The sequence below is a fragment of the Desulfosporosinus sp. FKB genome (genome assembly GCF_002196705.1).
Taxonomy (GTDB): Bacteria; Bacillota; Desulfitobacteriia; order Desulfitobacteriales; family Desulfitobacteriaceae; genus Desulfosporosinus.
Map to the genome: position 1 here is coordinate 1 of NZ_NADJ01000030.1, position 86824 is coordinate 86824.

At 42.5% G+C, this 86824-nt stretch carries 88 protein-coding genes, 1 rRNA gene, 1 other RNA gene and 4 pseudogenes; 11 read left to right on the forward strand and 83 right to left on the reverse strand.

The window, feature by feature from the left end; genetic code table 11:
- Positions 1-114: 114 nt before the first annotated feature.
- Together B5Y67_RS09370 and B5Y67_RS09375 are read right to left on the reverse strand one after the other, a co-directional pair.
- Positions 115-707, reverse strand: a pseudogene (locus B5Y67_RS09370) (FtsW/RodA/SpoVE family cell cycle protein); the annotation flags it as partial.
- A gap of 215 nt (positions 708-922) precedes the next feature.
- Positions 923-1972 (reverse strand): M20/M25/M40 family metallo-hydrolase, encoded by a 1050-nt coding sequence (locus tag B5Y67_RS09375; protein ID WP_088226191.1) that lies wholly within the window; start codon positions 1970-1972, stop codon positions 923-925.
- 388 nt (positions 1973-2360) lie between these two features.
- Between B5Y67_RS09375 and B5Y67_RS25860 the strand changes: the two genes are divergently transcribed.
- Together B5Y67_RS25860 and B5Y67_RS09385 are read left to right on the forward strand one after the other, a co-directional pair.
- Complete coding sequence (locus B5Y67_RS25860) at positions 2361-2615, forward strand: permease (protein WP_242975923.1); 255 nt, start codon at positions 2361-2363, stop codon at positions 2613-2615.
- On the forward strand, positions 2603-3043 hold the full coding sequence (locus B5Y67_RS09385; protein ID WP_088226192.1) for a hypothetical protein: 441 nt from the start codon (positions 2603-2605) through the stop codon (positions 3041-3043). The genes B5Y67_RS25860 and B5Y67_RS09385 overlap by 13 nt, the downstream gene beginning before the upstream one ends.
- Positions 3044-3233: 190 nt before the next feature.
- Here the strand turns inward: B5Y67_RS09385 and B5Y67_RS09390 are convergent, their stop codons facing one another.
- The 25 genes and pseudogenes from B5Y67_RS09390 to B5Y67_RS09510 all read right to left on the reverse strand — a co-directional run bounded on the left by B5Y67_RS09390 (position 3234) and on the right by B5Y67_RS09510 (position 24129).
- A complete protein-coding gene (locus tag B5Y67_RS09390; RefSeq protein WP_088226193.1) occupies positions 3234-4022 on the reverse strand; it encodes a YibE/F family protein in 789 nt (262 codons plus the stop codon).
- Positions 4019-5158 carry a YibE/F family protein gene (locus B5Y67_RS09395; protein ID WP_088226194.1) on the reverse strand — a complete coding sequence of 380 codons (1140 nt, stop codon included), beginning with the start codon at positions 5156-5158 and terminating at the stop codon, positions 4019-4021. Before B5Y67_RS09395 ends, B5Y67_RS09390 begins: the two co-directional genes overlap by 4 nt.
- A 459-nt stretch (positions 5159-5617) precedes the next feature.
- A non-coding RNA gene (ssrS, locus tag B5Y67_RS09400) (6S RNA) lies at positions 5618-5800 on the reverse strand.
- A 202-nt stretch (positions 5801-6002) separates the two neighbouring features.
- A complete protein-coding gene (locus tag B5Y67_RS09405) occupies positions 6003-7415 on the reverse strand; it encodes a hypothetical protein (protein WP_242975919.1) in 1413 nt (470 codons plus the stop codon).
- 736 nt (positions 7416-8151) lie between these two features.
- Positions 8152-8252 (reverse strand): annotated as a pseudogene (locus tag B5Y67_RS25865) (transposase); the annotation flags it as partial.
- Between the two features lie 222 nt (positions 8253-8474).
- Positions 8475-8845: pseudogene (locus B5Y67_RS09415) on the reverse strand (hypothetical protein); the annotation flags it as partial.
- A gap of 312 nt (positions 8846-9157) precedes the next feature.
- Positions 9158-9673 carry a diguanylate cyclase gene (locus B5Y67_RS26350; RefSeq protein ID WP_088226195.1) on the reverse strand — a complete coding sequence of 172 codons (516 nt, stop codon included), beginning with the start codon at positions 9671-9673 and terminating at the stop codon, positions 9158-9160.
- On the reverse strand, positions 9651-9848 hold the full coding sequence (locus tag B5Y67_RS09425; RefSeq protein WP_088226196.1) for a hypothetical protein: 198 nt from the start codon (positions 9846-9848) through the stop codon (positions 9651-9653). The genes B5Y67_RS26350 and B5Y67_RS09425 overlap by 23 nt, the downstream gene beginning before the upstream one ends.
- Before the next feature lie 1044 nt (positions 9849-10892).
- On the reverse strand, positions 10893-11096 hold the full coding sequence (locus B5Y67_RS09435; protein WP_088226197.1) for a hypothetical protein: 204 nt from the start codon (positions 11094-11096) through the stop codon (positions 10893-10895).
- Entirely contained in the window at positions 11093-11326 is a 234-nt protein-coding gene (locus B5Y67_RS09440) for a hypothetical protein (RefSeq protein WP_088226198.1), read from the reverse strand. Before B5Y67_RS09440 ends, B5Y67_RS09435 begins: the two co-directional genes overlap by 4 nt.
- Positions 11323-11565 carry a hypothetical protein gene (locus B5Y67_RS09445; RefSeq protein WP_088226199.1) on the reverse strand — a complete coding sequence of 81 codons (243 nt, stop codon included), beginning with the start codon at positions 11563-11565 and terminating at the stop codon, positions 11323-11325. The genes B5Y67_RS09440 and B5Y67_RS09445 overlap by 4 nt, the downstream gene beginning before the upstream one ends.
- Before the next feature lies 1 nt (position 11566).
- Positions 11567-11611: pseudogene (locus B5Y67_RS25875) on the reverse strand (hypothetical protein); the annotation flags it as partial.
- Positions 11608-11931: a recombinase family protein gene (locus tag B5Y67_RS09450; protein ID WP_088226200.1), complete on the reverse strand. Its 324-nt coding sequence runs from the start codon at positions 11929-11931 to the stop codon at positions 11608-11610. The pseudogene B5Y67_RS25875 and the gene B5Y67_RS09450, both read right to left, overlap by 4 nt.
- A gap of 113 nt (positions 11932-12044) precedes the next feature.
- Complete coding sequence (gene sigK / locus B5Y67_RS09455) at positions 12045-12788, reverse strand: RNA polymerase sporulation sigma factor SigK (RefSeq protein ID WP_088226201.1); 744 nt, start codon at positions 12786-12788, stop codon at positions 12045-12047.
- A gap of 107 nt (positions 12789-12895) precedes the next feature.
- Entirely contained in the window at positions 12896-13504 is a 609-nt protein-coding gene (locus tag B5Y67_RS09460) for a hypothetical protein (RefSeq protein ID WP_088226202.1), read from the reverse strand.
- A gap of 51 nt (positions 13505-13555) precedes the next feature.
- Entirely contained in the window at positions 13556-14098 is a 543-nt protein-coding gene (locus B5Y67_RS09465) for a PilN domain-containing protein (RefSeq protein ID WP_088226203.1), read from the reverse strand.
- On the reverse strand, positions 14099-15268 hold the full coding sequence (pilM, locus tag B5Y67_RS09470; protein WP_088226204.1) for a pilus assembly protein PilM: 1170 nt from the start codon (positions 15266-15268) through the stop codon (positions 14099-14101).
- Positions 15265-18339, reverse strand: coding sequence for an Ig-like domain-containing protein (locus B5Y67_RS09475; protein ID WP_170932649.1), 3075 nt, complete (start codon positions 18337-18339; stop codon positions 15265-15267). The genes pilM and B5Y67_RS09475 overlap by 4 nt, the downstream gene beginning before the upstream one ends.
- Before the next feature lie 146 nt (positions 18340-18485).
- On the reverse strand, positions 18486-18923 hold the full coding sequence (locus B5Y67_RS09480; protein ID WP_088226206.1) for a hypothetical protein: 438 nt from the start codon (positions 18921-18923) through the stop codon (positions 18486-18488).
- Positions 18924-18935: 12 nt separating this feature from the next.
- Positions 18936-19532 carry a prepilin-type N-terminal cleavage/methylation domain-containing protein gene (locus B5Y67_RS09485; RefSeq protein ID WP_088226207.1) on the reverse strand — a complete coding sequence of 199 codons (597 nt, stop codon included), beginning with the start codon at positions 19530-19532 and terminating at the stop codon, positions 18936-18938.
- On the reverse strand, positions 19522-19872 hold the full coding sequence (locus B5Y67_RS09490) for a prepilin-type N-terminal cleavage/methylation domain-containing protein (protein WP_088226208.1): 351 nt from the start codon (positions 19870-19872) through the stop codon (positions 19522-19524). The genes B5Y67_RS09485 and B5Y67_RS09490 overlap by 11 nt, the downstream gene beginning before the upstream one ends.
- Before the next feature lie 50 nt (positions 19873-19922).
- Entirely contained in the window at positions 19923-20501 is a 579-nt protein-coding gene (locus tag B5Y67_RS25880; protein ID WP_242975920.1) for a prepilin-type N-terminal cleavage/methylation domain-containing protein, read from the reverse strand.
- A 16-nt stretch (positions 20502-20517) separates the two neighbouring features.
- Complete coding sequence (locus B5Y67_RS09500) at positions 20518-21732, reverse strand: type II secretion system F family protein (protein ID WP_088226210.1); 1215 nt, start codon at positions 21730-21732, stop codon at positions 20518-20520.
- Positions 21733-21751: 19 nt separating this feature from the next.
- Entirely contained in the window at positions 21752-23467 is a 1716-nt protein-coding gene (locus B5Y67_RS09505; protein WP_088226211.1) for an ATPase, T2SS/T4P/T4SS family, read from the reverse strand.
- Positions 23468-23571: 104 nt separating this feature from the next.
- Positions 23572-24129 (reverse strand): prepilin-type N-terminal cleavage/methylation domain-containing protein, encoded by a 558-nt coding sequence (locus tag B5Y67_RS09510; RefSeq protein ID WP_088226270.1) that lies wholly within the window; start codon positions 24127-24129, stop codon positions 23572-23574.
- Positions 24130-24661: 532 nt separating this feature from the next.
- Between B5Y67_RS09510 and B5Y67_RS09515 the strand changes: the two genes are divergently transcribed.
- Positions 24662-26539: a cell wall-binding repeat-containing protein gene (locus B5Y67_RS09515; protein ID WP_088226212.1), complete on the forward strand. Its 1878-nt coding sequence runs from the start codon at positions 24662-24664 to the stop codon at positions 26537-26539.
- A 168-nt stretch (positions 26540-26707) separates the two neighbouring features.
- On the opposite strand, the gene B5Y67_RS09520 is transcribed toward B5Y67_RS09515, so the two are convergent.
- The 3 genes from B5Y67_RS09520 to B5Y67_RS09530 all read right to left on the reverse strand — a co-directional run bounded on the left by B5Y67_RS09520 (position 26708) and on the right by B5Y67_RS09530 (position 28732).
- Positions 26708-26968, reverse strand: a complete 261-nt coding sequence (locus B5Y67_RS09520) for a DUF4911 domain-containing protein (protein WP_088226213.1) — start codon at positions 26966-26968, stop codon at positions 26708-26710.
- A 116-nt stretch (positions 26969-27084) separates the two neighbouring features.
- On the reverse strand, positions 27085-27339 hold the full coding sequence (locus B5Y67_RS09525) for a DUF4911 domain-containing protein (protein ID WP_088226214.1): 255 nt from the start codon (positions 27337-27339) through the stop codon (positions 27085-27087).
- Between the two features lie 133 nt (positions 27340-27472).
- Complete coding sequence (locus tag B5Y67_RS09530; RefSeq protein ID WP_088226215.1) at positions 27473-28732, reverse strand: U32 family peptidase; 1260 nt, start codon at positions 28730-28732, stop codon at positions 27473-27475.
- A gap of 377 nt (positions 28733-29109) precedes the next feature.
- On the opposite strand from B5Y67_RS09530, the gene B5Y67_RS09535 reads away from it, so the two are divergent.
- A complete protein-coding gene (locus B5Y67_RS09535) occupies positions 29110-29973 on the forward strand; it encodes a MoxR family ATPase (RefSeq protein WP_088226216.1) in 864 nt (287 codons plus the stop codon).
- A 3-nt stretch (positions 29974-29976) separates the two neighbouring features.
- The gene (locus B5Y67_RS09540; protein ID WP_088226217.1) at positions 29977-31185 is read left to right on the forward strand and encodes a VWA domain-containing protein; all 1209 of its coding nucleotides are present in this window, start codon (positions 29977-29979) and stop codon (positions 31183-31185) included.
- Between the two features lie 5 nt (positions 31186-31190).
- On the opposite strand, the gene mltG is transcribed toward B5Y67_RS09540, so the two are convergent.
- The 16 genes from mltG to B5Y67_RS09615 all read right to left on the reverse strand — a co-directional run bounded on the left by mltG (position 31191) and on the right by B5Y67_RS09615 (position 44781).
- Complete coding sequence (gene mltG / locus B5Y67_RS09545; protein WP_088226218.1) at positions 31191-32210, reverse strand: endolytic transglycosylase MltG; 1020 nt, start codon at positions 32208-32210, stop codon at positions 31191-31193.
- 37 nt (positions 32211-32247) lie between these two features.
- Positions 32248-33615, reverse strand: coding sequence for a VanW family protein (locus B5Y67_RS09550; RefSeq protein WP_242975921.1), 1368 nt, complete (start codon positions 33613-33615; stop codon positions 32248-32250).
- A gap of 189 nt (positions 33616-33804) precedes the next feature.
- Positions 33805-34131, reverse strand: coding sequence for a DUF1292 domain-containing protein (locus tag B5Y67_RS09555; protein ID WP_088226220.1), 327 nt, complete (start codon positions 34129-34131; stop codon positions 33805-33807).
- Positions 34132-34194: 63 nt separating this feature from the next.
- The gene (gene ruvX, locus B5Y67_RS09560) at positions 34195-34617 is read right to left on the reverse strand and encodes a Holliday junction resolvase RuvX (protein ID WP_088226221.1); all 423 of its coding nucleotides are present in this window, start codon (positions 34615-34617) and stop codon (positions 34195-34197) included.
- Positions 34618-34786: 169 nt separating this feature from the next.
- On the reverse strand, positions 34787-34960 hold the full coding sequence (locus B5Y67_RS25305) for a hypothetical protein (RefSeq protein ID WP_170932651.1): 174 nt from the start codon (positions 34958-34960) through the stop codon (positions 34787-34789).
- Between the two features lie 229 nt (positions 34961-35189).
- Positions 35190-36131, reverse strand: coding sequence for an aldo/keto reductase (locus tag B5Y67_RS09565; RefSeq protein WP_088226222.1), 942 nt, complete (start codon positions 36129-36131; stop codon positions 35190-35192).
- A complete protein-coding gene (locus B5Y67_RS09570) occupies positions 36118-36285 on the reverse strand; it encodes a hypothetical protein (protein ID WP_170932652.1) in 168 nt (55 codons plus the stop codon). The genes B5Y67_RS09565 and B5Y67_RS09570 overlap by 14 nt, the downstream gene beginning before the upstream one ends.
- A 43-nt stretch (positions 36286-36328) precedes the next feature.
- Positions 36329-36580 (reverse strand): IreB family regulatory phosphoprotein, encoded by a 252-nt coding sequence (locus tag B5Y67_RS09575; RefSeq protein ID WP_088186334.1) that lies wholly within the window; start codon positions 36578-36580, stop codon positions 36329-36331.
- Positions 36581-36652: 72 nt separating this feature from the next.
- Positions 36653-39283 carry an alanine--tRNA ligase gene (alaS, locus tag B5Y67_RS09580; RefSeq protein WP_088226224.1) on the reverse strand — a complete coding sequence of 877 codons (2631 nt, stop codon included), beginning with the start codon at positions 39281-39283 and terminating at the stop codon, positions 36653-36655.
- Between the two features lie 185 nt (positions 39284-39468).
- The gene (locus B5Y67_RS09585; RefSeq protein ID WP_088226225.1) at positions 39469-40527 is read right to left on the reverse strand and encodes an AI-2E family transporter; all 1059 of its coding nucleotides are present in this window, start codon (positions 40525-40527) and stop codon (positions 39469-39471) included.
- A gap of 213 nt (positions 40528-40740) precedes the next feature.
- Entirely contained in the window at positions 40741-40935 is a 195-nt protein-coding gene (locus B5Y67_RS09590; protein WP_088226226.1) for a hypothetical protein, read from the reverse strand.
- Positions 40932-41426 carry a PRC-barrel domain-containing protein gene (locus B5Y67_RS09595; RefSeq protein WP_088226227.1) on the reverse strand — a complete coding sequence of 165 codons (495 nt, stop codon included), beginning with the start codon at positions 41424-41426 and terminating at the stop codon, positions 40932-40934. The genes B5Y67_RS09590 and B5Y67_RS09595 overlap by 4 nt, the downstream gene beginning before the upstream one ends.
- 73 nt (positions 41427-41499) lie before the next feature.
- On the reverse strand, positions 41500-42594 hold the full coding sequence (gene mnmA, locus B5Y67_RS09600) for a tRNA 2-thiouridine(34) synthase MnmA (protein WP_088226271.1): 1095 nt from the start codon (positions 42592-42594) through the stop codon (positions 41500-41502).
- 6 nt (positions 42595-42600) lie between these two features.
- Entirely contained in the window at positions 42601-42978 is a 378-nt protein-coding gene (gene nifU, locus B5Y67_RS09605) for a Fe-S cluster assembly scaffold protein NifU (RefSeq protein ID WP_088226228.1), read from the reverse strand.
- A 126-nt stretch (positions 42979-43104) separates the two neighbouring features.
- Positions 43105-44292 carry a cysteine desulfurase NifS gene (nifS, locus tag B5Y67_RS09610; protein ID WP_088226229.1) on the reverse strand — a complete coding sequence of 396 codons (1188 nt, stop codon included), beginning with the start codon at positions 44290-44292 and terminating at the stop codon, positions 43105-43107.
- A gap of 36 nt (positions 44293-44328) precedes the next feature.
- The gene (locus tag B5Y67_RS09615; RefSeq protein ID WP_088226230.1) at positions 44329-44781 is read right to left on the reverse strand and encodes an Rrf2 family transcriptional regulator; all 453 of its coding nucleotides are present in this window, start codon (positions 44779-44781) and stop codon (positions 44329-44331) included.
- Between the two features lie 233 nt (positions 44782-45014).
- On the opposite strand from B5Y67_RS09615, the gene B5Y67_RS09620 reads away from it, so the two are divergent.
- The gene (locus tag B5Y67_RS09620; RefSeq protein WP_088226231.1) at positions 45015-46298 is read left to right on the forward strand and encodes a replication-associated recombination protein A; all 1284 of its coding nucleotides are present in this window, start codon (positions 45015-45017) and stop codon (positions 46296-46298) included.
- Positions 46299-46374: 76 nt separating this feature from the next.
- Here the strand turns inward: B5Y67_RS09620 and trxA are convergent, their stop codons facing one another.
- The 32 genes from trxA to hypF all read right to left on the reverse strand — a co-directional run bounded on the left by trxA (position 46375) and on the right by hypF (position 77563).
- Positions 46375-46704: a thioredoxin gene (gene trxA / locus B5Y67_RS09625; RefSeq protein WP_088226232.1), complete on the reverse strand. Its 330-nt coding sequence runs from the start codon at positions 46702-46704 to the stop codon at positions 46375-46377.
- Between the two features lie 37 nt (positions 46705-46741).
- The gene (locus B5Y67_RS09630; protein ID WP_088226233.1) at positions 46742-47023 is read right to left on the reverse strand and encodes a metal-sensitive transcriptional regulator; all 282 of its coding nucleotides are present in this window, start codon (positions 47021-47023) and stop codon (positions 46742-46744) included.
- Positions 47024-47174: 151 nt separating this feature from the next.
- Positions 47175-48944, reverse strand: a complete 1770-nt coding sequence (gene aspS / locus B5Y67_RS09635) for an aspartate--tRNA ligase (protein WP_088226234.1) — start codon at positions 48942-48944, stop codon at positions 47175-47177.
- A 3-nt stretch (positions 48945-48947) separates the two neighbouring features.
- Positions 48948-50219: a histidine--tRNA ligase gene (gene hisS / locus B5Y67_RS09640; RefSeq protein ID WP_088226235.1), complete on the reverse strand. Its 1272-nt coding sequence runs from the start codon at positions 50217-50219 to the stop codon at positions 48948-48950.
- Between the two features lie 381 nt (positions 50220-50600).
- Entirely contained in the window at positions 50601-51221 is a 621-nt protein-coding gene (locus tag B5Y67_RS09645) for an MBL fold metallo-hydrolase (protein ID WP_088226236.1), read from the reverse strand.
- Positions 51222-51234: 13 nt separating this feature from the next.
- Positions 51235-51684, reverse strand: a complete 450-nt coding sequence (gene dtd / locus B5Y67_RS09650) for a D-aminoacyl-tRNA deacylase (protein ID WP_088226237.1) — start codon at positions 51682-51684, stop codon at positions 51235-51237.
- Between the two features lies 1 nt (position 51685).
- Complete coding sequence (locus tag B5Y67_RS09655; RefSeq protein ID WP_088226238.1) at positions 51686-53905, reverse strand: bifunctional (p)ppGpp synthetase/guanosine-3',5'-bis(diphosphate) 3'-pyrophosphohydrolase; 2220 nt, start codon at positions 53903-53905, stop codon at positions 51686-51688.
- 26 nt (positions 53906-53931) lie between these two features.
- Positions 53932-54450 carry an adenine phosphoribosyltransferase gene (locus tag B5Y67_RS09660; RefSeq protein WP_088226272.1) on the reverse strand — a complete coding sequence of 173 codons (519 nt, stop codon included), beginning with the start codon at positions 54448-54450 and terminating at the stop codon, positions 53932-53934.
- A 32-nt stretch (positions 54451-54482) separates the two neighbouring features.
- Positions 54483-56918 carry a single-stranded-DNA-specific exonuclease RecJ gene (gene recJ / locus B5Y67_RS09665; RefSeq protein WP_170932653.1) on the reverse strand — a complete coding sequence of 812 codons (2436 nt, stop codon included), beginning with the start codon at positions 56916-56918 and terminating at the stop codon, positions 54483-54485.
- 21 nt (positions 56919-56939) lie between these two features.
- Complete coding sequence (locus tag B5Y67_RS09670) at positions 56940-57890, reverse strand: cation diffusion facilitator family transporter (protein WP_088226239.1); 951 nt, start codon at positions 57888-57890, stop codon at positions 56940-56942.
- Positions 57891-58105: 215 nt separating this feature from the next.
- On the reverse strand, positions 58106-58543 hold the full coding sequence (locus B5Y67_RS09675; RefSeq protein WP_242975922.1) for a hypothetical protein: 438 nt from the start codon (positions 58541-58543) through the stop codon (positions 58106-58108).
- A gap of 480 nt (positions 58544-59023) precedes the next feature.
- On the reverse strand, positions 59024-59161 hold the full coding sequence (locus tag B5Y67_RS25310) for a hypothetical protein (protein WP_170932654.1): 138 nt from the start codon (positions 59159-59161) through the stop codon (positions 59024-59026).
- 35 nt (positions 59162-59196) lie between these two features.
- Positions 59197-59322: a hypothetical protein gene (locus B5Y67_RS26200; RefSeq protein ID WP_047809715.1), complete on the reverse strand. Its 126-nt coding sequence runs from the start codon at positions 59320-59322 to the stop codon at positions 59197-59199.
- 235 nt (positions 59323-59557) lie between these two features.
- Positions 59558-60412, reverse strand: coding sequence for a polysaccharide deacetylase family protein (locus B5Y67_RS09680; RefSeq protein ID WP_088226241.1), 855 nt, complete (start codon positions 60410-60412; stop codon positions 59558-59560).
- Positions 60413-60609: 197 nt separating this feature from the next.
- Complete coding sequence (secF, locus tag B5Y67_RS09685; RefSeq protein ID WP_088226242.1) at positions 60610-61563, reverse strand: protein translocase subunit SecF; 954 nt, start codon at positions 61561-61563, stop codon at positions 60610-60612.
- The gene (secD, locus tag B5Y67_RS09690) at positions 61563-62801 is read right to left on the reverse strand and encodes a protein translocase subunit SecD (protein WP_088226243.1); all 1239 of its coding nucleotides are present in this window, start codon (positions 62799-62801) and stop codon (positions 61563-61565) included. Before secD ends, secF begins: the two co-directional genes overlap by 1 nt.
- A 112-nt stretch (positions 62802-62913) precedes the next feature.
- Positions 62914-63576: an HD domain-containing protein gene (locus B5Y67_RS09695; protein WP_088226244.1), complete on the reverse strand. Its 663-nt coding sequence runs from the start codon at positions 63574-63576 to the stop codon at positions 62914-62916.
- Positions 63577-63752: 176 nt separating this feature from the next.
- Positions 63753-64175, reverse strand: coding sequence for a preprotein translocase subunit YajC (yajC, locus tag B5Y67_RS09700; protein WP_088226245.1), 423 nt, complete (start codon positions 64173-64175; stop codon positions 63753-63755).
- A 98-nt stretch (positions 64176-64273) separates the two neighbouring features.
- The gene (gene tgt, locus B5Y67_RS09705) at positions 64274-65398 is read right to left on the reverse strand and encodes a tRNA guanosine(34) transglycosylase Tgt (RefSeq protein WP_088226246.1); all 1125 of its coding nucleotides are present in this window, start codon (positions 65396-65398) and stop codon (positions 64274-64276) included.
- 48 nt (positions 65399-65446) lie between these two features.
- Positions 65447-66469, reverse strand: coding sequence for a tRNA preQ1(34) S-adenosylmethionine ribosyltransferase-isomerase QueA (gene queA / locus B5Y67_RS09710; protein WP_088226247.1), 1023 nt, complete (start codon positions 66467-66469; stop codon positions 65447-65449).
- A 26-nt stretch (positions 66470-66495) separates the two neighbouring features.
- Complete coding sequence (locus B5Y67_RS09715) at positions 66496-67830, reverse strand: SpoIID/LytB domain-containing protein (RefSeq protein ID WP_088226248.1); 1335 nt, start codon at positions 67828-67830, stop codon at positions 66496-66498.
- Between the two features lie 44 nt (positions 67831-67874).
- On the reverse strand, positions 67875-68903 hold the full coding sequence (gene ruvB / locus B5Y67_RS09720; RefSeq protein ID WP_088226249.1) for a Holliday junction branch migration DNA helicase RuvB: 1029 nt from the start codon (positions 68901-68903) through the stop codon (positions 67875-67877).
- A gap of 30 nt (positions 68904-68933) precedes the next feature.
- Positions 68934-69533, reverse strand: coding sequence for a Holliday junction branch migration protein RuvA (ruvA, locus tag B5Y67_RS09725; protein WP_088226250.1), 600 nt, complete (start codon positions 69531-69533; stop codon positions 68934-68936).
- Entirely contained in the window at positions 69530-70027 is a 498-nt protein-coding gene (gene ruvC, locus B5Y67_RS09730; protein ID WP_047809726.1) for a crossover junction endodeoxyribonuclease RuvC, read from the reverse strand. Before ruvC ends, ruvA begins: the two co-directional genes overlap by 4 nt.
- 80 nt (positions 70028-70107) lie before the next feature.
- A complete protein-coding gene (locus B5Y67_RS09735; RefSeq protein ID WP_088226251.1) occupies positions 70108-70476 on the reverse strand; it encodes a hypothetical protein in 369 nt (122 codons plus the stop codon).
- 86 nt (positions 70477-70562) lie between these two features.
- Positions 70563-71315 (reverse strand): YebC/PmpR family DNA-binding transcriptional regulator, encoded by a 753-nt coding sequence (locus tag B5Y67_RS09740; RefSeq protein ID WP_088226252.1) that lies wholly within the window; start codon positions 71313-71315, stop codon positions 70563-70565.
- A 109-nt stretch (positions 71316-71424) separates the two neighbouring features.
- A complete protein-coding gene (gene cysK, locus B5Y67_RS09745) occupies positions 71425-72348 on the reverse strand; it encodes a cysteine synthase A (RefSeq protein ID WP_088226253.1) in 924 nt (307 codons plus the stop codon).
- 180 nt (positions 72349-72528) lie between these two features.
- A complete protein-coding gene (locus tag B5Y67_RS09750) occupies positions 72529-72954 on the reverse strand; it encodes a DUF3842 family protein (protein ID WP_088226254.1) in 426 nt (141 codons plus the stop codon).
- A 19-nt stretch (positions 72955-72973) separates the two neighbouring features.
- Positions 72974-73966, reverse strand: a complete 993-nt coding sequence (gene hypE / locus B5Y67_RS09755) for a hydrogenase expression/formation protein HypE (protein ID WP_088226255.1) — start codon at positions 73964-73966, stop codon at positions 72974-72976.
- Positions 73966-75063, reverse strand: coding sequence for a hydrogenase formation protein HypD (gene hypD / locus B5Y67_RS09760; protein WP_088226256.1), 1098 nt, complete (start codon positions 75061-75063; stop codon positions 73966-73968). Before hypD ends, hypE begins: the two co-directional genes overlap by 1 nt.
- The gene (locus B5Y67_RS09765; RefSeq protein WP_088226257.1) at positions 75041-75271 is read right to left on the reverse strand and encodes a HypC/HybG/HupF family hydrogenase formation chaperone; all 231 of its coding nucleotides are present in this window, start codon (positions 75269-75271) and stop codon (positions 75041-75043) included. The genes hypD and B5Y67_RS09765 overlap by 23 nt, the downstream gene beginning before the upstream one ends.
- Positions 75272-77563 carry a carbamoyltransferase HypF gene (gene hypF / locus B5Y67_RS09770; protein WP_088226258.1) on the reverse strand — a complete coding sequence of 764 codons (2292 nt, stop codon included), beginning with the start codon at positions 77561-77563 and terminating at the stop codon, positions 75272-75274.
- Positions 77564-77951: 388 nt separating this feature from the next.
- Here hypF and B5Y67_RS09775 point away from each other — a divergent pair, with 388 nt between their 5' ends.
- From B5Y67_RS09775 to B5Y67_RS09790, 4 genes are read left to right on the forward strand one after another with little or no spacing between them, the layout of a single operon-like run.
- The gene (locus B5Y67_RS09775; RefSeq protein WP_088226259.1) at positions 77952-79034 is read left to right on the forward strand and encodes a hydrogenase small subunit; all 1083 of its coding nucleotides are present in this window, start codon (positions 77952-77954) and stop codon (positions 79032-79034) included.
- 1 nt (position 79035) lies between these two features.
- Positions 79036-80598 (forward strand): nickel-dependent hydrogenase large subunit, encoded by a 1563-nt coding sequence (locus tag B5Y67_RS09780; RefSeq protein WP_088226260.1) that lies wholly within the window; start codon positions 79036-79038, stop codon positions 80596-80598.
- Between the two features lie 16 nt (positions 80599-80614).
- The gene (cybH, locus tag B5Y67_RS09785) at positions 80615-81199 is read left to right on the forward strand and encodes a Ni/Fe-hydrogenase, b-type cytochrome subunit (protein WP_088226261.1); all 585 of its coding nucleotides are present in this window, start codon (positions 80615-80617) and stop codon (positions 81197-81199) included.
- 2 nt (positions 81200-81201) lie between these two features.
- On the forward strand, positions 81202-81690 hold the full coding sequence (locus tag B5Y67_RS09790; RefSeq protein ID WP_088226262.1) for a HyaD/HybD family hydrogenase maturation endopeptidase: 489 nt from the start codon (positions 81202-81204) through the stop codon (positions 81688-81690).
- Between the two features lie 288 nt (positions 81691-81978).
- Here B5Y67_RS09790 and hypB read toward each other — a convergent pair whose 3' ends face one another.
- Both hypB and hypA read right to left on the reverse strand, forming a co-directional pair.
- Positions 81979-82650, reverse strand: coding sequence for a hydrogenase nickel incorporation protein HypB (gene hypB / locus B5Y67_RS09800; protein WP_088226264.1), 672 nt, complete (start codon positions 82648-82650; stop codon positions 81979-81981).
- Positions 82650-82991, reverse strand: a complete 342-nt coding sequence (gene hypA / locus B5Y67_RS09805; RefSeq protein ID WP_088226265.1) for a hydrogenase maturation nickel metallochaperone HypA — start codon at positions 82989-82991, stop codon at positions 82650-82652. The genes hypB and hypA overlap by 1 nt, the downstream gene beginning before the upstream one ends.
- Positions 82992-83241: 250 nt before the next feature.
- Here hypA and B5Y67_RS09810 point away from each other — a divergent pair, with 250 nt between their 5' ends.
- Positions 83242-83466 carry an alpha/beta-type small acid-soluble spore protein gene (locus B5Y67_RS09810; protein ID WP_088226266.1) on the forward strand — a complete coding sequence of 75 codons (225 nt, stop codon included), beginning with the start codon at positions 83242-83244 and terminating at the stop codon, positions 83464-83466.
- Positions 83467-83665: 199 nt separating this feature from the next.
- Here the strand turns inward: B5Y67_RS09810 and larA are convergent, their stop codons facing one another.
- The 3 genes from larA to rrf form a co-directional block, all read right to left on the reverse strand.
- Positions 83666-84928, reverse strand: a complete 1263-nt coding sequence (larA, locus tag B5Y67_RS09815) for a nickel-dependent lactate racemase (protein WP_088226267.1) — start codon at positions 84926-84928, stop codon at positions 83666-83668.
- A gap of 59 nt (positions 84929-84987) precedes the next feature.
- Positions 84988-85851: a sugar diacid recognition domain-containing protein gene (locus B5Y67_RS09820; RefSeq protein WP_088226268.1), complete on the reverse strand. Its 864-nt coding sequence runs from the start codon at positions 85849-85851 to the stop codon at positions 84988-84990.
- An 865-nt stretch (positions 85852-86716) separates the two neighbouring features.
- Positions 86717-86824 (reverse strand): 5S ribosomal RNA (gene rrf / locus B5Y67_RS09825); the annotation flags it as partial.

Consider the following 86824-nt stretch of genomic DNA (forward strand, 5'->3'; position numbering starts at 1 on the left):
TTGGTAGATTTGTACGCAATCAAATTATACCAAAACCCTGTGTTCATGCGGAATTTTTATATCTGTTTGACCCAATTAAGCCGGAATTAGAGCTGATTTATTAGGTGCGAAACTTCAGTTATTATTACCTACTGCTGTGGCGTTTGAATTATTTAGTAACACACCTACCAGGATAAAATGAACTATGATCGAACTTCCACCATAACTAACCCAGGGAAGTGGTATACCGGTCAAAGGGAGTAGTTTAGTAACCCCAGCTAAAATAATCTATGTTTCCGTCCCTATAATAATCGCAATACCTGCTGCTAATATTCGCCCAAACCGATCTTTTGCTCTGAGACTAACCGTAAAGGCTCGCATAACAACAAGAAGAAAAAGTAATAGCACCGCCATGGCCCCAATGAAACCAAGCTCTTCCGCAATAATTGAGAAAATGAAATCTGAACTGCCCACTGGTACGCTTGCTGCCCCGATACCATTACCTAACCCTGTTCCTAGGATTCCCCCGCCACTTATCGCAAATAGTGATTGGGCAACTTGGTACCCCATCCCTGTTGGATCCTGCCACGGATTCATCCACACCATAACTCCAACACGTACGTGTGCAAAAAGCTTATAGTCTAATTTCCTGTAAGAAGTAAAATTGGGACTGATATCCCTAAAATCGTTCTCTTAGTTACTACATAAAGCACTCCTACTATGTTCAAAGTTGTTTTAGGGCATATTCTGTTATGGCTTCTCAATGACAGCTTTTATCATTAGAATGTTCTAGGGTTCATTTAGTGTTAATCCGATTCCACCAAAACTACCGCTAAGGTCCAAGTTGTCTTAACAAATTACACCATTAATTACAATATATATCCTTATTACTATAGATGCAAACCAGAGAATTAAAGATGTCAATTTCTTTGGATAGGTAGATTTAGAATACTAACTTTTGTACCGCACTATAAAGGATATCACTCGCTATGTGAATTTTCTTCGGATTGACAAAATCGGGTACGTCTTCCGGTGTGTGATTTTTATTTAGCCAGTCTCTAGCCATTAATGTCACAGCTGGAACATGATCTAGATTAAAATATACTTGGTCACTGTTGTAACCATTATTTGGAGTCAACAAAGCGCGAGCATTATTTTCCTCAGCGGACGATTGGATAACTCGAACTGCCTTATTATCGCTGTTTGCCCACAATGCAAATTCTCCAAGAGGGCCATTCCCTACGGTATCAACATTAAATACGGATTGGATTCCATTATGTAAAAATGTTGGCTTTTGAACAAACGAATAAGAACCTACAAAACCCATTTCTTCTGCGCTCCAGAAGGCTAAGACCACATTTCGTTTCGGTTTTACGCTCTCTTTGATCAATCGACGCATAACGTCAAGTATACATCCTACACCAGAGGCATTATCATTAGCGCCTGGGTAAAGATTTCCTTGAAAAACACCAAGATGATCATAATGTGCTGACAAAATCACAGATTCATTTGGATTTGTTCCAATTAAACCACCTATGACATTGGCACTTGGCGTACGCAGTTCATTGGGATTTCCGGGACGAAATGTTAGGCGACCATTATAGAATTCTTCAACGACCGGATAAATAGTGAAAGAATTAGTGAAATTCCGATTAGAGTTATCCATTAAATCGCCCAGAGGTTCTAATCCCAAACCTCTCATCTGCTCGATGAGATAAGCAGCAGCTTTTTCTTCACCGACCGTTCCAGCTCTCCGTCCCGCTATATTAGCCTGTGTCAGAACTGAAATATCGTCCATCGCAGTCCGGTTTATGTATGAGTGATCGGCTAAGAGAACTGAACCGCTGGTTTGTTTTGTTGAACAACTGATCGATGTAGATGCCTGTACAGCTTGGTGATTAGATCTATTAAATAGTTCTGTCCACCTGTACCAGGGTAGTATAGTGGCTCCTACTGCGGCCAAACATTTTAAGAATCCTCTTCGTGTTGTCATTTCCAAACTCCCTCCTTGTTCATTTTAATGAAGCTTGGTTAATTCTTTAAATCAAGGGCTATTTACCAACTACACAAATATTATCAAGCGCATAATTAAACGTTGAATCATCGGCTTATCCAAACGTAAGTAATTGCTATCAATTTAAATAAATCTCAAAAAACCTATGATAGGATTAACAGCTAAGGAGGTTAGTATAGGATATATTGCCAGATGTTGCGAGCAACAGTGAGTGAAAGCGCCACGCTTCAAACCCTTCCACTCCAACAGCATAAAATCGCATTGCAGCAAGTCCCAACCATTATTACCTTAGCATTGAGTATTATTTTACAAGCGTTACCTTTTTATATTAATCGGGGTCTTAGTATCATCCGCTCTTAGTAGGCTGATCCATGACGAATGGATTGCCAAAAATGTTCCGAGCAATGCGCTTGCCGGGGTCATCGTTGGTGCGTTACTAGGTTTATTCTTTCCAGTGTGTGACTGCGGAGTAATGCCCGTTGCTCGCAGTTTACTGCACAAAGGAGTTTCTATGCAGACGGCATTTGCCTATTTGCTTACGGCTCCGGTGATTAACCCTATGGTCATCCTGGCAACGGCGATGGCCAATAAAGAACAGGAGGGCAAAAAATGGCTAGGGTAGTACTTAAGAACTATAGAAAACTTACGACTTTGGGGATAATAATTCTTATCGTTGTAGTAATTGCGTCGGCAAAGTTTATGAGTTCTTATCGAGATACATCCTGGCAGGATCTTTCAGATACCTTGCCAACAATAACTACACCTACTGAGAATATCGGCCAGATCGAAGGTTCACTTGAAGGTATATTAAAACAATATGAAGAATTAATAACGTCTTCGAATCAAACGAGGAAGAATCAATTGCTCTCGAATCTGGATAACTTATATCAATTATCAGCGATTGATTATGAAAATGCCCATGCATTACGAAATTTCTCCAATAATGATCCAACACTGAATGATTTAGCTCAAGCCACAACGTTTCTTTCATCCTCCATCTTTGAAATGAAAGACGGTTTGATGATCCTAGGAGCAATCATTGAACAGTAAAGAAGACCTGGATTCGGCTGTTCGCGAAATAAATCGTGTTCAACTGGATATCAAAAAGTAGATTAAACGATTTGTGGAAATCGGGTCTTCTTAAACTTGGCTTCCACTCTCTATTCATAACTATCTAAAATTGAATTGTCAAATAGCCCTTCTAATGCATATGCCGCCATTTATTTTGTCCCAAAACAAATTATTTCTTCTTACACTGACTAATCGATTTACTTCCATGGTTTCCAACAAATAGAATACAATTAGTGACAAAAGCTGTAACAGGTATTATTAAAACAATACCGATACCACTACACAAAATTTGAAAGATTTCAGACGCAAATACTTTATTGTTTAACATATCAGTGATTGAGTAATTTAATTTACTGAACCATATTACTAAAGTCATAAATTCAGCAATAAATGCAAATAATAACGTGTTTATCATGGTTCCTAAAATATCCTTTCCGATTTCAATTCCGGAAAAAAGCAAACTTCTCTTAGTTGTAAACAATTTATTTATATATATTTCATGCATCGAAGAAGCAATTGAGATTGAAATGTCAATGATTGCACCCAATAAACCGATTAAAAATTCACAGACAACAATTTTTGTAAAATCAAGCTTAATTTGAAGAGATAAATACGCAAGAGTTTCTGATTGCTCATTACTGAATCCTTGTATTTTGGCTTCTGCAACTATTTTATAAACTATTAAAATCGTTAATAGTACAACGAATATAACAGATAAAAACGCTGAGAGTGTTTTTTTATTAAATCCATTAATAAAAAATAAAGTAATTATACCAATAATAATTGATACAAGTACGGTTATTTTAAGTGGATTTGAATTAAGGGCTATCATAATAAGCATTATGAACAACGTTAAAAAAATCAACCATAATGAGAAAAAAGCTTTTATACCTCTCTTTCCTCCAATAATAGCCATTAAAATAAATAAGGTGATTAATAATAAATATTCAACACTCATGAACTCAATCCAATCGTTTGCTTTTTAAGAAGTATTGAAGAAATATAGATCGTAATCGGAATACTTATAACTATTCCAATGCTTCCAGTAAGAATCCTTATTATTTCCAGAGAGAGGTTAATATTTATAATTTCACTAAATGGATAATCGTTTTTTAGCCAAAGTAATATCATTGGTATGCTGCCGCTAAAATAAGCAAGAACGAGTGTATTGGTCATTGTCCCCATAATATCTTTGCCGATTTCCATTGCAGAATTCAACAAGAGTTTCTTTTCAATAAAAGGATTCTTTTTATAAATTTCCTCGATAGATGATGAAATTGTAATCGCAATATCCATGATCGCGCCCAAGGTGCCTAGCAAAATTTCCGAAATAAATATTGGCTCTGGAGGGGTTGTGAGAAATTCCATTTCTTCATAATGAATTCCATTAGAATCTGTTATTTTGAATATTATAATCGTTAGTAGGATGGAAATTAATGTACCAACAATTGTAGACAATATAGCGGAAAGAGTTTTTTTATTAATTCCACTTACGATTATAAGAGAGGTTAAAATAAACAAAAAACTCGCTATTGAGGCTATAACAATAAGATTATAGCCATGTAAATATAGTTGAAGTATGATAGAGGCAATTATAATATTCATTATTAAGGTTAACAAAGACCTTAAACCCTTCGCTTGTGCTATCAGCAAAATTAGTACGGCAAAAATCAGCGCGACATAGGCTATGTAGTTATCTCGTTTAAAACCGATTATTTCAGAAGAAATAATTTGCTTATTTTTATCATCTTGTAAATTGATAAATAATTCATCGTTTACGTTATAACGAGAATCCAAGGCTTGAGAATTACTTATTGTATTTTCAAGCTTAATTTCTTTACCCATATACTTACCATTCATAATAATTGCTTGGATAGTTTGTCGATTATTTTGTGTGTTCGGTATAGTTTCTTCAGTTACAGATGTTATTTTAGCAACTGTTTTTTGGTAACAGGATTCGTTATTGGAGATCAAACATAAACAAGCTAATAAAACAATTAATAACATCCCAAAAATATAAGTCAACTTGCCCGATCTAAATTGTTTATTAACTATTTCTTTTAATCTATGTATTATTAAGAATACTTTTTGCATCTAATTTTCCCTTTTCTATTATTTCCGAAGTAATTCGGATAACCCATTTCCATTTACTTGTAAAATAAGATTAGACATAGCAAGTTGCAAATTAGCACACCGAACACCAATCCTAGCGTTTTCTATAGGAATTTGTTAGCTTGTCTTGCGATCGTACACACACTGTGTTCAAAAACTCCGCTATGGACAATTACTGGGCTGGAGTTGTTTGGTTACAGTACTTCCTTGCATGGAAATAGTCATTTGCTTTTTCACTGAGTATGATTCATCAACATAACATAAATAACTCCTGACCCCTTCGATGCCTCCAAAGTTGTACCCTCTAAAGATTCCATCTGCCATTTGAATCTATAATATCTATCTTAATTGTACCACTCCTTTTGTACAAATTGTTGTTCAACATCTCCCGTTTTTGCCTATATAAGTAAACATTCGGAGCAACACACGCCCTGAATTACATTCTCCCGCAAAGCCGTTTAGATTATTTGATTTTTAACCCCGCTCTCGCATGTGGGTATTTTCACCCTGCTTTTTAGTCTTCCCCTAGCACTGGAGGCCTGACCTAATCAGCAAGTTTATCAAATTCACGAAATTTCAAATAGGATCAAAACCAAATCAAATCTTCGCACATCGCAGGTTTGAGGGAGTTTCATTATAACAAGCATAATTTTAAAAAGCATTAGGGAAGTTATGTTTAATTTAATAAACTGGGTGCGTAGCAAGCTCAATCACATTTATAATTTGGCATTCTAAATTAACTGGAGATTCTTTTATAGCTTTTTATAAACAAAAGCATTACCATAAATACTCATTATTAAGGCTCAAAAACCTTTTTGAGCTTACCTTAATTATTAATTTTTGTATAATCAGTATAATCCGGTTTAAACCACCTAATCCCTATACTTTTTTTATTATCTCTATCTGGGCCATTTCGCTGAATTTCATTCTCTGGAATAATGTTGTAATTTAACAACACATAAGTACTTTCTGGATTATCGACATAAAAAGTAATCCCTCGAATTTCATCTAGTGTGGGGATTTCCTTCCCAAACAAAGGATCATCGATTGAATTTATATTGATGTATGTCTTACCTTCAATTTGTGCTATAGAATAATTTACATATTTCTGGCTTCTGTCATAATCCAACAGCCTTACTGTACGTGAGACTAATATCTTTCCTTCATCCTGGTAAGTTTTAAGCATTTGAAGCGTTTGAATATCTGCAGAATTAAAAGGAAAATCGATAATTCCTTTGCCGAGGTGTTGCGCAACAATCGAATATTTTCCTTCTTTAACCAACTGATCCAAACGCTGTTTAGTAATTTGATAAGGTAGTTCATTGGTTTCCCAAGTCCAATCAATTTTATGCTTTATAATATCATCTGTGTACCTAAAAAAACCCCATACCAATCTTCCATCCCTTAGTCTAAGAGGGAATAGCGGATTATCATATGTAAATTGACTCTTTCCAACCGAATTCCACACATATCGAATTCCATTTCCAATAGTTAAATCTGTATGATAATAAGGCGACTTCGGATTATCCCCACCTTGATAATTGAAAAAATGCTCCTTCGGGCTATAGGCTCCAAAGTTTTGCGCATTCGTTGGACTACCATGATTAATCCAAACTTTCGGTTTAAACCCGCTCTCGTTCATCGTCTTCCAAGCGGCAACTGCTAAATTACGTGTAAATAGTATTTTTTTATCATCTCGGGAAAAATCCCCAAAGGTATGGAGGGAATCAATCCAACCTACTTTAAAGTAATGGACTATTTTGTCGGCGTCCTTAAGGTGATTACTGTCCAGCCCCTGGAAATATGACATTTCAGATACAATGGAATGGTCCTTTTGATCTATTTTTTCTGAATAATCACTGCCGACATACATCCAAGCAGAATCAGCTATATCCAAACCTAATCCTTGACCGTAGGGAGTTTGTTCTTTAGTATTTAAAAATCGATGATATGATTCAAACTTATCTACAGTCGAAAGGTCAATATCGGAGGAAATGGCTAACATACCATCAAACGGATAGGGAAACTTTCGTAACTGATTACCGGAATTGGTTTTCGAGGATTTCTCTAACGCGTGTTTTATTGCTTCAGATATAATATTGGGACTGTTGGTATCTGATTTTGCAATAGTTTTAGCGGTTTCCCGGGTTTCTTTAGAAATAGCCTTACAGCCTCCGGTAAAAAGTACTACTATTATTATAGTAAAAACTATGTAACTGGAAACAAGTCGCCTAAACATAATCTTCCTCCTTTTTGAATAAAGAACGAACTACTAAGACATTCGGCACATACCATTATTTTCCTTTTGGTATAAAAATTGGGCCGTTATATCATATATGTTATTAACTTCGTAAACGGTGCCGAAGCTTCGGCCACAAAAGAACTAGATCGGCTGGATTCAGCCCAGTTAACTCCCTATCTGTAATTATAGAACATCCGAATTCCTTGATATCTATCCAAGAAAAATAAAAAAGCCGGGGCACCCAAAACTCCAGTAGTTATCTCGCTTACATTTCATAAGTGTGTCGAAAGTTACCACAAATCACATAAACCTGCTTTCTCAGTCTCAAGGGTCCCCTGTCACTGTACACATACTATGGCATTTTTAAGGCTGTTTAACCTTAAACATGTTCCCGTTTACGCAGTCAGAAAACATTACTCCTGTTTTTTATTCAATTCCGGATATTTGTAAACTCTTACAACCCGCATGAATAGTGGCTTTTAGAGTGTCTGTTTTCTTAAACAAACCACAGTCTCAACGTGCCTGGAGTTGCCAGATCGGCTCGATAGAAAACACATTATTCATTATAAAAATGTTCACCAATAAGTCCGAATTCCCTCGCCACAACTGTTGTTGACAAACCAACTTATCTAAATTATAAAGATACGATACAGATCCAATTACAAAAATCTTTTCTGCCACTCATTGTAAGTGCCAGGCTGCTTTACTAAAAGACTTTTACTTTTACTTTTACTTTTATTTCTTTGATTGTCTGACGCATACTCCGAATACCAAGAAAATACTTGATGAAGACAATTTTAAATAAAGAACTGGGGGCTCTATGCCCGGTTTTCCCATTCAATTTCAAACCAAAGAGCGCTATATATTCATCTGCATCCCTTGGTCGGGGTAAAGGATGGCGAAACTGTTAGTCTGCAGATGGGTGACCGCCTCGCTTTTCAAAAATTCAGGATGGGACTTGAGCCAATCGAGAAGGACTTAACCGCCACAGTGATGTATTCGGATTCGCCGCAGTCCTCAATCAGCTCTTTGTAAAGCTGCGATTTCTGAATGTCCGACATAGATTTCTCCATCCGGCGTCTTGATAGGATGTTGCTCGAATCCTTCCCCATACCCGTCAGAGTTCTGACCGCACACATAATCCATAAGCGCAGTGGTTTCTTCTCCGGAGAGAGGTTCCTTCATTCCTGCGGTCATGACTCTCCACAGCTCGCCGTCAACAATCTCCACTGTCGGGTACAAACTATACACCTTTTCTTTTAGAGCTTCGCCGTGAATGTACTGGGCAAGACCACGATTATTTTCAAAGTGTGGTTCTCCTTTGCTATAGCGGCGAGGATTTGATCCTCATACGCCACCGCCTCCCTTGTTGAGATATCCTCCCGCACATCTTCCATGCAGTCATACTGGGGATAGCAGAAAACCATTTTGACTTCCTCCATTTCTTTTTAGCCGCTTCGTGCAATAAAAAAAGAGGCTGGTCTTCTCAAGAAAGAAAAACGTAGCCTCTCATGCTCCGGCCGATGGCAGCACTCATTAAATTGTTTTGGGATTATATAAAAACAAAGTCACCAAGAGACTTTTCATCTTAATGGCTTTAGAAGACCGCATGTGTTTCTATTTTCCGGAAGTATGCAACATATAAGGCGCATTATTGCCCCACATAAAATTCTATTAGTGTTGCTAAATTAATTTATATACAGTGATAACCTGATTTTCTCCCAGATCTTCAGCTTCCTCTAAAACCGTTGACTGCCGCATGTTGTTTTTGGCAAAAGAATGACAAACTCATCCCCACCCCAACGTGCTATAATCTCATCGGACCTACAGGAATTACGTATTGCCAGAGCTGCCTTCTGCAAAAGTTCATCCCCTTTAAGATGCCCAAATACATCATTAATCAGCTTCAAACCGTTAACATCACCTATTATCAAGGATATTGGGAAATTTCTCTCAGTGTTTAACTTTCTTACTTTTTCTTCATAAAACCGTCTATTATATAATCCTGTCAAAACATCATGATAAGTAAAATATTGGATATCTCTTTCATTCTTTAGACGTTCTGTATTGTCTATGTAAATAGTTGCAAATTCATTATCTGACAGGCTGTATACTCTGATTTCATACGACTTATTTAATGCTTGAAAGAATGTATTTAAAGAAGACGGCTCTCCTGTTAGAGCAAGTCTTCCACTGATTTCAATAAAGGACTGATCGATATTGGGAAAAACTTCAGTAGCAGTTCTTCCAATGATATTCTATGATATTCTCTGGTTCAAGGCCAGTCATTTTTACAAACGATGGATTTACTGAGATGAACTTGAAGTCAACTGGCTTCCCAAGCTCATTACAAACGATACTCTGAAGAGAAAATCCATCCAGCATGGTAGAGAAAAGTAATTCATATATTTTTTCGGATTCTTTTGACATCTCTCCGCACTCCCTGAGAATTGTCAAACTAACTAAGTTATTATATTGAAGAGGTTTACCCTGACATAGATTTTCCAGAATAGGTGGGGGCACAGCTTATCATGTCAGCACAACCGATCTGCTTGACCCAGCTTTAACCTATCTAAATGTTGTTGGATTCCCGCCGGGAAATGTTTTCAACTCCGTACCTTCCGGGTCTCCTGACGGAACCCTCACCTGGAACAACTTTGATTTAGCCGCCGGTTCAAACGCGGTATTGACTTTTCAGGTTTTAGCGAATGAAAGCTTCCCCGAGGGGCCGGTCATTGACCAAGCTTCAACAACGTATTCACCGGATCCCGATGGAGAGATCGTTTTCGGACCTGTGTTATCCAACCAAGCACTTCTCTACAATGATCCGGTTCACCCAGCAACTCAATCTGAATGCATCCTTGTTAATAAAATATACAGTCAGTGCCAGCAGCACTTGCTTTGAAAAAGTACAAACAATTCCCCCTTCCGGTTATAGCTTGATCAATGTCTCTTACGATGCAGGTGCAATAGTACAAGGAACCCTGCAGATTACTCATATTCCGCAACGGCCTGGCTCTAGCAGAGTGACCTTTGATGTCTCTGCCCCTCCACTGCACCCAAAAAACAGAAAAACACTTACTACATAAGCAAGCGTTTTTTCAGTCCTTATCCAAATAATGCGTCAACCAAAGTGACCGTTAGTTCAACTTTCATTGGAATGGAATCATAATGTTCTCCAGTGCCCCTAATGTTTAACGAATACTACATTTATAGCTTTAATAAGTGCTTCGACTTGATCCCCTTCTTTAAATCCAACGTCCTCTAAACTCTCTCGCGTCATCACGGACGCGACTATGGGAGAGTTCTGTCAGCCATCCACCGTCATTCGGACTAATGACATAATTTCATCTGACTTTATTTCCTCAATTTTGCCCGATAACTTGTTCCGTACACCAGCTTCCATACGATAATACCTTCTTTCCAAATTTCTATTTATAATAACCTTAATATCCCACATATACTCACAATTATTCAAATAATTTCCCTAACCTCCAACCTTGCCTTAAACACAAACTCCACCTCAACCATCGATTCTACTCTAACCTTCTCAACCGACTTCCGGAATAAGTCCCCATCAAACTTATCCAGTAGCTTGCCATCCCTAGCTGCCAGATAAGCCTTGAATTCCCCAACAATTCTATTCTTCCACGCCCTCTCAGCTTCATCGTTCTTCATCTTCTGCTATGCGCCTGGAGCCTTTCAATTTCAGCAATCGAATATTCCCGATTATTCCGCACCGCATCAATCAATTCTTGCTGGGGTTCTGCTATCTTGGCATCAATGGCCTCGAAGTCAAACACTGGGCAACTATTTTCTTCCATTAAATAGGCTTCTCTGCTCATAATAATTTTGTTCATCTCCCGCACAAATGCCTTCTCCAAAGCCTTCTCCTTAACAGCTTTCATATCACAATCGCCGCCGGTTTGATGGTTAATACATATTCAGACAATCTGTAGATTCTTACCACTTCCCCATTTGGTACGCCTAAATTTCGAACCGCAATTCCCGCAGAACAACTTCCAGGAAACAGCATAATCACTTGTGAACTTACTCTTTCCAGTCTTCGAATAGCCACGCAGGTTTGACCGTCTTTCAAATTCAGCCTGTACCGCAGCAAACTCTTCCTTAGAAACAATAGCTTCATGACTGTCCTCAACATAATACTGAGCTGCATGTCCCGTATTAATCACACGTTTTTTGTTAGAAAATCGACCGTGTAGGTTTTTGGGAGCAACGCATCGCCCATATATTTCACATTTTTGAGTATACCAATAACGGTGCTGTCATACCACTTTGAACCACCTGCACCAGTGATTATCCCATCCTTTTGAAGATTACTCGCTATTTTATAGGGGCTTTTACCATCCAAGAACTCCCGATAAATCCGGCGGACTACCTCAGCTTCTTCTGGCTCAATAATCAATTGGCCCTGTTCATCTTTGGTATATCCAAGAAATTTGTTATGGTTAACTAAAACTTTGCCCTCTTGAAACCTATAACTTATGCCCATCTTAGTGATCTGGGATAAGTTCGAACTTTCTTCTTGTTACGTACACGGACACATACAGACGACCTGCTCTTTCGAGTGTTCAATGATTTTATTTCCAGTAAATCCTATCGTTATTATTTGGGATCAATCCTCTTCATCTCTTCCATCAGCTTTTGAATCGCCTTTTTTTCAATCCTTGACACATAAGACCGTGAAATCTCAAGAACTTTAGCAATTTCACGCTGGGTTCGCTTAGGGCTGTTCATAAGTCCATAGCGCAATTGAAGCACCATCTTTTCTCTCTTGGTAAGTTTTTTAACCAGTTCCAATAAGGCTTTTTGCTCCGAAGCATTTTCAACTCTAATAGAAATATCCTCTTCATTGGAACCCAGGACATCGATCAGGGAAATCTCATTACCCTCTTTATCCATGCCGATAGGGTCGTAAATCGACACTTCCCCTCGGGACTTCTTCAAGGATCTCAGATGCATCAGAATCTCATTTTCAATGCAACGAGCAGCATACGTTGCCAGCTTTGTCCCCTTCCCGGGATCAAAGGTGTTAATGCCTTTAATTAAACCAATAGTTCCGATTGAGATTAGATCGTCCCCATCCTCTCCCGTGCCGTCAAACTTCTTAACAAGATGGGCCACTAAGCGCAAATTGTGTTCAACGAGCGTATTACGAGCCTCCTCCACCTCACGAGTCATTGTAAAGGGCTGCGTTGATTTACTTTTGCTTAAAATTGATAAACATCGAGCTTCTTCATGCTCACTCAGCGGTTGAGGAAAAGCATTATTATTAATATAAGAAACTAGTAAGGTTACGCCCTTAAGAACGGATAGAGCAATTGCAGTCAGCAAAAATTCAGTAAACACCCTCTCACCCCTTTCGAACCATGTTCATAACTATGCTCGAAAAGGGAGAATTGTGCTTTTCCACTAAATAATTAAGTTACTTGACTTAATTTATAATGACAATTAATTCATTTTTCGGAAGAGCTGACTTTAGGTGATGAACTCATAAACGAAGGTTTTGGTGTTTGATCATTAGAAATTGCTTTATCAATATAAGTCAATAATTTCAATTCCGCATGCATAGTCCCTTCAGAAATAGTAAGGTTGATGCTATTAATTGCCATGCGTTGTGTTTTTCCAAATTGAAGTTCATGAATCATGGCCTGAATATCATCCGACTTACCGTCACAACTAAAACTTATTCCGATCGTCTCAAAGGAACTTTTAGCCTGAGTTTTCTCAAAGGTTATTTTTTGCGGAATAACTGCATGCTGTTTTGACAAGTTATAGAGTTGGACCATAATCTGAGGTTTATCCAGTCCGTTAGGAACCTGGGAATTTAATTGCGTAACTTTAGATTTTAATTCGTTTATATCTAATTGCAATTGGCTTTTGTTTTTTTGATAGGTTAGTAATTTCTGATAGTATTCTTGTTGAGCTTTGAGCTGACTCTTTGATTTCTGGATTATAATCCACTCAGGTAAAAACGCAAAGGAAATATAAGCATACAATAAGCCGAGAAATACAAAAAAGATAAGGATAATTATTTCGATCTTTTCTTTCTTCTCTATCTTCACCATTCTGCTCCTAACTTTTCTGCATCTATTACTTAGATTAAATAATTTGATTTACTTTAACCTTAAATTGAAATTCAAAGATTGTACCTTATCTTGCAAAGAGATAGTCTTAAGGTCGACTTCTTGAAATAGCCCTGAATTACGCAAACCACCCCATAGACGTGCAACATCAATTGGCGTTGAAACGCTGATATTCATTATTACTGTGTTTCCTTTCAAGGAAAATGTGGTAATCTGAGTTCCCGGGGGGAGTGCCTTTTTTAGTTTTTCGAGAATAGGGGTTGGATCTTGAGTACTATTTTGGATAAGAGCTAGCAACTCTTGTTGTCCTCTGACTTGAGCTTTTAGAGTATCTAATTGCTTGACTTGATTAGATATTTCCCCAAGTGAAGAGATTTGGTTTCCAATATGAACAATATCCCGCTGAACCTTGTATTCCCATATCCACGGTAAACAGCCCATAATTGCTATCCATATCACAAACCCTGTTCCCCAAAGCAGGGCTTTGGTTTTCCATTGCTTTGGGCTTTGGTTTTCCCTGATCAGTTCCGATTTCCAATGCCGGGCAAAATTAAATTCTTTCTTTTCTTTCATCTAGCCCTCCCGGAAGGCCAAACCATAAAGGCTTCCATACTTTAACGCATTTTGGGGAAGTATATTAATTTTTTCCTTAAACCGTGGGCACCAACCATTAGGAAAACCAACCCGAGTAGATACTTCTAAATTATTTTCAAAAATCTCCTGCAAGAAAGGAATATTAGCATAATCGCCTGTGAGGAAAACATGATCAACCGTTTTACCAAAATGTTTTGCAGCAAAAAAACCTAAAAATTCGGCTAAAGTTTGCAGCACATTTCCCAGAGCCGTTTCAATCTCCCCCTTAGCCCACTCAAATAATTCCAGCGTCTGGTAATCAAGCTCATTCGTTTTGTTATTTGATCCATCCTTATGCTCTGGAAAAATCCCATTTAAAGCAATAATAACCTGATCTAGACTTTTAAAAGTTACCTGAAGATCGGAATAAAGGAAAAATACGCCTTGCTCAAGGAGTATAAACTCTACTCGATCACCACTTAAATCAACAATAGCCATATCAGGAAGTTGCTCTTTTGCGGAAATAATTTCTTTTTTCTTAATGGCAGCGAGTTTTGAATATAAACGGGCTAATCCATCAGCTGCAAGGTCGACGACTTTCGGTTTAAAGCCAAAGCTTTCCCATTTTGACCATAACATTTTCCACTGATGCTTTGGCAACGCTGCAAGAAGAATTCGTTGACGTGATTCCCCTTCAACTTCAATACGATCGAGTACTCTATAATCCACAACATAATCGGAAATATTCAGTGTAAAGTACTGATCTACATGTTCTGTTAAGAGCTGATTTAGATCTCGTGCTGACATCAACGGAACAATAATTATCCGTGTAATAGCACCCGGGCACGAAACTGCGATTCTTAGCCTTTTGATAGGAACATGGTTTTTTCGAAGCCAATCTTTTAAGGAGATCATTGTATCGAAATCATCTAACTGCTTCTCATGAAAAGTGCCCTCTTTTTGTAAAGCTAAATTCTCATTCTCAGCGGGATAGTCCCGAACAGTATTTTGCTCCGGTTCGGGATTAAATTCCAAAAACTTGAGAATATCCAATGTAGTATTTTGACGGGTCACTCGAGCGACAACCCAATGATTCTCTCTAATAACTGCCAGCCAATGTTTTTGTTTAAGCAACTGCAAACTCCTTAACCCAATATTATCTCTTTTCATTGTTCCCACTCCCGAATTATTCCGCCAGAACGTCGTAAAACAGTCAATAAATACGAACCAGTCAGAGGATTATTATTAAGATTTAAGGCTGCTGAAATAAGACTAGTTCCCGGAGAAATTCCACTAGCTAACCCATTTTCATCTATACTTGCGACAGAACTATCACTGCTAGTCCACGTTACTAAATTAGTAACATCTGTAGTTGAACCATCACTGTATTTTATAAGAGCACAGAATTGCTGCTTATCTCCAACAAAGATAGCATCAGTCATCGGAACTGGTCTAACAACTAAGGACAGAGCCATACTCGGATTTATGACCTCAAGAGTAGATGTAGCCGTCAAAGAAACACCATTGACGACATACGTTCCGGTAATTACACAGGTTCCAACACCTTTTCCTGTAGCTAATCCACTGGAGGAATTTATTATGGCAATACCAGGCTGATCGCTGGACCAAGTAACGGATTGAGTAACGTCTTGCGCATTTCCGGCAATATCGGTTACGGTGGCCTGGAACTGCTGTGTGGAGCCCAATAAGATTGTCGAATTTGCTGGAGTTATGCTGAAAATAGGTTTTACAACTGTAAGTGATGCGCTTGCGCTTACACTTCCACCACTAATATTATAGATAGCTGAAATAGTACTTTCTCCCACCCCATGAGCTGTCGCTAATCCCTGAGCATTAATAGTGGCCGCTCCTGTGTTGCCACTGGACCAAGTAATTGCTTGTGATTCAGTTACATTTGTTACTTTCCCATCAGCATCTATAAATTCAGCCTGATATTGTTGGTTAGAACCTAAAGGGATTGTCGCGCTTGCCGGAGTTATTTTGAAATTAACAACTGTGAGACTTGCAGCGGCCGAAACGCTCTCTCCATTAAGTGTGTAATTTGCTGTAATGGAACAGGTCCCAACTTCGGAACCAGTTGCTAAACCGCTGGCATTTACAGAAGCAACACTTGGCCTATCACTTGACCAAACCACAGAAGAAGTCACATCCTTCGTACCACCGTCGAAATCTGTAAGTATCACCTGGTACTGCTGAGTAGACCCTACCAAAATTGTTGAGGCTGCTGGAGTAATAGTCAGTGCAGGCATTATAACCGTCAAGGGAGTTGAAGCTGTTATACTGATACCTTTAACGATATAGGTTGCTTGAATTAAACAGAAGCCTAAAGCATTTGCTGTAACTAATCCTGATTGGTTAATTGTTGCCGGTAAGGACGACCCATTAAGTCTAATCGCTGACCATTGATTTATTAAAGGGGTTACATCTGTCTCAACTCCTGAAGCATCCGTAAATTTAGCCTGATATTGCAGTGTAGAGCCTAATGAAATTATTTTGTTGACAGGAGTAATGCTTAATGTCACGACCATAAGTGTAGCTGAAGCAGCAGCAGTAAAACCGCTGCCTTGATAAGTTGCCGTAATTGTGCACGTCCCTACTCCTATACCAGCAGCTGTTCCTAAAGTATCAATGGCCGCAACGGCAGAATTACTGCATGTCCATGTTACTTGTACCGGTCCTTCAATGGGGTTTCCGTTGAAGTCTTCAAGAAAAGCCTGATACCGTTGAGAAGCACCCAAAGGAATTGTTGCGTTTTCAGGATCAATAATTAAGGAAGGCGGTACTACTGTGAGCAGAGACGTATCTGTATAAGTAACATTATTGACAGTGTATACTGCGGTAATCACACAAGTTCCTAAACCTATACCCGTAGCCAATCCGTCCGCTGAAATAGAGGCGACACTTGTATCACTGCTGGACCACTTTAATCGAGGTTCCCCGCTTGTAACTAAACTTGATAAATCATTATTACTGCAATCGATGGTTAATTGATTAGGATGTATCACAACCTCTCTGCCAATTACATGTCCGAAAATCGTCAGATATGTCCCGTTCATAGTAATAGTGCCATTCGGCGCATAAACCATACCTGTTAAATTTACACTAGAATTACCCAAGGTTATATTTCCATTCTTGGAATAAAAACAAACCGGAGAATTGTTTGCAACAGATAAGGTAGTAGAATTAATCGTAATATTTCCGGTTGCAACTATTGGGCCATTTCCAGAAAACTGATTGCAGTTAATGGTTAAATTCCCCTTAACATAAATTGGAGTATTAAACGTAACGTAAGTATCGTTAAAACTTTGATCTCCATCATAAATTTGACCATTTGCCTGTGCCATAGCAACGATCGGATCACCGACATCCGGCATTTCAACAGACTGAGCATACTGAACGATATTGCCAATTTGGATATCATCGGGATTGCCATTCAATTGTACTGTTGATACAGCCTCACACGATCCGCTGATATTCATTTTATAGACAGATGCAGTAAAATCTTTATTGGAATGTACATTACCTTTAATGGTGATATTGGTACCCACCATTGCTAGGGTTGAAGTTGGACTTCCCGAAAATAGCGCGTAATTAAATGCCGTAGGAATATTAATTTCAGTAGGATCATTAGAGATAGGGGCTGTATTTCCCTGCGAATCTGTAAATAGAGCATCAAATTGTTGTGTAGAACCCAAAGAAATCGTTGACTCAGTTGGAATAACGTTGAGCGCAGCCTGATTGCCTAGAACGGTAAACGTATCGCTGACAGTTACATAACCTTTACCCGGATCACCATAAACCTTGACCGTCCATTTACCCGGATATGGTGCACTAAGGTTTAAGGTTGCGTATGTATTAGCAGGGCCAATTGGTATCGTTGCTGTGGTTTGAACCATTTGTTGATTGTTTGGATCAAACAATGTTACTTGCAAAGGTATAGCCTGCACAACTGCCGGGGATTGTGCATTGCCCTTATTAATTGCATAAATATAAATCGGGAAAGATTGGCCTGCATTAACTACTAATTTTGAGATATCCGCCTTCTTAGTGTAGTCATCGCTGCTTTGCAGCGAAAAGGTTTTAGCAGAATTGCCGCCATTTCCATTATCATCACTATTTGCCGAAGCAAAAACATTTAACGCTTGTAAGGTTCCCAAGAGAACAAAAATCGTTACTAATATGCCAATGAACTTTAGAAAATACTTCTTATTCCATCTCAATATCATTTTCCCTCCTAATTTCCTAAGCCGTTGCCTAGGACTTTTAAGGAGACTAATGCTACTTCTAAATTTAAATAGCACAAAGTGCAAATAGAGAAGGGAACCATTCATAGTTAAAGGGTTGAATAGAACTAACCTTGAACATCTTAATCAGGAGGTGTATCCATTGTAGTAAAAAAGTACTCCTTTTTTAGAGTTCTTAAAATATGGTCTTTATCCTCTTTACTTGGATAATAGCCCTCACTTGTTGCTGTAATTGTATATACTTGATTCTGATTAGGATTGGGATTAGCCACAGTAACTGTAACTTTAAACTCTCCTCTATAATCAGTCCCGAAAGGATTTTTGACATCTATCGGAGGCATGGGGTTTCCAGTATAACTCCCTTGCTTCAGGGCATTTACCGTAACTGCAATCCCATAGCTTGTCCCTGCATCCGCCAAATAATAGGCTCTTAGTGCTTTTTCTTCAGTGGTCTGTAATTTAAACTGGTTATTAACAAAGGAAAAGACAATTCCTGATATAAGTAATAAGACCGTCACAGCTATTATGGCTGTTAACATAGCCGATCCGCGCTCTTGCATATTATCCTCCCTCTAGTATAAGCGCATATAAGAGACAAGTTCGTAAGTCTTTTGGATAGTTGGATCCTCAGCGACGAGATCAATTTTCACAAGTTTGTGACTAATAGCTCCCTCCTGAGTCAAAACCAAGGATTGAATTTGATCAGAAATTAATTGATCATTTCCATTACCATCCCGATACCATAATTTATGATTGGGTTTATCAAAAAATATGACAGTCCTATCTGGAGGTGAGACTTTACCGGTAAGGGGATCTACAGGAGGATTCTCATCGATTAAGCAATAGTTTGGTGAAGAATCAATCGGATAGACGTAAACCCCGGAATTATAACCTTTTTGGGTCAAATTATTTATGGGGGCATCGCCGGAGTAATAGGATTTATCAGGCACAAGACGCATCTCGTCTAAAATATGCATCATTGCCGAACGAGCGTTATGATCGAGGTCGCTTTGTTTACTGATGTTGTTGTACAATTTAAATTCCGACCTCATCACTTGGGAAACGCAAAGCATGAGAAAGCCAAAAATTGTAATAGCAATCATTAACTCAAGGATAGTAAATCCGCCGCTTCTCAGGCCAACATTCTTGTCAAAGCTCCTATTGTCCATCGTAGTTATACCTATAGTTAAACATTTCAACATTCGAACTGCCTGGTGCGGATACAGTCACTTTAAAAGGAGTTAAGCCCTCAGGTAAGTTAGGAATATTAACATCAGAACTATAATGAGAAGTCATACTCCCATTTTTCAAATCTTGACTTTCTCCTTCTAAACCTGCTTCCATTGATCCCGCAGCAAAGAAGACCATTTGTTGACGCAATTCTTGCTGAGCAAGATAATGATAGGAAATGGAATCACTTTGGGCTACAAAACCTACACCAATCAACAAAACAGTTAGGGCTATGACAACTTCTAAAATTGTCATACCATCATCTTTGCAGCACTTCATCCTTATTCCCCCAAAAGAATCTCAATTATTATTCAAGTGTTTAGCAATAATTATGGCCAGATAATGTTTACGGCGAGGTTATCTGAAGCTTGATTGATAGTTACGCTTTGCCGTGGCAGACGAGAATTTGACAAAACAATTTTGATTGACCCAACATGAAGAAATCCCTTTCTGTCGAAAATCACACATTTATCATAAGGCGGAATATTGTTAATGGCATAGCCTTCCGTTGTGCTGCTGGGTATAGTGAGAAGCCCTTCACTCATTAACCCTTGATTATTAAGTACAAAGTTGATTCCTGAATCAAAGTTCTTTACATCTTCTAATGGTTTATATGAGAACGTATCCTGTACTAAATCATGAGAAATATAATACGTCTGCACCGCCGATGATTTAAGCATGACATAAACCTCAGTTCGCCGATCCATGGCATATTGTTTAGCATTTTTTAACTGGATGGACACTCTTTGCGCTGAAGACTCCAAATGATAATGATCCATAACACCTTGGTATTTAGGAATTGTTACCATAGCCAAAATTCCAATGACTGCGATCACAATCATAATTTCAATCAAGGTAAACCCCGAACTAATTCCCCTTAACAATGTTGTTTTACCGGAAGTATCCAAAACGAGCCCTCCATGTTTATTTGCCCACCCCAGCCGCATTTGCCATGTTGAATATTGGTAAGGCTATAGAAATAATTAAGGCCCCGGCAAAGATGCCAACTATAATCGTAAAAATCGGTTCAACGAGTGCCACTAAACGCGCCAGCCCAATTTCCACCTGTTTATCATAATGATTGGCAACTTCCAGCATCAGCTCCTCCAAGCGTCCTGTTTCTTCTCCGATTAACATCATCTGGATAATCAGCGGGTCAAAAAAAGATTCTTGTCCAAAGGCCAGGGCCAATGTCTCTCCCCGAATAATTCTCTCTCTAGCCCTAGCAATAGCTAACTTGGGAACTTCATTGTCCACGATCGTTTCAAGGGAGTTCAGAATAGGAACTATAGGTATTGACGAATGTAAAAACAAGGCTAGGGTCCTGGAAAAGCGAGCAATAATCACATCTTTAATATTTTTTCCCAGCAAAGGCGTATGAAGAATAAATACATTTAAATAATACCGATATTTCGGGATTTTAAATAATTTAACGAAGAAGAATACAAGTAATACGGCGCCTAAAAACAGATAAAGACCATTATTAACCAAAAAAGAAGCGCCATCGACCACCATCTGTGTTACCATTGGAAGGCTTTGTCCATTGCTTTTCATAAGATCAATGATCTCTGGAAGCACAAAGTTCATAAACATAATGACAACTCCCAGAAGAACGACCAGCATTGTAAGCGGGTAAATTGCTGCACTGGATATCTTTTTACGAATAAAATTTTCCCGTTCATAATACTCCGACATACTGGTCAGGACAGAGTCCAAATTCCCGCTTTCTTCACCCACGCCGACAAGATTAATTAAGAGTTCAGGTATGGCACCTTGGCACTCTCTCATGGCCTCAGAAAGAGAACTTCCTCGACTCACGCTCTGATGAATCGTCTCCACGACTTCTTTAAGACGACGATCCGCCAACTGAGATCGAAGAATATCCAGGCCGCGAATAATATTGGCTCCGGAGCGAATCATCATTGCCATCTGAGCGCAAAAAGCTGAAATCGATTCTAATTTCACTTTATTCTTAATTTCTTGCGCAAGAAGGTTTGTAAGGACAGATGCTTTGCCTAATGAGATGACTTGCCAGCCATTCTCCCTAATCATACCTTTGGCAGCTTCTAAATCGATGGCTTCCAGTACTCCTTCAGTAACGTGCTGTTCTTGGTTTATAACTCTATAGCGAAATTGCATTACAGCATCCACCTTAAATTCAGTCGTTTACATAAGTAACCCGCAAAAGTTCATCAATGGTGGTAACTCCTTCCAAAACCAGCTTTCCGGCAGCCTGTTTAAGAGTAGTCATCCCCTGCTTAATTGCATAGTCTCTTAATTCATCCGCAGTTGCCCGTTGATCAATAAGTTGCCGGTGTCCGGCCGTAATCGGCATGATCTCGAAAATAGCTATCCGGCCTTTATATCCACTCTTGTTACAGTATGAACAACCTTTTCCTCTCTTCAAGACAACGTTAGCTCCTTCAGATAGTTCCAGCAATGTATTCTCTTTGGGGCCTGGCAAATATTCAGTCTCGCATTGGCTGCAAATGCGGCGCACAAGCCGTTGAGATATAATTCCTAAAATCGAAGCCGAAAGTAAAAATGGCTCAACCTCCATGTCCATTAAGCGGGTAATTGAACTGGCCGCGTCATTGGTGTGAATGGTTGACAATACTAAATGGCCCGTCAAAGCAGAACGCACAGCGATTTGGGCCGTTTCATTATCCCGCATTTCACCTACCATAATTACATCCGGATCTTGCCGCAAAATCGAACGCAGTCCCGCCGCAAAAGTAAGCCCAGCTTTGGGATTAACCTGCATTTGATTGATTCCTTTAAAGTTAAACTCAACCGGGTCTTCAAGAGTTACAATGTTTTTTTCCGTGGTATTTAACTGGTTCAAGGCAGTATAAAGTGTAGTAGTCTTGCCGCTGCCCGTCGGCCCCGTGACCAAGACGATTCCGTAAGGCCTGGAGATTAAATCCTTAAAGACCGTTAAATCTTTCCCGCCCAGCCCTAAGGCTTCTGTCTCAAGAATAGTTGCTGATTTGTCCAAAATACGCAGAACAACTTTTTCGCCATACATTGTGGGTGCCGTCGACACTCGAAAGTCAATCATCTTTCCCCCGACAAAATAAGAAATCCGCCCATCCTGCGGCACGCGTCGTTCAGCGATATTGAGGTCGGCCATAATTTTAACCCTGCTGACAACCGGACCTGCCATACCAATCGGCGTCCGCATAATTTCCTGCAGCACACCATCGATTCTAAATCGCACTCGCAGTTCTTCTTCGATTGGCTCTATATGAATATCACTGGCATGATTGTTGACAGCATTCTCGATAATCGTGTTCAAAAATTTAATGATTGGAGTTGCTTCCTCGTCTCCGGTTTCCACTCCATAGACACCGGGCAAAGCAGACTGGTGCATTCCGGTAACAGGAGATACCCCCATCTGTTTCGCATAATCACGAGCCGCCTTTTCGGCTTCACTTCGGCCATAAAAACGATCAATAGCCCGGAGAATATCCTCTTTTTTAGCCAAACAGGGCTTCACCATCATCCCTGAAGCTATACGCAAATCCTCAATGGCAAAATAGTCCGTCGGATCATTCATTGCCACTAAAAGTTGAGCATTATTTAATTCCACCGGCAAGACCGTATATTTGCGAACAACATTCTCAGGCAGCAAACGCAGGACCTCTTCCGCTACAACCAAACGATTTAAGTCAACGGATGGCACCCCCAGCTGACTTTGCATCGTTCGCAGAATATCTTCTTCTGAGACAAGCCCCTGTCTGATAAGAACTTCCCCTAAACGAAGGCCTAGAGACTTTTGCAGAGCAAGAGCCTCTTCTAACTGGTTAGAGGAAATCACGCCGCCATTGATGAGAATTTCTCCGAGACGTTTGCGGTCTTGACGTAAGGCCATAATGTTTCCTCCTCTCCGTTATTTGAGGATACAGGAAAGGGTGTTTTGGTAAACACCCTTTCCTGGAATAGATTATTCAATTAGCTTCGTTTTACAAGTCAATATTATGGAGTAATGGTAACAACTTTGTCTTCAATGGTATTACCATTCTGATCTCGGGGATAGAGTACAACATTGAAACCATGCGCATTATCTGGATTTACAGTAAATGCCATAACAATTTCACCTTTATACATTCCCTGGTTTCCTGTTAAAAAATACGAATCCGAAGTATCTTGATCTAATAAATTGGGATAGTATGCTACAGCTGATTGACTTGTCCCATCATCCCATTCTGCAGCTCCAATTGTCCCGGTAAAAGGATTAGCGATTGAATTATTAGGATCACCCACTGTTGGGAAAGCTGTGCTCAACGTTGCTGCAAAGTCAGTTACGTTAGTACTTGCGTCATCAGCGCCGTCAGTCACTTTATTAAACCGTCCAATATTAGCTTGAACATAGGCCTCAACCATTCTCATATTTGTATCGATTCCCGTCGTCTTTGCAGCTGTTTTCACTGTTCCGACTTTAGGTATCAATACAATGGCTAAAATCCCTATCACCGCGATTACAATCATAAGTTCGATCAATGTGAAGCCTTCATCTTTTCTCTTCTTAATCAATTCCCCCAAACTCTTCATTCCTTTCATTTTATTGTGTACATTTTCTCTTTTCACTAGCTGCTAGGGACTAATGACCTATTGACTTTTTATGTTATGAAACAATATTATATGGTTCTTTTTGGAACGTCAATAAATTATTTTCCATTTTTTATTGTTATTTCCACCATAATTCGACATAACCAAGATGAAATTTAACACTATATTAGCAATTTCGTTGATAGATGATATTATTTGAAGTGCATTATAAATTATATGAATAATCTGATTTTTTAATTAATTAAGCAAACAATCAGCCCTGATTTATTGCTAAGATATCCCTCCTGTATATAACTTGCCAATTTGCAGGAGGGATAATCTTGTAGACCTATATTACTACAAGGGAGTCTCCCCAACTCTTGTTATGAAATTACTATGTATCATCTGATTACCAAAGTTCTTTTTTGGTAGTATTTAATTAATCTGTCATAATTAATTAATTGATTATATTAGAAGGATTTGATTAATTTTCCAAGAAATAATAATAAAAAGGAGGATGAGCATTTTGATTACTAAGAAACACTTGATCCTATGCTTTTTTACGATATGCATCTTTTTGCTGGCCTACACGCCTAAAGCCAGAGCTGCGACATCGACGGACCGGATTGCCGGCTATGACCGCTATCAGACGGCTGTAGCTGTCAGTCAAAGTGGATGGCCCGCTGGAGCTGATTGCGCCATACTCGCTTATGGAGAGGATTTTCCAGATGCCTTAAGTGCGGGACCCCTGGCACATAAATACAATGCTCCGATATTATTGACAGGGTCAGCTGCCTTGAATAGTGACACAGCTAATGAATTGAAACGTTTAATGGTCAAAAGAGTTTACGTCATCGGCGGTTATGCTGTTATCTCCAAAGAAGTAAACAATGAGCTTTCCTCCATGGATATCACAGTTGTACGCATTTATGGTCAGGATCGTTATGAAACTTCGCTCAAAGTAGCCCAAAAGGTAGGGTTAACCAAGGGAGTTTTTGTGGCGAATGGCACAGAATTTCCTGATGCTCTATCCGCTGGCCCCATCGCGGCCGCCAATGAGATGCCTTTACTCCTTGTACCACCGGATGATCTTACAAAGAGTCAAAAGTCTCTGATAGATAAGACAAAAATCCCCGTAAGTTACATCGTAACCGGAAATTCTGATCTCAGCGATAATGTCATTCAACGGTTTCCAAATTACGAAGTTATTGGTGGAGAAGATGCTTTTGAAAGAAATATTAACTTAATGACAAACTTTGGTGATAATCTAAATTTTGATACGATTTATGTCGCAACCGGTGAAAATTTCCCCGATGCGCTGGCCGCCTCGGCTTTAGCCTCGCTGAATAATAATCCTATTCTTCTGACTAAAGGCAATACAATTCCAGACTCAACGCTTTCCTTCATGAACTCAAATATTATTTCCGAGCTCCGCATTATAGGTGGTACCAGCGTAATTAACGATTCCACTGCCACAACCCTTGCTTCTCTACCACCTCAAATTGCCTCAGTTAAAGACATCAGCGACTTTGTCCAAGAAAAACAAGCTTACGAGCCGCCAAAAACCGTCACAGTTACCACAACAAAGGGCACTGAAGCAAAAGTTCCTGTAACCTGGACTTTGTCCTCTGTCACCTCCCTGTCTTCAGGAATCTATGACTATGAGGGAACTATCAAGGGCTATAGCGATAAAGTTCACTTAAGTCTAAACGTGACTCCAACCTGGAATAAAATCAGCGCCGAGACCGTCCAAAATGGCAACTTTTCCTTTCCAACAACCGTTGACGCTGTCATGAACGATAAAACAGTAAAATCCCTCCCGGTGACCTGGGATATAACAACTGCTAATTTAAATAAAGTCGGCACTTATACCTTTCACGGAACTGTTCCCGACTTAGATCAAAAAATAACGTTAACCCTGAAAGTAACCGAAGATGCCCCCATAGATTTTCCGGATACTGCATTGAAAACAGTTGTTTGTCATACTTTAGGTAAGCCAACGGATACGACGATCTACAAAAGTGATGCCCTAAATGTTACTGACTTATTTGCCAGCAATTCCGGAATTACAGATTTAACCGGCTTGGAATACTTTACGAATTTAAAAAATCTTTATCTGGGAAATAATAATCTTTCCTCAATAACTCCTTTGCGAAAGCTTACTAATCTAAAACATTTAGAACTAAGAGAATGTGGACTCAAGGATCTTGGTGCTTTAAAGGGGTTAACGTCTCTTACTTATCTTGACGCAGCCTCTAACAACATTTCGGATTTTTCTCCGTTGGAACAACTGACGCATTTAACGGTACTGTATCTTAGAGACAACGCCACTCTAAATTACGATCCCGTCAGATCATATTATAATAATTTAACGGGAAAGGATTTTTATTTATAACCTTGATATAAATTTTACCTAAATACTAGCTCAAAGTGAACTCGTTCAGCTAACGCTGAACATCGGGGTTTCGGTGGGGGACTCTACTCCCACTTGTAGAAGAGGGAGTCTTACGATTGGATAAAAATAAGAAGAAGGGGCTCAAATCGAGTTCCTTCTTCTTATTTTTTAGATATAGTCAATGACCATCGGCATTTTTTCAATAGCCTTTTTCAATTCGGGCCAGCAAAAGATTGTGGTTTGAATCATTACCTCACCAATCTCTTTGTTCGTTGTCGTAACAATTCCCAAATGCCCTAGACCTTCAACGAGCTTGCATAGCATTTGTATTTCTGTCCGATCGAGACGTGCTTTAACGATAAGGTCAGTATTATTAAATTGAGAGCTTACGGGAGATCCCGACGCTGCTCTAATACATTCATTAGTCATACTTTAATTCACCTTTAATCAAATTTCCTTTGTTATATCTAATGACGCTTCTTAAACGTCTTGAGTATTATATCAAACAACTTTGAGCGTCAATAATCCCCCTACAGACAGAATCCTTATTTAGGTTCTAAAAACTCTATCGCAAAGGGCATTTCTTCGATGGCTCTTTTCAAATCCGGCCAACAATGTTTCGTCGATTGAATCATGACTTCTCCCAAAGCTTTGTTCGTTGTGGTAACGACGCCTAAATGCCCTAATCCTTCAACAAGTTTATCGAGCATTTGCATTTCTTTCCTCTCCATGCGTGCTCTAACGACCACATCAACATCCGCAGGCAAACGGCTCAAAGACTCCGAATCGTGAGAATTCATTCATTCCTCTCCTTAATCGTTTAACTCTCCCTGGATATACCTTGGAGCTGAAGCAGATGAGTGTATAGGACTAAGATTAACGCTTACTTATTTACTATTTACTATTTACTATTTACTATTTACTATTTACTATTTACTTCTTCTCACTCTTCGCCCGCCGCAAGACACTGTAGGGCAAGATGTTCTGCGGTGTCCTGATTTTTATCTTCTGTTGGGCATGACGTGCCACCTCTAGAGGTTCCCCACTCATATCCCACATCTCCCGAATTTGAAACGACCAGGGCTTAGCTTGAGGAGTCAAGACTTCTAAGACCTCTCCGCATTTAAAGTTGTTCCGCTGCTCAACCCAGGATGCGTCTTGATCTGCAATCATGGGCATAGTCTCAGCCTCTTCCTCACTTAATCCTACCCCAACAAAATCGAAATCCCGCACATAATGAGAGGTTTCTAAATTATGAGATTTCGCCCCCGGCTTCCCAAATAAAAAGCCCGACGAATAATCCCGATGACTGACTTTGTCCATTTCTTCCAGCCACTGTGCCAGTTTCCCCTGAAATGATGATTCCCCATCCTCCCAGAGGGTATCGATAGCCTCCCGGTAGACTTTGACAGTGCTGGCGACATAATGGACACTTTTCATCCGGCCTTCAATTTTATAACTGTCCAAATTGAGAGGTTTTAATAAGGGCAAATGAGGTAACAAGCATAAATCATGAGAGTTGAAGACATAGGTTCCCCGTTCATCCTCTTCAACCGGAAACACTTCTCCCGGCCGTTTCTCTTCCACCAGGGCATATCCCCAACGGCAGGGTTGGGTACATTCTCCTCGATTGGCGTCCCTCCCGGTCAAATAGTTGCTCAGCAAACAACGACCGGAATAAGACATGCACATGGCGCCATGGATAAATACCTCTAAGCCGCCTTCTACCTTGGAACGAATTTCCCCCAGCTCCTCCAACGACAATTCCCGGGCTAAAACGACTCTTTCGATGCCCTGGTTCAGCCAGAACCGTATTGAATAAGAATTTGTGTTGTTTGCCTGAGTACTTAAATGCAGCGGCAAAGAAGGAGCTACTTCTTGAGCTAAAGCAATAATTCCCGGATCGGAAATAATGGCTCCGTCTACGCCTAAGGCTTCTAGACGTTTCAGATAGGCGGGAAGCTCTGCAAAATCTGCCTCATGGGCAAAAATATTGACGGTTATGTAGATCTTTTTTTGGAGCTTATGGGTCCAAACAACTGCCTGTTCTAATTCCTCCAGATTAAAATTCCCCGCAAATGCCCTCAGGCCAAACGATGGCCCACCCATATAAACTGCATCCGCTCCATAAGCCAGGGCATACTTGAGTTTTTCCCAATCTCCCGCAGGTGCTAATAATTCAGGTTTTTTCATGTTGTTCACCTAACTTTTTCCAAGAATCGCGCTATAAGAATAACCTATGAGTATCCCTAATTACTATACCCTAAATTAGCGTTTTTGTCGTCTTTAATGCCATGTTAAGTAAATGCAATATCATTTTAAATGAATGGATTCATAAATGAATTTTTGGAAATGCAACCCCAATATAGTTTTAAATTTTATCTATATGATACTGTCATTCAGTCTTAAGGCATTATCGGTAAAGCTTCACGAGATTCTCAGTCGACTAAAACTGCTTTAAACAAATGTCTGATAATTTCAACTAATTTTACTTCAAACTATCCTCTCTTAAGGAAATAAGTGGTATTATTATATTATTAACTTACTATGAAGAGGAGGATATTTCGGAAATGGCCGATCAGTATATCTTTCAAGGAACTGAAGACTATATTGTTTCGAAGAATTTGCAAAATAGTGTTAACATCTCCGTTGCTTTAAAAAGGCCGCTTTTAATCAAAGGAGAACCTGGTACAGGAAAAACCATGCTCGCTGAAAGTATTGCCCGTTCCCTAGGTCTCCCCCTATTTATTTGGAATATTAAATCCACCACCAAAGCACAAGATGGTCTTTATGTCTATGACACAGTTCAGCGTTTATATGACAGTCAATTTGGGGGACAGAATGTTTCGGAGATTAAACAGTACATTAAATTAGGCAAGCTTGGTGAGGCTTTTGACGCCAAGGAACGGGTTGTGCTGCTAATTGATGAAATTGACAAGGCTGATTTAGAATTCCCCAACGACTTACTTTGGGAATTGGATGTTATGAATTTCTATATACCGGAAACCGGGGAAACCATAACCGCCGTACAGAGGCCGATTGTTATTATCACGAGCAATGCTGAGAAAGAGCTTCCGGACGCTTTTTTACGGCGCTGCATTTTTCATTATATTGATTTTCCTGATCCGGAAATGATGACAGAAATTGTAAAGGTTCATTTTCCAGAACTGGAAGGCCAGCTGCTGGCAGAGGCTTTAAAGGCCTTCTACTGGGTACGCAGTATTTCAGGAATACAGAAAAAGCCCAGCACCAGCGAGCTTTTAGATTGGGTTCAGGCTTTGACCATCGGTGGGATTGCGCCGGAAACAATCTCCCAAGAGCTGCCTTTTTTAGGAGCTTTGCTTAAAAAGAATCAGGACTTTGACCTGACCTTGCGCCAATTACATACGCACGGCATGGAAAATCCGGCTCGCACCTCAAAACGTGGTTGGTAAGCTATGTTTACGAACTTTTTTTACCAATTACGACGAGAAGGCGTTCCCGTTTCCCTTACCGAGTGGATGACCTTAATGGAAGCTCTCAGTGTCGGCTTGGCTGATTCCAGTCTCTCCGGATTTTACTACTTGTCCCGGGCAATTTTAGTTAAAAGCGAAAGTCACTTTGACCAATATGATGTGGCATTTCAGAGATATTTTCAGGGGATCGAAACACCGGAACAATTGTTGGAGCAAGTTTCCCAATGGCTCGCCAATCCTCTTCCGCAAAAACTCTTTTCTGAAGAGGAACGGAATGAACTCCTAAAGAAACTAGGCTTACCGGATTGGGAAAGCTTACGAGCTGCTCTCGAAGAACGTCTGCGCATACAAGACGGGCCTCACCATGGGGGAAATACCTGGATCGGGACAAGCGGGACATCACCTTTCGGCCACTCCGGCTTCCATCCGGGAGGCGTAAGAATTGGCGGAAAATCTCACGGCCAATCCGCAGTAAAAGTGGCTGCTGAACGAAATTACAAGGAATACCGCCGGGACGAAACCTTGGGTGTTCGTCAATTTGAGCTGGCCCTACGCGGTCTGCGTCAGTTTAGTACTCGTCTGGAGGGAGCCAAGGACCAACTTGACCTGGATGCCACCATTGACGAAACCTGTAAAAATGCCGGGCAATTGAAACTTATCTGGACAAGACCCCGTAAAAATTCTGTCAAAGTCATTGTCCTCATGGATGCAGGCGGTTCCATGGTTCCCTATGCCAGAATCTGCAGTCAACTTTTCTCAGCAGTCCATAAATCATCGCATTTTAAAGATTTAAGGTTCTATTACTTCCACAACTGCATCTATGACCTTCTCTATCTTGATGCTTCCTGCAATCCCCGGAAAGCAATTAAAACAGAAAATATCCTGCAATCCCTCCACTCTGATTACAAAGTTCTCCTTATTGGAGATGCGGCCATGGCACCGAGTGAACTGCTGATGAGCGACGGCAACATTTTTTGGGATATCGGGAATACAGAGCCGGGAATAACCTGGCTGAAACGATTAGCGCAAAAGTTTCCCTATCAGGTGTGGCTTAACCCAATACCTATGGCCTATTGGGAACAGATTCACGGATATCAAACTATCAAAATGGTCCGGGAAATCTTCCCTATGTATGAATTAACTCTCGAAGGTCTAGATCGGGCTACTAAAAAGTTATTGGTGCGTAAATAGCCTCCTTACTGATACAATTTAATATTTTTGAGATGTTCTGCATAGGTCTTGGCAAAGGCATGATATCCGTCTTTTTTGGCCACATAATATAAATAATCCGTTTGGGCGGGGTACAAAGCCGCATGCAAAGAAGCATCTCCAGGGTTGGCAATCGGCCCCGGTGGTAAGCCGCGGTGAAGATAGGTATTATACGGTGAAGGTATCTGAAGATCCTTGTTAAAGAGTTTTGCTTTGGGCGTATCCAATAAAAATTGAATCGTAGCATCAACCTGAAGAGGCATGTTGCGCTTCAAGCGATTCATTATTACCGAAGCGATCAGCGGGCGATCCGTTGCTTTCACCGCCTCTTTTTCTACCAAAGAAGCTAGGCTTACCCACTGAAGTACCGTAAGCTTTGTACTGCTCAGCCGAGTTTGAACCTCAGGTGTCATTTCCTTGGCAAATTGCTGCAAGAACATGTCAATCACAGCGTGAGGACTCATCTTAGGATCGATGAAATAGGTGTTCGGGGAAAGAAAACCTTCTAAACGGTGAATTCCTGCCGGAGTTCCTTCAAGAAAAGAATAGGGAAAAGAATCTTCCGTGACAACTTTTGTATACTCTTCTTTACTACCGAGTCCTTTTTGCACAAGGAGATCAATAATTTGTTCCGTGGAATAACCTTCTGGAATCGTTATCCTAATAGAATTAGAAACCTCTTCGCCTTTGATTAACTGCTCAATAATTTCAGTCGGTGTCATAGTAGGTGATAGTTCATAATCCCCAGCATACATTTTAAAATTTGCCTTCTGTGACCGCACTAACCAACGAAACAAATTGGCACTGCGAATCAGGTGACGCTGTTCTAATTCAGTTGCTAATTGATCCGTTGTTGTTCCTGAAGTGATTGTAATTGTAACACTGTTCCCTGTTGAAGAGTAAGGTTTAGTAGCCCAGGACCACCACGACAACAATATGATGCTCCCCGCGAGCAAAAGTAAAATTATTCTCGCACGTAAATCCCTACCCTTTTTCTTTCCGGACACATTTTCACACTCTCTTTCCAAAAAGACCCAGATAAGCTTATGTTCCGATCCGCAAGATGCGATTAGCCGGGGCATAAGAATCCTGACCCAAAAACTGCTTTGTTACATTGCCTTTTTCGTCCTGGATTACTTTCCACACATTAACAACGATTCCTTTGGTCCCAATTTGATCTACTTTTACTCTGCCTCTTGGCAAACTCGAATCATAACGACGTATCGTTCTATAGTTCCTGACTTTCACGATTTGTCGTTCAAGGCGAATTGTTTTTCCTGTCTTTTTGCCATAAAGCTTAATCGTCAGTACCCCTGGTTTAACCTCTGTTCGTATATAGGCCAAGCTGCCTGTATTATTCTTAAATTTAAAATCGATGTTAGGGTAATTGACGGTGGCGTCCTGACCCGCTGGAATATAAGTCACTGCTACATCATGGTGTTTTCGTTCAACGACCTCTAAATTACTGAGGAGAACTGCATTGTAGAGGGTTGAGGAAACTTGGCATACGCCCCCTCCCGTCCCCTTAACATACTCGCCATTAATAATAACATAGGCTTCTTTATATCCGGTTTCAGGCTCCCTTGGTCCTACCGCATTATTAAAAGAAAACGTAGCCCCAGGCTTGATTGCTTTGCCGTCTAAAGCTTTAGCGGCCGCAGTCAAGTTAGTCGAACGATTAACTTCTCCGACGGCAAACTTCGTACTGAATTCGCCAAGAACAGAACCCGCCAAGGACTGGATGGATTCAGTCGTAACTTTCGCTGGAACCTCAACCAACGGAGCCTTAATTTTTTTTGGAACTTCAGAAAGGGAGCTATTCTGTAGATTATTAATTAATTGATCTGCCTCAACTTTTTTGCCCTTCTGAGCAGGAGTGATGACAACTTTATCGTTTTGAATTTTAAAGGTTGCATCTTTCGCTGGTTGATTAAATTTCTTTAACTTTTCTTCCAGAACTTTTGTTGCCAATTCAGGATTAGCTTTTAGAACACTTGGTATAACGTTATTAAGACCCTGACCTTGACTTTGACTTCGATTTTGCTGAGTGTTTTCCAGAGTTTTTTCGACATCAACTTCATATCCCAGCTCCTTTAAGGTGATGGGAATCTCCGTTTCATTGTACAACAGGATACGAGATTCTTCCAGTTTGTCCTTCGCCCAATCGTTAATTTTACTGGAGGCTTCACTTACAGGGACGCCACTTAAATCCAGATCATTATCTACTTTTGTCCCCTGAGGAATTACCTTACTCCCTTCGTTGGCCTCATTAGCCTCGTTATCCGGGTTCGCAGCGCTTTGAGTGGAAGGTCTCGAGGTATTGATATTAAGCTTGGATTGATTTGAAAAGGGACTGCATCCTCCAATAAGCCAACATAAAACAATACTCAGGAAAATAATAATAATTTTCAATGCCCACACCTCCACTTTCATGGATTTAGTATTTCCGTTGTTTTATGGCTTTATCGTCAAGATTTAGTCCTTTTAAAAATATACCTATATTAAAAAAACAAATGGCAGAAGAAACCCACTAGAAAAACTCTGTGAGGTCTTCTGTCATTATGTAAACTACTAATCTAAGATCTTTAATTAGTCCTCGTCTTAGTCCTCTTCAGATTCGACTAAGTTTTCCCAGGCGTCAGCGACTTTTTCCCACTCTTCATCATCTTCAATGTCGAGCAGCATTTCTCCGCCCTCATCATCTTTACCGAGCTTAAGAATAATGGCTTCATCGGCATCTTCATCTTCGGAGTCCTCCTCCGAAATAGGCATCAGCACAAAATAGGTTGAACCATCGACTTCCAAAGTGTCAAGATGAAGAAACTCATGGTCTTTTCCTTCATCATCAGTAAGTACAACTGTGTCAAATTCCTCAGCGTCATGCTCATGGTCATGGTCGTGGTCGTGGTCGTGGTCGTGTTCAGACATGTATTTCACCTCTTATCTAAGAATATGGACATTGTACTATTGTAGGTAATGATTGTCAAATATTCAATTAGGAATATTTCTTGCATGCCTGCGATCCAAGTATCCTTGAAGAATAAAGACCGCCGCCATCTTGTCAATCACTTGTTTCCTTTTGCCGCGAGAAACATCCGCTTCTAACAAAGTCCTCTGGGCGGCCACCGTGCTGAGACGCTCATCCCAACGCTCTACAGGAAGCCCAAACTCTGCACGCAAACGATCCACAAATTCATCCGTCAAAGCACAGCGAGGCCCCAACGTCCCATTCATATTCTTCGGATAACCAATAACGATCTCAGACACCTCATACTCTTTAAGCAATTCCCCTAATTCCTCAATTTCCCTCGAAGAGCGTCTAATAGTCTTAACTCCCTGCGCCGTCAAAAACAACGCATCACTCACTGCCACACCAATCGTCTTAGAACCAAAATCCAAGCCCATAATCCGCATCAAAATCCACCTTCCCTAAACCCCAGTCAACAACGCCCACCCCGCATCATCCTCCCATCCCCGGGAGACGGATAATTAACCCTAGTCATTTCCCGCTCTAAGACCCTTGAGCAAGGGGGGAGTGGCATAGCCGGAGCTGATCGATTTACGCCAGTTTGCGAAGCGGAGCCTATGCAACTCCCCCGACCCCAAGGACTTTCTTACAAAACGCCTCTCGCGTCCTCCCCATACCCGGGAGACGGAGCGATTCAACCCCAGCCACTCCGCTCCTAAGACCCTTGAGCAGAGGGAGTGGCATGGCCGGAGCTGAGCGATTTACGCCAGTTTGCGAAGCAGAGCCCATGCCACTCCCCCCGACCCCAAAGTCTTGCTTAAAACACCACCCAAGCCCCTCGTCCTCCCCCTACCTGGAAGACGGGCGATTCAACCCCAGCCACCTTCCGCTCCTAAGACCCTTGAGCAAGGGGGGAGTTGCATGGCCGGAGCTGAGCGATTTACGCCAGTTTGCGAAGCGGAGCCCATGCCACTCCCCCGACCCCAAAGACCCGGAAGAAAAATCGCCCGACTCCCGCCTAAACAATTTTCAAGCAAAAATGCGGACATACCCTCCCGCAATACCCGCAGAGCACACAGGCCTCCTGATCCACGACAGCTATCTTCTCAATATGTAAAGCGTTCTGTGGGCAAGCCTCCTGACAGCGTCCACATCCTTCACACCAGTCTGCAATATAAAGCTTCCTTGGTTTATGCTTAACCTTTTCCCGAAGAGCTTGAGGTACCTCTTGGCTGGACACCAGAAGAAGATTATAATCCACTTCATCAGGACTCGACATTCCTAAAGCCATAGCCTGAATACCCGGAACCTTTTTGATGAAATCAATAGCCTTTTGAGGATCTTGGCTTAAGTGACCGCCTCCAAACACTTTCATAGCATAAATTCCAACCCCGATCTCTGCGGCAAAGGACAGAGCCTGCAGCATATCATCCAAAGTGCCGTCAATAATCCCCAGTCCCTGGTAATTTATAATCGGGTGAATAACATCCAGCCCTGGCTGAAGGGCGCCTGCACGAACACCGTCTACAGCATGGGTAGAGATGCCAATCCAGCGCACCAACCCTTTTTCTTTGGCCCGCAGCAGTTCCTCCCAAGCTCTTGAATGTCCCTTTAACGTCAGAGCACTTTCTTGCTCATGAAGCAAAAAGAAATCCAGAACATCCCTCTTCAGTTCTGAACGCGCTTTCTCCAGGCTTTTACGCAAGTCTTGTTCCGTAACAGCGTAAGATTTGCTGATAATCCGAACCTGAGGAAAATCCTTGACAGCTTGGGCTATTTGCCCGTAGTTATCATATATTTCTGCCGTGTCAATCCAGTTGATCCCCTGTTCAAGAGCATATTTTAAAACGTCAACTCCCTGAGCTTCAGTAACTCGCCCCTGCAAGGGAGAAATGGCCAAACTTCCAAAACAAATCTCAGACACCATCGGTCCCCATGAACCTAGTTTAACCTGATTCATCTCTGTCTCCTTCCCTAATCAATGTCTTTAAGCGCTTTACGTACTTTTTCATTCCCAGGCAGCTCAGAGCAGTCGCAATCTCTGCTCCTTCACCGGCCAAAACCCTGGCGAAAGTAACAAACTCCGCACCACGATCAGTGATGCGGAGTTTCAAAACGTTAATTATCCCTGCCCCTGACACCAAGGCCAGTTTTGCTTTATTTCTCCTGCAAGTAGGACTTAACGAGTTCTTCGATCAGCTCAAAGCGTTCAAGTTTACGAATCATTGCCCGTGCCTGATTGTGGCTGGTTATATAGACCGGGTCACCCGACATGAGATAACCCACCATTTGGTTAATAGGGTCATATCCTTTTTCTTGTAAGGCCGCATAAACTTTCTGCAGAACCTCACGCGCGGATATATCTTCCCCGACAGCCTTAAACATCATGGTTTCTTCCATACGATCCATTTTCCTGTCCCCCTTTCGCTGTCCTTTGTTAACCTACTACCTATATATTCTCGCTGTCCTAGTTCTTCTCCTCTATTTCTTCAATAATCCTCGGAGAATCGTTGGCACTCGATCTATGGCCTCACCCAGCTTACTGGGGTCTTTCCCTCCGGCTTGCGCCATATCGGGACGGCCGCCGCCGCTCCCGCCGGCGATTTTCGCGACTTCCTTAATAATCTGTCCGGCATGAAGCCCGCTTAAACCTGTTGGACTGACTGTTGTAACAAAGTTTACCTTTCCTTCATGGACAGCCCCCAAAACTATGACTCCGGCCTTCAATTTACCGCGCAAAAGATCTGCCATCTGCCGAAGCCCTTCCATATCAGAGGCCTGAACTTGAGCAGCAAGTACAGAAATTCCTTCAATCTCAGCAACGCGGTTTAGTAAACCTTCCGCTTCATTTTTGCTGAGCTTTGCCTGAAGCTGCGAAATATCTCGCTCCAGATCCTTGACTTGAGCAACAAGACCTTGAACTCGTTTGCCCACATCTGTCGGTTGAGCTTTGAGCACTTGAGCAACTTCCATTACTTGCTCATCAAGGGTACGGAGATAATTCAAGGCTTCTAAACCTGCCACAGCTTCGATTCTGCGTAAACCGGCACCAATTCCGCCTTCACTGAGAATTTTAACCAGTCCGATTTCTCCCGTGCTGTGAACGTGAGTTCCGCCGCACAATTCCTTACTGAAGGTTCCCATGGTTACAACACGAACTCGTTCACCATATTTTTCGCCAAAAAGAGCAGTGGCTCCGCTTTGTTTAGCCTCATCCAAAGACATTTCCGTAGCATCAACGGTCATATTTTTTAAGACTGCCTCATTAATAAGGCCTTCAACCGCTTTTAGATCATCTGGAGTAAGGGGTGAAAAATGAGTAAAGTCAAAACGCAAGCGCTCTGGTGTCACCAAAGACCCTGCTTGCTGCACATGTTCTCCAAGAACAGAACGCAGTGCCGCTTGTAATAGGTGTGTAGCGCTGTGATGCCGTGCTGTTGCCATACGAGCCGAATTATCCACAGCTGCTTCTACGGTTTCTCCGACATGCAAAACCCCGCTCAGAATCTCAACCCGATGATATAGGGTTCCCGTAACTCCTTTTTTTACCTCCAAGACTCGAGCCTCCGCCCGTGAGGTTTTCAAGACACCCTTATCTGAGACTTGACCGCCGCTTTCGGCATAAAAGGGTGTTTCAGTCAAGAAAACAGTAACTTCTTCGCCTTCGCCGGCATCTTGCCTTTCTTCCCCATCCACAAATAAACCGACGATCTTTGTCGTATTGGAGATTTGCTGATAACCTACAAAAGGCGTTACTCCCAATGCTTTAACTTTTTGAACCAAATCCGCACTTTCAGCGACAGCCCGCATCTGCTGAGACTGTTCCTTGGCTCGCTGACGGTGTTCTTCAGCAGAAGTTTGGAAGGATGGCATATCTACAGAAAGTCCTTGTTCCGCCAAAATTTCTTCTGTCAATTCCACGGGAAAACCATAAGTCTCATAAAGGTAAAAAGCATCGGGACCGGCTAAAACCGTCTCTCCCTTCTCAATTAGCTCTTTGACCTTATCTTGCAGCATTTGCGTTCCTTGTTCCAACGTTGCCTGAAAGTTTTTCTCTTCTAAATTCAAATGATTAATAATAAAATTCTCATTTTCAATCAGTTCAGGATAGGCTTGAGCATAATCCCTTTGAATAATTCGAAATACCGACTCCAAGAATGGTTTATCAATCCCAAGAAGTTTGGCATAGCGAACTGCACGTCGTAAAATACGGCGTAAGACATACCCTCGTCCTTCATTATTTGGCCGAATTCCGTCTGCCAGCATAAAGGAAATCGCCCTTACATGATCAGAAACGACTTTCAAAGCAAGATCATTTTTAGGATTCTCCTTATACTTTATGCCCACAAGACTGGCAACAAAATCAATAATCGGGCGGAATAAGTCCGTATCGAAGTTAGTCTCCACTCCTTGCATAACAGAAGCAATCCGTTCCAAACCCATCCCCGTATCAATATTTTGTTTAGGCAAAGGTGTTAGGACTCCGGCCTCATCTCGATTATACTGCATGAAAACCAAATTCCAAATCTCCAAAAAGCGGTCGCAATCACATCCTACGGCACAATCCGGTTGACCGCACCCTCTGGACTCACCGAGATCAACATAGATTTCTGAACAAGGCCCGCAAGGTCCTGTCGGGCCGGCTGCCCAAAAGTTTTCCGGATCTCCAACGATTCTTTCCGGCTTAACTCCGGCTTTTTCAATCCATAGTTTTTTCGCTTCCTCATCTTCCGGATAAACGGTAATCCAAAGCTTCTCGGCAGGTATTTTCAAGACTTCAGTTACATATTCCCAGGCCCAGGGAATTACTTCATTTTTAAAATAATCGCCAAACGAAAAATTTCCCAACATCTCAAAATATGTATGATGACGTGCGGTTTTCCCCACCTCTTCCAGATCCGGCGTACGCACACATTTCTGAGCCGTTGTGGCTCTGGGAAATGGAGGCTCAACGCGGCGCTGAAAGTACGGCTTAAAGGGAACCATGCCCGCAACCGTTAGCAACAAGGTTGGATCATCTTTAGGAATGAGCGAAGCACTAGGTAATATCTTATGCCCTCTCTCCTCAAAAAACTTGCGAAACATATCCCTTAATTGATTACCTGTATACATTCGAAAACACTCCTTTAGATTCATCGCACTAAAAAATAATCCCTTCCCCACAACTGTCAGGGACGAGATGTTTCGAGCTGCCACCCTGCTTAATTTCGGGCTTAAAAACACGTATTCTCATTCGTTTACACAAATTCTCATTATTTCTAAAGTATATACAGGTAAGGACTTCTTTGTCAACCGTCTCAAACTTGGGGCGAGACGAGCTTGTTGTAAAAATGCCGAAGTAATACCCGAATCACGGCGGCACATGGAACTGCAAACAGCATTCCCCAAAATCCTGCGATCTCGCCGCCGGCTAAGAGGGCAAACATAACCCAAAGAGGATGAAGTCCCACACTATCTCCCATTAATTTTGGAGATATTATATTTCCTTCAATTTGTTGGACAACCAAGATAACCAGGGCAACTTTTAAAGCCATTCCCGGGGACTTGGTTAACGCTAACAAGACTGAAGGCACAGCGCCGATCACAGGCCCAAAATAAGGGATTAAATCAAACACCCCGCATATTAAACCGATAAGCAAAGCATACTCCATCCCCACCAGCTTTACCCCAATACCTATTAGTAATCCGACAATGACGGCAACAGCCAAATCTCCCCGGACAAATCGACGCACTGTATGACTAATGTCCTGCCACAGACGTCTCCATTCCATACGCTGACGTTGAGGAGCCAGACGAAAAAATCGGATACTGATTTTCTTCCAATCCGCCAATAAATAAATCGTGATTACCGGCGAAAGTATGTAAAGAGTTACTGTAGACAAAAGACCCGGTAAGCCGGCAATAACCTTATTGAGCCGATCGGCAAGTATGATTTCTCCTTGTCCGAGATGTTGATCGATAACGATTGCCACGCGGCCAGGCAATCCACTGGCTTTAAAATGATTCCTAAACTTTTCGATTTCTTCAGTAATTGTCTGGATCGTCGCCGGCAAAATTGATACTAACTTTCCAAGTTCTGAATAGACAATTGGCAGAATCAAGAAAACAGCCACTCCTATGATCATTACAATTACGATAAATACCACGGCAATTGCTTTATTGCGGCCAATTCCCTGCTTTTCTAGGCCATCAACAAAAGGGTTCATTAAATAAGCCAGCAAAAAGCCCATAACAAAGGGGCCTAAAATTGTTTTAACTTTTAAGAGCAATAGCATTCCTAAAACGAGACAAGCAACGACAAATAACCATTTCCAAGGAATATTCTTCCAATAGGGACGGCTTATATTTGCATCCATTAATAACCACGCCCCTCGCTCAAAATGTTCATTCGTTTTACAGTTCCTGCAATACGATATAGAAAAAGCGCGCAAAGCGCGCGCTTTAGCAAAACCTACAATAGAGTTTGATTACCTGATCGAGTTCTAACCAACTAAAATCTTAAGCCGCGCTGCAACCGACCCTTTTTTCTCGCGCAGGAATCACACGAAGGCCTAAAGCCGCCATCCAAGTTATTCAACGGCGGCACTTGGCGTCTCTTGAGCCAGCGCCGGATCGTTCCAGGCTACTAAAGAACCGTCTTCTGCTAAATCGTAAACGACAACTTTGTCAGTTTGAGTTGTAAATTCCACACAACAATCCCAGCAATAATACTGTTCGACTCCAACCTTACCTATGGCGCGCCCCGAGCAAACCGGACAATTCATGATTGAAAGCCCCCTTCAATTGCTTGATCCAAGGGAGATACTTGATTATCAACGATTAAGATATCCTTCCCATCGATCATGACGTGCGGCCTCAGGATCGTACCCCGGCCATGAAGAAGGTCTGCGAAGAGTCCGTCAGAGATCTCAAAGCCAACCAACTTTTCTACGGAATCATCAACAAAAATATCCTCAATCGTTCCTCTTGAGTCTCCAGCTTGGGTATAAACTTCATTCCCGATTTTTTCAGACCATCGTGTTCCCCTGAGTTCTTCCAAGGTCTTTTCTTGGATTGTAACTGCATCCTTGCCCACACTTACAATGGCCTTACGGGGAATTCCCTTCGTCGTGTGAAAGAGATGTCCGCCTTCCAGGAGAATTCCGGCAACTTCATCCTTGTTACAGTCCAAAACCAAGTCCTGTACCCAACCTATTGATGCCCCCTTTTTTAAATCCAAAACAGGCAGGCCGACAATCTCACGTGAGCGGCGCATCCTTTTCACCTCCTAAGAAATCCTATGTATACTCTTCCCTGGTACTCAAGAATTCATTCATAATTTGGTAAAATTAGTGGTCAGATTGGGCGCTGATTTTACCGCCGCCTACGACCACATTTCCTTGGTAAAAAACAACAGCTTGCCCTGGAGTTACTGCACGCTGGGGCTTATCAAAATGTACCACGACCTTACCCCCACTTAAAGGTGAAAGGGTTGCCGGCGCCCCAGAAGAGTTATAGCGAATTTTTGCCTCTGCTTTGATTGGCTCTTTTAAATCAGGAATAGAAATCCAATTCAAATCTGTCGCCCAAAGGGTGTCTGAATAAACCTCATGATCATCACCAAGAACGACTTCATTGCGGGAGGGGTTTAAGCCGACAACGTATTTAGGTTTGCCAAAAGCAACTCCCAGGCCTTTTCGCTGGCCAATTGTATAATGAATAATTCCTTGATGCCTTCCTAGTACATTTCCTTGAAGATCAACAAAGTTCCCCGGTTTAATTTTATTTTTCGCTCGTTCACGTACAAAGGAAGCATAATCATCATCAGGGACAAAGCAGATCTCTTGACTGTCCGGTTTGTTGGCAACCCCTAAGCCCAGTTCACCCGCCATTTTGCGAACATGATCTTTTGTATACTCTCCCAAAGGAAAAATTGTATGGGCAAGTTGTTCTTGATTTAGCATATAGAGGGCATAAGTCTGATCCTTGCGGGCATCTGAACTTTTACTTAGAAGAAAGCGATTACTAACCGGGTCACGCAGAACTTGAGCATAATGTCCTGTAGCTATGTAATCAGCCCCCAAGCCGCGAGCTTTGCGCAGCATTTCTCCAAATTTAACATATTTGTTACAAGCCAAACAAGGATTCGGAGTTTCTCCCTCCAAATAAGACTGGGTGAAATAATCAACAACAGCTTCCTTAAAATAAGAACGAAAATTCATAACGTAATGGGGTATCCCAAGTTGATAGGCAACCCGCCTGGCATCGTCAATAGCCGAAATCGAACAACACCCTCCTTCGACTTCCGGTCCGGCTGATTCCCAAATCTGTAAGGTTACCCCAATCACTTCATAGCCTTGTTCTTTAAGTAAAGCGGCGGCCATGGAACTATCCACACCGCCGCTCATACCTACTACGACTTTAGGCTTTGTAGTCAGAGCCATAATCATCTATTCCTTTTTTCCTTGTTTTTCATGGTAGTCTTTAATCGCTGCATGGAGCGCATCCGCTGCAAGGTTGGAACAATGCATCTTGGCCGGAGGCAGCCCGCCTAAAGCTTCAGCCACCGCAGCGTTGGAAATCTCCAGAGCTTCGTCAAGAGTTTTCCCTTTAACCATCTCCGTTACCATGCTGCTGGTAGCAACGGCTGCTCCGCAGCCAAAAGTCTTAAACTTTACGTCTTTAATAACGTCCCCTTCAACGTCTAAATAGATACGCATGATATCTCCACATTTTGCATTTCCGACTTCACCGACGCCATTGGCGTTCTCAATTTCTCCAACATTCCGAGGATTTGTAAAATGATCCATGACTTTTTCAGTATACATTCTTGCCCACTCCTTTTTTAGCAATTTCCGGTAAATAGTCTCGCAGTTATGATTTTATTTTTATTCTATCTTTAAGAAGCAATCGCTGGAATTTCACGCCGCAAATGAGTTAATATCCTCCAGATTTTACTGTGCTTGTTTAGCATGAACTGCTTGATCGTAAAGAGGCGACATCATACGCAGACGCTCAACAATCTTGGGCAATTGTTCAAGAACATAATCAATGTCTTCTTCCGTATTCTGACGTCCTAAGGTAAAGCGCAGAGATCCATGGGCAATTTCGTGAACCAACCCCATGGCCAATAAAACATGAGAAGGATCTAAGGAACCTGAAGTACAGGCCGAGCCGCTCGAAGCTGCGATTCCCAGCATATCCAAAGAGAGCAGCAGCGATTCTCCTTCAACAAATTGGATACTGACATTGACATTGTTCGGCAAACGTTTGTCTCCAAGGGGTCCGTTTATTTTTACATAATCAATTGTCTCTACGATACCATTCATGAGCTTATCTCGAAGCTTACTAAGGTGCTGAGCGTCTTCAGCCATCCGCTGACTGGCAAGCTCACAAGCCTTGCCAAAGCCGATAATACCCGGTGTGTTTTCCGTACCCGAACGGCGTTTCTTTTCTTGTCCGCCGCCATAGATTCGGGGAGCAACCCGGACACCCTTGCGGATATAAAGCGCTCCGACACCTTTGGGACCATAAATTTTATGGCTGGAGATGGTTAAAAGGTCTATTGCCATTGCTTTGACGTCAATAGGAATTTTGCCAAAAGATTGGACAGCATCAACATGAAAAACAATGCCATGCTCTTTAGCCAGTTTACCGATTTCAGCAACAGGCTGGATCGCTCCCACTTCATTATTGGCGTGCATCATGGTGATGAGAATTGTATCCGGGCGGATGGCCTTTTTAACGGACTCCACGGAAACAATCCCTTCTTCATCTACAGGAACAACAGTCAGATCAAAACCGTTCTTCTCCAGATATTCGCAGGTCTCCAGTACGGCATGATGTTCTACTGCAGAGGTGATAATATGCTTGCCTTTCTTGCTCAGGGCTTCTGCCGTCCCAAGAATAGCCAGATTATCAGCTTCTGTTCCTCCGCTGGTAAAGGTAACTTCTGAAGGTTCTGCACCAATTAATTCAGCAACTTGGCGTCGGGCTTCCTCCAGGGCTTGCTTGGCTTCTCTGCCAAAACTATGAACACTCGAAGGATTGCCGTATTTCTCAGTATAGTAAGTCATCATTAACGCTGCTACTTCCGGATCAACCGGAGTCGTAGCACTGTGATCTAAGTAAACACGCCGCATAGGCTCACTCCCTTTATTGTAATCGTGAAACAGTGGTCAGATATAGTACATATATAAGCTGCGTTCGGATTCAAGCTTTTGGGCGTCCTCGAGCATTGTTTCCAGGGTAATGGAATCTAAAACTTCGGCGATTGAGTCTCGAACCCTCTCCCAAATCGTCCGTGTAATGCAATATTCCGCCTTAGTGCAACATTCCGGATCTTCCTCGGAGACACATTCGGTAGGAGCTATAGGCCCTTCTAAAACACGAATAATATCGCCAACTTTGATTTTGTCGGGTTCTCTTCCGAGTAAGTAACCGCCTTGAGCTCCTCGTACGCTTTTTACCAGTCCCGCTTTGCGTAATCCGGCAATAAGCTGTTCCAGGTAATGTTCAGAAATCCCTTGCCTTTCAGAAATGCTTTTTAAGGATACAGGACCTTCACCCATATGCTGAGCTAAGTCAAACATAGCCCTAACTCCATATCGACCTTTGGTAGAGAGTTTCACACCCTCACCTCTTTCCAAGAATTAAAATCCTCGTATGATCTTTCTACGGATATCTTATTAAAATAGTCGGGATTTGTCAAGTCTATATCCAACTCTTTTACTATTCTTTTTAAATATTGGCTTTATAAGCTATTTAATATGCCAAAATTCCTTAAGGGTTGTACATCCATATGCTATAATTTAAGTGTGATTTAAATAGTACGTTAAATCCTCCCAGAAAGGACATCGACTCAATGAATTTGTTTTCAGCTACTTTCGATCAGCATCAAGTTGCCCCCCTTGCCGAGAGAATGCGCCCCCGGACTCTTGATGAATATATTGGGCAGCAACATATACTTGGTCCCGGAAAGCTGCTCCGCCGGGCAATTGAAGCGGACCGTGTTTCGTCCTTGATTCTCTACGGTCCGCCCGGTACAGGCAAGACCAGTTTAGCTCAGGTCATTGCCTCGCAAACTACATCTCGCTTTATCCGGATTAACGCCGTTACTTCAGGTGTTAAAGAACTGCGCGAGATAACTGTCCAGGCAACCGAAGATCTTCACCTTTATGGTAAGAAGACGTTAGTCTTCTGTGATGAAGTTCATCGGTTTAACAAAAGTCAGCAAGACGCTTTATTACCCTCCGTTGAAAACGGAACGATTACCTTTATTGGCGCAACTACCGAAAATCCCTTTTTCGAATTGAATTCTGCCCTTCTAAGTCGTTCAACCCTATTCCATTTGGGACTTCTTACTCCTTCTGAAATTCGTCTCGGTCTCGAAAAAGCTCTGCAAGACTCAGAACGCGGTTTAGGCCGCTACAATGTTCAAATATCCCCCCAAGCTTGGGAACATTGGTTAAATTATGCCAATGGAGATTTGCGCAGAGCCCTTAATGCCCTGGAACTCGCTGTAATGACGACTCCCGCTATAGATGGTATCCGCTGTATCTCCCTTGAAATCGCCGAAGAATCCATTCAACAGCGTGCTCTGCGTTTTGATAAATCCGGAGATAATCATTATGACATCATTTCCGCATTTATTAAAAGTATGCGCGGCTCAGACCCGGATGCCGCCCTCTACTGGTTAGCCGTACTATTAGAAGCCGGCGAAGACCCTCGTTTTATTATGCGCCGGATTATCGTACATGCCTCAGAGGACGTCGGTCTCGCCGACCCCATGGTCATGCTTCAAGCTCAAGCCGCTGCCAATGCTCTCGAATGGATTGGAATGCCTGAAGCAAGAATCCCTATGGCCCAAGCCGTTTTAGCCATCGCTGCCGCTCCCAAAAGCAACAGCGCTGTTGCCAGTATTGACAGGGCTTTAGCTTATGTGAAAAACAACCCCACCGGGGAAGTTCCACTCCACCTAAGGAGCAGCAGCTACGCGGGTGCTGAGAAATTAGGCAATGGCCAAGGTTATCTCTACCCTCATAACTACCCAAATCATTGGGTAAAACAAGATTATCTTCCTCCCCAAGTTCAAGGACAAGTGTTTTACACCCCTTCAGGAATGGGAAAAGAACGTTCTCAAGACTAAATATCTAAAGAGCCTTCCGCATAGCAAACAACTATGCGGAAGGCTCTGTTTTTGTTAAGAAATTGTAAGTTTGTGTTTAAAGCTGAGCTTCGATCATTTTCACGAGATCTGGTTTTCCCCGGAAACCTACAATTTTGTCAACCAGTTGACCACCTTTAAAAATTGCAAGCGTCGGAATACTCATAACTCCGTATTGCCCGGCAATAGGTCCATTCTCATCAACATCGACCTTACCAATTACCATTTTGCCAACATAAGAGTCTGCTAACTCTTCAACGACCGGAGCAACCATTCGGCACGGACTGCACCATGGAGCCCAGAAATCTACCAAAACCGGTTTTTCAGATTTTAAAACTTCCGCGTCAAAATTTGCTGTCGTAAAGGTTTTAACATTTGCACCTGCCATGATAATCCCCCCAATTAAAATTAATAGTAACCTTTGCCTACTTAATAAATTTGGTTAGCACCCCAATTAGTTCTTCGATGGCGGCTTCCTGATCATTGCTTTCAACTGCATTACGCATACATCCACGAGAATGATGTTCAAAAACAATGGTACCAACTTTGTTAAGGGCAGCACGCACAGCCGCTACCTGGATCAGTACATCAACACAGTACTTGTCACTCTCAACCATGCGCTGTATCCCTTTAACCTGGCCTTCAATTTTTTTTAGTCTGCGCAGGAGATCTTCTTTCGATTCTAAATAAGGCGTTGAATTTATCATACCGTTTTTCCTCCGATACCCTAAGGGGGTAGCTACAATGCTATTATATCTAAGTGCCGGGATTATGTCAAATAGTTCCCCTAAAAATACAAGAGCATTTTGCCGGAAAATTCAACAAGCAAAGATAACTTATAACTTATACCTCCAGGACCTATTTCAAAACAGTTTTTATGCTTAACTCTTTTAATTGTTTGTCCGAAACAGGTGATGGGGCATGGGCCATAAGATCCGAGGCACTTTGCGTTTTAGGGAAGGCTATAACATCTCGAATATTATCTTTACCTGTCAGAAGCATAATCATACGGTCAAGTCCAAAGGCAATCCCGCCGTGAGGAGGCGTTCCAAATTCAAAGGCTTCGAGAAGATGGCCAAATTGAGCCACTGCTTCCTCATCAGATAATCCCAACAACCTAAATAGCTGCTCCTGAACACCCCGGCGATGAATGCGAATGCTCCCGCCGCCGAGTTCGATACCATTGAGAACCATGTCATAGGCTTTGGCCCGAACTTGCAAAGGATCTGTATCCAAAATCGGCAAATCTTCATCCATTGGCGCTGTAAATGGGTGGTGAATAGCGACATAGCGTTTTTCTTCCTCATCATATTCCAGCAGCGGAAACTCTGTAACCCAAAGGAAATTGAACATATCCTCGGGGATAAGATTCATCCGTTTCGCTAACTCCAAGCGCAAATGCCCCAAAGCATCACAGACAATGGGATATTTATCAGCAACGAAGAATAAAATATCACCGGTTTCAGCCTTTGTTACTTCGATCAGAGCCTGCATTTCTTCTTCAGTAAAGAATTTTATAATAGGAGATTTGATTCCTTCCTCAGAAAAGACGATCCAGGCTAAACCTTTGGCTCGGTAAGCAGCGACGAATTTTCCCAGATCATCAATTTCGCGGCGGGGCATGCCTGCACACCCTTTGGCACAGAGACATTTAACACTTCCGCCGTTTGCCATTACATTAGCAAAAACCTTGAATCCCGACTTTCCGACAATCTCTCCCACATCAATGAGTTCCATGCCGAAGCGCGTATCTGGTTTATCGGAACCAAACCGGTCCATAGCTTCTTTATAGGTTAAGCGCGGAAAAGGAACCGCAATCGACTTGCCGATTGTTTCCGAGAAGATTCGAACCATTAACTGTTCCATCATAGATAGAATATCTTCAACTTCGACGAAAGACATCTCCACATCAAGCTGCGTAAATTCCGGCTGTCGATCTGCTCTCAGGTCTTCATCCCGAAAACAGCGGACGATCTGGAAGTATTTCTCCAACCCGCCAACCATTAACAGTTGCTTAAATTGTTGCGGAGACTGAGGCAGCGCATAAAATTCTCCCGGATGAACGCGGCTGGGAACAAGATAATCTCTGGCACCTTCAGGTGATGAGTTAACAAGCATCGGAGTCTCAATTTCATAAAAACCCTGATCATCAAAAAAGTTGCGCATGATTTGAGTTACTTGGTGTCTTGTTTTAAATACAGCCTGCATTTCCGGGCGGCGCAAATCAAGATAACGATATTTCAAACGCACAGTTTCATCCACATCCACCTGATCGATAAGATAAAAGGGCGGCGTTTTTGCTCCATTTAAAACTTCCAGTTTTTTGGCGATAACTTCAATTTTTCCCGTGGCTAAATTGGGGTTTATCATTCCTTCAGGACGGGCAATCACTTGCCCTAAAATGGAGACAACATACTCCGAGCGAAGGCTTTCCGCCAAACTAAAACTGTCTGCCATTTTTTCAGGATCAAAAACCACTTGCACAATACCTGAGCGATCCCGAAGATCAACAAATATTAAACCGCCATGGTCACGACGACGCTGAACCCAACCTAACAATCGCACCTCATCGCCCACTCGGTTCAAATTCAACACTCCATTGGGGACACGTTCCGAAAATACTGTCATTACTTAAACTCCTCTCTGATGCTTCATATAGATGACTTCAATGACTTTAGACAAAGGAACTTCAGTTTGTTCTCCTGAATTTAAATCTCTGAGAAGAAGAACCTGTCGTTCCAACTCCTCTTCTCCCAAAATAAGGGCCAACTCTGCGCCTTCACGATCGGCGGCTTTCAGCTGCGCTTTTAAGCTGCGGCCCAGAAGATCCATGCGTACCGGAACCCCTTTTCCCCGTAAAGCATTCATAATGGCAAACCCTTCGTTTTGAGCCTTGTCTCCCAAGGCAATAAGCATGGCAAAAAGTTTTGGCTTTGTATCAGGGAATTTACCCTGTACTTGAAGGGCCGCTAAGACCCGCTCTAATCCCATTGCAAAACCGATGCCCGGAGTAGCCGGTCCGCCGATTTCTTCCACAAGACCGTCATAGCGTCCGCCTCCGCAGATAGCGCTCTGGGCCCCGATTTCCTCCACCATGACTTCAAAAGCCGTTTTAGTATAATAATCCAGCCCTCTAACCAAGCGGGGATCTACCCTATAGGCCACTCCGGCCCCAGATAATAGACTTAAAACTTTTTCAAAATGACTTCGGCAATCATCACAAAGGGTATCTAAGGTCGTTGGCGCTCCTTCCGTTACCGCTTGACAATTTGGATTTTTGCAGTCCAGAATTCGCAGAGGATTTCGCTCATAACGTTCCTGACAGTCCTGACACAATTCGGACTTGCGAGTCGTCAAGAACCTTTGCAATTGCTCCCGGTGAGCGGCTCGGCAGGTTGGACATCCTACCGAATTAAGATGCACTTCCAAGCCTCTTAATCCGAGCCTTTGATACAAATCCCAAACTAAACAAATGACTTCGGCATCAACGATAGGTTGATCGGCACCTAAGACTTCCACTCCAAACTGGTGAAACTGGCGAAATCGTCCGCTTTGCGGACGCTCATAGCGAAACATTGGTCCAGTGTAATAAAGCTTAACCGGCTGCGATTGGCCATAAAGCTTGTCCTCAACATAGGCCCGGCAGACCGAAGCCGTGCCCTCCGGTCGTAAGGTCATCGACCGGTCTCCCTTGTCTAAAAAAGTATACATTTCTTTTTTTACAATATCTGTTGTTTGACCTACTCCTCGCTGAAAAAGTTCCGTTGCCTCGAAAATTGGCGTTCGTATTTCTTCATACCCATAGTCCCGACAAACCCTCCGAATCGTTTCTTCGAGGTATTGCCATTGTTCGACGGTCCCCGGCAGCAAGTCCTGAGTTCCTTTTGGTCGTTGAATCGCCATGATCGTGCCTCCTTAGGAAATAATATACATTCTGATCGTAAAAAAAGTTCTCGTTCCTTGCTTTGAGCAAGGGACGAGAACTTCTCGTGGTGCCACCCTTATTGACGGAATTTATCCGCCCACTTTTCAGTCGTTAACGAGACCATCCGCAGTATCAGCTACTCCCGCTTAGCTGTCCTATCACGTATCTCTCAGGCTAGTTCCAGTCACGCTAGCCCTCCCTGTAGAAAGTTATACGCCATAGCTTCCAAGCGGTCTTGATGAATAGAAATACTTCAACATAATGTATACATAATAGTTTATCCACTATTTTAACAAATAATTGCTATTTGTCAATGTGCTGGCCGTTCTGCTGTTATGCAACACCTTTAGAGAACGTTGTTATGTTAAAAAAGGATTATCGTGTTTCTCTTCCCCGATACTTGTCTCTTCGCCATGTCCGGGCAATACTCGGATGCTGTCAGGAAGAGTGAAGAGCTTCTCTTTAACCCCACGAATGAGCAATTCCATGGAACCTCCCGGGAAATCAGTTCGCCCGATGGATCCGGCAAAAAGAGTATCTCCGCTGAACAATCCTTCCGGACTCCATAAACATACCCCTCCAGGAGAATGACCGGGAGTATGGATCACTTTCAATCGTTCTTTGCCAACTGAAATTTCCTGACCATCTTCCAAGAAGAAATCGGCACTCTTGAGGACTACCCCAGGGCCAAAATAACTGGAGAGATTTTTTCGGCCATCAGTAAGCATTTCAGCATCCCCTGAATGTATCCCTACTTGCACATCTCCCAGCAGGTCCCTTAATTCATCGACGGCTCCAATGTGATCTACGTGCCCATGGGTTAATAAGATATAGTCGATATGCAGACCTTTATCCATAACCCAACGATGAATCTTTTTTCCATCAGCTCCCGGATCGATCAATACGGCTTTCTTGCTTTCCATACAAGCATAGATATAACAATTTGCCCCCATGGGACCCACCGCACGTCCATCAATCATTATTAAGCCTCCTTTAGAACGTTTTTTCGCTGTCCAAGAGAATCGTCACCGGTCCGTCATTAACTAGTTCAACGTCCATTTCCGCCTGGAATACACCGGTTTCGACGTGTAATCCTTTGGTACGAAGCCCTTCTTCAGCTTGCTCAAAAAGAATCTTTGCCCTTTCAGGCGGGGAAGCGGCCGAAAAGCCTGGCCGTTTTCCGCTCCGGCAATCCCCGTAGAGCGTAAACTGCGAAACTAACAAAATTTCTCCCCCCGTATCCAGAAGAGAACGATTCATTTTTCCAGTCGAATCTTCAAATATCCGCAGCCCGCTTATTTTATCCACCATCCAGGCAACGTCTGCCTCCTGGTCCTTTAACCCTACACCCAATAAAACCAAAAGCCCTGAGGAAATTTCTCCGACCGTTTCTCCCTTTACTTTTACCGAGGCGCGTTTAACACGCTGAACAACACTGCGCATGTTACTTTCCTCCTGCGTGAATCCGCTCGACATCCGTAATGTCTTTGATCTTGCGGATTTTGTGCATCACCATTTTCAGCTGTTCTAGATTGCGTATTTCTACCCGCAGCTGAATATGAGCCATATTATCCCGGCCTACTCGAGCATTAATTCCCAGGATATGAGTCCTGGTATCTAGGACAGTATTCATAATTTCTGTTACCAACCGCGGTTTATCCAGCCCATGGATCTTAATATCCACCGGATAGGTAGAATCTACTTGTTCGGCCCAGACAACCTCAACGACCCGGTCCCGCTCCTCTTGAGAGTGATTCAATATGTTGCTGCAGTCTTGCCGATGAATGGAAACTCCGCGTCCGCGGGTTATATAACCAATGATTGCATCACCCGGCAAAGGATTACAACAGCGGGAAAAACGCACCAAGACATTGTCGACGCCTTTGACCATGACACCGTGTGAAGCTTTCCCATAATGACTCTGTGAAGGAGTTTTGCCTTCGCTTTGCTGCAGCGCAGCTAATTGCATCTTTTCTCGTTCTTCTTTGGTTAAATCTTCACGCAGGCGCATCAAAACCTTATTGGGAGTCAATACCCCATCTCCGATAGAAGCATACAAGTCATCAATGCCTACCAAATTTTGGCTCTTGCCTATGGCTAAAAGGCTCTCCGTCTTCAAGACTTCTGAAGGATCCAGGCCAAGTTTTCGGACCTCTCTTTCCAAACTTTCGCGGCCGCGAATAATGTTGTCCTCACGCTGTTCCTTCTTAAACCACTGGCGGATTCTGTTCTTCGCCTGCGATGTTTTGACAAAGGACAGCCAATCCCTGCTTGGACATCCTCCTTGCTTGGAGGTAAGAATTTCTATGATATCTCCGTTGGTCAGCTTCGTATCCAGGGGAACTATCCGTCCATTAATCTTTGCTCCAACACAGCGATGTCCCACATCGGTATGCACTCGATAAGCAAAATCCACGGGACAGGAATCAGCTGGCAGTTCTACAACGTCCCCTTTAGGCGTAAAGACAAAAACGGTATCAGCGAATAGATCGATCTTTAAGGATTCCATAAATTCCCCGGCATCCCTGGATTCATGCTGCCATTCCAGAAGCTGCCTCAGCCAGGACAGCTTTTGCTCGAAATTGACACTAGCCGCTGACCTGCTTCCAGCACTGCTGGCACAATCTTTGTTGCTTGCTTCTTTATATTTCCAGTGGGCAGCAATACCATACTCAGAGGTACGATGCATTTCACAGGTCCGTATCTGAATTTCAAAAGGCTCTCCATGCTCACCTATTAGGGTGGTATGGAGAGACTGGTACATATTGGGCTTGGGCATGGCAATATAATCTTTAAAGCGGCCGGGAATGGGTTTCCAAAGGGTATGGATAATGCCTAAAGCGCCATAACAATCATTGACAGTCTCCACAATTACACGAATAGCCATTAAATCGTAAATTTCACTTAATTCTTTATGCTGGGTAATCATTTTGCGGTAAATACTGTAAAAGTGTTTCGGACGTCCCGCTATATCGGCATAAATCTCAACTTCGGTTAACCGTTTTCGCATCTGAACAATGACTTCATTAATATAGGCTTCCCGTTCACGTCGCTTTAGAGCAATCTTTTCCACTAAATCATAATATTCTTGGGGCTTAAGATAGCGGAAGGAAAGATCCTCCAGCTCCCATTTTATGCGAAAAATCCCCAGCCGGTTGGCCAATGGGGCAAATATCTCCAAGGTTTCCTGAGCAATTTCTTTCTGTTTTTCCACAGAATGATATTTCAAGGTGCGCATATTATGCAGACGATCGGCAAGTTTGATGAGAATAACACGGATATCTTTGGCCATAGCCAGAAACATTTTGCGCAAATTCTCAACTTGCTGTTCAACTTTACTTTTATAAGCAATTCTTCCAAGCTTTGTGACTCCGTCGACTAACAAAGCAATTTCCGAGCCAAATTCTTTCTCGATATCTGTGATGGTGTACTCCGTATCTTCCACCACATCATGAAGCAATGCGGCAGCAATTGTAGCCTCGTCCATTTCCAGATCTGCCAAAATCTGCGCGACTTCCAGGGGATGCAGGATATAATCTTCTCCTGAATTGCGAAGTTGATTACGATGAGCTTTCTCAGCAAATCGATAGGCCTTGTCCACAATAGCCAGGCGTGCTTGTGGAGTCGTCTTTTGTAGTTTTATCCATAATTCCGCGAAGGACATAGGGGAACTCCTCTCTAAGAAGCAAGTTACTCTTGATATTCAACCAAAGAGAAAATAGGATAATCCACTAATTTTTGACGTCCCATTAAAAAAGTGAGTTCAATCAGGAAACCCATCCCCACAACTTCGGCACCGATTTTTGTTATTAAATTTGCCGTTGCAGACATAGTCCCGCCGGTAGCAAGCAAATCATCGACAATAACGATTCGTTCACCTGAATGAATCGCATCCGCATGGACCTCCAAGGTATCGGATCCATACTCCAGTGCATAGGTTTCACTAATGGTTTGAGCCGGCAGTTTTCCTGGCTTTCTTACAGGTACGAAGCCTATCCCTAAGGCATAAGCAACAGGTGCGCCCAGCAAAAATCCCCGAGCCTCGGGACCGACAATCACATCGGGCTTCCAAGGCTTAATTCTCTCAACCATTTCGTTAACGGCTGCCCGATAAACACCGCCCTCTTTAAGGAGTGTCGTAATATCTTTATACGAAATACCTTCCTTGGGAAAATCAGCTATTACCCGGATGTGTTCACTAAAATTCATAATTTTGCCGCCCTTCCTCATCGATTTTTGCCTCAAATTTTTAATTTCTCTATAAGTGCTCTTTGAAAGTTTATAGCTTGTTCATACCGTTGTTTACTATATCGATAACGAATCGAAGTATCAAGGTCCAATTTGCCGTTAACCGGTATCAACTCTAAGGCGATTTTTTCGCTTCCGCCAAGACAGCGAATAAGCCCCAATTCCTCAAAGATTTTAAGAGCTATCCTCAGACCCCGCTTCATTTCTGAGTCAAGGGAAACCTCAAAAGGATTTCGTTCATGTGCCAAACTTCTAAGTTCCCGATAAAACCAAATCAGTTCGTCACGTGTTAAATGCCGGCATCGTTTTCGAACCCTTTCTTCCTGAATTTCTTGACAGCCAACGACGACCATTTGATAGATCCCCAGTTCGTGCAGTTTTTTAATTCCTTCTTCAAAATCCTCTTCTGAGAGCGGAAAGCCAAGGATTAACCCCAAGCCATCATTTACTCTTAAATTGTTCAGATCGGCGTGGGAAGGCGATTGTTTATGCTTTGAAGCTGAAGGGAAATACTTCAGGATTAAGGAGTCCTCCCAAGGTTGACATTGAGATTCGCTCTGTAAAGCATCCCATAGCCAAATTTGTCTTCTCTCCTCCACTGACCATACATCAGGAAAGAAATCTTCCCAGTTCATCCAGAGAATATCATCACTTTCCTGAGCAACAGCAATTTGTTCCCCAACCTGGTTTTCATCGTTCTCAAGAAAACCGTCAGAATCATCCTTAACCAAATCCGCCTTCGGCAAGATGTCCTTGATCATTAACTGCACTTTGTCAAGACCTTGAAATGTGTTCCAATCCAAGCTAAAGGCCGCATCCAACCTAGGTGAGTTTGATAATTCAGAGATCCTGTCGCCTAAGCGAAAGGCGATTCCCTCGTGTTCACCATGATTTCCAAAACGGAATTTTAAATGATTTCGTTCTTTGCCTACTGCATTCAAGGAATAAACTTCTAGTCCTTGCGCTGCTAGAATCGGACCGGAATTACCAAAGCCAAAAGGGCCTAATTGGTCAAGTTCATGAAGCAGTTCAGAGGAAACTTCATCAAGGGAGACCTTGCGATCAATATGTAAAACCTCTTGAAAAAGTGATTCTTCAAAGGCTTTAGCTTGTTGATTAAGTCCTTCCCTTAAGCCTGGGATATTATCTGTTAAAAGAGAAAACCCCGCAGCCGCGCTATGTCCTCCAAACTTAATTAATAAATCAGCCTGAGTTTTTAATTGTTCCAATACCGGATAGCCAGAAATCCCTCGGGCCGACCCTTTAGCTTCCGTTCCTTCTTCTGAGATCATAAATACCGGTCGATAATATCGTTCCACTAAACGAGACGCAACAATCCCAATCACTCCATGATGCCAATGACCGGACGAAAGTACAATAACTCTAGGCAGCGGTTCCTTCTCAAGCATAGCAATCGCTTCAGTCAAAATCTCTTTCTCGGTATCTTGCCTTGCTTGATTTTCCTTCGTTAACAAACGTGCAAGCTCTGCTGCTCTTGCTGAATCCTCTGTCAAGAGGAGTTCAAGTCCTTCGCGGGCACTATCCATACGTCCCGCGGCATTAATCCTTGGCGCTACCATGAACCCTATTTGCCCGGCCTTAAGAGGTTTGTTCCTGAGACCGCATTCTTCGAGTAGAGCATCTAACCCCGGGTGACGAGTCTTTTCCATTTGGCGAAGACCATGATAGACGAAAACCCGGTTTTCACCGATCAAAGGTACTAAGTCAGCAATTGTTCCTAGAGCTACCAGATCAAGAAGATTTCTTTCGGTTTGGAATTCTGTCCCGCCATTCCCTAAAGACTGAATAAGAGCCTGAGCTAGTTTGAAAGCAACGCCCACACCGGCAAGATCACGAAAGGGATAGTCCGAATCAGCAATCTTAGGATTTAATATCGCGTAGGCTTCCGGCAAAAGCTCAGGTGGTTCATGATGATCTGTAATAATAACATCAATATTCAGTTCCCGGGCAATCGTTACTTCGGAAACTGCAGTCACTCCGCAATCGACGGTAATAATAACCTTGACATCTGCTTTGACGGCTCGTCTAATTGCCTCTTCATGCAAACCGTACCCCTCATCTTGTCGATGAGGAATATAGGCTACGGCCTGAAAGCCAAGATCCGTCAGTACTTTATATAATAAAGCGGTACTAGTAACGCCATCAACATCATAGTCTCCGTAGACCAGTACCTTTTCTTGGCTTTTTAAGGCCAAAGTCATGCGTTCTATAATTCGCTTCATATGCTGAAAACAGAAAGGCGAAGCTAAACTTAAAACTGTTGGATGCAAAAATTCAATAACGTCCTCAGGATCTTGAAGTTTCCTTTGTGCGAGAATATCTGAAACGATAGTAGAAAGACAAAGGGATTTACTGATAGTTTTTGCCATATGCTCTGGTGTTGATTTCAATGCCCATATTCGTTTCACATTATACCCCCTAGATTACCATTATAATTTACCCTTTGGTTTCTGGCAATGATGGCAGGTAAGACTTGCACCGCCTTCAAGAGGGCATTGCTCTCCCCGATTGCTGCAGGGCTCAGCGTGAATCAAAACATGGGTCCCCTGAAGTTTATTATTAATTTCTTCTTCTATCCGATCACAAAGATCATGAACGTCAACCACGGTAGTATATTTCGGGACAACTAAATGTAAGTCGACATGTCTTTCTGCGCCTGCCTTTCGAGTTCTCAGTTTATGAAATTCCACAAATTCCCCGTCATGAAGCCTCAAAACTTCGGATATAATCTCCCGCTCTGTCTCCGGTAAACTGACATCAACAAGAGGGGAAAATGCTTCTTTCGTTAAGTCGAAAGAAGCCTTAATAATCAGCAGCGCAACTCCCAAGGCCACTATAGGATCTAAGATTAACCAGCCGGTAGTCTTCATTAGTAAAAGCCCACAGAAAACACCCGCCGATGTATATACATCCGTTCGTAAATGCAGGGAATCTGCTTCTAAGGCGACGGAATCCGTTCGTTTAGCAACTCTCATTAACTGAGCCGATACAAAAAAATTAATAAGTGCTGATAGCCCCATTATAACGAGACCTATCCCTAAATTATCAAGGGCTAAGCTGCCGCCAGCCCAAATTAAATAAGCTTTCTGGATCGCTTCAAAAATAATCATAATTGCCGCCAAGAAAATCAAAAGCGCTTCAATAGTACCTGAAACATTTTCGATTTTTCCATGTCCATAGGCATGACGTGAATCGGCAGGTTTCTCGGATTGTCTTACTGCGAAAAGAGCAATAAATGAAGCAATCAGATCAATTCCGGAATGAATACCATCGGATAAAATACTTATGGACCCACCCATTAATCCAATTATAACTTTTGCTAGAGTAAGAAAGGTATTTGATACTACCGACAGGGTTGCAACCTGAGTCTTTTCATTCACTATGTTCGTCCTCGCTTTCCGGCAAATCCCCTAAACTTGCCCTAAGAACTTATAAAGAAATGGGACTTCTTAATTAAAAGAAGTCCCACGGATTTCTCCGCTGCCCCAACCTTAGCGAGCCCAGCTATAATGCCTGACAATTTCAGTATATGACAAGAATAACAAATAGTGCAACTTATAGCAAGCCTTTTATTAGTACTTTGTTACCAACTTTTCTACAAAGTCATAAAATTTCCGAAAATAATTCCTCCAATACCAAGAATTATGCGCATGATTGTCGGGGCAAAGCCCCAAAGGAATTGTCGGCTGTCGCTTTTGGGAACTAATCCCATTCCCACGACAAGAATCCAGATAAAAATAGCCGCCACCGGCGTCAAAAATGCACCAAAGACAACCAGGCCAATTAATCCCCCAACTAAACCACTGACAATTTTGGTTCTGCTGGTTATTTTGCCAAGAATAAGCAGTGACAAAACGCCAAAAAGTCCTCCAGAAAATAAAGGAATTTCCCAATGCCAGAATTGTCCTAGTGAATGTACCGCTAAGTTTACTATTGAAAGGACAGCTACAGCGGCTACAGTTCCTCGTATTCCTCCAAAAAAAATTAATCCTGCAGAAAAAAGAAAAAGGACCTCAAATATAACTAATTGCATGAATCTCATTCACCCGCTCGCCCCCGACCTTTCTTTGCTGCTAGTATGGCCGATTTTATCCAATCTAATCCATTTCTGTATTTAGCGCAATAGTTAGCTGGTAGGTACCTTAGTCTTATAGTTAGTGGTCAAACAGAAGAAGAGTATAACGATCATGTTACACCCTTCTCTTCTGACCTTATTTTTAATAATTTGATCACCTAATCTATCTTAACTTAAAAGATAACTCCCAAGGCAATTAAAATTAAGACTGCGATAGCAATGATTCCAGCTCCTACACAACTACCAAAACCATAACCGTACATTAAATCACCCCCGAACTTGTTTTACTTAGAATACAATACCTAAAGCGATGAGCAAAAGAATGATGACAACGACGATTCCAATACCTGCACCAACACCAGTTCCACATCCAACTCCAGCTGCTCCAAAAGCCATTTTTATAACCTCCTTCAATCTCTTTATATCTAAAATTCTAGTTTAGAATATAACTCCCAGGGCGATAAGAATAAGAATTGCAATAGCAATAATGCCAATGCCAACCCCGCAGCCAACTCCTACAGGAGCAACAGGTGCACAACATCCAGCTCCGTATCCAGCAGCACCATATCCGTACATACATAACCCTCCTTATTCCATTCAGAAGAAACGTATTAAAACACAATACCCATTGCGATTAAGAGAAGAATAATCACAACTACAACAGCAATTCCTGGTAAGAAATTAGGTGTGCATACAACTCCATCAACACCGTCAACAGGACCTGCTCCGAATGCCATACTAACTACCTCCTATTTGAAACGTTTATTTCCGGGCTCACTTTAACATATGCCATAGGTCTAATATTGTTAATATTTTCCTTAATTTCTTTATATCGCCTAGTAAATAGAGACTTTGGCAAATGCACAGGCGCCCTCTTAAAGTGAATAAAACCATACATAAATAGTGGTTTAAATCATCCACTGACATGCACGGTTTTATAGTTATAAGGTTACATCCCCTTTGAGGAATGTATTAATAATTGGGATTTTGCAGCCGATGAATAAACTCCTTCATTCCCATAGTTGCATAACAGTATACTCTATGAACATGATAAGCATTTGTATTAGAATCAGCCCATCCGCGAAGAGTAGTAAAAGCCATGAGATACCCCGCTTTTTTCACTGCTTGAACTACCGTATTATCTAAATCCCCATAAGGATAGGCAAAATAATCGACGGAATGGCCTAATCCCTTTTCTAAAGCTTTCTTGGAACTTTCCAGCTCACTTAAAACCTTCAAGGGTGACAATTTTGTCAGATAGGAGTGATCCCTAGTGTGATCTGCTATATCCCAGCCATTATCGGCAAGCTCATTAAGCTGGGGCCAGGTCAAAAAACCCTTCTCATTTATATAACCGGAAATCATAAAGACCGTAGCCGTATACCCATATTTCTTTAAAAGAGGATACGCCGTTTGATAATTATCCTCATATCCATCGTCAAAGGTAATCACAAAAGGCTTCTCAGGAAGAGCACCTCTTTGATACAGTGATTGATATAATTGATTTAAGGTAATGCTCTGATAGCCCTGATCATGTAAATAGACAATTTGGGCTTCAAATTGTTCAGGTGGCATTCTTACTTCATTATTTGCTTCTCTCATAATAGAATGATAATAAAGAACAGGTATATATCGGGGTGGCGTATTAATTCTTTTATCCTGCGGAGTATGAGACAATTTCGGGGATGGCAATATATCGACAAGCAAAGCGGAAGAATTTGAAACCTGAACTTTAGCGCTGTTCAAGGTCGGCTTTTTGAAAGCACAGCCGCTGGAAGTTAGTATCAGGACTATTAAGATTAACGGTCCGATGGTTTTCTTGATCATCGCGTCTCTCCATAAAAGTAATAATAGTTAATTATTGTATAGTTTACCATAATTACTCTTACAGCAAAACTCCTCCAGTAAACTCTAAAGCAAGGTATGGGAACCACCCCCACTATGCTTTATGCTTCCCGAAAGTACAGAAAAACGACCCTAAGACGAATTCTTAAGGTCGTTTACTTATTCTTGATTGATTGCAATTAGGCGCGAACAGCTTTACCGCCTTTGGTCGGCTTTTTCATGTGAGTTTTAATTTCAACAAGTATCTGACTCGCATTAAAAATTGAGGAATATGCTCCGCTAAATACCCCGATCAACATGGCCAGAGAGAAAACTCTTGTTGATTCCCCTCCTAAGATAAACACTGAAAACAAGGCAATTAAAACGGTTACAACCGTATTCACGGAACGGCGCATGGTTTGCCATACGGATTTATCAACCATATCCTCATAGCTGTCTCCACGTCGCATCCGTGTTTCATTCTCACGAATCCGATCGAAGATAACCACCGTATCATTTATGGAGTATCCAAAAATCGTCAGGACCGCTGCCACAAACGTGGAATCGATTTGCCATTGAAACAGCGAAAACAGGCCGACAACCACTAAGACATCATGCAGTAAGGCAATAATCCCTGATATGGCAAAGACAAACTGAAATCTAAAGGAAATATAGGCTATCATTAAACCCATGGCAATGAGTAAGGACCAAAAAGCATTGCGGGTAAGTTCTTGTCCCATGGACGGTCCAACTTCATCGACTTGCAGTGTCTTTTTATCGTAATCCGCAACCTTCTTCTGTAAAGCCGTCATTAATTGAGTCTGCTTCTCTTGTTGAAGGGCTTCCGTTCTAATCAGTACTGATTTATTTCCATTGGATAATTGAACTTCACCGCTAAGTCCGACGGATTTCATAGTATCGGTTATAGCACTTTGAGTCACAGCTTTAGTAAAGTTTGCTTCAATCATTGTTCCGCCCTTAAAATCAATGCCCAAATTTAAGCCATGGATAAAGAGGGAAATGATTCCCGGGACAATAACTAACAGCGAAAGTGCAAACCACCAATAACGTTTTTTAACGATATTAAAGTAGAGCGGATGTATTTTTTGAACTTCTTCATAAGTTGCCGGATGCCCTTGATGTCCTTTTTCCATTATACATCCCTCCTAACGCCAAACCATGCAGGATTTAATTTTGCGCTTATCCCGACAATTAAACGTAAGACTAAACGCGTAAAGGTAAGTGCTGTAAACAAACTGGCAACAATACCAACTCCCAGAGTCAGTGCAAATCCTTTAATGGTCCCTGTGCCAAAGTAATATAAGGTCAAAGCAGCAATCAATGTGGTAACGTGAGCATCAATAACTGTGATGAAGGCACGGCTGAAACCTGACTCAACACCAGCTCGCAGTGATTTTCCGGCACGAACCTCTTCTTTAACTCTTTCGTAGATAATAATATTGAAATCAACGGCCATCCCTATCGAAAGAATGAACCCGGCTATTCCTGGCAGGGTAAGTACAACTCGAAACATCCAGAAAACCCATAGTACAATGAGTCCGTAGACAACTAAGGAGAAATCAGCGACGACTCCAGGCAAATGATAAAACACAAGCATAAACAGAAAAATGAAGACTAAACCATAAATCCCTGCTTGAATACTTTTGTGCAAAGAGTCAATTCCTAAAGACGCTCCTACCTGATGTTTCTCAGTAATCGTCATACTTACCGGCAATGAGCCTGAACGCATCAGCACAGCATCATTAGCGGCAGCTTGAAGCGTCGAATATCCAGTAATCTCCGCCTGGCCATTCGTAATCGGCACATTAACCGTCGGATTAGTCAGCAATTTATCGTCAAGATAAATTCCAATCCTTTGGCCTATATACTTTGTCGTTAAATCGCCAAACTTTTTAGCTCCGTCGGAAGAAAAGGTTAGGTTGACAACATACCCTCCTGCTCCGCTTGGATCCTGACCTGCTTTAGCATCCGTAAGTTCAGCACCTTGCAAAACTGTGTTGCCTTTAGGATCCTTAAAGGTTAACTGTGCCGTAGTTTTCAGGACGTTAACTGCCTGATCAGGATCAGAAACCCCGGCTAAATCTAATACTAAACGTTTGTTGTTATAGTCTGTCTGGATAACAGGCTCTGAGACCCCAAGATCGTTAACCCGCTTGGAGATAATCGCCTTTGCCTTATCCATATCATCATTTGTAATTGGTGCCCCGCTTTTATTGGGCTCGGCTTGTAAAACCAAGTGAACTCCACCGCGCAGGTCAAGTCCCAATGGGATGCCCTTATTGGGATCCACAAGGGGTTTTATGGATAGAGCTACTGCCGCAGCTACTATAAGCACCAGCGTTACGAGTTTGATGATGTTTCCCCGTTTCATCTGCTTTCCTCCCTTTTAATATGAATGGGACTTGCCCATGCCAATCCTCATTATAAAACGTTCAGGATTCCAATGTCAATCTGAGATCAAGCAGCACAGACTTCTGGTGAAATTACAGCAATTTTACTTCGTTAATTTTTAATTCAAACTTCGTTCCGAGAAATCCGGCAGCTTTACGACATAATAACATTCGGGCCAAAAAGATTTCAAAATACTCCATGACAGGGCAGATCTCAGTATCAATAGTCAGTTCCAGAGCAACCCGTTCTTTAGGATAAACACGCAAAAATGATTTTTCCACTGCATAGTTGACTCTGTCATGAATGTCAAAGGTTGCCAGATCCAAATTGCGGACGCGGGAGCGATGCACATCCGATTTATCCGCTAAAATCAAGGCGGCCGAAATACTATTGACCGGGTTCCCGTCAGTCTCATCGTGATTGCCAACAGCCCCAATAATCAGAGCAATTTCTTCAGGATTCATACCGTGCCGCTCCAGAATGCCAGCAGCCAAAATCGCCCCTGTCTGTGCATGAGAAACTCGGTTGACTGCATTTCCGATATCATGCAGATAACCGGCAATGGCCGCTAATTCGCACTCTCGTTCAGTATGTTCCATTTTTTCTAAGATATTCGAAGCGATATGGGAGACCAGACCTACATGCCTGAGACCATGTTCCGTATAGCCAATTGCTGCAAGATGTCGGTTCCCTGCCTCAATTAAACTGTGTACATAGAGGTCCCCTTTAATATCTTGCAAGGTCACTTTTTGCAAAACAAACTCCTCCTGCCGCCAAAAAATGAGTATACTAAGCCGACGCTAAGCCATAGGTCAATAATTGCCTCAGCAGCATAGTAGTAAAAAACAAGTGGAGGAAGTACCACTTGCTTTTATACAATTGTTCTAATTACCTATTCGCAATTATTAGTTACCCCATAACGCTGAAATTCTCAGGTGTTTTCCTGCTTAGAATTCGCTTGAGACTCTTCCTTCTCCAGATTAATCCCAGTGTCATTCTGATTATTCTTGTCGCCCTTATCGCTCTTGCTGTTCTTGTCATTTTTGTCATTCTTTTTTCCATTCTTTTTAGCATCCTCGGCGGTGATATCCCGGTTCTCAATACTAGTTATCCCTGATTTAGCCACTTCAATCTCAACTTTGTCCGCAATTTGCAGCATTACGGAATTGTCTTTAACTTTGGTAATTTTGCCGTAAATTCCCCCGGCAGTTAAAACACGATCTTTCACGCGCATCCCATTGAGAAGCGCCTGTCGTTGTTTGGCTTGCTTTTGCTGCGGCCTAATCATAAGAAAATACATTATCCCGAAAAAGACAACAAAGTATAGGACTAAAGACATGTTCTGCTGAGACATATTTAAATCCCCCTTAATTTATTCTTTGAACATATTCCCCACGGTATGGCAAAAATCCTTCTCCTTGATAGCAAGAGAAACTTTCTTCCTGGAAATACTTAATCAAACTCGTATCCATAATCTGCGAAACACTTTTGACGATATTCGGGTAAACGTTCTTCTCGAATGGCCTCTCTGATTTCGCGCATTAAGTTTTGGAGATACCTCAGATTGTGAATGGTCATCAAGCGAAGTCCTAAAATTTCTTCAGCTTTAAGCAAATGTCTTACATAAGCCCGGGAATAGTTTCGGCAAGTGTAGCAATCACAGGTTGGGTCAATAGGACCAAAATCATGGGCGGAACCGGCGTTGCGTACAATAACTTTCCCATAGCGGGTCATGGCAGTCCCATTCCTGGCAATACGTGTGGGGAGTACACAATCAAACATATCCACACCGCGCATAACTCCTTCAATAATTGCATCCGGCGACCCAACTCCCATAAGGTAGCGAGGTTTTTCTCGCGGCAGCAACGGGACCGTGTAATCCAAAACCTCATACATAATTTCCTTTGGTTCCCCCACACTTAGTCCCCCTATGGCATACCCCGGGAGATCCAGTTCCGTGACCTCAGCTGCACTTTGACGACGCAGGTCCTCATACATACCTCCTTGAACAATGCCAAACAACGATTGACTATCTGTTGTAGTTAAAGTTTCTTTACAGCGCTTAAGCCAACGCGTTGTCCTTTCTAAGGAATTTTTGACATAGTCGTGGGAACTGGGATAGGGAGCGCATTCATCAAAGGCCATAACGATATCAGATCCTATAGCCATCTGTACCTGAGTCGCGATTTCAGGACTTAAAAACTGTCGTGAGCCGTCAATATGAGATCGGAACTCAACACCGCTCTCCTGGATTGTGCGCAAATCACCCAAGCTAAAAACTTGGAACCCCCCGCTATCTGTTAAAATCGCCCCATCCCAGTTCATAAAGCGATGAAGTCCGCCGGCTTCCCGGATCAACTCTTGCCCCGGCCGTAAAAAAAGATGATAGGTATTACTTAAAATAATTCCGGCTCCGATCTCCCTAAGCTCTTCCGGAGTCATTGCTTTGACTGTCCCTTGCGTTCCAACGGGCATAAAAACGGGCGTATCAATTACTCCGTGTGGGGTATGTAACTTTCCCAAGCGTGCTTTTGTTCGTGAATCTTCTTTAAGAATTTCCAAATGAACCGCTGCCAAAACCTTCACTTCCTTTTGTCTCTAAAACTCATTATCTTTAAAACTCTCTTAGCGAATAAACATCGCATCGCCAAAACTATAGAATCGATATCGCTGGTCTACGGCTATCTTATAAGCTTGTAAGATAAGGTCTCGTCCTGCCAAAGCGCTTACCAACATCACTAACGTTGACTTCGGGAAGTGGAAATTCGTCAAAAGAGCATCCACGATCTTAAATTCATATCCCGGATAAATAAAAATATCCGTCCACCCCTCACCCGGAACCACTTGTCCCTGGTGACTTACTGATTCCAACGTCCGCGCGACGGTTGTCCCGACCGCAATGACACGCCGACCGTCTTGTTTGGCTCGGTTAATTCGTTCTGCTGCCTCTGTTTCCACGCGATAATACTCAGAATGCATAACATGTTCCTGAATTTCCTCGACTTTAACGGGCCGGAAGGTTCCTAACCCCACATGGAGAAGAATCTCTACGACCTCTACACCTTTAGCTCGCAAATCAGCAAGAAGCTTAGGGGTAAAGTGCAGTCCCGCTGTGGGGGCGGCGACAGAGCCCCGCTCTTTGGCATAAACCGTTTGATACCGTTCTTGATCTTCCAATTGGGCAGTAATGTATGGAGGCAAAGGCATCTCCCCAAGCTGGTCTAAAATGGTTTCGAAAACTCCCGAATATGTAAATCGAATCTTCCGATTGCCGTTTTCCAAAATTTCTTGAACTTCACCTACAAGCAAACCATGACCGAAACTTACTTTTTGCCCTACCTTTAAGCGCTTTCCCGGCTTAACCAAAGCTTCCCAAACATCAAGTTCCAGCCTTTTCAACAAAAGAACTTCTATTTTAGCTTGCGAATCTAATTTTTCGCCAATTAACCGTGCAGGTATTACACGGGTATTATTCAGTACCAGTACATCACCGGAGTCTAGAAGGGAAACGAGATCGCGGAAGGTATGATGCTCTATGGAACCAGTCTTCCGATCCACAACCATTAAACGCGACGCATCCCGCGGTTCTACCGGATGCTGAGCAATTAACTCCTCCGGCAAGTCAAAATCGAACTCCGAAACATTCACACTATCTTCTCCTTAAAACTGTGGACTCAAAGATTTTTTTCCTCACTGGTTTTTATCGACACATTATTATAATAAAAACGAATAATTTCCTCATAGGTATATCCCAATTGCGCCATATGATAGGCTCCCCATTGAGACATCCCTACGCCATGCCCCCAGCCTCTCCCTTCAAAAATAAAAACGCCGTAGGGCTGAGGATCTGCACGAACCCCAAGAGAAGAGCTGATAATTTTTGCGAGCAGCGGACCAGAATTATTTCTATAATTCAACATTCCAAGAACAGATGATATTCCCTTCAATTTAGAGACCTTTTCCTCCGACGCAACTTTATGAACGTCAAATAACGTACCTAAAAAAGCGTTCGCTTGGATTTCTTGACCAAAAGGGTAAAAAGCTTGCACAAACTTTCGTCCCGAAACCGTCAAAGAGCTCCCGAACTCATCCGTTAACAGTACTTTTTGAGCTCGGCCTGAAGGGAATTTTTCTACGTTAATGGTTTGAATAGGTCCTAAACCAAAAACAGAGCCGAGCTGCGGTGCAGAAATCATAAAACGCCAACGATCTGCCGCTCCGCCTATACCTTCTGAAAATCGATCAGAATGAGCTAGAGTATGATTGTCAGTATTTCCCCATACATTTTTTGCATCTTCAGCATATCCCCCGTTATGAGCTGAATAAAGGGCTTCAATAGACTGACCTGTGTCAGCATCTACAATGATCTTCCCTCGAGTTGCTTCAACTGCCTGAGAAGCCTCACCTTCTACGTTCATACCGGCATAAGCTTGGTCAATATCCGGGGAATCAGTAATAGTTTTTCGATTTTGGGTATGCTTTATAAGATAGGTCCGGGCAGCCACAGCCTGAGCTTTTAAGCCTTCCAAGCCATACTTAGCCCAAGCATTACTCATCTCAATAGGGACGACACCTTTCAGGTAGTCTTCACTGTCCAGCTGATTGACAAGCCTCCAGTGATCCTTATGCCAATCCAGAGTCAAGCTTCCACGATAAGCTGCAGCCTTTCCTTCCGGAGTTCTTACAACGAGACTGCCGGAATCTTTCTCCTTAATCTCCAGTTTAGTATCTCTAAAGATTTGGAAATCACTCTGGTCAACTCTCAAAATCGGATTCCAGCCTCCCCAGCCTACTTCAAGCCTAGAACCCTTGGGAAAATTTAACGTCATCGTTCCGCTGACAACTTGATACGATCCTTGTGCAGCTTGAATTTCAACCCATCCCGCTTGTCCAAATTTCCAAACGAGCTCCACCGAAATATCTCGAGCTTGACAGATCTTAACCTGAGTCATTAGCAGCAGAAAGGTTGCCAGCAACAAAAAGGACCAACGCCGAACACTCCAGAACATGTCATCACACACCTTCTATGTTCAGATTACCCCATTTTTCTTGCTTATATGCCTTGAGGACCCTCCTCGTTGCTGAACTTTTGCGGCAAGGGATAACCAAAGTGATGATAAGCCCTCACGGTTGCCATTCTCCCCCGAGGAGTACGCTGCAAAAAACCCATCTGAAGAAGAAAAGGCTCGACAACATCTTCTAAGGTCTCAGCCTCTTCCCCTATTGTTGAGGCTAAAGTGTCTAAACCTACCGGCCCTCCAGCAAAAGCTTCAATGATCGTTCTCAATGTCTTTTGGTCTATGTTGTCCAAGCCCACCGGATCGACTTCTAAACGATTGAGAGCCTCTTTGGCGATAGCTTGCGTTACGATCCCGTCTTCCCATACTAAGGCGAAATCCCTGACTCGCTTGAGCAAGCGGTTTCCGACTCGGGGAGTACCTCGTGAACGACGAGCTATTTCATCAGCACCCTCGTCCGTAATTTCTAACCTTAAGATACCTGCGGCCCGTAGAATTATTTTCTTCAAGTCATCTACTTCATAGAATTCCAGCCTGCTTATTACTCCAAAACGATCTCGCAAAGGAGACGTTAACTGACCGGCGCGAGTCGTTGCTCCCACCAAAGTGAAAGGAGGCAAAGACAGGCGAATAGAACGAGCACTCGGGCCTTTGCCAATCACGATATCCAAACAGCCATCCTCCATGGCAGAATATAAGATTTCTTCAGTAGAACTATTTAAACGATGAATTTCATCAATAAACAAGACATCGCGCGGCTCTAAGGCAGTTAGAATTGCCGCCAAGTCACCTGGCCGTTCAATTGCCGGACCGGAGGTCGTCCGTATACTTACGCCCATTTCCGAAGCAATGATATTAGCTAAGGTTGTCTTACCAAGGCCCGGAGGTCCATATAATAAGACGTGATCTAAAGCTTCTCCTCGAGTCGCTGCAGCCTGGATAAAGATGCTCAGATTATCTTTCGCTTTTTTTTGACCGATATATTCCTTCATTCGATTGGGACGCAGGGCTTCCCCTTCTTGATCCGAAAGTTGCTCTTGCGGAGCTACCAAACGCTCTTCTATTTTGTGCCCCTCCTCTCATGCCGTTACAGATTAACCTCCCGCCAACACCCGCAAGGCTTTTTTAACTTGCTCTTCGGTCGATAATTCTCCTCCGTCTTTTCCAGCATGGGCCAAGGCCCGTCTGGCTTCCTCCAGACCGAAACCAAGAGCAAGTAATGTTTGCAGGGCATCAGAATGTTGTGAGGGATTCAAATCAGCAGCAATGGCAGTCTCGTCTGAAGCCAAAGCGAGTCCTTTAAACTTCTCTTTGAGTTCTAAAATTAACCGTTGGGCAATTTTCTTGCCTACCCCCGGAACCTTTGTTAACAGGTTAAGATTTTCACTAACAATGGCATTTTCAATCTGTGCAGCTCCAAAAGTGGATAATAAGGATATGGCTGCCTTGGGACCGATTCCTGAAACGCTTAGCATCTCTAAAAAAAGTTGTTTTTCTCCCATTGACGTAAATCCATAAAGGGCTATATCATCCTCGCGAATGACAACATGGGTATAGAGGACAAGTTTCTGTCCCGGAACCGCTTTGCCTAACAGTCCGTTTGGTACTGTAAGCAGATACCCTACACCCTGGACCTCCAGTATTAAACGTTCTGCTTGGATTTCCCAGACTGTTCCGCGCAGCATTCCTATCATCGGAAATCCTCCATTCTTCGCTCTAAAGCAAAGCTATGCGCATGGCAAATTGCTAAAGCCAAGGCATCCGCGGTATCATCAGGTTTCGGGACATCATCCAGGCCTAATAACCCCTTGACCATCTGCTGGACCTGTTTCTTGTCTGCTCTTCCGTAGCCAACAACTGCTTGTTTGACTTGCAAGGGAGTATATTCATAAACTGGGATACTCTGTTGAGCCCCCGCTAATAAGACGATTCCCCGGGCCTGTCCGACAGAGATGGCTGTCGTCGTATTACGGTTGAAAAAAAGTTCCTCCACCACAATTTGATCGGGTTGATGGTCCTTAAGATAAGGAAAAATTTGATTATAAAGAATTAGTAAACGTTCGGCAAGAGGAGTATGAGCAGCGGTGCGCCAACAAGCATAATCCAGCGCCCTCAAACGATTTCCTTTTTGTTCGATAAGACCATATCCCATAATTGCAGTTCCCGGATCAATCCCTAAAATGATCATGTGCGTCTTCCTTTCAGCTATAAATTTTCGACAGAAGACGTACGAATCCTTTTCTTCTTAATAAATAAAAGCCTTTGCGTTTACTCGTTCCATAAATCTTCATTAGCAGTATCGATAAAGGACTGAACTTCATCCAAAGAATTAAACTCGACCTTGGGTGCCATTTCCAGCATAGCTTTTGGCCAAGTCTTTACGTCCAGACCATTTATGATAACCTTACCCTCAGTTCCAGGCTTTCCTTCCTGAACAGAGAGCACATTATTATTAAGACTAAAATGGTAAGCCCTTGTCTCCGGAGCATTTGCAGATACTAAAGCGACGCTGTCTTCCAGATAACCTTTTCGGAGAGCTAAAATTTCAGCTGGCAGCCATGAGACTGCCATGGGAACAAGACTTCCGATTCCTAATCCCAAGACGAGTACCAAACCTATAGTTTTCCAACGAGACATAAGTAAAAACCCTCCCGACATTGTCCTTTTTCTCTAGTCTTGCCAGGAGGGCACATAATTTAATCGTTATAGCTGATTATTAACTTCTAAAAATCTTCACTCGCCAATTCCTCAGATAAATCAAAATTAGAATATACCCCTTGAGTATCGTCATGATCTTCGAGAGTTTCCATTAAATGCACTATCTTTCGTGCTTGGTCTGCATCTGTAATTTCAATGGTATTTTGGGCCATTGGGCTCAGGACTGATTCACTGACGACGATATGCTGCTCTTCAAGTGCCTTGCGAACGTCTTCCATGGTTTCCGGTGACGTGTAGATCACAAACTCCTCTGTATCGTCTTCCAAATCCTCCGCACCAGCTTCCAAGGCGATCATCATTAGATCATCCTCAGAAAACTTAAGGCCTTCCCGGGGAATTCTCAGCTGGCCCTTATCTTCAAACATCCAGCCTACGCAGCCGGTCTCGCCCATGTTTCCGCCATTTTTAGAGAATATATGGCGGACTTCAGCCGCTGTACGATTCCGATTATCGGTGAGAATATCAACCATAACTGCAACGCCTCCGGGGCCGTAGCCTTCATAACGCAGTTCTTCATAGGTTGCACCATCGGAGCCGCCTGCTCCCTTTTGAATAGCCCTTTGAATGTTTTCATTAGGTACATTTTGTGCTTTAGCATTTTCAATGGCTATCTTTAGGCGAAAATTGCCAAGATCTCCGCCGCAGGCTCGAGAAGCTACGACAATTTCCCGCCCAAGCTTCGTAAAGATTTTTCCTTTTTGCGCATCTGCTTTGCCTTTTTTATGCTTAATGTTTGCCCATTTTGAATGTCCTGACATGTGTGTTCCTCCTTATGCTAGTCCGCTTAAATAGTTTAGCATAGGGCAATTTCCCTTGTAAAGACTTTAATCTTCTGATAATTGGCCATCTTTCAAGAGCATTTGGAATCTACCCGCGATTTGCGAAAAGTTCAGTGCTCAAATACCGCTCTCCAGTGTCCGGCGCAATAGCCACTACGTTTTTACCTTCACCCAAATCACTGGCAGCCTGAAGAGCCGCACTAACTGCTGCCCCTGAGGAAATGCCCACTAACAGCCCTTCTTGACTGGCAAGTTTGCGGGCGGTTTCTAAAGCATCATCATTGCTTATCGAAACAATCTGATCCAGGATCGACGCATTCAAAACCTTGGGTACAAATCCGGCACCAATTCCTTGGATTTTGTGAGGCCCGGGTTTCCCACCTGATATTACTGGAGATGAAGCTGGTTCTACACCAATAATTTTTACGTTGGAAAGATGTTCCTTCAAGATTTCACCCACCCCTGTGATCGTCCCCCCGGTACCAATTCCCGCAACAAAAGCATCAATATTACCAAGCTGTTCCAGAAGTTCTAAAACAGTACTTTTACGATGAGCTTCCGGATTAGCGAGATTTTCGAATTGTTGGGGCATAAAATAATCCGGATTTTCTCGAATAAGGCGTTCTGCCTCTTCGATAGCACCGTTCATGCCTGCTGAGCCCGGAGTCAGCACGAATTCAGCTCCATAAGCAGCCATAAGCAATCGTCGTTCTACACTCATCGTTTCGGGCATCACAACAATCAAACGATATCCGCGTGCGGCGGCAATCATTGCTAATCCAATCCCGGTATTCCCGCTGGTAGGCTCTACGATGGTTCCGCCGGGACGAAGTACTCCTCGCTTTTCGGCATCAATAACCATTCCTAAGGCTATCCGGTCTTTAATGCTTCCTCCAGGATTAAAGGCTTCAACCTTTACATAAATATTGGCCATTCCCGGTTTTACAATACGCTGCAGCTTTACCAAAGGCGTTTGACCAATCAAATCTGTAATCGAATTAACAACTCGCATTTTAAATACCTCAATTCATATCAATTTACTATGTTTTAATGTTAGCAACAAAGAGGACCTTTGTCAAGTGAACTAGTTCAGCCAAAGCGCCTAGCCCATAACAAAAGTGCTCGCGCAGAAGGATGGACTCAACCTCCACCAATGGGAACCACTCCCACTTGTAATTTTCCAAAGGACATCTCAGTTGCTGTTTTGATCGCTGGCTAATCTCCGCTCAACGTCTATAACCAAAGTTTCTATTAAATGGGGTAAAGGAATGCGCTGAACTCCAACAAATTGAATATTCCCCCGTTGAATTGGAATAAGTAACTTGTCAGCTTTGCTATTCGCAATAGCGCTTGCCATCCCTGGTGTTATTTCCCCCAACAACCCATAAACCATAATTATTGCTGCTGAGCCCACAATCAGATCCACTCGACTGGCATTATAGCAAATTGCCGATTCTCCAGAGGCCCCCTCAGTTGCCCCGGCACGTAACATTGCACCTGTAGCTAAGGCATTTGTACCTAGAGCTAATATTTCCAATTCGGGAATTTTCTTTCGTAATTGTTCAACAATATGCTTGCCTATTCCGCCGCCTTGCCCATCAATTACAGCTATACGCATAGTACCCTCCTCCGCCTGCTCAACATATCCGAGGAAGGTGTTCGCCTTCAAGCATTCCGACAATTCGCTTTCCTCCCAGAGGAGTTTCCAAAAGCACAAACCCAGGTTTTCCTTCTTGAACAACCCCGATTTGAGCTGCTCGATGTCCCAAAGGATGAGCATGCATCGCCCGCAGAACGGTTTCGGCCGCCTCAGGCTTAACAATGACTAAGGCCTTTCCTTCATTAGCAAGATAAAGAGGGTCGAGCCCCAGCATATCGCAGGCCCCTTTTACCCCCGGAAGAATTGGTAACGACTCTTCCTTCAGGAGCATACTGACACCTGCTTGCTGCGCTAACTCATTTAAGGTTGTCGCAACTCCGCCGCGAGTGGGATCACGCATACATTTTACCCCGCCTTGAAAAAAGGAATCAATAAGCCCATTTAGCGGAGCGCAATCACTCGTTACAGGCGTTTCAAACTCCAGGCCTTCTCGATCAGACAGAATGGCGATCTCGTGATCCCCAATTGTTCCGGTAATAAGAATTACATCGCCGGGATGGATTTGTTGGGGGTTGACAAAATATCTATTACTATATCCAATACCCGTTGTATTTATAAAAAGTTTATCGGCACTTCCGCGTTCCACAACTTTTGTATCCCCACAGACAATACTAATACCTGCTTCCTTGGCAGTATCTGCTACACTCTGAATAATGCGTTCCAGTTCCTCTAAGGGCAAACCTTCTTCTAATATCAATGCTAATGATAAAAACTTCGGCGATGCACCGCTTACTGCCAGGTCGTTAACTGTTCCGCATACAGCGAGTCTGCCGATATTTCCGCCGCGAAAAAACAAGGGGGAAACCACAAAAGAATCAGTCGTCACCGCCAGTTGCTCTTGCCCCGGCACGATCGTTGCATCGTTCATTTGATCTAAGAAAGAATTTCCTAAATACTTTTGAAAAAGACCGCGGATTAATTCATGGCTCAGCCGCCCACCGCTTCCATGGGCCATCATAATGCGTTCCATTAATCGTCGCTCCTTTGATAATATCGGTAGTAGGCAGCGCAAGATCCTTCCGAAGAGACCATGCAGGGGCCTACAGGTTTGAGAGGAGTACAGTGTTTACCAAACAAAGCACATTGTGTAGGATAAATCCGGCCTTTCAAAACTTCACCACATTGACACCCCGGCGTTTCCGGCGAATGGAAAACTGGCAAAGAATATTTCCGTACTGCATCCCAAGAGCCAAACTCCTCTCTGATTCCTAAGCCACTCCCGGGGATTAATCCCATCCCGCGCCATGAAGCGTCCACCGGTTCAAATACTCTCTTTACAACCGTTTGGGCGTGAGGATTTCCTTCGGCCTTGGCGACTCGACGATATTGAATCTCAATATCCGAACGTCCTTCTTCCCGTTGCCGCAGCAGCATCACTATAGCCTCTAAAATGTCAAGGGCTTCAAATCCCGTCACGACTCCCGGTTTACCAAATTCTTTAGCCATAAACTCGATTGGCTGGGTTCCGATAATGGCACAAACATGTCCGGGATCCAGAAAGGCATCCACATCCAGTTGCTCATCTTCAGCTAATAACCTTAAAACGGGAGGTACAATTTTATGCATTGACAAAACGCTAAAATTATTAATCCCTTCACGGTTGGCAATTTCCAGGCTGACGGCAACGGTTGGTGCCGTTGTTTCGAAGCCTACTCCCAGAAAAACGACATCCTTACCCGGGTTTTTATGAGCAATTTCCAAAGCGTCCTGGGTTGAATAAACAACACGTACATCAGCCCCTTCGGCTTTCAAAGCCTGCAGATTCTTTTTACTGCCGGGGACTCTGATCATGTCGCCAAAGGTCGTGGTAATCACATTCGATTGAGCAGCAAGATACAAGTAACGATCAATATCACTGCTGTCAGTGACACAAACCGGACACCCTGGACCGGAAATTAAGCGGACAGTCGGCGGCAGTAAATCCCTAAGCGCATTTTTAGCAATAGCAACAGTATGGGTCCCGCAAACTTCCATAATTGTAAAAGGTTTCGAAGCTAAGTGCTTAATTTCCTCTAGATACTCTCCCGCCTTTGCTAAGGCATCTTTACTCTCCTTCGGCATAGGCATCGGCAACCTCCAATAATAATTCTTCTGTCTCTTTGGCACTCTGATTGTCGATAACCCCAATGGCAAAACCCGCGTGAACTAAAACATAGTCGCCGATCCCTGCCTCCGGTACCAGGTCAATACTAATTATTCGTTCATTCCCCATCATATCCACTTTAGCAATAACACCGTCGACTGAGACAATTTTAGCTGGAATGGCTAAACACATTTATAACACCTCATTTGCAATTAATACTTGTCCAAAGGCCAGCCCACCGTCTCCTGGCGGCAGTGTGCGTGAACGAATGACCTTGATGTTTGTATCCTTTAAGTTTTGAAGAACAGCCTCGGTGAGAAGTTTATTCTGGAACACCCCACCGCTTAGAGCAAGATGCCCATTATGTTGAAATTTCAGAGACAGCGCTGTAATAGCTCCGGCGATAGTCCGATGAAAACGATAGGCAATTTTTCCTCTGGATATTCCATTAAGACAGTCATGAACAATGGCTTTAAAAAGCGGCGCCACGCCGAGAATATATTCATTACCTTCAAGTCTGATTTCATAAGGATACTCAGAAACGTCCTCTGTCTCTTCATTTTCTCCACCTGAATTTACTTGTCTGAGAAATAATGTTGCCGTGCTCTCTAGTTCAATGGCAGCTTGTCCTTCGTACGTTACTTCTGTACATATCCCCAATAATCCGCTCACCGCATCAAACAGCCGACCTGCACTAGAAGTCTGAAAAATTTGAATATCTTTTTCCAATTGACGATCTAAGATCTTACGTTCGTTTGGGGGCAGGGTCTGCCAAAGCGGCAGTGTTTTTGTCCATTCTTCATCTGTAAGGAGAGTTTTCAGGTAAGCATAAGCCATGCGCACAGGATGTTTGGCACCTGCATCACCTCCTGGCAGCGGTAAATATTCAAGATGCCCTTTACGTTCATAACTTGCTGCATTCCCATAGAGAACTTCAAAACCCCAGATACACCGATCCTTCCCAAAGCCTGTTCCGTCGCAAATAATTCCTAAGGCTGGGTCCGATATTTCCCACTCTCCCAGTACACTTGCTAAATGGGCATGATGGTGCTGGATCGAAATTTTTGGCTGTTCCTTCTCAAGAGCAAATCTTGTCAACTGATAATTAGGATGCTGATCATAAGCAATCACAGAAGGAGTAACGTTGACGACCCGCTGGAAGGATTCTAATTCCTGCTGAAAACGCTCCATTGTCTCAAAGCTCTCCATATCTCCGAGATACTGGCTGACAAAAGCCCGCTGACCATCGGCCAGACAGAAAGCATTCTTTAAATCTCCGCCTAATCCTAAAATTGACTTTTTAAGCTTAGAAGTCGTTAAGGAAATCGGCAAAGGCACATAACCTCTAGCCCTTCGAAAAAAAACAGCTTCCCCTCCAATAAGTTGGATAACAGAATCATCACAAGGATGATAGATATCTCTGTCATGAACTAAAAAATAATCCGCAATACCGTTGAGCGACGTTAAGGCCTCTTCATTGGTATATACCAAAGGACGTCCGCTGAGATTAGCACTCGTCACAATCAAAAAATCATAAGGCCCATTAAATAGGAGATGATGAATTGGCGTATAAGGCAACATTATCCCTAAGGTATGAATACCGGGAGCAATGTTATCCGGCAATAAATTGGCCTGGTTTAGATTTCGTTCCAGTATCACTATCGGCGCGGCCGGGCTGAGTAACAATTCCTCTTCTTTTTTATCGATCAGGACTTCCTGGCGCGCCTTTTCTATGGAGCGTACCATGAGGGCGAAAGGTTTGGCTCCTCGTTCTTTGCGTTTACGCAAACGCTCAATGGCCTCTCTGTTGCCTGCATCACAAACAAGATGAAACCCGCCTAAACCTTTAACAGCCAGAATTCCGCCCTGAACCAACTGATCGACGCCCATCCCCGGAATCAATCGGCCAGAGCTGTCAAGCAATTGAACTTTAGGTCCACACTCCTCACAAGCAACAGGCTGGGCATGAAAACGACGGTCTCGGGGATCTTGATATTCTTCCGCACAGGATTCACACATTGGAAACGTTGACATCGTTGTTTGAGCACGGTCATAAGGGACATCACGAATAATCGTATATCTTGGTCCGCAATTTGTGCAATTGGTAAAGGGATACTCAAAACGGCGATTGTTTTTATCTAACATCTCATGTAAACAATCTTGGCATGTGGCGACGTCAGGAGAGATTAATACATCGGCATCTTCCTGAGCTTCGCTCCGGGTGATATGAAAAGAAGAATAATTTTCAAAGTTTGCCTCTTCAGAGCGGACCATTAATAGTTTTGCCAAGGGCGGCGAATCAGAAATTAAACGCTGCAGGAAACAATCCATGTTCTCTCCTTCTGCATGGATTGTCACTCCCTTACTTGAATTATTGACCCACCCTTTGATGTTCAGTTCTTCGGCTAGTTTAAATACAAAGGGTCGAAAGCCTACCCCTTGTACAATTCCATTCAAATAGATTTTCTTGGCTTTAGAGGTCATTTCCTTCTTCCAGCTTTCTAATTTCTACATCCAACTATTTTTGAATAAATGTTTCGTATCGGTGAACTCGTTCAGCTAAAGCTAAACATCACCACTTCCACTTGTAACGATGGAAGTCTTACAATTGTATGAAACAATTATCTTTCAGACTAATTCTGATAACTCTCTTATTGTACACGCCAAACTCCTTATTCCACAAGTCTTAAGAAAGAAACCTTTTTTGTGAAAATATTTACTAGATCCAAATTTTGCTTAATTCTGAATAATTATTAAAAACAAGCAGGAAATAAATAGGTTATCTCGAATATATGTTGATAATAAGGAATTTCTATATTTTTACCCATTCGCAAAAGGGGACAAGACATATTCAGGAGGTGTTCATCAAATTATGGGGAATTTTGATTTACTCAAGGTCAAAGGGGTTTCTCGGCGTGACTTCATGAAGTTGATAGGAGCAACTACAGCAGCGCTTGGATTACCCGAATTATTCGTACCCCAAGCAGCTTCAGCAATGGAACAAGCAATTAAGAAGCCCCCGGTTCTTTGGTTGGAAGGTATGGACTGCACCGGATGTACGGAATCAACAATTGCCACGTTAAATCCCTCAGCAGCCGAACTGGTTCTTGACATGATCTCAATTCGGTACCATGAAACAATTATGGCCGGATCTGGAAATATAGCTGAAGAAGCATATCAAGACACCCTTAAAGACAAGTTTATTCTCGTTGTAGAAGGAGCTACCCCCGCTCAAGAAGATCGCTACTGCATGGTCGGAGGAAAGCCTTTCCGCAAAACTCTTATCGAAGCTGCCAAAAAAGCCCAAGCCATCATTGCTATCGGAAGCTGCGCCTCGGAAGGCGGCGGAATTCCCGGCGCCTGTGCCACAGGAGCTGTGGGAGTTTCTGAGATTCTTAAAGCTGAGGGAATCAGCACTCCCCTGATCAATCTACCCTGCTGCCCGGTGAAGCCTACTACACTAATTGGTACGATTCTCTATTATCTGACTTATCAGAAGGTTCCGCCTCTTGATTCCCAAAATCGCCCAATAGCTTTCTATGGAACATTATTACATGATAACTGCCCACGCCGCGGTCACTTTGAAAACGGAGAATTTCTTACAGATTGGAATGATCCGGCCCAAAAAGACTATTGTTTGCTTTTGAAAGGATGCAAAGGACCTAAGACTTTCACAGATTGTGCTCAAGTATGGTGGAATGACAACGCAAACTTCTGTATCAATGCCGGATCTCCCTGTTCCGGATGTTCGGAAAAGAGCTTCTACAAACAATTTACCCCCTTGTATACTAAACAAGAGACTTTCAAACTTCCCGGCATAGGTCAGGTTAATGCCGATACGGTTGGTACCGTCATCGGAGGGGCTGCCGCCATCGGTCTCGGAGTTCATTTAATTGCTACAGCTGCAAGCGGAAGGCTGACTAACCAAGGCCACGGCCACAAGGAGGATTTATAAGATGACAAAGATTGTTGTCGATCCCTTAACAAGAATAGAGGGACACCTGCGGGTGGAAGTAGAAGTCGAGAATGGAAAAATTTCAGACGCTCATGTCATAGGAACTATGTACCGGGGAATTGAAGCGATGCTGCGCGGTAAGGATCCTCGCGATGCCACCTATGTAACTGAGCGTGTATGCGGAGTTTGTGCAGGCTCGCACGGTTGGGCGTCCTCTCTGGCTTTAGACCAAGCATACGGCGCTAACGTTCCGGCCGGGGGACGAATTATCCGCAACTTAATTCTGGGCGCCATGTGGCTGCACGATCATCCCTTACATTTTTATCATCTAAGTGCTCTCGATTATCTTGATGTAATGGCTGTTGCCCAATATCAGGGAAAAGATCCGGGTCTCCTTGCTGTCAAAGATAAAATTGTCAAGCTTGTCACCGCAGGAGATACTGCCCCCTTAACTCCACGTTATAAACCCGATGAATTCAGCGTTAAGGATCCTGAGTTAGTGACCATGGCAGTGGCTCATTATCTAAAAGCCCTAGAAATGCAGGCCAAAGCTAAGAAAATGTCGGCCTTGTTCGCCGGCAAACAGCCCCATCAATCTTCCATTGTTGTCGGCGGGGTCACGATGCTTCCCAATATTGAAGTTGTTGAGCAATTCCGTTCCATGCTGCTGGAACAACTGGATTTCGTTGAAAAAGTTTATCTCCAGGATGTCTTGACCTTCGGCACCGGGCCATTGCTGCCCTTAGCCCAAGCAGGGGTTGGCGGAGCAGGAGCGGTCAATTTCCTGTCTTATGGCGCCTTTGCTCAGGATGACGCCGGTAAAGACTTATTCCTTAAATCTGGCATTGTCATGGGCGGAGACTTAAGCAAGGTCTTACCTGTTGATGAAACTAAAATCACTGAAGATGTCCAATACTCCTGGTATAAAGCCAGTACCAACGGCAAAACCCCCTTCACCGAGGACACAATTCCTGATCTTGATAAAAAAGATGCATATTCCTTCGTAAAAGCACCCCGCTATGATGGTAAGCCCATGGAAGTAGGCCCTCTTGCCCGCATGCTTGTAATGCAGCCCAAGGGTTTAATGGATATAATTTCAAAATACAATATCAAGCCAGGTGCTGTCGCACGTCATGCAGCTCGTGCCTACGAAACTCTCCTACTCGCTAAAGACATGCTGACCTGGCTTGACGCTCTGGAAAAAGAAATGGGATCTAATTTCCGCATTCATGATACGGAACACTGGGAGGCACCTGCCACAGGTCAGGGATCAGGATTAACCGAAGCCCCGAGAGGAGCCTTGGGCCATTTTGTTAAAGTTGCCAATCACAAAATCGAGAACTATCAGATGGTTGTACCCACCACCTGGAATTTTTCTCCTCGAGATGACAAAGGTGTTCTTGGACCTTTCGAACAGGCACTAATAGGAGTACCTATTCCCGACCCCGATAATCCGGTGAACATTGTTAGAGTCGCTCGATCTTATGACCCATGCCTTGCATGCGCGATTCACCTCATCGATCCGGTGACAAATGATGTGAAAAAATTCCGGATCGGTTGGTAGAAAAGGAGGAAAGGACATGGTTAACCCGCTTGACCATCCATTAGCCCAACGGATAAGCCACTGGATTAATCTTATTAATTTTATAGTTCTAATCTTTACGGGATGGTTTATTCATTCTCCCCATCCTGGTATGCCAATGAATTTAATTCGAAATTTACATTTCTTGTTTATGTATTTTCTTCTCATTAACGGAGTTGTACGTTTTTATATTTCCTTTTTCGGGAAAAATAAGGACTATGATTCTATTTTGCTCAACATGCAAGATGTAAAAAATATCTGGCCGCAAACCAAGTACTACCTATTTTTGGGCAAACACCCTGAAACAGGTAAATACAACCCGCTACAAAAATTAGCATATATTGCGCTTCCTATTCTGGCAGTTATTCAGGCCTTTACAGGCTTTATTCTCTATAAACCTGTACAATTTGCAGGACTTGCTGACCTGGTAGGAGGGCTGACTGCTGTTCGCGGACTCCACTATCTTGTCATGTGGCTATTCATTGCAATTATCGCAATTCACGTTTACTTGGTCTTTACAGCTGCCTACGAACAATTCCTGTTTATGTTCTTTGGCAAAATGAGGAATGAGAAGGGAATTTAATCATGCACTCGCCAAAAATTATGGTCATGGGAGTCGGAAACATTCTTCTATCCGACGAAGGCTTGGGTGTTCGATTTTTAGACGAACTGGCTCAAAACTCCCTCCCGCAAAATGTTGAACTCCTCGAAGGAGGCACTGCTGGACTCGAACTCGTACATCTAATTCAAGAAATAGACTTCCTGATTATTATTGACGCAATCAATGCTCAGTCAGAACCCGGTGCTCTATTCCGATTTCAACCAGGTGATATACAGGTCTTTCCTGAACAATACGAGGTATCCTTTCACCAAATCGGAATAATTGAAGTGTTGACCATGGCAAACATTTTAGGGCATGCTCCCCAAACCTTAATTTTCGGTGTGCAACCCAAAAAACTAGATTGGGGAATGGAATTAAGTCCAGAGATTCGTTCTCTATTTCCCCATCTTTCAGAATTAGTTCTTCTTGAAATCGATTCGATTCAGCGTGAAGGTAAATTCACAATTAATTAACCTAATATCATTTTCATACGTATGTAATGCATCCAACTCCAAACTTCCGCTAAGGCCGCAGCTATACGAACTAAAGAGTTCGTGAGCATCGGCCTTTTAGTGTGAAAATAATTAGGGGCCGTTGCATTATGAATATCTATTCGTTTTATAAATAAAACCTTGCATATAAGTGGATTTGTAAACCACAATTTATGCAAGGTTTTGTTTAATGTGGGGCGCTTATGCAATTACAACAAACCCCTGTGATGTAAAGTAGAAGTAATAGCCACGATTTACTAGTTCATAGGCTTATGATTGAAAGGCCAAAACTTTATCCTGAAGCCAGTTAGTCCAGTCTTGCAGTCCTTTACCCGTTCGGCAAGAAATCTCAAAGATTTTTATGTCCGGATTTATAACCCTGATATCCTGTTTCATTCTTTCCATGTTTACATCCGTTAAACCTTCCAAATCCATCTTATTTAAGAGAACGGCTTTAGCTTTACGAAAGATAACAGGATACTTTGCCGGCTTATCGTCACCCTCAACTATACTTAAAACAATAACCTTAAAAGCTTCACCTAAATCAAAGTCAGCAGGGCAAACAAGATTACCAACGTTTTCAATAATCATTAAATCTAAACTCTGACAATCAAACTCGGGTAATACCTTAGCTACCATTTTACTGTCTAAATGACAGCTGCCCCCAGTATTAATCTGTATTACCGGAACATCATGCACTGATATCCGATCCGCATCTTTAGATGTGAAAATATCTCCTTCAATAACTGCAACACTCATGTTTTCATTGAACAGCGGCAATGTCTTTTCTAAAAGTGAAGTTTTTCCTGCGCCTGGTGAACCTAGAATATTAATTGCCAGACAATTATTTTTACGAAAATGTGCTCGATTTACTTCAGCTTGCATATCATTAGAATCTCGCAAATTTGCCATTACTTCAATTTCGCGACGTTCATTATCCATTATTCGACCTCCAAACTTTCAAGTAAAAGTTCTTCTCCTTGAACTACTTCTATATTCGCAGATTTACAGTTAGGACAGAGAAAATACATCATCTTAACGTTAAACTCATAATGACAATCCCTGCAACACCCGAGCAAAGGAACCCGTTCGACAATCAATTCAGCTCCCTCACAAAGAGTATCCTTGCTATATGCCTCAAAAGCCATGGCCAAGGCATCTGGCTCAGCATTTGTCAACTCCCCAACCTTTATCTTAACTTTCAGAACTCTTTTGACATCATGTTGGGACAAGGTATGATCAATCACTTCAAATACCCCTCCCATCAAGGACATTTCATGCACCGAATCACCCCTATCGGGTATTTTTATTTTAGTGAACTATTAGAATCTGTTCCAAGTATAGCTTATCCGAAGTTATTCAACAAGTTATTTGAAAACCAAAAATTAAAATTTTCCCTTATTATATAGTATTCTGTTAATTTTTGCAGCTTCCTTTAATTAATCTCACAGTTTTGCAATGTATAATGTACTTTAAAAGGGAGATGCTAAAGAATGTATTAAACTTCAAACAACTGATAAGGAGGATGGTAAAATGAGTCGTAATACACCTGAAGTTCCAGAATCCGAAAGCCAGTTGGATAAGTTAAAATGGGAAGTTGCCGAAGAATTACAATTGGATGATGATATCGAAGATAAGGGGTTCGCCAATATGACGACTCGTGAAGTAGGTCAGATTGGCGGAAACATGGTTAAAAAAATGATCAACTATGCCGAAAAAGAAATGGCTGATCAAGGTTCAGAAATTATGAACGACTAAATGTAAGCATTGTTGAAATCGTGTTTCGGCCAGCACGATATCAACAGCCATAGGATATCCTATCAGAGAATTATTGTTTTAGAAGCTCAACTTCTCACCAATAACTCTCGAGGAAGAAAGGGACGATCGTTATCAAACGCTCATCCCTTTCTTCTGTTCCCTTTTATGGTTTTCTATGCCCTCTTCAACCCGCCCTTTCCTACTCTTCAACATAAGGAATTGTCAGCGGTCCCAGAGGTAATACAGCTATACTCATTTTTTTGCCGTATTTCGCTTGTAGTTCAGTAATTGTTGATTCAATATTCTTTGTCGGCGTGAGCATAGCAATTTTAACCCATTCCTCTGGCAGCGTTGAATATACAACCACGTCAGACCATTCCTGAATCATTGCTAACCTTTGGGCTTCCCACTGATCGAACATGCGAAAGGATGGATCATTGATCATTTCCAAAAGATCCTTTGGCGTATCACGCATCTTCAGTATCTTTGAAAAATTGCCATGTTCAGGCATTCCTTCACTGCATTCCGCAGCACAAATTATCGTTCCGCCTTTTTTTACAATTTTTTGCGCAGCATTCATTCCTTTAACAGCCTGATAGAGATTCTGATCCAACGGATACCCGGCGTTTGTCGTAATAACAACATCAAAACGTTCCTCACATTTAATCATCGCATGCTCTTTAACAAATGCACAGCCTGTCTCATGAGCGGCAATAAGCTCGCCAGCAAAAACATTTGTTATTTCATTACTGCCGCTTAGGGCAACATTCAAGAGAAAACCCGGTTTGCAAAAAGAATTTACTTCCCTTGTCATTTCTTGAAGAGGATTTTTTTCAATAACTCCCCAAGTTGCAAGAGGATGACCTATCATTTGAGCATTATGAAATGTTAGGATGGTCTCTATTCCCGCAATTCCGGGCATTATTCCCTTTGGTCCCCCTGAAAACCCTGCAAAAAAGTGTGGTTCTATAAATCCCGTTACAATTCTAAAGTCAGCTTCAACATATTCCTTATTTAAATAAACATCACAGCCAAAACTGCTGCTTCCAACCTTTTTTAGCTCCGCTATCTCATGACAGTGATGATTAATGATGCGAACAGAATCAACGATTTTTTCCCCTAACATCTCAACAAGTTCTTCTCTGGTTTCGTCACGATGAGTACCCGTGCCATTAATGATCGTGAAATTATCAATTGGTATATGCGAAAGCTCTTCCAATAACCAAGGCACTAATTTGTGATTTGGAGTAGGCCTTGTAATATCGCTTATGACAATAACGATCTTATCCTTGGGATTTACCATTTCCTTTAACGGTTTTGTTCCTATTGGATTCCGCAGCGCATTGAGAACCAGTTGATGATCGTTTTCAGGCAGATCAATTTGCTTAGGGGTAACTACTTTCGAATGATCTGGTACGTTAATTCTTAATCCATTTTTTCCATATGCCAAAGTGACTTCCATAAAGTAAATCTCCTTTTGAATTTTGTTTTTGCACAAAAAAGAGTTTGTGTAGCGTTTAGTTAAATATTTTCAGATAGAGATTTTAAATTTTCACTCACCTGAAATACTCCATCAATCATTTGGGCAATTTCTTGATTAGCTTTTGCTTGTTCTTGAGTAATGGCGCTATTACGTAAAGAACTATCAACAATCTTCTGAATGATTGTTTGAAATAGCTGGAGAATATTTCTTATCTCACTAGCAGAACGATTACTTTCTTCAGCTAACTTACGCACCTCACCGGCAACAACAGAAAAACCTCTGCCCTGCTCCCCCGCACGTGAAGCTTCAATTGCAGCATTCAATCCTAAAAGGTTCGTTTGTTTTGCAACTTTATGTATTAGATCTAAAATCATAGTTGTAGACTGCAGCTGATTTTCACCATCTTTGGCTTCTTGGGCAATTACTTGGCTAATTGAAGCCACTTCTTCTGCAGAGGCAGCAGTCTCTTGAACCGCACTGGCAGCCTGTTCAACTGAATTACTTAAAAGTTGTACTTGATTGCGGATAACTTCCTTAAGTTCATCATCTCTGATCATCATTTCTACCATTCCTACCGCAACCTTAGCTACTGGCCTTACAATGTCCAGTTGTCCGGCAATTCCAAAGGTACCAATTATTTGGCCTTGAATTTCAATGGCGACGTTGTATCCTTCTTTTACTTTGCCAGAAGTAGCAATCTCCTCGTCCGCTGTTATCTCTACATATGTGCAATTAGTCGTTAATATTTCTTGGCTTCCTCTGTGCTTAACCCCTATTCGTGTATGAGCTGAGTCAGCAATAATTGTGCCAGTAGTATCGCAGACTATAGCATGATAACCACTTGTTTGATAAATAAGGTCCACAATTTTTTGTGCAATGTTAGTGCTCAGCTTCCAATCCAATGTTTTCCTCTCCTTTTCGAAACCAAATCACAATCATCCGGATATTCATAGTTAACAATCGCGCTCTGAAAGGCCCAAAAATTGTTATCCCTAAATATCATTGCATTAAGTTTAGATAAAAAATACCTTCTTAACTAGTTTATCATGCATTTAACTATTATTCTCGCATTTTTTTAAAAAATACCTTAATTTATGATAATAGTTTTTTTAAGGGGCAACTTATAACATACTTTTCGACTTTGAATCAGATAGCACTTACTTTAAAAATTATAGTTGACTTTTACTATTGATCAGTAATTGTAATTCTTAATTAATTCCTATTTTAAAACTTTTCTCAAAGTTAATTATTCAATAAAATACTTTTTTAAGAAAATCAAATACAAAAATCACAAATTACAATTTGAAAGAATGATATAAAAAACGAAATTACTCCTTAAAAGACTTACGTTTGTAAACTGAAAAGCCTACTACCCCAAATATTTTCTTCCCAAGTATCCTCGGCCCTGGAACGAAAGGCGGATGAGCCTTTCGCCACACTGCGTCCCGATACGCAGGCTCCTGCAGTGTGGATCCTTAACTTCCGTATTCGATATACGAAAAGCACGAAAGCCTCCGGTGGAGGGTTTCGCCGAGCCACCCACCCCAGAGAATCACTTCGTGGCGAAGTATGAGCTTTTCGCCACGCTGCGTCCCGAAACGCAGACTCCTGCAGCGTGACGAAAACCGGATGAGGTTTTCGCCACATTGCGACTTGTGACACAGTCTCCAGCAATGTGGATCCGAACGGGTGGGACCCCGGTAAGTATCTTTTATTTCGTTCATGAAACACAGATAGACTGCCAATATGGCAGTCTATCGCTTGTTTACCTGGCGATGACCTACTTTCCCAGGGGCTATGCCCCAAGTATTCTCGGCCCTGGAGGTCTTAACTTCCGTGTTCGATATGGGAACGGGTGGAACCCCTCCGGCATGA

Bases quoted from the DNA above. Each gene is read 5' to 3' on its own strand.
- B5Y67_RS09375 (WP_088226191.1), bottom strand. From the start codon at position 1,972: ATGACAACACGAAGAGGATTCTTAAAATGTTTGGCCGCAGTAGGAGCC.
- B5Y67_RS09555 (WP_088226220.1), bottom strand. From the start codon at position 34,131: ATGTCTGAACACGACCACGACCACGACCACGACCATGACCATGAGCAT.
- B5Y67_RS09440 (WP_088226198.1), bottom strand. From the start codon at position 11,326: ATGAAAGCTGTTAAGGAGAAGGCTTTGGAGAAGGCATTTGTGCGGGAG.
- B5Y67_RS09450 (WP_088226200.1), bottom strand. From the start codon at position 11,931: ATGGGCATAAGTTATAGGTTTCAAGAGGGCAAAGTTTTAGTTAACCAT.
- ruvX (WP_088226221.1), bottom strand. From the start codon at position 34,617: ATGCGGATTATGGGCTTGGATTTTGGTTCTAAGACGATTGGTGTGGCA.
- B5Y67_RS09525 (WP_088226214.1), bottom strand. From the start codon at position 27,339: ATGAATTCTCACGATTCGGAGTCTTTGAGCCGTTTGCCTGCGGATGTT.
- B5Y67_RS09775 (WP_088226259.1), top strand. From the start codon at position 77,952: ATGGGGAATTTTGATTTACTCAAGGTCAAAGGGGTTTCTCGGCGTGAC.
- B5Y67_RS09435 (WP_088226197.1), bottom strand. From the start codon at position 11,096: ATGAAGAACGATGAAGCTGAGAGGGCGTGGAAGAATAGAATTGTTGGG.
- B5Y67_RS09735 (WP_088226251.1), bottom strand. From the start codon at position 70,476: ATGTCTCGTTGGAAAACTATAGGTTTGGTACTCGTCTTGGGATTAGGA.
- B5Y67_RS09780 (WP_088226260.1), top strand. From the start codon at position 79,036: ATGACAAAGATTGTTGTCGATCCCTTAACAAGAATAGAGGGACACCTG.
- pilM (WP_088226204.1), bottom strand. From the start codon at position 15,268: ATGAAAAGAGATAATATTGGGTTAAGGAGTTTGCAGTTGCTTAAACAA.
- hypF (WP_088226258.1), bottom strand. From the start codon at position 77,563: ATGACCTCTAAAGCCAAGAAAATCTATTTGAATGGAATTGTACAAGGG.
- cybH (WP_088226261.1), top strand. From the start codon at position 80,615: ATGGTTAACCCGCTTGACCATCCATTAGCCCAACGGATAAGCCACTGG.
- larA (WP_088226267.1), bottom strand. From the start codon at position 84,928: ATGGAAGTCACTTTGGCATATGGAAAAAATGGATTAAGAATTAACGTA.
- ruvC (WP_047809726.1), bottom strand. From the start codon at position 70,027: ATGATCATTTTAGGGATTGATCCGGGAACTGCAATTATGGGATATGGT.
- B5Y67_RS09490 (WP_088226208.1), bottom strand. From the start codon at position 19,872: ATGAAGTGCTGCAAAGATGATGGTATGACAATTTTAGAAGTTGTCATA.
- hypE (WP_088226255.1), bottom strand. From the start codon at position 73,966: ATGGAACGCATTATGATGGCCCATGGAAGCGGTGGGCGGCTGAGCCAT.
- B5Y67_RS26200 (WP_047809715.1), bottom strand. From the start codon at position 59,322: ATGGCATTCGGAGCAGGTCCTGTTGACGGTGTTGATGGAGTTGTATGC.
- B5Y67_RS09540 (WP_088226217.1), top strand. From the start codon at position 29,977: ATGTTTACGAACTTTTTTTACCAATTACGACGAGAAGGCGTTCCCGTT.
- secD (WP_088226243.1), bottom strand. From the start codon at position 62,801: ATGAAACGGGGAAACATCATCAAACTCGTAACGCTGGTGCTTATAGTA.
- cysK (WP_088226253.1), bottom strand. From the start codon at position 72,348: ATGCGAGTTGTTAATTCGATTACAGATTTGATTGGTCAAACGCCTTTG.
- B5Y67_RS09740 (WP_088226252.1), bottom strand. From the start codon at position 71,315: ATGTCAGGACATTCAAAATGGGCAAACATTAAGCATAAAAAAGGCAAA.
- hypD (WP_088226256.1), bottom strand. From the start codon at position 75,063: ATGCCTATGCCGAAGGAGAGTAAAGATGCCTTAGCAAAGGCGGGAGAG.
- hisS (WP_088226235.1), bottom strand. From the start codon at position 50,219: ATGGCGATTCAACGACCAAAAGGAACTCAGGACTTGCTGCCGGGGACC.
- B5Y67_RS09660 (WP_088226272.1), bottom strand. From the start codon at position 54,450: ATGAATTTTAGTGAACACATCCGGGTAATAGCTGATTTTCCCAAGGAA.
- aspS (WP_088226234.1), bottom strand. From the start codon at position 48,944: ATGACAGTATTTTCGGAACGTGTCCCCAATGGAGTGTTGAATTTGAAC.
- B5Y67_RS09395 (WP_088226194.1), bottom strand. From the start codon at position 5,158: ATGCAAAAAGTATTCTTAATAATACATAGATTAAAAGAAATAGTTAAT.
- B5Y67_RS09530 (WP_088226215.1), bottom strand. From the start codon at position 28,732: ATGAAAAAACCTGAATTATTAGCACCTGCGGGAGATTGGGAAAAACTC.
- B5Y67_RS09565 (WP_088226222.1), bottom strand. From the start codon at position 36,131: ATGAATCAGGTTAAACTAGGTTCATGGGGACCGATGGTGTCTGAGATT.
- B5Y67_RS09575 (WP_088186334.1), bottom strand. From the start codon at position 36,580: ATGGATCGTATGGAAGAAACCATGATGTTTAAGGCTGTCGGGGAAGAT.
- B5Y67_RS09390 (WP_088226193.1), bottom strand. From the start codon at position 4,022: ATGAGTGTTGAATATTTATTATTAATCACCTTATTTATTTTAATGGCT.
- trxA (WP_088226232.1), bottom strand. From the start codon at position 46,704: ATGGCAGGTGCAAATGTTAAAACCTTTACGACAGCAAATTTTGACGCG.
- B5Y67_RS09645 (WP_088226236.1), bottom strand. From the start codon at position 51,221: ATGATTGATGGACGTGCGGTGGGTCCCATGGGGGCAAATTGTTATATC.
- B5Y67_RS09810 (WP_088226266.1), top strand. From the start codon at position 83,242: ATGAGTCGTAATACACCTGAAGTTCCAGAATCCGAAAGCCAGTTGGAT.
- nifS (WP_088226229.1), bottom strand. From the start codon at position 44,292: ATGCGGCGTGTTTACTTAGATCACAGTGCTACGACTCCGGTTGATCCG.
- B5Y67_RS09675 (WP_242975922.1), bottom strand. From the start codon at position 58,543: ATGCAATTAGTTATATTTGAGGTCCTTTTTCTTTTTTCTGCAGGATTA.
- secF (WP_088226242.1), bottom strand. From the start codon at position 61,563: ATGGAAAAAGGACATCAAGGGCATCCGGCAACTTATGAAGAAGTTCAA.
- B5Y67_RS09445 (WP_088226199.1), bottom strand. From the start codon at position 11,565: ATGAAGCTATTGTTTCTAAGGAAGAGTTTGCTGCGGTACAGGCTGAAT.
- B5Y67_RS09465 (WP_088226203.1), bottom strand. From the start codon at position 14,098: ATGAAAGAAAAGAAAGAATTTAATTTTGCCCGGCATTGGAAATCGGAA.
- B5Y67_RS25305 (WP_170932651.1), bottom strand. From the start codon at position 34,960: ATGGGCTCTGCTTCGCAAACTGGCGTAAATCGCTCAGCTCCGGCCATG.
- B5Y67_RS09425 (WP_088226196.1), bottom strand. From the start codon at position 9,848: ATGTCAAAAGAATCCGAAAAAATATATGAATTACTTTTCTCTACCATG.
- nifU (WP_088226228.1), bottom strand. From the start codon at position 42,978: ATGTATACTGAAAAAGTCATGGATCATTTTACAAATCCTCGGAATGTT.
- B5Y67_RS09680 (WP_088226241.1), bottom strand. From the start codon at position 60,412: ATGATCAAGAAAACCATCGGACCGTTAATCTTAATAGTCCTGATACTA.
- B5Y67_RS09620 (WP_088226231.1), top strand. From the start codon at position 45,015: ATGAATTTGTTTTCAGCTACTTTCGATCAGCATCAAGTTGCCCCCCTT.
- mnmA (WP_088226271.1), bottom strand. From the start codon at position 42,594: ATGGCTCTGACTACAAAGCCTAAAGTCGTAGTAGGTATGAGCGGCGGT.
- B5Y67_RS09630 (WP_088226233.1), bottom strand. From the start codon at position 47,023: ATGATAAATTCAACGCCTTATTTAGAATCGAAAGAAGATCTCCTGCGC.
- B5Y67_RS09480 (WP_088226206.1), bottom strand. From the start codon at position 18,923: ATGCAAGAGCGCGGATCGGCTATGTTAACAGCCATAATAGCTGTGACG.
- B5Y67_RS09515 (WP_088226212.1), top strand. From the start codon at position 24,662: ATGAGCATTTTGATTACTAAGAAACACTTGATCCTATGCTTTTTTACG.
- alaS (WP_088226224.1), bottom strand. From the start codon at position 39,283: ATGTATACAGGTAATCAATTAAGGGATATGTTTCGCAAGTTTTTTGAG.
- B5Y67_RS09715 (WP_088226248.1), bottom strand. From the start codon at position 67,830: ATGTTCTGGAGTGTTCGGCGTTGGTCCTTTTTGTTGCTGGCAACCTTT.
- hypB (WP_088226264.1), bottom strand. From the start codon at position 82,650: ATGGATAATGAACGTCGCGAAATTGAAGTAATGGCAAATTTGCGAGAT.
- dtd (WP_088226237.1), bottom strand. From the start codon at position 51,684: ATGCGCAGTGTTGTTCAGCGTGTTAAACGCGCCTCGGTAAAAGTAAAG.
- B5Y67_RS09385 (WP_088226192.1), top strand. From the start codon at position 2,603: ATGGCTAGGGTAGTACTTAAGAACTATAGAAAACTTACGACTTTGGGG.
- B5Y67_RS09520 (WP_088226213.1), bottom strand. From the start codon at position 26,968: ATGACTAATGAATGTATTAGAGCAGCGTCGGGATCTCCCGTAAGCTCT.
- B5Y67_RS09505 (WP_088226211.1), bottom strand. From the start codon at position 23,467: ATGGCCTTACGTCAAGACCGCAAACGTCTCGGAGAAATTCTCATCAAT.
- B5Y67_RS09500 (WP_088226210.1), bottom strand. From the start codon at position 21,732: ATGCAATTTCGCTATAGAGTTATAAACCAAGAACAGCACGTTACTGAA.
- B5Y67_RS25310 (WP_170932654.1), bottom strand. From the start codon at position 59,161: ATGTACGGATATGGTGCTGCTGGATACGGAGCTGGATGTTGTGCACCT.
- B5Y67_RS09590 (WP_088226226.1), bottom strand. From the start codon at position 40,935: ATGAATTGTCCGGTTTGCTCGGGGCGCGCCATAGGTAAGGTTGGAGTC.
- B5Y67_RS09535 (WP_088226216.1), top strand. From the start codon at position 29,110: ATGGCCGATCAGTATATCTTTCAAGGAACTGAAGACTATATTGTTTCG.
- B5Y67_RS09790 (WP_088226262.1), top strand. From the start codon at position 81,202: ATGCACTCGCCAAAAATTATGGTCATGGGAGTCGGAAACATTCTTCTA.
- ruvA (WP_088226250.1), bottom strand. From the start codon at position 69,533: ATGATAGGAATGCTGCGCGGAACAGTCTGGGAAATCCAAGCAGAACGT.
- B5Y67_RS09655 (WP_088226238.1), bottom strand. From the start codon at position 53,905: ATGTCCTTCGCGGAATTATGGATAAAACTACAAAAGACGACTCCACAA.
- B5Y67_RS09595 (WP_088226227.1), bottom strand. From the start codon at position 41,426: ATGCGCCGCTCACGTGAGATTGTCGGCCTGCCTGTTTTGGATTTAAAA.
- B5Y67_RS09585 (WP_088226225.1), bottom strand. From the start codon at position 40,527: ATGGATGCAAATATAAGCCGTCCCTATTGGAAGAATATTCCTTGGAAA.
- B5Y67_RS09405 (WP_242975919.1), bottom strand. From the start codon at position 7,415: ATGTTTAGGCGACTTGTTTCCAGTTACATAGTTTTTACTATAATAATA.
- B5Y67_RS09485 (WP_088226207.1), bottom strand. From the start codon at position 19,532: ATGGACAATAGGAGCTTTGACAAGAATGTTGGCCTGAGAAGCGGCGGA.
- yajC (WP_088226245.1), bottom strand. From the start codon at position 64,175: ATGTCTCAGCAGAACATGTCTTTAGTCCTATACTTTGTTGTCTTTTTC.
- B5Y67_RS09750 (WP_088226254.1), bottom strand. From the start codon at position 72,954: ATGCGTATAGCTGTAATTGATGGGCAAGGCGGCGGAATAGGCAAGCAT.
- B5Y67_RS09765 (WP_088226257.1), bottom strand. From the start codon at position 75,271: ATGTGTTTAGCCATTCCAGCTAAAATTGTCTCAGTCGACGGTGTTATT.